The 113,766-nt window shown below is 70.3% G+C and carries 107 protein-coding genes, 2 tRNA genes and 3 pseudogenes (2 of these 112 cut by a window edge); 83 read left to right on the top strand and 29 right to left on the bottom strand.

What is annotated here, in order from left to right; genetic code table 11:
• Positions 1–295, bottom strand: the 5' portion of a protein-coding gene (locus AC2W7E_RS01960) for a DoxX family protein (protein WP_025103536.1). 83 nt of this gene lie to the left of the window's left edge; the window shows 295 of its 378 coding nt (coding positions 1–295); it begins with the start codon at positions 293–295; the stop codon falls past the left edge of the window.
• A gap of 50 nt (positions 296–345) precedes the next feature.
• On the opposite strand from AC2W7E_RS01960, the gene AC2W7E_RS01955 reads away from it, so the two are divergent.
• From AC2W7E_RS01955 to AC2W7E_RS01945, 3 genes are all read left to right on the top strand, one after another.
• The gene (locus AC2W7E_RS01955; protein WP_025103535.1) at positions 346–705 is read left to right on the top strand and encodes a YnfA family protein; all 360 of its coding nucleotides are present in this window, start codon (positions 346–348) and stop codon (positions 703–705) included.
• 121 nt (positions 706–826) lie between these two features.
• A complete protein-coding gene (gene thrS, locus AC2W7E_RS01950; protein ID WP_231729614.1) occupies positions 827–2,779 on the top strand; it encodes a threonine--tRNA ligase in 1,953 nt (650 codons plus the stop codon).
• A complete protein-coding gene (locus AC2W7E_RS01945) occupies positions 2,776–3,330 on the top strand; it encodes an HIT family protein (RefSeq protein WP_025103533.1) in 555 nt (184 codons plus the stop codon). The genes thrS and AC2W7E_RS01945 overlap by 4 nt, the downstream gene beginning before the upstream one ends.
• A gap of 119 nt (positions 3,331–3,449) precedes the next feature.
• Here AC2W7E_RS01945 and pdxY read toward each other — a convergent pair whose 3' ends face one another.
• Entirely contained in the window at positions 3,450–4,301 is an 852-nt protein-coding gene (gene pdxY, locus AC2W7E_RS01940) for a pyridoxal kinase PdxY (RefSeq protein WP_062634460.1), read from the bottom strand.
• Between the two features lie 46 nt (positions 4,302–4,347).
• On the bottom strand, positions 4,348–5,655 hold the full coding sequence (locus AC2W7E_RS01935; RefSeq protein ID WP_025103531.1) for an aminotransferase class I/II-fold pyridoxal phosphate-dependent enzyme: 1,308 nt from the start codon (positions 5,653–5,655) through the stop codon (positions 4,348–4,350).
• An 89-nt stretch (positions 5,656–5,744) separates the two neighbouring features.
• Here AC2W7E_RS01935 and pdxS point away from each other — a divergent pair, with 89 nt between their 5' ends.
• The 10 genes and pseudogenes from pdxS (at position 5,745) to AC2W7E_RS01885 (ending at position 15,994) form a co-directional block, all read left to right on the top strand.
• Positions 5,745–6,638 carry a pyridoxal 5'-phosphate synthase lyase subunit PdxS gene (gene pdxS, locus AC2W7E_RS01930; protein ID WP_025103530.1) on the top strand — a complete coding sequence of 298 codons (894 nt, stop codon included), beginning with the start codon at positions 5,745–5,747 and terminating at the stop codon, positions 6,636–6,638.
• Complete coding sequence (gene pdxT, locus AC2W7E_RS01925; protein WP_025103529.1) at positions 6,628–7,218, top strand: pyridoxal 5'-phosphate synthase glutaminase subunit PdxT; 591 nt, start codon at positions 6,628–6,630, stop codon at positions 7,216–7,218. Before pdxS ends, pdxT begins: the two co-directional genes overlap by 11 nt.
• Positions 7,219–7,388: 170 nt before the next feature.
• Entirely contained in the window at positions 7,389–8,150 is a 762-nt protein-coding gene (locus AC2W7E_RS01920) for a YebC/PmpR family DNA-binding transcriptional regulator (RefSeq protein ID WP_025103528.1), read from the top strand.
• Positions 8,151–8,195: 45 nt separating this feature from the next.
• Positions 8,196–8,780 carry a crossover junction endodeoxyribonuclease RuvC gene (gene ruvC / locus AC2W7E_RS01915; RefSeq protein WP_485988428.1) on the top strand — a complete coding sequence of 195 codons (585 nt, stop codon included), beginning with the start codon at positions 8,196–8,198 and terminating at the stop codon, positions 8,778–8,780.
• 9 nt (positions 8,781–8,789) lie between these two features.
• On the top strand, positions 8,790–9,410 hold the full coding sequence (gene ruvA, locus AC2W7E_RS01910; RefSeq protein WP_338566122.1) for a Holliday junction branch migration protein RuvA: 621 nt from the start codon (positions 8,790–8,792) through the stop codon (positions 9,408–9,410).
• A complete protein-coding gene (ruvB, locus tag AC2W7E_RS01905) occupies positions 9,403–10,428 on the top strand; it encodes a Holliday junction branch migration DNA helicase RuvB (RefSeq protein WP_025103525.1) in 1,026 nt (341 codons plus the stop codon). Before ruvA ends, ruvB begins: the two co-directional genes overlap by 8 nt.
• A 72-nt stretch (positions 10,429–10,500) precedes the next feature.
• Complete coding sequence (locus AC2W7E_RS01900) at positions 10,501–10,902, top strand: preprotein translocase subunit YajC (RefSeq protein WP_308195758.1); 402 nt, start codon at positions 10,501–10,503, stop codon at positions 10,900–10,902.
• 55 nt (positions 10,903–10,957) lie between these two features.
• Positions 10,958–12,688, top strand: coding sequence for a protein translocase subunit SecD (gene secD, locus AC2W7E_RS01895; RefSeq protein WP_062634464.1), 1,731 nt, complete (start codon positions 10,958–10,960; stop codon positions 12,686–12,688).
• The gene (gene secF, locus AC2W7E_RS01890) at positions 12,688–13,677 is read left to right on the top strand and encodes a protein translocase subunit SecF (RefSeq protein WP_025103522.1); all 990 of its coding nucleotides are present in this window, start codon (positions 12,688–12,690) and stop codon (positions 13,675–13,677) included. Before secD ends, secF begins: the two co-directional genes overlap by 1 nt.
• 65 nt (positions 13,678–13,742) lie before the next feature.
• Positions 13,743–15,994 (top strand): annotated as a pseudogene (locus AC2W7E_RS01885) (RelA/SpoT family protein).
• A gap of 593 nt (positions 15,995–16,587) precedes the next feature.
• On the opposite strand, the gene AC2W7E_RS01880 reads toward AC2W7E_RS01885, so the two are convergent.
• Positions 16,588–17,940 (bottom strand): DUF349 domain-containing protein, encoded by a 1,353-nt coding sequence (locus AC2W7E_RS01880; RefSeq protein ID WP_025103519.1) that lies wholly within the window; start codon positions 17,938–17,940, stop codon positions 16,588–16,590.
• 278 nt (positions 17,941–18,218) lie between these two features.
• Between AC2W7E_RS01880 and AC2W7E_RS01875 the strand changes: the two genes are divergently transcribed.
• Together AC2W7E_RS01875 and AC2W7E_RS01870 are read left to right on the top strand one after the other, a co-directional pair.
• Positions 18,219–20,009, top strand: coding sequence for an FAD-dependent oxidoreductase (locus AC2W7E_RS01875; protein WP_485988427.1), 1,791 nt, complete (start codon positions 18,219–18,221; stop codon positions 20,007–20,009).
• On the top strand, positions 20,006–20,758 hold the full coding sequence (locus AC2W7E_RS01870; RefSeq protein WP_485988426.1) for a winged helix-turn-helix domain-containing protein: 753 nt from the start codon (positions 20,006–20,008) through the stop codon (positions 20,756–20,758). Before AC2W7E_RS01875 ends, AC2W7E_RS01870 begins: the two co-directional genes overlap by 4 nt.
• Before the next feature lie 15 nt (positions 20,759–20,773).
• Here the strand turns inward: AC2W7E_RS01870 and AC2W7E_RS01865 are convergent, their stop codons facing one another.
• A complete protein-coding gene (locus AC2W7E_RS01865) occupies positions 20,774–21,076 on the bottom strand; it encodes a hypothetical protein (RefSeq protein ID WP_025103516.1) in 303 nt (100 codons plus the stop codon).
• A gap of 100 nt (positions 21,077–21,176) precedes the next feature.
• On the opposite strand from AC2W7E_RS01865, the gene AC2W7E_RS01860 reads away from it, so the two are divergent.
• The 12 genes from AC2W7E_RS01860 to aroQ all read left to right on the top strand — a co-directional run bounded on the left by AC2W7E_RS01860 (position 21,177) and on the right by aroQ (position 33,030).
• The gene (locus AC2W7E_RS01860) at positions 21,177–22,541 is read left to right on the top strand and encodes a replication-associated recombination protein A (RefSeq protein ID WP_485988425.1); all 1,365 of its coding nucleotides are present in this window, start codon (positions 21,177–21,179) and stop codon (positions 22,539–22,541) included.
• Between the two features lie 181 nt (positions 22,542–22,722).
• The gene (rpsD, locus tag AC2W7E_RS01855) at positions 22,723–23,352 is read left to right on the top strand and encodes a 30S ribosomal protein S4 (RefSeq protein WP_025103514.1); all 630 of its coding nucleotides are present in this window, start codon (positions 22,723–22,725) and stop codon (positions 23,350–23,352) included.
• A gap of 110 nt (positions 23,353–23,462) precedes the next feature.
• Positions 23,463–23,651 (top strand): hypothetical protein, encoded by a 189-nt coding sequence (locus tag AC2W7E_RS01850; protein ID WP_025103513.1) that lies wholly within the window; start codon positions 23,463–23,465, stop codon positions 23,649–23,651.
• 55 nt (positions 23,652–23,706) lie between these two features.
• Positions 23,707–26,367: an alanine--tRNA ligase gene (gene alaS / locus AC2W7E_RS01845; RefSeq protein WP_025103512.1), complete on the top strand. Its 2,661-nt coding sequence runs from the start codon at positions 23,707–23,709 to the stop codon at positions 26,365–26,367.
• Positions 26,364–26,837 carry a Holliday junction resolvase RuvX gene (ruvX, locus tag AC2W7E_RS01840; protein ID WP_060923676.1) on the top strand — a complete coding sequence of 158 codons (474 nt, stop codon included), beginning with the start codon at positions 26,364–26,366 and terminating at the stop codon, positions 26,835–26,837. Before alaS ends, ruvX begins: the two co-directional genes overlap by 4 nt.
• Before the next feature lie 2 nt (positions 26,838–26,839).
• The gene (mltG, locus tag AC2W7E_RS01835; protein ID WP_485988424.1) at positions 26,840–28,381 is read left to right on the top strand and encodes an endolytic transglycosylase MltG; all 1,542 of its coding nucleotides are present in this window, start codon (positions 26,840–26,842) and stop codon (positions 28,379–28,381) included.
• 4 nt (positions 28,382–28,385) lie between these two features.
• Positions 28,386–29,198: a shikimate dehydrogenase gene (locus tag AC2W7E_RS01830; RefSeq protein WP_485988423.1), complete on the top strand. Its 813-nt coding sequence runs from the start codon at positions 28,386–28,388 to the stop codon at positions 29,196–29,198.
• A gap of 57 nt (positions 29,199–29,255) precedes the next feature.
• A complete protein-coding gene (gene aroC / locus AC2W7E_RS01825) occupies positions 29,256–30,485 on the top strand; it encodes a chorismate synthase (RefSeq protein WP_025103508.1) in 1,230 nt (409 codons plus the stop codon).
• Positions 30,469–30,987: a shikimate kinase gene (locus tag AC2W7E_RS01820; protein ID WP_025103507.1), complete on the top strand. Its 519-nt coding sequence runs from the start codon at positions 30,469–30,471 to the stop codon at positions 30,985–30,987. Before aroC ends, AC2W7E_RS01820 begins: the two co-directional genes overlap by 17 nt.
• Positions 30,984–32,072: a 3-dehydroquinate synthase gene (gene aroB, locus AC2W7E_RS01815; protein WP_085607558.1), complete on the top strand. Its 1,089-nt coding sequence runs from the start codon at positions 30,984–30,986 to the stop codon at positions 32,070–32,072. The genes AC2W7E_RS01820 and aroB overlap by 4 nt, the downstream gene beginning before the upstream one ends.
• Positions 32,069–32,593 carry a GNAT family N-acetyltransferase gene (locus AC2W7E_RS01810; protein ID WP_126893168.1) on the top strand — a complete coding sequence of 175 codons (525 nt, stop codon included), beginning with the start codon at positions 32,069–32,071 and terminating at the stop codon, positions 32,591–32,593. Before aroB ends, AC2W7E_RS01810 begins: the two co-directional genes overlap by 4 nt.
• Complete coding sequence (gene aroQ, locus AC2W7E_RS01805; protein WP_085607554.1) at positions 32,590–33,030, top strand: type II 3-dehydroquinate dehydratase; 441 nt, start codon at positions 32,590–32,592, stop codon at positions 33,028–33,030. The genes AC2W7E_RS01810 and aroQ overlap by 4 nt, the downstream gene beginning before the upstream one ends.
• An 11-nt stretch (positions 33,031–33,041) precedes the next feature.
• Here aroQ and AC2W7E_RS01800 read toward each other — a convergent pair whose 3' ends face one another.
• The gene (locus AC2W7E_RS01800) at positions 33,042–33,380 is read right to left on the bottom strand and encodes a hypothetical protein (protein ID WP_338566104.1); all 339 of its coding nucleotides are present in this window, start codon (positions 33,378–33,380) and stop codon (positions 33,042–33,044) included.
• A gap of 174 nt (positions 33,381–33,554) precedes the next feature.
• Between AC2W7E_RS01800 and efp the strand changes: the two genes are divergently transcribed.
• Positions 33,555–34,115 (top strand): elongation factor P, encoded by a 561-nt coding sequence (efp, locus tag AC2W7E_RS01795; RefSeq protein WP_025103502.1) that lies wholly within the window; start codon positions 33,555–33,557, stop codon positions 34,113–34,115.
• A gap of 3 nt (positions 34,116–34,118) precedes the next feature.
• Complete coding sequence (nusB, locus tag AC2W7E_RS01790) at positions 34,119–34,529, top strand: transcription antitermination factor NusB (RefSeq protein ID WP_060922157.1); 411 nt, start codon at positions 34,119–34,121, stop codon at positions 34,527–34,529.
• Positions 34,530–34,722: 193 nt separating this feature from the next.
• Here nusB and AC2W7E_RS01785 read toward each other — a convergent pair whose 3' ends face one another.
• Complete coding sequence (locus AC2W7E_RS01785) at positions 34,723–35,634, bottom strand: hypothetical protein (RefSeq protein WP_485988422.1); 912 nt, start codon at positions 35,632–35,634, stop codon at positions 34,723–34,725.
• Between AC2W7E_RS01785 and AC2W7E_RS01780 the strand changes: the two genes are divergently transcribed.
• The 33 genes and pseudogenes from AC2W7E_RS01780 to AC2W7E_RS01620 all read left to right on the top strand — a co-directional run bounded on the left by AC2W7E_RS01780 (position 35,633) and on the right by AC2W7E_RS01620 (position 72,390).
• Positions 35,633–37,522 carry a DEAD/DEAH box helicase gene (locus AC2W7E_RS01780; RefSeq protein ID WP_485988421.1) on the top strand — a complete coding sequence of 630 codons (1,890 nt, stop codon included), beginning with the start codon at positions 35,633–35,635 and terminating at the stop codon, positions 37,520–37,522. The two genes, AC2W7E_RS01785 and AC2W7E_RS01780, sit on opposite strands and share 2 nt — an antisense overlap.
• Before the next feature lie 80 nt (positions 37,523–37,602).
• On the top strand, positions 37,603–39,180 hold the full coding sequence (locus AC2W7E_RS01775) for a Rieske 2Fe-2S domain-containing protein (RefSeq protein WP_126893171.1): 1,578 nt from the start codon (positions 37,603–37,605) through the stop codon (positions 39,178–39,180).
• Positions 39,181–39,223: 43 nt separating this feature from the next.
• Positions 39,224–39,481, top strand: coding sequence for a hypothetical protein (locus AC2W7E_RS01770; RefSeq protein ID WP_060922159.1), 258 nt, complete (start codon positions 39,224–39,226; stop codon positions 39,479–39,481).
• On the top strand, positions 39,478–39,858 hold the full coding sequence (locus AC2W7E_RS01765; protein ID WP_060922160.1) for a type II toxin-antitoxin system VapC family toxin: 381 nt from the start codon (positions 39,478–39,480) through the stop codon (positions 39,856–39,858). Before AC2W7E_RS01770 ends, AC2W7E_RS01765 begins: the two co-directional genes overlap by 4 nt.
• A 69-nt stretch (positions 39,859–39,927) precedes the next feature.
• Positions 39,928–40,458 carry a bifunctional pyr operon transcriptional regulator/uracil phosphoribosyltransferase PyrR gene (gene pyrR, locus AC2W7E_RS01760; RefSeq protein WP_025103498.1) on the top strand — a complete coding sequence of 177 codons (531 nt, stop codon included), beginning with the start codon at positions 39,928–39,930 and terminating at the stop codon, positions 40,456–40,458.
• The gene (locus AC2W7E_RS01755; RefSeq protein WP_025103497.1) at positions 40,455–41,420 is read left to right on the top strand and encodes an aspartate carbamoyltransferase catalytic subunit; all 966 of its coding nucleotides are present in this window, start codon (positions 40,455–40,457) and stop codon (positions 41,418–41,420) included. The genes pyrR and AC2W7E_RS01755 overlap by 4 nt, the downstream gene beginning before the upstream one ends.
• Entirely contained in the window at positions 41,417–42,721 is a 1,305-nt protein-coding gene (locus tag AC2W7E_RS01750; RefSeq protein ID WP_485988420.1) for a dihydroorotase, read from the top strand. The genes AC2W7E_RS01755 and AC2W7E_RS01750 overlap by 4 nt, the downstream gene beginning before the upstream one ends.
• On the top strand, positions 42,718–43,230 hold the full coding sequence (locus tag AC2W7E_RS01745) for a PH-like domain-containing protein (RefSeq protein ID WP_062634504.1): 513 nt from the start codon (positions 42,718–42,720) through the stop codon (positions 43,228–43,230). The genes AC2W7E_RS01750 and AC2W7E_RS01745 overlap by 4 nt, the downstream gene beginning before the upstream one ends.
• The gene (gene carA / locus AC2W7E_RS01740) at positions 43,227–44,405 is read left to right on the top strand and encodes a glutamine-hydrolyzing carbamoyl-phosphate synthase small subunit (RefSeq protein WP_085607542.1); all 1,179 of its coding nucleotides are present in this window, start codon (positions 43,227–43,229) and stop codon (positions 44,403–44,405) included. The genes AC2W7E_RS01745 and carA overlap by 4 nt, the downstream gene beginning before the upstream one ends.
• Entirely contained in the window at positions 44,405–47,692 is a 3,288-nt protein-coding gene (carB, locus tag AC2W7E_RS01735) for a carbamoyl-phosphate synthase large subunit (protein WP_085607540.1), read from the top strand. The genes carA and carB overlap by 1 nt, the downstream gene beginning before the upstream one ends.
• Complete coding sequence (gene pyrF / locus AC2W7E_RS01730; protein WP_485988419.1) at positions 47,689–48,534, top strand: orotidine-5'-phosphate decarboxylase; 846 nt, start codon at positions 47,689–47,691, stop codon at positions 48,532–48,534. Before carB ends, pyrF begins: the two co-directional genes overlap by 4 nt.
• Positions 48,527–49,438, top strand: a complete 912-nt coding sequence (gene gmk, locus AC2W7E_RS01725; protein ID WP_485988418.1) for a guanylate kinase — start codon at positions 48,527–48,529, stop codon at positions 49,436–49,438. The genes pyrF and gmk overlap by 8 nt, the downstream gene beginning before the upstream one ends.
• 109 nt (positions 49,439–49,547) lie before the next feature.
• Entirely contained in the window at positions 49,548–49,802 is a 255-nt protein-coding gene (gene rpoZ, locus AC2W7E_RS01720) for a DNA-directed RNA polymerase subunit omega (protein ID WP_025103490.1), read from the top strand.
• 88 nt (positions 49,803–49,890) lie between these two features.
• Complete coding sequence (gene metK / locus AC2W7E_RS01715) at positions 49,891–51,084, top strand: methionine adenosyltransferase (protein ID WP_485988417.1); 1,194 nt, start codon at positions 49,891–49,893, stop codon at positions 51,082–51,084.
• Positions 51,085–51,100: 16 nt separating this feature from the next.
• A complete protein-coding gene (locus AC2W7E_RS01710; protein ID WP_485988584.1) occupies positions 51,101–53,059 on the top strand; it encodes a primosomal protein N' family DNA-binding protein in 1,959 nt (652 codons plus the stop codon).
• A gap of 18 nt (positions 53,060–53,077) precedes the next feature.
• Positions 53,078–53,998 (top strand): methionyl-tRNA formyltransferase, encoded by a 921-nt coding sequence (gene fmt, locus AC2W7E_RS01705; protein ID WP_485988416.1) that lies wholly within the window; start codon positions 53,078–53,080, stop codon positions 53,996–53,998.
• Positions 53,999–54,096: 98 nt separating this feature from the next.
• Positions 54,097–55,464, top strand: a complete 1,368-nt coding sequence (locus AC2W7E_RS01700; protein ID WP_126893174.1) for an RsmB/NOP family class I SAM-dependent RNA methyltransferase — start codon at positions 54,097–54,099, stop codon at positions 55,462–55,464.
• Positions 55,465–55,468: 4 nt separating this feature from the next.
• A complete protein-coding gene (rpe, locus tag AC2W7E_RS01695) occupies positions 55,469–56,149 on the top strand; it encodes a ribulose-phosphate 3-epimerase (protein WP_025103485.1) in 681 nt (226 codons plus the stop codon).
• Entirely contained in the window at positions 56,146–56,409 is a 264-nt protein-coding gene (locus AC2W7E_RS01690; protein WP_025103484.1) for a phosphoribosyl-ATP diphosphatase, read from the top strand. Before rpe ends, AC2W7E_RS01690 begins: the two co-directional genes overlap by 4 nt.
• Before the next feature lie 38 nt (positions 56,410–56,447).
• Positions 56,448–57,286: pseudogene (hisG, locus tag AC2W7E_RS01685) on the top strand (ATP phosphoribosyltransferase).
• Positions 57,286–58,047 (top strand): imidazole glycerol phosphate synthase subunit HisF, encoded by a 762-nt coding sequence (gene hisF, locus AC2W7E_RS01680; protein ID WP_025103482.1) that lies wholly within the window; start codon positions 57,286–57,288, stop codon positions 58,045–58,047. Before hisG ends, hisF begins: the two are co-directional and overlap by 1 nt.
• Entirely contained in the window at positions 58,044–58,427 is a 384-nt protein-coding gene (hisI, locus tag AC2W7E_RS01675) for a phosphoribosyl-AMP cyclohydrolase (RefSeq protein WP_025103481.1), read from the top strand. Before hisF ends, hisI begins: the two co-directional genes overlap by 4 nt.
• Complete coding sequence (locus AC2W7E_RS01670; RefSeq protein ID WP_025103480.1) at positions 58,424–59,014, top strand: Trp biosynthesis-associated membrane protein; 591 nt, start codon at positions 58,424–58,426, stop codon at positions 59,012–59,014. The genes hisI and AC2W7E_RS01670 overlap by 4 nt, the downstream gene beginning before the upstream one ends.
• Before the next feature lie 47 nt (positions 59,015–59,061).
• Entirely contained in the window at positions 59,062–59,292 is a 231-nt protein-coding gene (locus AC2W7E_RS01665; RefSeq protein WP_025103479.1) for an HGxxPAAW family protein, read from the top strand.
• Positions 59,292–60,068 carry an indole-3-glycerol phosphate synthase TrpC gene (trpC, locus tag AC2W7E_RS01660; RefSeq protein ID WP_025103478.1) on the top strand — a complete coding sequence of 259 codons (777 nt, stop codon included), beginning with the start codon at positions 59,292–59,294 and terminating at the stop codon, positions 60,066–60,068. Before AC2W7E_RS01665 ends, trpC begins: the two co-directional genes overlap by 1 nt.
• The gene (gene trpB / locus AC2W7E_RS01655; protein WP_249521880.1) at positions 60,065–61,333 is read left to right on the top strand and encodes a tryptophan synthase subunit beta; all 1,269 of its coding nucleotides are present in this window, start codon (positions 60,065–60,067) and stop codon (positions 61,331–61,333) included. Before trpC ends, trpB begins: the two co-directional genes overlap by 4 nt.
• Positions 61,330–62,133, top strand: a complete 804-nt coding sequence (trpA, locus tag AC2W7E_RS01650) for a tryptophan synthase subunit alpha (RefSeq protein ID WP_085607528.1) — start codon at positions 61,330–61,332, stop codon at positions 62,131–62,133. The genes trpB and trpA overlap by 4 nt, the downstream gene beginning before the upstream one ends.
• 10 nt (positions 62,134–62,143) lie before the next feature.
• Positions 62,144–63,193 (top strand): prolipoprotein diacylglyceryl transferase, encoded by a 1,050-nt coding sequence (lgt, locus tag AC2W7E_RS01645; protein WP_485988415.1) that lies wholly within the window; start codon positions 62,144–62,146, stop codon positions 63,191–63,193.
• Between the two features lie 142 nt (positions 63,194–63,335).
• Entirely contained in the window at positions 63,336–67,859 is a 4,524-nt protein-coding gene (gene gltB, locus AC2W7E_RS01640; protein WP_485988583.1) for a glutamate synthase large subunit, read from the top strand.
• Entirely contained in the window at positions 67,852–69,318 is a 1,467-nt protein-coding gene (locus AC2W7E_RS01635) for a glutamate synthase subunit beta (RefSeq protein WP_025103473.1), read from the top strand. The genes gltB and AC2W7E_RS01635 overlap by 8 nt, the downstream gene beginning before the upstream one ends.
• Before the next feature lie 56 nt (positions 69,319–69,374).
• Positions 69,375–70,823 (top strand): pyruvate kinase, encoded by a 1,449-nt coding sequence (pyk, locus tag AC2W7E_RS01630; protein WP_025103472.1) that lies wholly within the window; start codon positions 69,375–69,377, stop codon positions 70,821–70,823.
• A 110-nt stretch (positions 70,824–70,933) separates the two neighbouring features.
• The gene (locus AC2W7E_RS01625; RefSeq protein ID WP_485988414.1) at positions 70,934–71,740 is read left to right on the top strand and encodes an alpha/beta fold hydrolase; all 807 of its coding nucleotides are present in this window, start codon (positions 70,934–70,936) and stop codon (positions 71,738–71,740) included.
• Positions 71,680–72,390, top strand: coding sequence for an esterase/lipase family protein (locus AC2W7E_RS01620; protein ID WP_126893179.1), 711 nt, complete (start codon positions 71,680–71,682; stop codon positions 72,388–72,390). Before AC2W7E_RS01625 ends, AC2W7E_RS01620 begins: the two co-directional genes overlap by 61 nt.
• A 22-nt stretch (positions 72,391–72,412) precedes the next feature.
• On the opposite strand, the gene AC2W7E_RS01615 is transcribed toward AC2W7E_RS01620, so the two are convergent.
• Positions 72,413–72,498 (bottom strand) — tRNA-Leu (locus AC2W7E_RS01615).
• 100 nt (positions 72,499–72,598) lie between these two features.
• Between AC2W7E_RS01615 and AC2W7E_RS01610 the strand changes: the two genes are divergently transcribed.
• Together AC2W7E_RS01610 and AC2W7E_RS01605 are read left to right on the top strand one after the other, a co-directional pair.
• Positions 72,599–73,216: an ANTAR domain-containing response regulator gene (locus AC2W7E_RS01610; protein WP_025103469.1), complete on the top strand. Its 618-nt coding sequence runs from the start codon at positions 72,599–72,601 to the stop codon at positions 73,214–73,216.
• Positions 73,217–73,225: 9 nt separating this feature from the next.
• Positions 73,226–73,789, top strand: a complete 564-nt coding sequence (locus tag AC2W7E_RS01605; protein WP_062634542.1) for a GNAT family N-acetyltransferase — start codon at positions 73,226–73,228, stop codon at positions 73,787–73,789.
• Here AC2W7E_RS01605 and AC2W7E_RS01600 read toward each other — a convergent pair.
• The gene (locus AC2W7E_RS01600; protein ID WP_062634544.1) at positions 73,764–74,192 is read right to left on the bottom strand and encodes a hotdog fold thioesterase; all 429 of its coding nucleotides are present in this window, start codon (positions 74,190–74,192) and stop codon (positions 73,764–73,766) included. The two genes, AC2W7E_RS01605 and AC2W7E_RS01600, sit on opposite strands and share 26 nt — an antisense overlap.
• 45 nt (positions 74,193–74,237) lie before the next feature.
• Between AC2W7E_RS01600 and polA the strand changes: the two genes are divergently transcribed.
• The 7 genes and pseudogenes from polA to AC2W7E_RS01565 all read left to right on the top strand — a co-directional run bounded on the left by polA (position 74,238) and on the right by AC2W7E_RS01565 (position 83,500).
• Positions 74,238–76,871 (top strand): DNA polymerase I, encoded by a 2,634-nt coding sequence (gene polA, locus AC2W7E_RS01595; protein WP_485988413.1) that lies wholly within the window; start codon positions 74,238–74,240, stop codon positions 76,869–76,871.
• 39 nt (positions 76,872–76,910) lie between these two features.
• The gene (locus tag AC2W7E_RS01590) at positions 76,911–78,587 is read left to right on the top strand and encodes a DUF885 domain-containing protein (protein ID WP_025103465.1); all 1,677 of its coding nucleotides are present in this window, start codon (positions 76,911–76,913) and stop codon (positions 78,585–78,587) included.
• A 55-nt stretch (positions 78,588–78,642) separates the two neighbouring features.
• Positions 78,643–79,677 (top strand): LLM class flavin-dependent oxidoreductase, encoded by a 1,035-nt coding sequence (locus AC2W7E_RS01585; RefSeq protein ID WP_485988412.1) that lies wholly within the window; start codon positions 78,643–78,645, stop codon positions 79,675–79,677.
• Between the two features lie 51 nt (positions 79,678–79,728).
• Positions 79,729–81,081, top strand: a complete 1,353-nt coding sequence (locus AC2W7E_RS01580; RefSeq protein WP_126893183.1) for an MFS transporter — start codon at positions 79,729–79,731, stop codon at positions 81,079–81,081.
• Positions 81,082–81,109: 28 nt separating this feature from the next.
• The gene (locus tag AC2W7E_RS01575) at positions 81,110–81,865 is read left to right on the top strand and encodes an SGNH/GDSL hydrolase family protein (protein ID WP_485988411.1); all 756 of its coding nucleotides are present in this window, start codon (positions 81,110–81,112) and stop codon (positions 81,863–81,865) included.
• Positions 81,866–81,884: 19 nt separating this feature from the next.
• Positions 81,885–82,630 (top strand): annotated as a pseudogene (locus tag AC2W7E_RS01570) (formylglycine-generating enzyme family protein).
• 57 nt (positions 82,631–82,687) lie between these two features.
• On the top strand, positions 82,688–83,500 hold the full coding sequence (locus AC2W7E_RS01565) for an arginase family protein (RefSeq protein ID WP_085607511.1): 813 nt from the start codon (positions 82,688–82,690) through the stop codon (positions 83,498–83,500).
• 15 nt (positions 83,501–83,515) lie between these two features.
• On the opposite strand, the gene AC2W7E_RS01560 is transcribed toward AC2W7E_RS01565, so the two are convergent.
• Positions 83,516–84,697, bottom strand: coding sequence for a DUF4232 domain-containing protein (locus AC2W7E_RS01560; protein ID WP_485988410.1), 1,182 nt, complete (start codon positions 84,695–84,697; stop codon positions 83,516–83,518).
• A gap of 18 nt (positions 84,698–84,715) precedes the next feature.
• Positions 84,716–86,041: an MFS transporter gene (locus tag AC2W7E_RS01555; protein WP_025103458.1), complete on the bottom strand. Its 1,326-nt coding sequence runs from the start codon at positions 86,039–86,041 to the stop codon at positions 84,716–84,718.
• Positions 86,042–86,095: 54 nt separating this feature from the next.
• On the opposite strand from AC2W7E_RS01555, the gene AC2W7E_RS01550 reads away from it, so the two are divergent.
• Together AC2W7E_RS01550 and AC2W7E_RS01545 are read left to right on the top strand one after the other, a co-directional pair.
• Positions 86,096–86,464 carry a VOC family protein gene (locus AC2W7E_RS01550; protein ID WP_025103457.1) on the top strand — a complete coding sequence of 123 codons (369 nt, stop codon included), beginning with the start codon at positions 86,096–86,098 and terminating at the stop codon, positions 86,462–86,464.
• A gap of 47 nt (positions 86,465–86,511) precedes the next feature.
• Positions 86,512–87,042 (top strand): GNAT family N-acetyltransferase, encoded by a 531-nt coding sequence (locus AC2W7E_RS01545; protein WP_485988409.1) that lies wholly within the window; start codon positions 86,512–86,514, stop codon positions 87,040–87,042.
• Positions 87,043–87,069: 27 nt separating this feature from the next.
• On the opposite strand, the gene AC2W7E_RS01540 is transcribed toward AC2W7E_RS01545, so the two are convergent.
• On the bottom strand, positions 87,070–88,176 hold the full coding sequence (locus AC2W7E_RS01540) for a hypothetical protein (RefSeq protein ID WP_378870924.1): 1,107 nt from the start codon (positions 88,174–88,176) through the stop codon (positions 87,070–87,072).
• Positions 88,177–88,440: 264 nt separating this feature from the next.
• On the opposite strand from AC2W7E_RS01540, the gene AC2W7E_RS01535 reads away from it, so the two are divergent.
• Genes AC2W7E_RS01535 through AC2W7E_RS01525 form a run of 3 tightly spaced genes read left to right on the top strand, consistent with a single transcriptional unit; the run spans position 88,441 to position 90,576 of the window.
• Positions 88,441–88,947 (top strand): hypothetical protein, encoded by a 507-nt coding sequence (locus AC2W7E_RS01535; RefSeq protein WP_485988408.1) that lies wholly within the window; start codon positions 88,441–88,443, stop codon positions 88,945–88,947.
• Complete coding sequence (locus tag AC2W7E_RS01530) at positions 88,944–89,729, top strand: peptidoglycan recognition protein family protein (protein WP_485988407.1); 786 nt, start codon at positions 88,944–88,946, stop codon at positions 89,727–89,729. Before AC2W7E_RS01535 ends, AC2W7E_RS01530 begins: the two co-directional genes overlap by 4 nt.
• Before the next feature lie 28 nt (positions 89,730–89,757).
• Positions 89,758–90,576 (top strand): ornithine carbamoyltransferase, encoded by an 819-nt coding sequence (locus tag AC2W7E_RS01525; protein ID WP_485988406.1) that lies wholly within the window; start codon positions 89,758–89,760, stop codon positions 90,574–90,576.
• A gap of 115 nt (positions 90,577–90,691) precedes the next feature.
• Here the strand turns inward: AC2W7E_RS01525 and AC2W7E_RS01520 are convergent, their stop codons facing one another.
• Genes AC2W7E_RS01520 through AC2W7E_RS01510 form a run of 3 tightly spaced genes read right to left on the bottom strand, consistent with a single transcriptional unit; the run spans position 90,692 to position 93,891 of the window.
• Complete coding sequence (locus AC2W7E_RS01520; protein ID WP_485988405.1) at positions 90,692–93,049, bottom strand: ATP-binding cassette domain-containing protein; 2,358 nt, start codon at positions 93,047–93,049, stop codon at positions 90,692–90,694.
• A 27-nt stretch (positions 93,050–93,076) separates the two neighbouring features.
• On the bottom strand, positions 93,077–93,487 hold the full coding sequence (locus tag AC2W7E_RS01515; protein WP_025103449.1) for a VOC family protein: 411 nt from the start codon (positions 93,485–93,487) through the stop codon (positions 93,077–93,079).
• Between the two features lie 5 nt (positions 93,488–93,492).
• On the bottom strand, positions 93,493–93,891 hold the full coding sequence (locus AC2W7E_RS01510; RefSeq protein ID WP_051582213.1) for a helix-turn-helix transcriptional regulator: 399 nt from the start codon (positions 93,889–93,891) through the stop codon (positions 93,493–93,495).
• A gap of 179 nt (positions 93,892–94,070) precedes the next feature.
• Here AC2W7E_RS01510 and AC2W7E_RS01505 point away from each other — a divergent pair, with 179 nt between their 5' ends.
• On the top strand, positions 94,071–94,658 hold the full coding sequence (locus tag AC2W7E_RS01505) for an HdeD family acid-resistance protein (protein ID WP_025103447.1): 588 nt from the start codon (positions 94,071–94,073) through the stop codon (positions 94,656–94,658).
• Between the two features lie 62 nt (positions 94,659–94,720).
• On the opposite strand, the gene AC2W7E_RS01500 is transcribed toward AC2W7E_RS01505, so the two are convergent.
• Positions 94,721–95,485 (bottom strand): SDR family oxidoreductase, encoded by a 765-nt coding sequence (locus tag AC2W7E_RS01500; protein ID WP_025103446.1) that lies wholly within the window; start codon positions 95,483–95,485, stop codon positions 94,721–94,723.
• A gap of 122 nt (positions 95,486–95,607) precedes the next feature.
• Between AC2W7E_RS01500 and AC2W7E_RS01495 the strand changes: the two genes are divergently transcribed.
• From AC2W7E_RS01495 to AC2W7E_RS01480, 4 genes are all read left to right on the top strand, one after another.
• Complete coding sequence (locus tag AC2W7E_RS01495; RefSeq protein ID WP_025103445.1) at positions 95,608–96,081, top strand: NfeD family protein; 474 nt, start codon at positions 95,608–95,610, stop codon at positions 96,079–96,081.
• Between the two features lie 8 nt (positions 96,082–96,089).
• The gene (locus AC2W7E_RS01490; protein ID WP_126893221.1) at positions 96,090–97,019 is read left to right on the top strand and encodes an SPFH domain-containing protein; all 930 of its coding nucleotides are present in this window, start codon (positions 96,090–96,092) and stop codon (positions 97,017–97,019) included.
• Complete coding sequence (locus tag AC2W7E_RS01485; protein ID WP_126893222.1) at positions 97,016–97,792, top strand: glycerophosphodiester phosphodiesterase family protein; 777 nt, start codon at positions 97,016–97,018, stop codon at positions 97,790–97,792. Before AC2W7E_RS01490 ends, AC2W7E_RS01485 begins: the two co-directional genes overlap by 4 nt.
• A gap of 116 nt (positions 97,793–97,908) precedes the next feature.
• On the top strand, positions 97,909–98,292 hold the full coding sequence (locus tag AC2W7E_RS01480; protein WP_025103442.1) for an RNA polymerase-binding protein RbpA: 384 nt from the start codon (positions 97,909–97,911) through the stop codon (positions 98,290–98,292).
• Here AC2W7E_RS01480 and lnt read toward each other — a convergent pair.
• From lnt to AC2W7E_RS01435, 9 genes are read right to left on the bottom strand one after another with little or no spacing between them, the layout of a single operon-like run.
• Positions 98,289–99,812, bottom strand: a complete 1,524-nt coding sequence (gene lnt, locus AC2W7E_RS01475; RefSeq protein WP_025103441.1) for an apolipoprotein N-acyltransferase — start codon at positions 99,810–99,812, stop codon at positions 98,289–98,291. The two genes, AC2W7E_RS01480 and lnt, sit on opposite strands and share 4 nt — an antisense overlap.
• A gap of 11 nt (positions 99,813–99,823) precedes the next feature.
• Positions 99,824–102,298 carry a DEAD/DEAH box helicase gene (locus AC2W7E_RS01470; protein ID WP_315106007.1) on the bottom strand — a complete coding sequence of 825 codons (2,475 nt, stop codon included), beginning with the start codon at positions 102,296–102,298 and terminating at the stop codon, positions 99,824–99,826.
• Positions 102,295–103,053, bottom strand: coding sequence for a twin-arginine translocase subunit TatC (gene tatC, locus AC2W7E_RS01465; protein WP_025103439.1), 759 nt, complete (start codon positions 103,051–103,053; stop codon positions 102,295–102,297). The genes AC2W7E_RS01470 and tatC overlap by 4 nt, the downstream gene beginning before the upstream one ends.
• A 57-nt stretch (positions 103,054–103,110) precedes the next feature.
• On the bottom strand, positions 103,111–103,347 hold the full coding sequence (tatA, locus tag AC2W7E_RS01460) for a twin-arginine translocase TatA/TatE family subunit (protein WP_025103438.1): 237 nt from the start codon (positions 103,345–103,347) through the stop codon (positions 103,111–103,113).
• Positions 103,348–103,392: 45 nt separating this feature from the next.
• A complete protein-coding gene (locus AC2W7E_RS01455) occupies positions 103,393–104,376 on the bottom strand; it encodes a helix-turn-helix transcriptional regulator (protein WP_485988404.1) in 984 nt (327 codons plus the stop codon).
• A complete protein-coding gene (locus AC2W7E_RS01450; protein ID WP_485988403.1) occupies positions 104,373–105,365 on the bottom strand; it encodes a helix-turn-helix transcriptional regulator in 993 nt (330 codons plus the stop codon). The genes AC2W7E_RS01455 and AC2W7E_RS01450 overlap by 4 nt, the downstream gene beginning before the upstream one ends.
• Positions 105,365–106,297 carry an FKBP-type peptidyl-prolyl cis-trans isomerase gene (locus AC2W7E_RS01445; RefSeq protein WP_485988402.1) on the bottom strand — a complete coding sequence of 311 codons (933 nt, stop codon included), beginning with the start codon at positions 106,295–106,297 and terminating at the stop codon, positions 105,365–105,367. Before AC2W7E_RS01445 ends, AC2W7E_RS01450 begins: the two co-directional genes overlap by 1 nt.
• Positions 106,298–106,307: 10 nt before the next feature.
• On the bottom strand, positions 106,308–107,327 hold the full coding sequence (locus tag AC2W7E_RS01440) for a tRNA (adenine-N1)-methyltransferase (protein WP_025103434.1): 1,020 nt from the start codon (positions 107,325–107,327) through the stop codon (positions 106,308–106,310).
• The gene (locus AC2W7E_RS01435; protein WP_025103433.1) at positions 107,324–108,007 is read right to left on the bottom strand and encodes an HAD family hydrolase; all 684 of its coding nucleotides are present in this window, start codon (positions 108,005–108,007) and stop codon (positions 107,324–107,326) included. The genes AC2W7E_RS01440 and AC2W7E_RS01435 overlap by 4 nt, the downstream gene beginning before the upstream one ends.
• A gap of 87 nt (positions 108,008–108,094) precedes the next feature.
• On the opposite strand from AC2W7E_RS01435, the gene AC2W7E_RS01430 reads away from it, so the two are divergent.
• Positions 108,095–108,943 carry a PAC2 family protein gene (locus tag AC2W7E_RS01430; protein WP_025103432.1) on the top strand — a complete coding sequence of 283 codons (849 nt, stop codon included), beginning with the start codon at positions 108,095–108,097 and terminating at the stop codon, positions 108,941–108,943.
• A gap of 13 nt (positions 108,944–108,956) precedes the next feature.
• On the opposite strand, the gene AC2W7E_RS01425 is transcribed toward AC2W7E_RS01430, so the two are convergent.
• Both AC2W7E_RS01425 and AC2W7E_RS01420 read right to left on the bottom strand, forming a co-directional pair.
• Positions 108,957–109,787 carry an undecaprenyl-diphosphate phosphatase gene (locus AC2W7E_RS01425; protein WP_378870890.1) on the bottom strand — a complete coding sequence of 277 codons (831 nt, stop codon included), beginning with the start codon at positions 109,785–109,787 and terminating at the stop codon, positions 108,957–108,959.
• Positions 109,788–109,834: 47 nt separating this feature from the next.
• The gene (locus tag AC2W7E_RS01420; RefSeq protein ID WP_378870887.1) at positions 109,835–111,130 is read right to left on the bottom strand and encodes a M20/M25/M40 family metallo-hydrolase; all 1,296 of its coding nucleotides are present in this window, start codon (positions 111,128–111,130) and stop codon (positions 109,835–109,837) included.
• 113 nt (positions 111,131–111,243) lie between these two features.
• Between AC2W7E_RS01420 and AC2W7E_RS01415 the strand changes: the two genes are divergently transcribed.
• Positions 111,244–111,326 (top strand) — tRNA-Leu (locus AC2W7E_RS01415).
• Between the two features lie 102 nt (positions 111,327–111,428).
• Here the strand turns inward: AC2W7E_RS01415 and AC2W7E_RS01410 are convergent.
• The gene (locus AC2W7E_RS01410) at positions 111,429–112,526 is read right to left on the bottom strand and encodes a VIT1/CCC1 transporter family protein (protein ID WP_025103429.1); all 1,098 of its coding nucleotides are present in this window, start codon (positions 112,524–112,526) and stop codon (positions 111,429–111,431) included.
• Positions 112,527–112,656: 130 nt separating this feature from the next.
• Positions 112,657–113,766: the 3' portion of a DEAD/DEAH box helicase gene (locus tag AC2W7E_RS01405; protein WP_029989244.1), read on the bottom strand. Its footprint extends 633 nt past the window's final position; only the last 1,110 of its 1,743 coding nucleotides appear in the window; the start codon falls outside the window, past its right edge; the stop codon is at positions 112,657–112,659.

Here is a 113,766-nt window from a genome sequence, read left to right as displayed (position 1 = left end):
CCGGCGTCGATCGCCCGGTGCGCCACTGATGCCAGTTGCCGGGGAAGACCGCGGCGAAGAAACCGGCCGTCGCCACTCCCATCCGACGGCGCTCGCGGGGCAGCGCCACCAGCCCCGCCGCGAGCGCGACCTCGGCCGCACCGGACGCCAGGACGATCGCGTCCTTGTCCATCCGGGTGAGGCGGGTCGCCCAGTCGGGCACGACGACCCGGAACCCGCGTGTCTGCGTGAAGTGCAGCACGCCCATCGCGCCGAGGGCGAGAGCGAGGAGCCAGCGGGCGATCGTCCGTGTCATGCGCCCACGCTACCGTCCCCGTCGGACGCCGTGCCTGCCACACTGAGGCGATGACCGTGCTGCGCATCACCGTCCTCTTCCTCCTCGCCGCCATCGCCGAGATCGGCGGCGCCTGGCTCATCTGGCAGGCGGTGAAGGAGGAGAGGGGCTGGTTGTTCGCGGTCCTCGGGGTCATGGCGCTCGGCGCCTACGGATTCATCGCGGCTCTCCAGCCGGATGCGAACTTCGGCCGCGTCCTGGCCGCGTACGGCGGGATCTTCATCGCCGGCTCCCTCGCCTGGGGCGTCATCGTCGACGGATTCCGCCCCACGTCGTGGGACGTGATCGGCTCCGTGGTGGCGCTGGCCGGGGCGGCGATCATCATCTTCGCGCCGACGGTCGCGGATCCGCTGTCCGAGACCGCCGCGTGACGGTCGGCGACCCGCGAGCGGACGAGTAGCCTAGATCCAGACCCAGATGGAGTGATCAGTGCCTGAAAACGCCCAGCCGACCGACGGCTTCGCCCTGTTCTCTGACCGAAACGTCGTCGCCATGCGCGTCGGCGGCGTCCTCAAGGACCTCGCCGCGACGGTCACCGAGACCGACGACGTCGAGCCCGTCACGATCGACAGCCCCGACGGCCTGAACATCCTGCGTCACTCGACCGCGCACGTGCTGGCCCAGGCGGTGCAGCGGATCAACCCGCAGGCGAACCTCGGCATCGGTCCGCCCATCACGGACGGCTTCTACTACGACTTCGGCGTCGACACCCCGTTCACGCCGGAGGACATCAAGGCGATCTCCAAGGAGATGCAGCGCATCGTCCGCGAGGGCCAGCGCTTCGTCCGTCGCGTCGTGACGGACGAAGAGGCTCGTGCGGAGCTCGCGGACGAGCCGTTCAAGCTCGAGCTCATCGGACTCAAGGGTCCTTCGACAGGCTCAGGGACCCAGGGTGCTGCCGAGATCGCCGAGGGGGCCTCCGTCGAGGTGGGCGAGGGCGAGCTCACGATCTACGACAACACCACCCGTGACGGCGAGGTCGTCTGGAAGGACCTCTGCCGCGGTCCGCACCTGCCCAACACGCGCATGATCGGCAACGGCTGGGACCTCACCCGCATCGCCGCCGCGTACTGGCGGGGGAGCGAGAAGAACCCGCAGCTCCAGCGGATCTACGGCACCGCATGGCCGACGAAGGACGAGCTGCGCGCCTACCAGGAGCGCATCGCCGAGGCCGAGCGTCGCGACCACCGCAAGCTCGGCGCCGAGATGGACCTGTTCTCCTTCCCGGACGAGATCGGCTCGGGGCTGGCGGTCTTCCATCCCAAGGGCGGCATCATCCGCTACGAGATCGAGGAGAACCTGCGCAAGCACCTGCTGCGCAACGGCTACGACCTCGTCAACAGCCCGCACATCACGAAGAAGGATCTCTTCATGACGTCGGGGCACCTGCAGACCTACGCGGACGGCATGTTCCCCCCGATGCACCTCGACGAGGTCGTCGACGACGAGGGCAACGTCACCCGCCAGGGCCAGGACTACTACCTCAAGCCGATGAACTGCCCGTTCCACAACCTCATCTTCCGTTCGCGCGGGCGCTCCTACCGGGAGCTGCCGCTGCGTCTGGCCGAGTTCGGCACGGTCTACCGCTATGAGAAGAGCGGAACGCTGTCAGGGCTGACCCGCGTGCGCGGTCTGACCCAGGACGACGCGCACATCTACGTCGCCCAGGGCCAGGTCAAGGAGGAGCTCACCACCAACCTGAACCTCGTCCTCGACCTGCTCCGCGACTACGGCCTCAACGATTTCTACCTCGAGCTCTCGACGAACGAGGAGGGCAACCCGAAGTTCCTCGGCGAGCCCGAGCAGTGGTCGACGGCGATCGACACGCTGCGCGAGGTCGCGATCGAGTCCGGTCTCGAGCTCGTGGCCGACCCGGGCGGCGCCGCCTTCTACGGCCCGAAGATCTCGGTGCAGGCCCGCGACGCCATCGGCCGCACGTGGCAGATGTCGACGATCCAGCTCGACTTCAACCAGCCCGACCGCTTCGAGCTGGAGTACACCGGTCCCGACGGGCAGAAGCACCGGCCTGTGATGATCCACCGGGCGCTCCTCGGCTCCGTCGAGCGCTTCTTCGCGATCCTCCTCGAGCACTACGCCGGCGACTTCCCGCTCTGGCTCGCGCCGAGCCAGGTGGTGGGTGTGCCGGTGGCCGAGCAGTACGGCGACTACCTGGACGACGTCATCGCGCAGCTGCGCGCGGCGGGCGTGCGGGCCGACGTCGACCACTCCGACGACCGCATGCAGAAGAAGATCCGGAATCACACCACGGCGAAGGTCCCGGTCATCCTCATCGTGGGGGAGCAGGACCGCGCCGCCGGCACGGTGTCGTTCCGCTTCCGCGACGGCACGCAGGAGAACGGCGTGCCGGTGGCCGACGCGGTGCGCCGTATCAGCGCCGCCATCGCCTCGCACGCGCTGGTGTTGAAGGCGGGTGACCTCGCATGACGGGCGGTGAGGCGGACCTTGAGGACGCCTCCCGTCTCGTCGGGGTGCCCGACGAGTTCCAGCGGCTGTGGACCCCGCATCGGATGGCGTACATCCAGGCCGGGCCGGAACCACTGCGCGAGGAATGCCCGTTCTGCGAGGCGCCGAAGTACCCGGATGCCGAGCGGCTCATCGTGGCGCGTGGGGAGACCGCCTACGTGCTGCTGAACCTGTTCCCGTACAACTCGGGGCACCTGCTCGTGTGCCCGTACCGGCACATCGCCACCTACGACCAGGCGACGCCCGAGGAGGTCGCGGAGATCGGTGCGCTCACGCAGACCGCGATGCGCGTGCTCCGCGAGGTCTCGGGCTGCGACGGCTTCAACCTCGGGATGAACCAGGGAGCGGTGGCCGGAGCGGGCGTGGACGCGCATCTGCATCAGCACGTGGTGCCGCGGTGGCGCTCGGACGCGAACTTCTTCCCGATCATCGCCAAGACGAAGGCGCTCCCGCAGCTCCTCGGTGAGGTGCGGGAGGCCGTCGCGGAGGCCTGGCCCGCCGCCGATCGTTGAGCCGTCGCGTCGCTGAGCCGCCTCTGGGTCGCTGAGCCTGTCGAAGCGTCGTGACCCGGCCCTTCGACAGGCTCAGGGACCCAGCGCGGGCCCGCTCAGGGACCTAAGTCGAGGAGGAGTCAGCGCACCTGGCGGGCGGTGAACTGCATCCGCGGGTTCGCGTAGAACTCCTGCGCCTCGACGAGCTGCAGCTCGCGCTCGCCCGAGTCGAGCGTGGCCTGAAGCAGGTCGTAGACGCTCGAGGCGGTGCGCTCCAGAGCGGTCTGCGCGCTGCCGGTCGCGACGTAGTGCGCGGTGAACAGCGCGGCGGTCACGTCTCCGGAGCCGTTGGCCTTCATCGGCAGGTGCGGCGTCTGCACGAGCCAGGCGCCCGCGTCGTCGACGGCGAGCATCTCGATGGTGCCCTCTTCGCGGTCGGGCCGCTCGACGCTCGTGACGAGCACCGTACGCGGCCCCATCGCCCGCGCGAGGTCGACCGAGGCGAGGGTCGACTCGAGCGTGTCCGGCTCGGTCTCGGTGAGGAAGCCGAGCTCGAACTGGTTCGGCGTGATGATGTCGGCCACGGGAACCACGCGTTCGCGGAGCAGGATCGGGATGGCCGGAGCCACGAAGCAGCCGGACTTGGCGTTGCCCATGACCGGGTCGCACGCGTACAGCGCATTCGGGTTGGCCGCCTTCACCCGGGAGACCGCGTCGATGATGACGTCGCCGATGCCCTCGCTGCCCTGGTAGCCGCTGAGCACGGCGTCGATGGAACCGAACACGCCGCGTTCCTCGATGCCGGTGATGACCTCGCCGACGTCGGTCGGGTCGATCAGCGGGCCGCGCCAGGCGCCGTAGCCGGTGTGGTTCGAGAACGTCACGGTGTAGACCGGCAGCACCTCGACGCCGATGCGCTGCAGCGGGAAGACGGCGGCGGAGTTGCCGACGTGACCGTACGCGACGGCGGACTGGATGGACAGGATCTTCATACCCGGTCCCTTTCATTCTTGGCGGGGCGGTGCCCGCGTCGGGTGGTCATCGTCCGGCGGCGACGAGGTCGGCGATGAGGGTCTCCGTGTCGTCCTCGGAGAGGTCGTGCACGGTGAGTCGGAGGTGATGCGAGGGCTCGGCGCGCTCGTCGAGCGCGAAGTCGTCACCGGTGCGCGCGAGCCAGCCGCGCCGCATGAGGTGGTCGGCGACGGTGCGCGCGGGCTTCTCGAATCCGACCCACAGGCTCAGGCCGTCGGGGTCGGGCGCGTCGATCCCCTCCGCGCGCAGGCGTCCCGCGAACGCGGCGTTCCGCGCGGCGTAGTGCCGGCCCGCCTCCGCGATCTCCTCGCGGACGTCGGGGTCGGTGAGCTGGGCGAGCGTGAGGCGCTGCAGCAGGTGACTGACCCACGTGGTACCGGGGCTGAGCCGCATCGCGAGGCGCTCCGCCGTCTCCGGGTCGGTCGCCGCGAGCGCGAGGCACATGTCAGGGCCGAGGAACTTCGACACCGAGCGGACCAGGGCGAATCGCCGGTGCTCGGGTCCGATCAGCGATTCGTAGGGACGCTGGGAGAGCAGAGAGAAGTGGTCGTCCTCGATGACGAGCACATAGGGGTGGTCGGCGAGCACGCCCCGCAGCGCCTCGGCGCGGGCGGGGGAGAGGCTCACCCCCGTCGGATTCTGCGCGCGCGGGGTGCAGATGACGGCGCGGACGCCCGCGTCCAGAGCGGCGCGGAGACCGTCGACGGTCATCCCCTCCTCGTCCACCGGCACCGTGATGGCCCGGTATCCGCCCAGCCGCACGGTGTGGATGCTCGCGAGGAAGCAGGGGTCCTCGAGCGCCACGGCGTCGTCACGCATGAGCGCCTGCGCGAGCAGACGTTCCACGGCATCCACCGCACCGCTGGTCACGGTGACCCGGAAGTCGTGACCGGGGAGGTCGGCGCCCATCCACTCCCGCGCCCACGCTTCGAGACCGCGGTCGATCACCGGCTCTCCGTAGAGCACGGGACGACGACCGATCGTGCCGAGCGCCTGCGACGGGTCGGGGATGCGCGCCGGGTCAGGGTTGCCGGTGCCGATGTCGCGGAGCACGGTGTCCGGCGCGTAGCCCTCCTGCGGCACGACGTCGACGCCCGCGACGACCGTGCCCGCGCGCCCGCGCGAGTGCACGAGTCCCGCTTGGGCGAGCTGGCGATACGCGGCGACGGCGGTGTTGCGGTTGACGCCGAGCGTCGCCGCGAGCTCGCGCACGGGAGGGAGGACCTCGCCGGGACGGAGCGTGCCACGATCCCGGAGGGCGCGCACGCTGTCCGCGATCTCCGCCGCGGTGGTTCCCCTGATCTGCTCGCTCATGATCCTCCTCCGAGATTCTAGGTGGATCGGACAGTGCTACCTTTGATCTAGATCAAAACCGATTTCGGATCATCCGACAGGAGACCCCCATGACCGAGCAGCCCACCACCGGATCCGCACGCGTGAAGCGCGGTCTCGCCGAGATGCTCAAGGGGGGCGTCATCATGGACGTCGTCACCGCCGAGCAGGCGAAGATCGCCGAAGACGCCGGTGCCGTCGCCGTGATGGCGCTGGAGCGTGTCCCCGCGGACATCCGTGCGCAGGGCGGGGTCTCGCGGATGAGCGACCCGGACATGATCGACAGCATCATCGACGCGGTGTCCATCCCCGTCATGGCGAAGGCGCGGATCGGGCACTTCGTCGAGGCGCAGGTGCTGCAGGAGCTCGGCGTCGACTACATCGACGAGTCCGAGGTACTCTCGCCCGCCGACTACGTGAACCACATCGACAAGTTCGGCTTCACCGTGCCGTTCGTCTGCGGAGCCACGAACCTGGGGGAGGCGCTGCGTCGTATCAACGAGGGCGCCGCGATGATCCGCTCCAAGGGTGAGGCCGGCACGGGTGACGTCTCCGAGGCGATGAAGCACATCCGGAAGATCCGGGGAGAGATCGCGGCGCTGACCGCGCTGCCGAAGGATGAGCTGTTCGTCGCCGCGAAGGAGCTGCAGGCACCGTACGAGCTCGTCGCGGAGATCGCCGAGACCGGGAAGCTCCCCGTGGTGCTCTTCGTCGCCGGTGGCGTCGCGACCCCGGCCGACGCGGCGATGATGATGCAGCTCGGCGCCGACGGCGTCTTCGTCGGCTCCGGCATCTTCAAGTCCGGCAACCCCGCGGAGCGGGCGAAGGCCATCGTCAAGGCCACCACGTTCTTCGACGACCCGAAGGTGATCGCCGAGGTCTCGCGCGGCCTGGGCGAGGCGATGGTCGGCATCAACGTCAGCGACCTGCCTGCGCCGCACCGCCTCGCCGAGCGTGGCTGGTAGCCCGCGCGTCGGCGTCCTCGCGCTTCAGGGGGACGTGCGGGAGCACGCCGCGCTCCTGGAAGTGCTCGGCGCCGACGTGGCGCTGGTCCGTCGGCCTGAGGAGCTCGCCCGGGTCGACGGACTCGTGATCCCGGGGGGCGAATCGACCGTGATCGACAAGCTCGCCCGGCTGTTCGGGTTGCAGCAGCCGATCCGCGACGCGATCGCGGACGGGATGCCGGTGCTCGGCACCTGCGCGGGGCTGATCCTGCTGGCCGATGAGGTCGTCGACGCGATCGACGGACAGCAGAGTTTCGGCGGACTCGATGCGGTCGTGCGGCGCAACGCGTTCGGGCGTCAGGCCGAATCGTTCGAGGCCGAGCTGACCGTGCCCGCGTTCGACGAGCCGGTGACGGCCGCCTTCATCCGCGGACCTGTCGTGGAGGCGGTCGGGCCGCAGGCCTCGGTGCTCGCGACCCTGCCCGACGGTCGCGTGGTCGGAGTGGAGCAGGACGGATTGCTCGGACTCAGCTTCCACCCGGAGATCACCAACGAGACGCGGTTCCACCGACGCTTCCTCGACCGGGTCTCCCGCCGCTGACGGTGTCGTGGGTTCAGGCCCGCGCGCGAGATCAGGCGCGTCCGCGCGCAGGTGCCTGAACTCGCGCGAACACCTGCGCGAGCGGGACAACAGCGGCGGCGCGGCACGGTTCGATAGACTGGACGACGCCCTGGGCGGCGTTCCGGGGCGCAGACGACGAGCGGAGACTTATGTCCGGGCATTCCAAGTGGGCCACGACCAAGCACAAGAAGGCCGTCATCGACGCGCGCCGTGCGAAGTCCTGGGCCAAGCTCATCAAGAACATCGAGGTCGCGGCCAAGCTGGGCGGCGCCGACCTGCAGGGCAACCCGACGCTCTTCGACGCGGTGCTCAAGGCGAAGAAGACCTCGGTCCCCAAGGACAACATCGACCGCGCCATCAAGCGCGGCGCCGGCATCGGCGGTGAGGCCGTCGAGTACACCTCGATCATGTACGAGGGCTACGGGCCCAACGGTGTCGCCCTCATGATCGAGTGTCTGACCGACAACAAGAACCGCGCCGCGGCCGAGGTGCGCACCGCCCTCAGCCGCAACGGCGGCACCCTCGCCGACCCGGGCAGCGTGGCGTACAACTTCAGCCGCAAGGGCGTCATCGTCGTCGGTTCCGAGGGCACGACCGAGGACGACGTCATGATGGCGGCGCTGGAGGCCGGGGCCGAGGAGATCGAGCCGCACGCCGAGGGCTTCGAGGTCATCACCGAGGCGAGCGACCTCGTGGCCGTCCGTTCCGCGCTGCAGGACGCGGGGATCGAGTACGAGTCGGCCGACGTCGAGTTCGTGCCGAACCTCAAGGTCGAGATCGACGCCGAGACCGCCCGCAAGGTGTTCCGCCTCATCGATGCGCTCGAGGACAGCGAGGACGTGCAGAACGTCTTCAGCAACTTCGATCTGTCGCCCGAGGTCCAGGCAGAGCTCGAGAACGACGACGCGTAGGCGCGGCGCGAGCCGGCGACGCGGCGCGCGGCCTAGCCTGGTCAGGTGACCACTTCGTTGCGCGTGCTCGGCATCGACCCCGGACTCACCCGGTGCGGTGTGGGCATCGTCGACGTCGATCGCGCTCGTCGGGGCACGCTCGTCCATGTCGGAGTCATCCGCTCCGCCCCGGATGCGGAGATCGGCGACCGGCTCGCGATCGTCGCTGCGGGGATCCGCGCGGCGATCGCCGAGCACCGGCCCGATGCCGTCGCGGTCGAGCGGGTGTTCGCCCAGCAGAACACGCACACGGTCATGGGCACCGCGCAGGCGAGCGGGGTCGCGCTGCTGATCGCCGCAGAGGCCGGCCTGCCGGCGGCGACCCACACTCCCAGCGAGGTGAAGGCCGCGGTGACCGGGTACGGGTCCGCCGACAAGCGTCAGGTCCAGGCGATGATCGCCCGGCTCCTGCGGCTGGACGCGCCTCCGCAGCCCGCGGACGCGGCAGACGCCCTGGCGATCGCCCTGTGTCACGCCTGGCGCCGCGGCGCTCCCTCGACGAGGCGGACGGAGGGTGGCCTCACTCCCGCGCAGCGTGCCTGGGCCGACGCGGAGCGTGTCGCTCGAACATATCTACGAGCCGGCTCCTAGACTGTCGGAATGATCTCCTCTCTACACGGCACCGTGCTGCACACGACGCCGGACCAGGTCATCATCGACGTCGGGGGCGTGGGCTTCGCGGTCGCCGTCCCCGCCGATGTCGCCCACACCGCGACGGTGGGGGAGAAGCTCCTCCTGCACACGAGCCTCATCGTGCGGGAGGACTCGCTCTCGCTGTTCGGCTTCGCCGACCGCGGCGAGCTGGAGATCTTCACCCTGCTGCTCAGCGTCACCGGCGTCGGCCCGAAGTCGGCGCTCGGGGTGCTGTCGCACCTCACCGCCGACCAGATCGCGGAGGCCGTGACCGCAGAGGACGATGCACCGTTCCGGCGGGTCTCCGGCATCGGACCGAAGACCGCGAAGCTCATCGTCGTGCAGCTCGCCGGCAAGGTCCAGGCCGTGGCCGCCCCGTCGGCGCCCGCCGCCTCGGGAGGGGACGATGTCGTCGCCCAGGTGACGGTGGCTCTGGTCGGCCTCGGGTGGTCCGAGAAGGTCGCGGCGGAGGCGGCGACCCAGACGGCGACGGACGCCACGGATGCCGAGCGAGCCTCCGTGGCCCTGCTGCTGCGGCGCACGCTCGCGCTGCTCGGCCCGGCGCAGGGAGGCCAGGGCCGTGGCTGACGCCCTCGATCCGACCGAGCCGACCGACGAGTCCGAACTCGCCATCGAGGGCGCTCTCCGCCCGTCGAGCCTCGGCGAGTTCGTCGGACAGCAGAAGGTGCGCGGGCAGCTGCAGCTCCTCCTGGAGGCGGCCCGCATCCAGTCCCGGCCCGCAGACCACATCCTGCTCGCCGGTCCCCCCGGCCTGGGCAAGACCACGCTGGCGATGATCGTCGCCCACGAGAGCGATCGTCCGCTGCGCATGTCCAGCGGCCCCGCGATCCAGCACGCCGGCGACCTCGCGGCGCTGCTGTCGAGCCTCGTGCCCGGCGAGGTGCTCTTCATCGACGAGATCCATCGCATGGCCCGGTCGGCGGAGGAGATGCTGTACCTCGCGATGGAGGACTACCGGATCGACATCATGGTCGGCAAGGGCGCGGGGGCGACCAGCATCCCGCTGGAGCTCTCCCCGTTCACGCTCGTCGGCGCCACCACGCGTTCCGGACTGCTGCCCAATCCGCTCCGCGACCGCTTCGGCTTCACCGGTCACCTCGAGTTCTACGACGAGGGCGAGCTGGAGCAGGTCATCGGACGCTCCGCCTCCGTGCTCGGCGTCGACCTCCCGACGGACTCGCTCTCCGAGATCGCGCGACGCTCCCGCGGGACCCCGCGCATCGCCAACCGCCTGCTGCGTCGCGTCCGCGACTACGCGCTCGTCCATGGCGGGGGTGCGGCGACCCTGCGCGGCGTCCAGGCCGCGCTGGACCTCTACGACGTCGACGCGATCGGCCTGGACCGACTGGACCGCGCGGTGCTGGACGCCCTGGTGCGGCGCTTCCGCGGCGGACCGGTCGGCCTCAGCACCCTCGCGGTGGCGGTGGGAGAGGAGCCGGAGACGGTGGAGAGCGTGGTCGAGCCCTATCTCGTGCGGATCGGCTTCCTCGGTCGCACCCCCCGCGGGCGGGTCGCGACGCCGGAGGCGTATGCCCACCTCGGCGTGGCGCACCCGGACGGGATGCTGAAGTTGGATGACCTATAATCGCTGAAGACTTCCCCGATACCGCTGTGCGCCCAAAGGCTGGTGCGTGCACCTGAGAAAGGCGCCATCCCCATGCCCATGGAATTTGTCCTCTTCGGACTCCTCGCCGTCCTGCTGATCTTCATGATCTTCAACACGCGCAAGCGCACCCGGCAGATGAAGGCCGAGCAGGAGGAGAAGGCGACCAAGACGGTTCCCGGCGCCAAGGTCCTGCTGCAGGGCGGCATCTACGGCACCATCGTCGCGTACGACGCCGAAGACCTCGACTCCCCGGCCCTGGTGGAGATCGCGCCCGGCACCGTGATCGAGGTGCACAGCCAGGCGATCCTCCGCATCGTGGAGCCCAAGGACGCCATCGTCGACGCGCCCGTCGACGGCGTGGACGATCACAGCGTCGACGAGACCGCCGCCCCCGCGGTCGAGACGCCCGAGGAGACCCGCGCCCGCCTCGAGCGGGACGCCGACGACAAGTAAGACGAAGGCCGTCGCGGCCTCCCGGATCACCGTCCTTCCAGAAAGCTGAACACACGTGGCTTCATCCTCTCCTGTCCGTCACGCCTGGCGGGTCCTCCTCGGCCTGCTCCTCGTGACGGGCGTGCTCTTCGGCATCAACGCGCTGGGTGTGTACGTCTTCAAGCAGAGCTCGTGGACACCCGAGCTCGCGCTCGACCTGCAGGGCGGCACCCAGATCATCCTGAGTGCCGAGACGGAGGACGGAGCAGCGCCGACGCAGGAGCAGCTCGACCAGGCCGCTGCGATCATCCGCCAGCGCGTCGACGCCTCCGGTGTGGCCGAGGCCGACATCACCACCGAGGGCGGACGCAACATCGTCGTCCAGATCCCCGGTGAGGCGGACGAGCAGACGCGGCAGCGGATCCAGTCCAGCGCCCAGCTCGAGTTCCGTCCGGTGCTCTACACCACGGCCGCGAGCACGGAGTTCGTCGGAGAGGACGGCAACTCCACCCCGTACCCGAGCCCTGACCCCTCGCTGAACGCCGAGCCCACGGCCGAGCCCACCGACGCCAGCGACCTGTCGTGGGTCACGGACAAGCTCGCGGCGGAGTTCCAGGCGTACGACTGCGCCAACCCGTCCAACGACCCGTCCAAGGCGCCGAAGGACGAGCCGGTGATCGCCTGCTCGCCCGACGACACCGCGAAGTTCATCCTCGGCCCGGCGGAGCTCGACGGCCGCGCGATCACCGACGCGACGGCGGGACGCGACCCGCGCTCGGGCGCCTGGATCGTGCAGCTCACCATGAACGGCGACGGCGCGGACGCCTTCGGCCAGGTGAGCACCCGGCTCAACCAGAACCGCATCGACGGGCTGTCGCCGCGCGACCAGTTCGCCTTCGTGCTCGACGGCGAGGTCATCAGCGCGCCACGCATGAACGGCGTCATCCTCGACGGCCGCCCCAGCATCTCCGGCAGCTTCACGCAGGAGAGCGCGACGACGCTGGCCGATCAGCTCAAGTTCGGAGCCCTCCCGCTCAGCTTCGAGGTGCAGAGCTCGGACACGATCTCCGCGACCCTCGGCACTCAGCAGCTCCAGATCGGTCTCATCGCGGGCCTCATCGGCCTCGCGCTCGTGGCGGTGTACTCGCTGCTGTCGTACCGGGCGCTCGGGACGGTGATCATCGCGTCCATCGCGGTGATGGCGGTGCTGACCTACATCGTCATCTGCATCCTGGCGTGGCGGATCGGCTTCCGCCTGTCGCTCGCCGGCGTCGCGGGCCTGATCGTGTCCATTGGCTTCACCGCCGACTCCTTCATCGTCTACTTCGAGCGCATCCGCGATGAGCTGCGCGACGGCAAGTCGATCACGGGTGCCGTCGAGGACGGCTGGGGTCGGGCGAAGCGGACGATCTACATCTCCAAGTCGATCAACGTCCTGGCCGCGGTGGTGCTGTACATCCTCGCCGACTCGACGGTGAAGGGCTTCGCGTTCACGCTCGGCCTCACCACCGTGATCGACGTGCTGATCTTCGTGATCTTCACCCACCCGGTGATGCAGCTGCTCGCTCGTACGCGGTTCTTCGGCGGCGGGCACAAGCTCTCCGGTCTGGATCCGGAGGCCCTGGGCGCCGTGTACCGGAGCCGCTCGCAATACCGCGAGGTCGCCACGGCGTCCGCGGGGCGCGGGGCGAAGAACGCGCGTTCGCGCGGAGAGGCGGATCGCCGGCAGACCATCGCCGAGCGCAAGCGGGCGGAGGCCCTCGCCGCCGAGAGACAGACCACGGCCGGAAGGGAGGGAGACAACTGATGCCTTCCATGAATGAGTTCGGCAACAACCTCTACACGGGCAAGACCTCCTTCCCGTTCGTGGGGCGCCGCCGCCTCTGGTTCATCATCGCGATCGCCCTGGTCGTCGGCTCCGCGCTCGTTCCGCTGTTCCGTCCGATCCAGTTCTCGATCGAGTTCACCGGCGGCTCGCAGTTCACGGTGACCGCACCGGACACCACGGATCAGGACACCGCGACCGAAGCGGTGCAGTCGGTCGTCCCCGGCGCGGCGACCAAGGTGGTCATCGTCAACGACCAGGACGTCCGCGTGCAGACCGACCAGATGACCGAGGGTGAGACGCAGCAGGTGGCGCGCGCCCTCGCCGACGCCTACGGTGTCGAGCCGGACGCCGTCGCCTCCTCGTTCATCGGCCCGGCCTGGGGCGAGAGCGTGACCCGGCAGTCGCTGTGGGGCCTGGCGATCTTCCTCGCGCTGACCTTCCTGATCCTCGCGATCTACTTCCGCACGTGGAAGATGTCGGCGGCCGCGATCATCGGTCTCCTCGACGTGCTCGTGATCACCGTCGGCGTGTACGCCCTCGCCGGATTCGAGATCTCGCCGGCGGCCGTCATCGGCTTCCTGACGATCCTCGCGTACTCCCTGTACGACACCACCGTGGTGTTCGACAAGATCAGGGAGAACACGACGGAGGACGGGGAGAAGACGTCGCGGCTGTTCGGGGAATCGGTCAACCTCGCGGTGAACCAGACCCTCATCCGCTCGATCAACACCTCCGTGGTGGCCGCGCTGCCGGTCGGTGCGATCCTCTTCATCGGCGCCTTCTGGCTCGGTGCGGAGACGCTGACCGACATCTCGCTGTCGATCTTCGTGGGCATCCTCGTGGCGACGTACTCGACGCTCTTCGTGGCCGCGCCGCTGTACTCGCTCTTCCGCGAGAACGAGCCGCAGATCAAGGAGCGCGACGCCCGTATCCGCGCGGCACGGAGCAAAGCGGCTGTCGACGCCTGACGCCCCCGCCGCGGGGCCGCCCCCCGCTCAGCGCGCGTAGGATTGTCTGATTCGGAGGTGAGTGGATGGCGGAGCCGCAGACGGCATCGCAGGGTTCGAGTCTGCGACGGCTGGTGCCCCGCATCTTCTCGCGTGCGTCCCGGATCAACGATCTCGACAACCTGATCCGCACCGTCAGGGCGAACCACCCCAAGGGCGACTTCGCCGTCATCTCCCGCGCCTATGCCGTGGCGAAGGAGAAGCACGAGGGACAGAAGCGGCAGAGCGGCGAGCCGTACATCACGCATCCGCTCGCCGTCGCCCAGATCCTCGCGGAGCTGGGGCTCGGCCCGCGGGCGATCGCGGCCGCCCTGCTGCACGACACCGTCGAGGACACGGGCTACGCGCTCACCGATCTCACCGCCGAGTTCGGCGACGAGGTCGCGATGCTCGTGGACGGCGTGACCAAGCTCGACAAGGTCAAGTACGGCGAGAGCGCACAGGCCGAGACCGTGCGCAAGATGATCGTCGCGATGTCGAAGGACATCCGCGTGCTGCTCATCAAGCTCGCCGACCGGCTGCACAACGCCCGCACCTGGGGCTTCGTCCCGCCGGAGAAGGCGGCGAAGAAGGCCAAGGAGACGCTCGAGATCTACGCGCCGCTGGCCAATCGCCTCGGTATCCAGGCGATCAAGTCGGAGCTCGAAGACCTCTCCTTCGCCGTCCTCCACCCGAAGATCTACAACGAGATCCACAGCCTCATCGCCCAGCGCACCCGCAGCGGGAGAAGTACCTGAGCCAGGTCATCGAGGAGATCGACGAGGACCTCCGCGACCTGCGCATCCGCGGCAAGGTCGTCGGCCGGCCCAAGCAGCTGTACTCGGTGTACCAGAAGATGGTCATCCGCGGCCGCGAGTTCGACGACATCTACGACCTGATCGGCATCCGGGTCCTCGTGTCCTCCGTGCGCGACTGCTACGCCGTGCTCGGCGCCATCCACGCCCGCTGGACGCCGCTGCCCGGCCGGTTCAAGGACTACATCGCCACCCCGAAGTTCAACCTCTACCAGTCGCTGCACACGACCGTGATCGGCCCGGCCGGACGGACGGTCGAGATCCAGATCCGCACGCACGAGATGCATCACCAGGCGGAGTACGGCGTCGCCGCGCACTGGATGTACAAGGAGCGGATGAACGGCGGCGGCAAGGCCGAGGTCCGCGCCTCCGACACCGACATGGCGTGGCTGGCGCACATCTCCGATTGGCAGGCCGAGACCGCGGACCCCGGGGAGTTCCTCGACTCCCTGCGGTTCGAGATCGGCGCCAAGGAGGTCTACGTCTTCACGCCGAAGGGGCGGGTGATCGGCCTCCCGGCCGGCGCCACCCCGGTCGACTTCGCCTATGCCGTGCACACCGAGATCGGGCACCGCACCATGGGCGCCAAGGTCAACGGACGCCTGGTGCCGCTGGAGTCGGAGCTGAAGAGCGGCGACGTCGTCGAGGTCTTCACCTCGAAGAACCCGGACGCGGGGCCCAGCCAGGATTGGCTCGGCTTCGTCAAGAGCACGCGAGCCAGGAACAAGATCCGCGGCTGGTTCACGAAGGAGCGCCGCGAGGAGGCCATCGAGCAGGGCAAGGAGGCGATCGCGCGCGCGATGCGCCGGCAGAACCTGCCGCTGCAGCGTCTGATGAGCCAGGACTCGTTCACCGAGGTCGCCCACCAGATGCACTACGAGGACGTCTCGGGTCTCTACGCCGCCGTCGGCGAGGGGCACGTCTCGACGCAGTCGGTGCTCGAGAAGGTCACCGCGCTCGTCGCCACCGACGAGCCCACCACCGGGGCGATCGACCTGCCGGGAAGCGTCCAGACCCGAGAGACCCGGGGTGGCGACTCGGGCGTGCTCGTGCGCGGCGCGAACGACATCCTGGTGAAGCTGGCGAAGTGCTGCACGCCCGTCCCCGGCGACCCCATCGTCGGGTTCGTCACCCGGGGGAGCGGCGTCTCCGTGCACCGGGCGGACTGCGTGAACGTGAAGGCCCTCAGCGGCGAGCAGGACCGCTTCGTCGAGGTCTCTTGGGCGCCGACGAAGAAGAGCGTCTTCCGGGTGCAGATCCAGGTCGAGGCCCTCGATCGTTCCGGCCTCCTCTCGGACGTCACGCGGGTTCTCAGCGAGCATCACGTGAACATCCTCTCGGCGACCGTGTCGACGACCGACGAGCGCCTGGCGCTGAGCCGCTTCGTGTTCGAGATGGGCGACGCCGTGCACCTGGACCGCGTCCTGAACGCGGTGCGCCGGATCGACGCGGTCTACGACGTGTACCGCGTCACCTCCTCCTGACCAGCCGCTCCAGTGCGGCGAGGCCGCTGACGCTGCCCGGAACGCGCGACCGGGTCCGCAGGCTGCCGATGGCGTCGTCGAGCGCTTCCGGGTGGGCCTGAGCGAGCGCCTGCATCCACGGGAGGACCGCGGGTCCCGGTGCAGACTCGTGGCCAGGTCGCACATCGTCCGGACGGGCGTGGAGACGGCGATCCCTCCGAGCAGCTGCACGTCCGTCCGAGGAAGCCTGGTGTCGTGGAAGACGACTCTGGCGTGCACGCGTGGGCGCACCCGCCGCTCGACGCAGCGTCGCGCGTGATGGACGGCCGGCGGCTCGTCGCGGGCGCCGTGGATCCAGGCGGCACTGGGCCCGCAGGCGGCGGCGCCGTCCTGGATGAGCGTGGCGATGCTGCTCGCCCGCACGTCGGCGGACTCCGGCAGGTCCGCGGGGATGTAGGCGTCGCCGATCTCGACGACATGACCGTCCAGGCGGGCGGCGCAGAGTTCCGGCCTGCTGAGGCGCGAACCGGGGAGATAGAGCAGAGCGGGGTGCATGACGCCAGTGTGGCGTCGCGCACCCCGCTCAGACGGAGATGGCCGGACCTGTGGAGAGCTCAGCCGCCGAGAGCGTTGAGCCAGGCGCGACGGGCCTCGAGGGCGTCCGCGGCCTCCTTGGCGGCCTTGCTGTCACCGGCCTTCTCGGCGGCGGCCAGTTCGGCCTCCAGCTTCTCGATGGCTTCGTGCAGCTGCGAGCTCATGTCGTTCGCTCGCGCCTTGGTCTCCGGGTTGTTCTTCTTCCAGTCGACGTCCTCGCGGGCCTTGAGCGCCTGCTCGATGACGCGGAGCTTGTCGTCGAGCGCACGCTCCTTGTCGCGCGGGAAGATGCGACCGACCTCGTCCCACTCCCGCTGGATGCGCGTGAGCAGGGCGCGGGCGCGCTTGATGTTCGGCTCGTCGGCGACCGCCTTCGCCTGCTCGAGCAGCGCCTGCCGGGCCTCGATCTTGGGAGCGGAGTCGGCCTCCTCGGCGGCGGCCTGCTCGGCGCGTGCGGCATAGAGCGCGTCGCCGGCGGCCTTGAACCGTGCCCAGAGGGCGTCGTCGGCCTTGCGTCCGGCGCGTCCGGCCGTCTTCCACTCGTCGAGGAGGGAGCGGTAGGCGGGGATGCCGTCGACGCCGCGCGGCGCCAGGGCCTCGGCCCGTTCGACCAGTCGGGACTTCGCGTCGCGCGCGGCCTTGTGCGCATCGTCGAGCTCGGAGTAGAACGCCCGGCGGTGCTTGTCGACGACGGCCCTGGCGTCGCGGAACCGCTTCCAGAGCTGCTGCGAGACGCCCTTGGACAGGCGCGGACCGTTCTGCTGCTGCGCCTGCCAGGCCTCGAACAGCTCGTTGAGCTCGGCGGTGACCTGCTTCCACTGCACCTTGCTCAGGTCGCGGGCGGCGATGGCCTCGGCACGCTCGACGAGGGCGGTGCGCTCGGCGACGGCCTGCTCGACGAGCTCCTTCGCCTGCTGTGCCTCCTGGGCCGTGGCCTCGGACAGCGACGCGGTCAGCGCGGTGAGACGATCACGGAGACCGGCGAGGTCGCCGACGGCCGCGGCGTCCGTGGCCTCGTCGATGAGGTGCGCGGCCTGCTTCGACAGGTCGCTCGCGGAGGCGCCGCCGGCCTGGTGGCGCTGCTCCAGGGCGACGACCTTGAAGGCGATGTCGTCGTACTTGCGGACGAAGTAGGCCAGGGCCTCGTCGGGGGTGCCGTCCGGGTACTGACCGACGACGCGCCAGGACTCACCCTCGCGCACCTCGACGGTGCCGTCTTCGGAGACACGGCCCCATTCGCCGGCGGACGAGACCGGAGTCGGCTTCGCGGCGGCCGGGGCGACGGCGGCCGGAGTCGGCGTCTTCCGCGGCATCGGCACGGCGGGCGGGGTGGGAACGGGCGGGGTCGGCTTCGCGGGCTCGTTGGCAGACACGGTGATTCTCCTTGCGCGGTCACGCCGCGGGAGGCGGAAAGGACGAGGCTCAGCCTAGTACGCCCTCTCTGATCCGCGAGACCCCGTCTTCCCGCCGAGACCCCGCGATTCGTGCGCGAACGAGGCGGGGTCTCGGCGACGAGGCGGGGTCTCGCGGGGAGGGACGTTACCGTTTCGTGAGCAGAACGTTCGATGCAGGACACACTGCGCGTCATCTGCGGGTAACACGGCGCTCCTATCGTCGCGACCACGACAGTCCCCAGGTCGACAGGAGTTCCATGGACGACAACGCAGCGCGCACAGCGGAGATCGTCGTCGTGGGGGCGGGGGCGGCGACGCACCGCTTCGTCGCACGGATGCTGGAGGACCCGGACCGTGCCGTGCGGATCACCGTGTTCGGAGACGAGGGACGCCTGCCGTACGACCGCTCCGTCGTGGCGCGCATCGTCGGCGGCACTCCGGCGTCGGCGGGCGAGCTCGATCGCGCGCCGTTCCGTGACGACCGCGTCCGCCTCATCGACGACGACCGGGTCCTGCGGATCGACAGGGGAGGGCACCGCGTGCGGACGCGGTCGCACCGGTGGTATGACTACGACGCGCTCGTCCTCGCGACCGGTACCCATGCCCAGCGGCTCGACGTGCCGGGGATCCGTGCCCGTGGCTCGTTCGTCCTGCGCGCGATGGAGGACGCGCACATGCTGCGTGCGTTCCTCGCCGTCCGTGCGACGGAGATGCCGCGGGCGCTGCGCGCGGTCGTCGTCGGCGGCGACGAGGGCGGAGTGGACGCCGCATGCGCGCTGCACGACGCCGGGGTGCAGACGACGATCGTGGACACCGCGGACCGCCTGCTGCCCGCACAGCTCACGGTTCCCGGGGCGAGCGCACTCCGCGGGATCGTCGAGGCGCGCGGTATCGCGGTCCGGACGCGGACGCGGGTGACCCGCGTCGACCCCGACGCGACGGGCGCGGTGACGGCCGTGGAGTTCCAGGACGGCACGTTCGCACGGACCGACCTCATCCTGACGACGGGTGCGCGGGCACGGGATGAGCTGGCACGGAACGCCGGGCTCCCCACGCGGCCGGGCGGCGGTGTCCTCGTGGACGCGGACGGGCGGACGTCCGACCCGCGCGTCCTCGCGATCGGCGACGTCGCCGCGGACCCGGCATCCGGCGGCACGGAGGCGGCCCTGGCGTCCGCGGATCGAGCGGCGGCCGCCCTGCTCGGCGCTCGGATCGCGAGCCCCGCGGGACACGGATGGCGCGGGAGTCCCGGCGGTATCGAGGTCGTGACCCTGCGTCTCCCGGACGGTGACGGGCCGACGGTCGACATCCCTCTTCCGAGCGGGGGAGACCGCGTGTTCGGGGAGGTCGTGCTCTCCGAGGATGCCCGCGTGGTGCATCGTGTGACGGTCATCGGCGCGTCGGCGGATGCCTCGCTCGCCGGTCTCGCGCCCGGGTCGCTCGACGGTCAGAGGGCGGCGCGGGCGCTCCTGGCCGCTGCCGTGGCCGCGGACGGTGCGGAGGCCTGCGCACATGGGCTGCGGTCCTCGCCGCTGGAGGTGCTGACAGCGGAGCTCGCGGACCGAGGGATCCGAACCGTCGCGGAGGCTCTGGACGGTGCGGTCGAGAGCCGCGGCTGCGGCCCCTGCCTCCGCCGTCTCGCGCTCGCGCTGCAGGGGCGCGCCGAGGTGAACGTCGGCGTACGGCCCGGCGACCGCGGAAGCCTTCGCTCCGAGGTGCGTCTCCGCGGGACGACGGCCGCTCCCGTCCTGGAAGTGCGCGTCGGCGACGAGTCCGACGGGACGCTGCTCCTCGTCGTGGGTCATCTCGCGGCACGACGCGAGGCGACGGTACGGATCGATCGAGGACTCCTCGCCGTCAGCGGGCTCCGGGCGGAGGACATACCGGACGCACTCGCGGACCTGCGGAGCGCCGGCGCCGTCGTTCCGGAGACCCTGATCGGCGGGGCGGACCTCGCGCGGCCCGGAGGCCCGATCGGCGTCGTCCGGCACCCGCCACGGACACGGCGACGCGCCGGTACTGCGAGGTCGGCGGAGGGCTCCGCATGAGTGCGCCCCCGCGTCCTGCTCCGGCGCTCGTCGGCTGCCGCGTCGTGGTGGTCGAGGTGCCGCGGCCGGTGCGCCCGGAGCCGGTCGACGTCGACACGCTTCTGCGGATCCTCGCTGCGACCGGCTCGGATGTCGTCCGGATCATCCCGCCCCGGGCGGACCACGCGATCCCGGCCGGCACCAAGCGGACGCTGTACCGGATCGCGTCCGGTCAGGTGGACGCGGTGCTGTTCCCCGTGGCGGAGGCCCTGCCCGGGTGGCTCGCCACCGTGGAACGACTGGGCATGCTCGACGCCATCCGCGAACGGTCGCGCACGTCCCGCCTGCTGCTCGCCACGACCGACGCCGCCGCGACCGCGCGATTGGCGGAGAGCGGCCTGCCGGCATCGACGTCGTGCGGGCCCACCGCGGACGACCTCGCCCGGAGCGCTCTCGCCCCGCTCACGTACGGGGTCCTCGAGCGACGGACGGCGGTGGGGCGCTTGGCGGTGCGCAGCGGAGGCGCGCTGATCGACGGAGGCTTCGTCCCGCTCTCCCGCGGCGCGGTCAGCATCCTCGAGGCCCTGTTCATCGCCGACGGGCGCGTGCTCACCAGGGCGGAGATTGGCCAGGTGCTGCCCGGCGGTCGATGCAGCGCCCGTGCGGTCGAGGTCGCGGTGGCGCGGCTGCGGGACGCCCTCGGCGACGGGGACCTCGTGCAGACCGTGGTCAAGCGCGGGTACCGGCTCGCCGTCCTCGACGAGGACTGACGACGCCGGAGAGCCTCACTCCGTCGGCGTCTCGGAAGCCGTCGGCACCGGGCTGGGCGCATCGCTCGGGGTCGGGGAGGGAGCGATCGACGAGGTCGGCGACGGCGTGGGCGTCGGTTCCGGAGCGGTCACCTGCGCATGCACGACCTGGCTGACGATCGCGCCCACGACGATGAGGGCGCCGACCGTGATCGCGATGGCGTTGTCGCGGGTGCGTCGGCGGATCTGATCCTGGTGCCAGCGGGTGCGGGCGGTGTGCAGCCGAGCGCGCTCCGCCTCGGTGCGTGTCTGCGCCTTCTTGGAACCGCGTGCGGCCATGCCCTGTCTCTCCCGTCCGACGCCGGTCCACGACGTCGCCTGAGAGCCTACCGGGGGCCCGGCCTCGCCTCGTGTCCCCGGCCGCCGTTAGCCTGGAGGAATGTCCTCTCCCTCCGCCCTGCTCTCCGGGCAGACACCGCTCGCCGTGCGCATGCGTCCGGTGTCGCTGGACGAGGTCGCGGGGCAGCGCCACCTGCTGCGGGCCGGGTCGCCCATCGTGGCTCTCGCCGACCCGGAGGCCAGCTCGCCCGGCGCGGTGTCGATCATCCTCTGGGGGCCGCCGGGCACGGGCAAGACCACGCTCGCGCAGGCCATCGCCCGCTCGTCCGGCCGCCGGTTCGTCGAGCTCTCGGCCATCACCGCCGGCGTCAAGGACGTCCGGGAGGTCATGCAGGAGGCGATCACCCAGCGCGACCTCTACGGGCAGACGACGATCCTCTTCCTCGATGAGATCCACCGCTTCACCAAGGCCCAGCAGGACGCGCTGCTGCCCGGCGTGGAGAACGGGTGGGTCATCCTCATCGCCGCGACCACGGAGAACCCCTCGTTCTCGGTGATCTCGCCGCTGCTGTCCCGGTCGCTGCTGCTCACGCTGCAGCCGCTCACCGATGACGACATCGGGGTGCTCGTGGACCGCGCGGTGTCGGATGCCCGCGGACTCTCTGGTACGGTCGCGCTCAGCGATGAGGCGCGGTCGGCGCTCATCCGCCTCGCGTCGGGGGACGCCCGTCGTGCCCTCACCGGACTGGAGGCCGCCGCTGCCGTGGCGCTGTCGCACGCCGCCGCCTCCGAGGTCGACGACGACGGCGAAGACCGGAAGACGGTGGTCCCGGAGGTCACCGCCGACGACGTGGCACAGGCCGTCGACAAGGCCCTGCTCCGTTACGACCGCCAGGGCGACGAGCACTACGACGTCATCAGCGCCTTCATCAAGTCGATCCGCGGTTCCGACCCGGACGCCGCGCTGCACTACCTCGCCCGCATGATCGAGGCAGGGGAGGACCCGCGGTTCATCGCCCGTCGGCTCGTCATCTCCGCCTCCGAAGACGTGGGGCTCGCCGACCCCCAGGCCCTCGGCATCGCGGTGGCCGCGGCCGACGCGGTGGCCTTCATCGGGATGCCGGAGGGGCGCATCCCGCTCGCCGAGGCCACCGTGTATCTGGCGACGACCGCGAAGTCGAACGCGGCCTACGTCGGCATCGACGCCGCCATCGCCGACATCCGCGCGGGGGGATTCGGGCGCGTGCCCCTTCACCTCCGCGACGCGCACTACCCCGGGGCGAAGCGCCTCGGGCACGGCCGCGGCTACCGCTACGCGCACGACAGCGAGTTCGGGATCGTGCCGCAGCAGTACCTGCCGGACGAGCTCGACGGGCGGCACTACTACGAGCCGAAGAACCTCGGCGCGGAGCGCGACATCAGCGCACGGCTGGAGCGCATCCGGCGCATCCTCGGCGACCGGTGAGCCGACGACCTCGGGCGTCTGCCGCCGTCTGTTAGACTTGAGCGGCTCGAAACCGAGTTTTCGGGCATCTCCTCGTTCACACCCCACCTCGACGGCACCCCGGCGTGCGCCCCGAAGCAGAACGCGGTGATACGTCCGTCGGACGTGAAATCCACGTCCACGTCATCGGAAGGATAACTTCGTGGTCACGAAGTCCCAGGACCGCCGCAAGGTGCGTCTCAGCCGCGCCCTCGGCGTGGCCCTCACCCCCAAGGCCGCCCGCTACCTCGAGAAGCGTCCCTACGCTCCGGGTGAGCACGGCCGCACCAAGCGCAAGGCCGACAGCGACTACGCCGTCCGTCTGCGTGAGAAGCAGCGTCTGCGCGAGCAGTACGGCATCCGCGAGAAGCAGCTGCGCATCGCGTTCAACGAGGCCCGTCGTCAGGACGGCCTGACCGGTGAGAACCTCGTCGAGCTCCTCGAGATGCGTCTCGACGCCCTCGTCCTGCGTTCGGGCTTCGCCCGCACCACGGCACAGGCGCGCCAGCTCGTCGTGCACCGTCACATCCTCGTCGACGGCCAGCTCGTCGACCGCCCGTCGTTCCGCGTGAAGCCGGGTCAGCTCATCCACGTCAAGCCCAAGAGCGAGGGCCTCGAGCCCTTCCAGGTGGCGGCCGCCGGCGGTCACGCCGAGGTCCTGCCGGCCGTTCCGGGTTACCTCGAGGTCGAGCTCGACAAGCTCCAGGCCCGTCTGGTCCGTCGTCCGAAGCGCGCCGAGGTCCCCGTGACCTGTGAAGTGCAGCTCGTCGTCGAGTACTACGCGGCCCGCTGATCCAGCGGAAGAGCATCAGGCAGGAGGCGTCGGGGTTCCCGACGCCTCCTGTCGTTTCCGCCTACGATGGAGAGACCGCGCCTTCGCGGCTCTAGGGCAAGGATGACGACATGAAGAATGTGCTGTGGTTCCTGATCGGCGTGATCGGCGGCTTCGTCGCGGCTCACTTCATGAACAAGGACCCGCGGGGCCACGACATCCTGGCCGACGTTGACGCCCGCCTCAACGGCCTCGCCGCGATCCTCAGCGACGCGTATCGCGCGCAGGAGGCTCGGTTGACCGAGCCGGGCGAGAACTGACCCCCCGCATCTGCGCCTCGGCGCGCCCCCTCACGCAAGGACATCCGGCACTCCTATGAAAACTGCGGAAATCGCGCAGCGCTACCTCTCCTACTTCGAGAAGAACGACCACCTCATCGTCCCCTCGGCATCCCTGGTCAGCGACGACCCCTCGCTGCTGTTCACGGTCGCCGGCATGGTCCCGATGATCCCGTACCTCACGGGCGTGGTCCCGGCGCCGCATCCGCGCATCGCCGACCTGCAGAAGTGCATCCGGACCAACGACATCGAGGAGGTCGGGCGCACCGCGCGTCACGGCACGTTCTTCCAGATGCTCGGCAACTGGTCGTTCGGCGACTACTTCAAGGAAGGCGCGATCCGCTACGCCTGGGAGCTGCTCACGAGCTCGGAGGCCGACGGAGGCCTCGGCTTCGACGAGAAGGATCTCTGGGTCACCGTCTACGAGACCGACGACGAGGCCGAGGCGATCTGGCGCGACATCATCGGACTCAAGCCGGAGCGCATCCAGCGTCTCGGCCGCGCGGACAACTACTGGAACACCGGCCAGCCCGGTCCCGGTGGCCCTGACTCCGAGATCTTCTTCGACCGTGGCCCGGCCTACGGCAAGGACGGCGGCCCCGCTGTCGACGACTCGCGGTTCCTGGAGATCTGGAACCTCGTGTTCATGCAGGACTTCATCGAGAACATCCGCGGCAAGACCGAGTTCGACATCGTCGGTGAGCTGCCGATGAAGAACATCGACACCGGCATGGGACTGGAGCGCGTCGCGTTCCTCAAGCAGGGCGTCGAGAACATGTACGAGACCGACCAGGTACGTCCGGTGCTCGACCGCGCCGTCGAGCTCTCCGGCCGCCGCTATGGGGCGGTCCACGAGGACGACGTCCGCTTCCGGGTGATCGCGGATCACGTGCGCTCCTCGCTCATGCTCCTCTCCGACGGCGTGCGTCCGTCGAACGAGGGCCGCGGCTACATCCTGCGGCGCCTCATGCGCCGGACCGTGCGCGCCATGCGGCTCCTCGGTGTCGACGACCCCGCGTTCCCCGAGCTGTTCGCCGCCTCCCGCGACGCGATGAAGTCGGCGTACCCGGAGCTGGAGCGGGACTGGTCCGTGCTCTCCTCGGCGGCCTTCGCCGAGGAGGAGACCTTCCGGCGCACCCTGGCGCAGGGATCGACCATCCTCGACCTCGCGCTCGACGAGACGAAGAAGGGCGGCGGGAAGACCCTCAGCGGTTCCGAGGCGTTCCTGCTGCACGACACCTACGGCTTCCCGATCGACCTCACCCTGGAGGTCGCCGAAGAGGCCGGGCTGGACGTGGACCGCGCCGCGTTCGACTCCCTCATGCAGGAGCAGCGTCAGCGCGCGAAGGACGACGCCCGCAACCGCAAGCGCCAGCTCGCGGATGTCTCGGTGTACCGCGACCTGCGCGCGCTCGGCGAGACGGGCTTCGACGGCTACACGGCCCTCGAGGTGGAGTCCCGTGTGCTCGGCCTGCTCGTCGACGGCGCGCCGGTGCGCAGCGCCGCCGAGGGCCAGATCGCCGAGGTGGTGCTCGCCGAGACGACGCTGTACGCCGAGTCCGGCGGCCAGGTCGCCGACAAGGGCACCATCGTGGGCCCGGGCTACGAGCTCGAGGTGCTCGACGTGCAGCGTCCGGTCCCCGGGCTGATCAGCCACACGGTCGAGGTCTCCCGCGGCACGGTCGCGGTCGACGACATCGCGACGACGATCGTCGACGCCGCCAACCGCCGCGCCGCCCGCCAGGCGCATTCCGCCACCCACCTCGTGCACGCCGCCCTCCGCGACACGCTCGGTCCGACGGCCACGCAGTCCGGGTCGCTCAACCGCGCCGGGTACATGCGATTCGACTTCGCCTGGTCGCAGGCGCTGTCGACGGACACCCGCACGGAGATCGAGGAGATCACGAACCGCGCCGTGCAGGACGCCCTCGAGGTGACCACCCGCATCGTGACGCTCGACGAGGCCAAGGAAGCCGGCGCCATGGCGCTCTTCGGCGAGAAGTACGGCGACGTCGTGCGGATGGTCGACATCGGCGGCCCGTGGTCGCGCGAGCTCTGCGCCGGCACGCACGTGTCGACCAGCGCGGAGATCGGCCTGGTCAGCGTGGTGGGGGAGTCGTCGGTCGGCGCTTCCAACCGCCGGATCGAGGCTCTCGTCGGCGCGGATGCGTTCCGTGAGCTCGCGGCGGAGCGGGCTCTCGTGTCGCAGCTCACCGCCTCCCTGAAGACCCCGCGCGAGCAGCTCCCTGAGCGGATCGCCGATCTCGCCGCAAGCCTCAAGGCCGCGGAGAAGCGCATCGCGCAGTTCGAGGCGAAGGAGCGGGCGGGGCGCATTCCCGCCATTGCCGAGGCCGCGACGCGCGTCGGAGACTTCCGCGTGGCGGCGCAGACGCTGGGCGATGTGGCCTCCGCGGACGATGTCCGCGAGCTCGTCAACGGCGTGCGCGACCGGCTGGGTTCCGATCCCGCGGTCGTCGCGCTCGGTGCGGTCGTCAACGGTCGCCCCGTCGTCGTCGTCGCCACGAACGAGGCTGCGCGCAGTGCCGGTGCGAAGGCGGGTGCGCTCGCGAAGCGCGCCGCCGGTGTGCTCGGCGGAGGCGGCGGTGGGCGTGACGACGTCGCCCAGGGCGGCGGCACCGACGCGGCGGCGCTGCCCGCCGCGCTCGAGGCCGTCTCCCAGGAGCTGCGCCGCGCGTGAGCGGTTATCGCCGCGGGGTCCGGCTCGGCATCGACGTCGGCCGAGCCCGCGTGGGCGTGGCGCGGTCCGATCCGGACGGCATGCTGGCCGTTCCCGTCGAGACCGTGCCGCGCGACGAGCGCTCGCTCACGCGCATCGCGGAGCTGGCTGCGGAGTACGAGCCGCTGGAAATCGTCGTCGGGCTGCCCGTGAACATGCAGGGTGCGGACACGCCGTCGACGGTGGATGCGCGCGAGTTCGCGGCGGCTCTCCAGGCGCGGAGCGGTGTGCCGGTACGCCTCGTCGACGAGCGTCTGAGCACCGTCTCCGCGCATGCGGCGTTGCGGAGTTCTGGGCGATCACAGAAGAACTCTCGTAGCATTGTGGATCAGGTCGCCGCCGTGGTGCTGCTGCAGCAGGCGATCGACACGGAGAAGAGCACCGGAAACCCGGCCGGTGCCCCGGTCCCCGTTGACGAGGAGCCCGCCTGAACATGTCCGAACGCGAGAGCCGTGCGCCCGAGCACGAGCAGAGCACCCGGTTGGGGGATCTGTTCGAGAACCTCCCCGCTCCGTCCCCGCAGGTCCCGACCGCCGGAGACGACACGCCGGCGCCCGGATCCCGCCGTGCGGCCAGGGAGGCCGCGGCGCGCGAGCAGGAGGCCCCGCCCGCTCCGGACGCCGGTGTCGCACCCGCTGCCGATGTGCCCGCCCGCCCGGTCTCGGCGTCGGCGGCGACCAATGCGGAGACACCGGGGAACGATCACCGGTCGGCGGTGCCCGGCGCGGATGCCGAACCGGTCGCGACACGCGCGATGCCCGTCGCCGCGACGAGCGCGGATGAGACCCCCGCTTCGGGGCCGCGCCGGTCGACCGGCACCGAAGACCCCGCACCCGCACTGGGCGGCGGGCTCGACGAGATCTTCGCCGCCCAGGACGACGGCCGCGATCACGGCGCGCCGACCAAGAAGAAGCGCCGCAAGGGCTGCCTCGTCGCCCTGATCATCGTCCTGGTGATCCTCGGCGGCATCGCCGCCGGCGGAGTCTGGGTCGCCAACACCTTCGGCGACCGCATCGCCGACGCCATGGGGTGGGGGGAGCCGAAGGACTGGGAGCCCGGTCAGGCGACCGGTGAGGTGTTCGTCACGATCAAGCAGGGCGACACAGGTGGCCCGGTGTCGACGGCGCTGTACGAAGCCGGCGTCACGAAGACCGAGGACGTCTTCTACGACTACCTCATCGACGAGAACATCGCGGTGACCTTCTATCCCGGCGTCTACCGCCTGCAGAAGAAGATGACGGCTGAGGATGCCCTCGCCGCGCTCCGCAACGAGGAGAACAAGCTCGAGAACACCGTTTCCATGCCGGAGGGCGGGACGATCGAATCGGCCCTGCCGTCCATGGCGGAGACTCTCGGGATGCCGCTGGCCGACCTCGAGGCAGCCGTCGCCGATCCGTCCGCGTACGGGGTGGAGGCGCAGAGCCTGGAGGGGTGGCTGTTCCCCGCGGTGTACACGTTCGACCCCGAGGTCACCGCGACGCAGGTCATCCAGCGCATGGTCGACCGGACGCGCGAATCGCTCGCCTCCGCCGGCGTCCCGGACGAGGACGCGCAGCGGATCCTCACGATCGCCTCGATCATCCAGCGCGAAGGCCGCACGGACGACTTCGCCAAGGTGTCCCGCGTGATCCAGAACCGCCTCGACGACGACATGCTGCTCCAGATGGACTCGACGGCGCAGTACGGGTACGGCTCCCTGCATGAGGGCGTGGTCTCGAGCTCGGCCGAGGCTCTGGAAGACCCCAACGAGTGGAACACCTACGTGAACAAGGGGCTTCCGGCCACGCCGATCGCGAGCCCGAACGATGCCGCGATCGATGCCGCGATGCACCCCGCGGACGGGCCGTGGATCTACTTCGTCACCGTCAACCTCGAGACCGGCGAGACGCAGTTCTCGGAGACCCTCGCGGAGCATGAGCAGGGCGTGGAGAAGTGGCGGGACTGGTGCCGCGCGAACCCCGACGCCGGTTGCTGACGCGGTGAACCGGAGACGGCTGGCGGTCTGGGGCGACCCGATCGGGCACTCACGGTCGCCGGAGCTGCACGCTGCGGCCTACGCGGTGCTCGGACTGGACTGGGAGTACGGGCGCCGTCAGGTCGGCGCGGAGGGCTTCAACGACGCGGTCGAGGCCCTCGACGACACCTGGCGCGGCCTGTCCCTGACGATGCCGCTCAAGGAGGAGGCGTACCGATACGCCGCCACCCGAGACGCCCACGCGGAGCTGACCGGCGCGGTCAACACGCTCCTGCTCTCGGAGACCCCGGCAGGATTCAACACCGACGTCGGCGGGATCGTCGATGCGCTCGGGGACGCCGGCATCCGCGAGATCGGGACGGCGCGGATCCTGGGCGCCGGAGCCACGGCGGCCTCGGCCCTCGTCGCTCTCGCCGACCTGGGGGCGACACGGGTCGAGGTCGCCGCCCGTCGGCCGGAGCGCGCCGCGGGGCTCGTCGGGATCGGGGAGCGACGCGGCGTCGTGGTCACCCCGCGACCGCTCGACGTGGTGGAGGGCGCCGTCGACCTCACGGTGGCGACCCTGCCCTCCGGCGCCGTGCTTCCGCCGGAGAGTGCCGCCCGACTGGCCCAGGGCGGCGGCACGCTGTTCGACGCCGCCTACGCGCCCTGGCCGTCCGCCCTGGCGGCGGCATGGGGTCCGGCGCCGGTGGTCTCCGGGCTCGGGATGCTGCTGCATCAGGCGGTCCGGCAGATCCGGATCTTCCTGCACGGCGACCCGGTCTCGCCGCTGCCGGACGAGGAGGCCGTCCTCGCCGCGATGCGTGCCACCCTCTGAGCGCCGCCCGACGAAACGCGGCACGGCGCGGGGGAAACGCATGGGAGACTAGAGCACATGCTCCGCGTGCTCACGGCCGGCGAATCGCACGGCCCAGAACTCATCGCCGTCATGGAGGGTCTGCCCTCCGGCGTCCCGGTGTCGTCCGAGGCCATCCAGGCCGACCTCGCCCGCCGCAAGCTCGGCTATGGACGCGGCTCCCGGATGAAGTTCGAACAGGACGAGCTCACGATCTCCGGTGGCGTCCGGCACGGGAAGACGCTGGGCAGTCCCATCGCCCTGCGCATCGGCAACACCGAGTGGCCGAAGTGGATCGAGGTCATGAACCCGGAGCCGGTGGAGCTCACCGACCGCTCTCGCGGACGTGGCGCCCCGCTGACCCGGCCCCGTCCGGGCCACGCCGACCTCGTGGGCATGCAGAAGTACGACTTCGACGAGGCCCGTCCGATCCTCGAGCGCGCGAGCGCCCGGGAGACCGCCGCCCGCGTGGCGCTCGGTGCCGTCGCCCGCTCCTTCCTCGGCGAGCTCGGCATCCGACTCGTCAGCCACACGCTCTCCATCGGGCCGGTGCGCGTGCCGGATGGCGCGGCGCTGCCGACACCGGACGACGTGGACGCCCTGGACGCCGACCCGCTGCGGTGCTTCGACCCCGCGACCTCGGCGCTCATGGTCGCGGAGGTGGACGACGCCAAGAAGGACGGCGACACCCTCGGCGGCATCGTCGAGGTCCTCGCGTACGGCCTGCCGCCGGGGCTCGGCTCCCACGTGCACTGGGATCGCCGCCTGGACGCCCGGCTGGCCCAGGCGCTCATGAGCATCCAGGCCATCAAGGGCGTGGAGGTCGGCGACGGCTTCGAGACCACGCGCCGCCGCGGCTCCGCCGCCCACGACGAGCTCTTCGCCACCGCCGACGGCATCGCCCGCGGCACCGATCGTGCCGGTGGCACCGAGGGCGGCATGTCGACCGGAACCGTGCTGCGCGTCCGCGCCGGCATGAAGCCAATCGCGACCGTGCCTCATGCGCTGCGCACGATCGACGTGGCGACCGGTGACGAGGCGACCGCGCACCACCAGCGTTCCGACGTCTGTGCCGTGCCCGCGGCGGGGGTCGTCGCCGAGGCCATGGTCGCGATCGAGCTGGCGCGCGCCGTGCTGGAGAAGTTCGGCGGCGACAGCATCCGCGAGACGCGCCGCAACCTGGAGGGGTACCTCGACGGCATCCCGGCGGAGCTGCGCACGGCCCCCGCGTCCGAGGCGGCGCTCATCGCGCATGACGAACGAGGCTGAGCCCCTGACGCTGGTCCTCGTCGGACCGATGGCGGCCGGCAAGACCAGCGTCGGGCGACGGGTCGCGCGGCGGCTGGGCGTCGCCTTCGTCGACACCGACAAGCGCATCGTCGCCGCGCACGGCCCGATCCCCGAGATCTTCGCCACGCATGGCGAGGCCCACTTCCGGGACCTGGAGCGCGCGGCGGTCCGGGAGGCCCTCGCCGAGGGCGGCGTGATCTCCCTCGGCGGCGGCGCCGTCACGGATCCGGAGACGCGCGCGCTGTTGCGCGCCCACCCCGTGGTCTTCCTCACCGTGAGCGAGGCCGCCGTCGCCGACCGCCTGCGCGGCGGGACGCGCCCGCTGCTGGCGGGCGAGGACCCGGTCGAGAAGTGGAAGCGCATCTTCGCCGAACGGCGAGGATGGTACGACGAGGTGGCGTCGACCACGTTCGACACCTCGCGGCGTCCGATGCAGCGCATCGCGGACGAGATCGTGGCATGGAGGAGAGAACAGCGATGAGCACGACGACCATCAGCGTCACCGGGAACGACGCCTACGACATCACGATCGGACGGGGGATCCTCGACCAGGTGTCCGCGGCTCTCGCGCCGGGCGTCCGCAAGATCCTCGTCGTGCACCCGCCGACCCTCGCGGCCCGCGCCGCCGAGCTCCGCGACCGGCTCCTCGCCGACACCGCGGACGGCCCGCGCGAGGTGCTGCTCGCCGAGATCCCGGATGCCGAGCAGGGCAAGCGCATCGAGGTCGCCGCCTTCTGCTGGCAGGTCATGGGCCAGGCGGACTTCACCCGGACGGACGCCGTCGTCGGCTACGGCGGGGGAGCGGTGACCGACCTCGCCGGCTTCGTCGCGGCGACGTGGCTGCGCGGCATCCAGATCGTCCAGGTGCCCACCACCGTCCTCGGCCTCGTGGACGCCGCCGTGGGCGGCAAGACGGGCGTCAACACCGCGGAGGGCAAGAACCTCGTCGGCGCCTTCTGGGCCCCGCGCGCCGTCGTCGGCGACCTCGACGAACTGGGCAGCCTGAGCCCCAACGAGGCCACCGCCGGCTTCGCGGAGGTCGTCAAGGCCGGTTTCATCTGGGCCCCGGAGATCCTCGACATCGTCGAGGCCGATCCCGCGCGCGCGGTCGACACCTCGACGGACGAGTTCCGCCGGGCCGTGGAGCTCGCGATCGACATGAAGGCGCAGGTCGTCTCGGACGACTTCCGCGAGGCCGGGCAGCGGGAGATCCTGAACTACGGCCACACGCTCGGCCACGCGATCGAGCACGCCGAGCGGTACCGCTGGCGGCACGGGGCGGCCATCTCGATCGGCATGCTGTACGCCGCGGAGCTGTCCCGGCTCGCGGGGCGGCTGTCGGACGCCGCCGCGGAGCGCCACCGCACGATCCTCGAGTCGCTCGGCCTGCCGACGTCGTACCGGGCCGGTGCCTGGCCGCAGCTGCTCGCCACGATGCAGCGCGACAAGAAGAGCCGCGGCGGCATGCTCCGCTTCATCCTGTTGGACGACATCGCCAAGCCCACCGTGCTCCAGGCGCCGGATGAGTCGCTGCTCTTCGCCGCCTACCAGGAGATCGGCGCATGAGCATCGCCGTCCGGCGCATCACACCGGAGGACTGGCGGGAGGTCAAGGCGCTGCGGCTGCGGGCCCTCGCCGACCCGGCCGCACCGATGGCCTTCCTCGACACCGTCGAGCACGCCGCCGCACAGCCCGACCGCTTCTGGCAGGAGCGCGCCGCGAATGCCGCGGGCGACGCCGCCGCGGCGCAGTTCGTCGCGATCGCCGACGACGGCGCCTGGACCGGGACCGTGACCGTGCTCCCGCATCGCGAGCAGCACGACGCGGGGCTGGTCGTCGGGGTCTACGTGGCGGACGCGCACCGCGGTGCGGGCGTCATCGATGCGCTCCTCGACGCCGCGGCGGCCTGGGCCCGCGATCGCGGCCTCCGCGCGCTCGTGCTCGAGGTGCACGTGGACAACTCCCGGGCGCAGGCCGTGTACCGCCGAGGCGGCTTCGTCCGGACCGGGGAGATCGAGACGGCCAACTTCGGGCGGGAATGGGTCATGCGCCGCGAGCTGGTCGACTCCGGGAGCGTGCCCGCATGAGCGCCCCGCGTCGGCTGCTGCTCGTCAACGGCCCCAACCTCAACCTCCTCGGCACCCGCGAACCCGAGGTGTACGGCACCGCGACCCTCGCCGACGTCGAGCGGATCACCGCCGAGGCCGCCGCCGCGCTCGGGTTCGAGGTGCGGGCGCTGCAGAGCAACCACGAGGGCGTGCTCATCGACGCGATCCACGACGCGCGGGCGGACTGCGCGGGCATCGTCATCAACCCGGGCGGCCTCACCCACACCTCCGTCGCCCTGCGTGACGCGCTCACCGGCGTCGCGTTGCCCTTCGCCGAGGTCCACATCTCCGACGTGTACGCCCGCGAGGAGTTCCGTCACCACTCGTACCTGCACGACGTCGCCGCGGTGCGTGTCATCGGACGCGGCGTGGAGGGCTACGCCGACGCGGTGCGGGAACTCGTCGCGCAGCTCTGAGCGCGCGGGGATCAGGGCAGGCCGACGAGCAGCACGCACACCGTGATGCCCACGAGCGTCAACAGGGCCATGGCGAGGAAACAGGCGGCCAGCGCACGGAGCCGCGGCCGCACGCTCGACACCGCGAGGCGGATGACGACCATCGCGGCTAGGCCCAGGACCAGGATGATCGCGGTCACCAGGCCGACGGTTCCCGCCGCGCCGCCGCTGCGGACGATCCCGATCAGGGGCACGAGGCTGACCGCCGTGAAGATCGTGGCGACGATGAGCCAGACCGCCCCGGACGACGTCCGCAGCGCCGGCTGATTCGCCATCCGGGTCGGGTCCCTGTCGCGATCGTCCTCGCTCATGTCGATTCCTCCTGTCCTCGTCCACGCTGCCCGGGGCCACGGGCATCGTCACGGGGCTTCCGCTCTCGCGGAGGAGCGTCTATCGTGCCCCGCGACGGCCCGCGCCGGGCATCCCGTAGAATCGACTGTCGGCCGACCCCGGCCCCACGGACTCAGGAACGGAACTCCTCGCACATGGCATCCACCGCAGACATCAAGAACGGCGTCGTCCTCAGCATCGACGGGCAGCTCTGGAGCGTCATCGAGTTCCAGCACGTCAAGCCCGGCAAGGGCGGCGCCTTCGTCCGCACGAAGCTGAAGAACGTCGTCTCGGGCAAGACCGTGGACCGCACGTACAACGCCGGGGCGAAGATCGACATCGAGAACGTCGACCGCCGGGACTACACCTACCTCTACACCGACGGTGACGGGTTCGTGTTCATGGACCAGACCGACTTCGACCAGATCACGCTGCCGGCGGCCACGGTCGGCGACGCGAAGAACTTCCTGCTCGAGAACCAGCAGGTCACCATCGCCCTCAACAACGGCAACCCCCTCTACATCGACCTCCCGGCCTCGGTCATCCTCGAGGTGACCTACACCGAGCCCGGTCTGCAGGGCGACCGCTCGTCCGCCGGCACCAAGCCCGCGACGCTCGAGACCGGCTACGAGATCCAGGTCCCGCTTTTCCTGGAGACCGGCACGAAGGTCAAGGTCGACACCCGCACGGGCGAGTACCTCGGCCGCGAGAAGTAAGGCGTGAGCGCCCGCACGAAGGCGCGCAAGCGCGCGCTCGACATCCTGTTCTCGGCCGACGTCCGCGGCGACGAGGTCGCGGTGGCCCTCGCCGCCGAGGCGAAGCGCGCGGCGAACGAGCCCGCACGTGAGGCGTCGTGGCTGTACGCCCGCGAGATCGTCGACGGCATCATCGACCAGCGCGACGAGATCGACGAGCAGATCACGACCCACAGCCGCGACTGGAAGCTCGAGCGGATGCCCGCCGTCGACCGCGCCCTGCTGCGCATCGGCGCGTGGGAGATCCTCTACAACGACGAGGTGCCGACCGCGGTCGCGATCGACGAGGCGGTGGAGCTCGCGAAGGAGTTCTCCACCGACGAGTCGGGCGCGTTCGTGCACGGCGTGCTCGCCCGCGTCGCCCGCTCGGCCTGAGCGCCGCGGCGGCGGTGTCGGCGGTGGCGGGCAGGATCGTCTCATGATCCGCCCGCCCGCCTCCGCCACTCCGGGAGACGGGGCGCGGGATTGGCGTGCCCTGTTCGAGGCCGGCGCTGCTCCGGCGGCGACCCCCCTCGCGCTCGGGTTCGAGGTGCGCGTCCGCGACGCCCGAGGAGCCAACCCGTGGGCCTCACGCCCGCAGCGCACCGCGACTCCCCGTGACGTCGCCAAGGGTGTGGGGGAGATCCTCCTCGGCATCCGTCCGCTGGAGCGGAGCGCGGCGACGGGGTCCTGGGTGCTCGGCTCCGCCACCTGGGACGCGGTCCGCCGCGCGCCGGACCAGTACGGTCGGGAGCAGTCGCGGTGGTTCGCCGATCTGCTGAGCATCGCGCGCGACGCGCTGCTCTCCGGCACGGCGGGGGACTGGCTCGTCGCCGACCTCATCGAGTCGCGGCTCCTCTGGGGGCATCTGCGGTCGGCGACCGACCTCGGCATCCCGCTCGTGGCGGCCCAGCGGTCGACGACGCTCGTCCTCGCCGACACCGCAGAACTGACGGCGACCGTGTCCCGTGACGACGACGGCGGCCTCGTCGTCCGTCCGGTCGTGACCCTGGACGGGCGCGAGACGCTGCCGGGCAGCATCCGCGCCCTCGGGCGCTCCGGCGTGTACGAGGTCGCGCAGAGCGGGTCGCGCCTGCAGGTGACGCTCGCGGAGCTTCCGCTCGCGGGGCCCGCGCCGTCGCTGCTCCGGGCCGGGATGCTCGTCGTCCCCGCAGCGGAGGAGGCGGCCTTCCTCCAGGACGCCTATCCACTCCTCGCGCGCCGTCTCCCCGTCCGCGCGGTCGGCCGCGTCGCGCTCCCCGACCTCCCACCGCCCCGTGCCGTGCTCCGGGTGGCGTTCCGTCGCGGAGACACCGTGGAGTACACCGTCGAGTGGGACTATCGCGGCTTCGGGCGGGTGCCGTTCACGCCGGGTCCGGAGGCCGTGCGCGATCCGGAGGCCGAAGCCTCTGTGACGCATCGGATCCGGAACGTCTGGCAGGAGCACGGCGTCGCGTTCGCCCCGCGGGGCGTTCCACGACGTGGCGGCCGCGGAGTTCATGACCCGCGTCGTCCCCGCCGTGGAGGCGGAGGGCGTCGAGGTGGAGGTGTCGGGCCGCCGCAAGACGTATCGCGAGCTCGCCGGGGAGCCGGAGATCACGGTCTCGACCGTGGAGAGCACCGACCCCGACTGGTTCGACCTCGGCGTGATCGTCCGCATCGACGGGCGGAACATCCCCTTCGAGCCGCTGTTCACGGCCCTGAGCGCGGGCCGGCGGAAGCTCCTGCTCGTCGACGGCAGCTACTTCTCCCTGAACCACCCGGCGCTCGACCGTCTGCGCGACCTCCTGGACGAGGCCGGGGATCTGGACGAGTGGGAGACGGGCCCGCGGATCAGTCGGCATCAGACGGATCTGTGGGAGGAGTTCGAGGATCTGGCGGACGAGGCCCTTCCCGCGGTGAGCTGGCGGGCCACCGCCGACGGACTGCGCAGCGCCACTGCGGTGCCGGCGGTGCCCCTCCCTCCGGGGCTCACCGCACAGTTGCGGCCGTACCAGAAGGAGGGGCTGGACTGGCTCGCGTTCCTCTGGTCGCATCGGCTCGGCGGCATCCTCGCCGACGACATGGGTCTCGGGAAGACTGTCCAGCTGCTCGCGCTCATCCTGCACGCCCGTGCGGCGGGGGAGGGACGCCCTTTCCTCGTGGTGGTGCCGACATCCGTGCTGGCGACCTGGCGCACCGAGGCGGCGCGGTTCGCTCCGGGTCTCCGCGTGATCACCCGGGACTCGACCGCCGGGCCTGCCGTGGCCGCCGTGGCTCGCGAGGCCGACGTGGTGCTCACCACCTACGCCGTCGCGCGGCTCGACGAAGAGGGGTTCGCGGGCGTCACCTGGGCCGGGCTGATCCTCGACGAGGCCCAGTTCGTGAAGAACCCGGCGACGAAGCTGCATCGTGCCGTCGCGCGTTTCCCGTCCGACGTCACCATCGCGGTCACGGGCACGCCGCTGGAGAACAGCCTCGAGGAGCTCTGGGCGCTGCTGAAGCTCACGGCACCCGGCCTGTTCGCTTCGGCGCGGAAGTTCCGCGAGCACTACATCCAGCCGATCGAGCAGGGGAAGGTCCCGGAGAACGCGGAGGGCGGACCGTACCGGCAGCGCCGCCTCGCGCAGCTCCGACGACGGATCCGCCCGCTCGTGCTCCGCCGCACCAAGGAGCTCGTCGCTCCGGACCTGCCGCCGAAGCAGGAGCAGGTGCTGGAGATCGAGCTGAGCGCGGGGCATCGCGAGCTCTACGAGACGGTGCTGCAGCGGGAGCGGCAGAAGGTGCTCGGCCTGCTGGAGGATCTCGACCGCAACCGCTTCATCGTGTTCCGTTCCCTGACGCTGCTGCGGATGCTGAGCCTCGCTCCGGCGCTGATCGACCCGGCCGACGCGCGCCTCGGCTCCCGCAAGCTCGACGAGCTCCTGGAGCGGATCGTCGAGCTGCAGGCGGAGGGGCACCGCGCGCTCGTGTTCAGCCAGTTCACGTCCTTCCTCGACATGGCGGCCGCGCGTCTGGACGCCGCCGGCATCCCGTACGCGCACCTCGACGGCTCGACGCGTCATCGCGAGCAGGTGGTCGCGGACTTCGCGGAGGGGGAGCAGCCCGTCTTCCTCATCAGCCTGAAGGCCGGCGGGTTCGGGCTCACGCTGACCGAGGCCGACTACGTCTTCCTCCTCGACCCGTGGTGGAACCCCGCCGCCGAGGCCCAGGCAGTCGACCGCACGCACCGCATCGGCCAGCGCAGCCAGGTGTTCGTCTACCGCATGATCGCCAGCGGCACGATCGAGGAGAAGGTCCTCGCGCTGCAACGCCGCAAGGCCCGCCTGTTCACCGCCGTGCTCGATGACGACGCGCTCTTCGCGCAGACGCTCACCGCCGACGACATCCGCGGTCTCTTCGACGACTAGACCGTTTTCCCCGGCCCGTCCCGCCGGGCGCTCAGGGAGCCGTCGGTACAATCGAACGGTTCATCTTCGAGAGGAATGCAATGCGGATCACGGGACTCGGCCACGCCGGCATGTTCATCGAGACGGTGGGCGGCAACATCATCTGCGACCCGGTGCTCGGCCCGTCCTTCTTCGGGTCCTGGTTCCCGTTCCCGGACAACCGCGCCCTCGACTGGGAGCGCTACGGTCGTGAAGCCGACTTCCTCTACATCTCGCACCGGCACCGCGACCACTTCGACCCGGCGCTCCTGGAGCGGTACATCCGCAAGGACATCGAGGTGCTCCTGCCGGAGTATCCGATCGACGACCTGGAGCAGGACATCCGGGCGCTCGGCTACACGAACATCACCTACGCGCCCGCCGGCGAGATCATCGAGCGCGGTGCGCTCAAGATGATGATCACCCCGCTGCGCGCGCCGAGCGACGGCCCGATCGGCGACTCGTCGCTCAGCGTGGACGACGGCACCGGCTCGATGCTGAACCAGAACGACTCGCACCCGCTCGATCTCGACAAGCTGCTGCACTTCGGGAAGCCCGACGCCTACTTCACGCAGGTCTCCGGGGCGATCTGGTGGCCCATGGTCTACGACCTGCCGCTGGACGCGAAGCAGAACTTCGCCCGCCTCAAGCGCGAGGCGCAGAACAAGCGCGCGATGTACTACATCGAGAAGGTCGACGCTCCGCACGTCTTCCCGATGGCGGGTCCGCCCATGTTCCTCCGCGACGACCTCTTCGACTTCAACGGGATGGGCCGCAACGGCGAGTCCATCTTCACGGACCAGAAGCAGTTCATCGCGCACATGAAGGAGCTGGCCCCGAAGTACGACGGGCAGCTCTTCGTCCCTGGCACTCTCGTCACGATCGACGGCGGTGCGGTGACCACCGAGCAGACGCTCTACACCGAGGCCGAGCTCGCCCACATCTTCGACGAGAAGTGGGAGTACCTGGAGGAGCAGCGCGCGACCCGCCAGCAGGAGATCCGCGACGAGGAGGCCTCGCGCGCCGAGATCATCCCGCCGGAGGAGATGCTGGCCGCGATCAAGGAATGGTGGGAGCCGCTGCTGAAGAAGTCGCGCACCATCCGCCTCGGCGTCGGCGGGCACGTCCGCTTCCGCATCGGGGAGCTGGACATGGTGGTCGACTTCCCGCGCGCCAAGGTCCGCGAGTACGCGGGGGAGGAGTGCGTGTACTGGTACACGATCCCGGCCGACCTCGTCTCGACGAACATCCGCGACCACGAGATCGACTGGTCGAACTCGATCTTCCTGTCGATGCAGTTCTCGGTCGGCCGCAGCGGCAAGTTCAACGAGTTCCTCACCACGTTCCTCAAGTGCCTCTCGGTCGACCGGATCGAGTACGTCGAGAACTGGTACCAGGAGCAGACCGACCAGACCGAGGATGCGGAGATCGGCGACTGGGTCGTCCAGCGCCGCTGCCCGCACCTGCGCGCCGACCTCACCAAGACGGGGAAGGTCGACGAGGACGGCATCCTCACATGCAGCATGCACGACTGGAAGTGGGACCTGAAGACCGGACGCTGCCTCTCCACGAGCGGCCACCCGATCCGTTCCTCGAAGATCGACGACGTGACGGATCCGGTGCTCCGCGAGGCGAGCTGAGCGCGCCTGTACCACCGAGCGCAGCCGGTGGTACAGTGTGGCGATGCCGACCGCTCTGACCCGTATCCAGGTGACGCAGACCGCCGCGCTGCGCGAGGCGCTGGAACTCGCGGAAAGCGAGTGGCCGGGACTACCGAAGTCGGAGCAGGTGGCGAGGCTCGCGGTGCTGGGGGCGGAGCGGCTCGCAGAGCGAGGATCCCACCGGCGCGCGACCCGGCGGGCGGCGCTCGAGGCGACACGGGGATCGATCGCCTATCCACCGGGGTATCTCGACGCTCTCCGGAAGGACTGGCCGGAGTGATCGTCGTGGACGCCGGTGTCCTCATCGCGCACCTTTCCACCGACGATGTCCACCAGGAGGCGGCGTTCGACATCCTCGATACCGAGGAAGACCTTCTGATCCACCCGATCACCCTCGCGGAGACGCTCGTGCATCCGGCGCGGATGGGCACAGAGCTCGCCGATCTCGCCAAGATCGACTCCCTCGGGCTGCTGCGTCGGGAGGAGACGGTCGACGAACCGGTCCATATCGCGCGGCTCCGCGCCGCGACCTCCCTGAAGCTCCCGGACTGCGCGGTACTCGTCACGGCGGAGGCGTTCGGCGCGACGCTGGCGACCTTCGACCGTCGTCTCGCGACGGTCGCCAGAGAGCGCGGTGTCGAGGTCGTCGGCGTCTGATCCCTCCGATAGACTGGGATCACAAGCAACCTTTAACACCGTCCTGTGAGGCGGAGAAGGGAGCGGCTGATGGGTGTGCGCACTGTGCTGCACCAAGCCGACATCTCACGAGCGCTGACCCGGATCGCGCACGAGATCCTCGAGTCCAATCGCGGGGCCGACGACCTCGTCCTGCTGGGCATCCCGACCCGCGGCGTGACGCTGGGCCACCGGCTCGCCGCGCTGATCAGCGAGATCGCGCAGGTCTCCGTCCCCGTCGGATCCCTCGACGTGACGCTCTTTCGCGATGACCTCGCCAAGCACCCGACGCGATCGCCGCAGCCGACGGAGATCCCCGCGGGCGGCATCGACGGGAAGACGGTCGTCCTCGTCGACGACGTCCTGTTCTCCGGCCGGAGCATCCGCGCCGCGCTCGACGCCCTGCAGTCGATCGGCCGTCCCGCCGTCGTGCGGCTCGCGATCCTCATCGACCGCGGACACCGGGAGCTTCCCATCCGCCCCGACTTCGTCGGCAAGAACATCCCGTCCGCGCGCACCGAGCGCGTCAACGTGCGTCTGTTCGAGAACGACGGCGCCGAGGAGGTGACGATCGGCGAATGAGGCATCTCCTCGACACCCGCACGCTCGACAGAGCGACCGCCCTGCGCATCCTCGATGTCGCGGAGGACATGGCCGACACCCAGTCCCGCGAGGTCAAGAAGCTCCCGACGCTCCGCGGGAAGACCGTCGTGAACCTCTTCTTCGAGGACTCCACGCGCACCCGCATCTCCTTCGAGGCCGCCGCGAAGCGCCTGTCCGCCGACGTCATCAACTTCGCCGCCAAGGGCTCCAGCGTCTCCAAGGGCGAGAGCCTGAAGGACACCGCGCAGACGCTCGAGGCGATCGGCGCCGACGCGGTCGTCGTGCGGCACCCCGGCTCCGGCGCCCCGCAGACGCTCGCCACGAGCGGCTGGATCTCCGCCGGCGTCGTGAACGCGGGCGACGGCACGCACGAGCACCCCACTCAGGCGCTCCTCGACGCCTTCACCATCCGCAAGCGTCGCTTCGGTGCGGAGAGCCGCGGACGCGACCTCTCCGGTCTCCGGGTGACGATCGTCGGCGACGTGCTGCACTCCCGCGTGGCGCGCTCCAACGTCTGGCTGCTCACCACGCTCGGCGCCGAGGTCACGCTCGTGTCGCCGCCGACCCTGGTTCCGCAGAACGTGTCCCTATGGCCGGTCCGCGTGGTCTACGACCTGGACGAAGCCCTCGCGGAGGGGCCGGACGCCGTGATGATGCTGCGCATCCAGCTCGAGCGGATGAACGCGGCGTATTTCCCGACTGAGCGGGAGTATTCGCGCCGGTGGGGCCTGGACGCACGGCGCGTGGCGGCTCTGCCGGGCGGTAGCATTGTCCTGCACCCCGGACCCATGAACCGGGGACTGGAGATATCCTCCGAAGCTGCCGATTCCCCCCGTTCGACGGTGCTGGAACAGGTGTCGAACGGGGTCTCCGTGCGCATGGCGGTGCTGTACCTGCTGCTGGCAGGAGAACGAGACGACGAACGAGGGGGAGACCTGTGAGCGAGACCCTCGTCATCACCGGTGCACAGCTGCTCGGCGCGGACGGCGCCGACATCATCATCGAGGACGGCGTCATCGCCGAGGTCGGGACGGGGCTCACCCGCACCGGCGCGCGGGTGATCGACGCCGCGGGCCTGGTCGCGCTGCCGGGCCTCGTCGACCTGCACACCCACCTGCGCGAGCCGGGGTTCGAGGCCTCCGAGACGATCCTCACCGGCACCAGAGCGGCCGCCGCGGGCGGGTTCACCGCCGTGTTCGCGATGCCGAACACCTCCCCGGTCGCCGACACGGCGGGCGTGGTCGAGCAGGAGCTCGCCCTCGGCGAGGCGGCGGGCTACGCGACCGTGCAGCCGATCGGCGCCGTCACGGTGGGGCAGAAGGGCGAGCGCCTCGCCGAGCTGGGCGCCATGGCCACCTCCCGTGCCCAGGTTCGGGTCTTCAGCGACGACGGCTTCTGCGTGTGGGATCCGCTGATCATGCGCCGGGCTCTGGAGTACGTGAAGTCCTTCGACGGCGTCATCGCCCAGCATGCGCAGGACCCGCGACTCACCGAGGGCGCCCAGATGAACGAGGGCACCGTCTCGGCCGAGCTCGGGCTGGCCGGGTGGCCGGCGGTCGCCGAGGAGTCGATCATCGCCCGCGACGTGCTCCTCGCCGAGCACGTCGGCTCCCGGCTGCACGTGTGCCACCTCTCGACGGCAGGCTCGGTGGACATCATCCGCTGGGCCAAGAAGCGCGGTGTCAACGTGACGGCCGAGGTCACGCCGCACCACCTGCTGCTCACGGACGAACTCGTCCGCGGCTACGACGCGCGGTTCAAGGTCAACCCGCCGCTGCGCCGCGAGGAGGACGTCTTCGCGGTCCGGGAGGGCCTGGCCGACGGCACGATCGATATCGTCGCGACCGATCACGCACCGCACCCCAGCGAGCACAAGGCGTGCGAGTGGCAGGCCGCCGCGAACGGCATGGTGGGTCTGGAGAGCGCCCTGCGGGTCGTGCACCAGTCGATGGTGCAGACCGGCCTGCTCGGCTGGGCCGACGTCGCCCGCGTCATGAGCACGACGCCCGCCCGCATCGGCCGGCTCTCCGGCCACGGCACGCCGCTCGAAGCCGGGCAGCCCGCGCACATCACGCTGTACGACCCCGCGGTCGACGGTGTGTTCACCGCCGCGGACCTGCACGGGCGCAGCGTGAACTCGCCCTACCTGGGCCGCGCCCTGCCCGGCAGGGTGGAGTACACCGTGCACGGCGGCGTCCTCACGGTCGACGGCGGCGCCGTCGTCGAGGAGCTCGGCGCATGAGCGCACGGGACCTCGCGGTCGCGATCATCATCGCCGTCGCGCTGCTGATCCTGCTCTCGATGCTGTTCGCCTGGCGACGACGAGTGCGGCGCGATGCCGCGTACACGGCCCCGCTCGGGGTGCCGGAGCACGCGGAGGTGACGCGCCGCGACGAGGTGCTCTACGTGTCCACCACCCGGCACGAGCAGCCCCTCGAACGGCTCGCGATCACCCCGCTGGCGTTCCGCGCACGCGGCGAGCTGGCTGTGACCGACCGCGGCATCGCGCTGGCCCTCGACGGTGCCCCCACCGTCTTCCTCGCCGCCGACCGCCTCGTCTCCGTCGACCGCGCGACCGTCACCATCGATCGCGTGGTGGAGCCCGGCGGGCTCGTGCGCATCTCGTGGCACGTCGACGACACGACCGTCGTCGACAGCTATGTGCGCCTCACCGGCGGCGACCTCCCGACCCTCATCTCCGACCTGCAGCGGCTCATCCCCGCCGCCCCTGACACAGGAGCCTCGTCATGACCCTCTCGACTTCCTCCCCGCAGGCCTCCGCGGCCCGCCTTCCCGACCCCGCCGTCCTCGTCCTGGAGGACGGCACCCGACACCGCGGACGCGCGTACGGCGCGCGCGGGCGCACCCTCGGCGAGGTCGTGTTCGCCACCGGCATGTCGGGATACCAGGAGACCATCACCGATCCGTCCTACGCCGGACAGATCGTCCTGCAGACGGCCCCGCACATCGGCAACACCGGCATGAACGACGAGGACACCGAGTCCCGCCGCATCTGGGTCGCCGGCTACATCGTGCGCGACCCCTCGCGCGTCGTCTCGAACTGGCGGGCGAACGCCTCTCTCGATGAGGTCCTCGTCGAGGACGGCATCGTCGGCATCAGCGGCATCGACACGCGCGCGGTCACCCGCCACATCCGTTCCGCCGGCTCCATGCGGGGTGGCATCTTCTCGGGTGCGGAGGCGGAGCTCGACCCGGAGGAGCAGCTGCGCATCGTCCGCGAGGCCCCGGAGATGACCGGCCTCAACCTCTCCGCGCAGGTGTCCGTCCAGAGCGCGACCGTCACCCCGGCGGTGGGGGAGCGCATCGGCAATCTCGCCGTGCTCGACCTCGGCGTGAAGCAGGCGACGATCGACAACCTCGCGGCCCGCGGCTTCGACGTGCACGTCCTCCCGCAGGACGTGGGCATCGACGAGATCCGGGCGATCGAGCCGGTCGCCGTCTTCTACTCGAACGGTCCCGGCGACCCCGCGGCGTCGGGCGACCACGTCGAACTGCTGCGCGCGGTCCTCGACGACGGGCTGCCCTTCTTCGGGATCTGCTTCGGCAACCAGCTCCTCGGCCGGGCCCTGGGTCTCGGCACGTACAAGCTGCCGTTCGGCCACCGCGGCATCAACCAGCCCGTGCTGGACAAGCAGACGGGCAAGGTCGAGATCACCGCGCACAACCACGGCTTCGCCGTCGAGGCGCCCCTGGAGGGCTCCTTCGACAGCCCGCACGGCTACGGCAAGGTCGAGGTCAGCCACGTCGGCCTCAACGACAACGTCGTGGAGGGCCTGCGCGCCCTCGACATCCCCGCCTTCTCGGTGCAGTACCACCCCGAGGCGGCGGCCGGACCGCACGACGCCAACTACCTCTTCGACCGCTTCCGCGACATGGTCATCGCGAACAAGAAGGACGCAAAGTAATGCCCAAGCGCGACGACATCCGCTCCGTCCTCGTCATCGGCTCCGGCCCGATCGTCATCGGCCAGGCCTGCGAGTTCGACTACTCCGGCACCCAGGCGTGCCGCGTCCTCCGTGAGGAGGGCGTCCGGGTCATCCTCGTCAACTCCAACCCCGCGACGATCATGACCGACCCCGACTTCGCCGACGCGACCTACATCGAGCCGATCACCCCCGCGGTGATCGAGACGATCATCGCCAAGGAGAAGCCCGACGCGATCCTGCCGACGCTCGGCGGTCAGACGGCGCTCAACGCCGCGATGGCGCTGCACGAGCAGGGGATCCTCGAGAAGTACGACGTCGAGCTCATCGGCGCGAAGGTGGACGCCATCAAGAAGGGCGAGGACCGTCAGGTCTTCAAGGAGCTCGTCCTCGAGGCGGGCGCGGACGTCGCCAAGAGCGTCATCGCCCACACCATGGACGACCTCCTCGCCGGTGCCGAGCAGCTCGGCTACCCGCTCGTGGTGCGCCCGTCCTTCACGATGGGCGGGCTGGGCTCCGGGTTCGCCTACGACGAGGAGGACCTGCGCCGCATCGGCGGCGCCGGCCTGCGCGACTCGCCGACGACCGAGGTGCTCCTGGAGGAGTCGATCCTCGGCTGGAAGGAGTACGAGCTCGAGCTCATGCGCGACACCGCCGACAACACGGTGGTCGTCTGCTCCATCGAGAACGTCGACCCGGTCGGCGTGCACACCGGCGACTCGATCACGGTGGCGCCGGCGCTGACCCTGACGGACCGCGAGTACCAGAAGCTCCGCGACATCGGCATCGACATCATCCGCGCCGTGGGCGTGGACACCGGTGGCTGCAACATCCAGTTCGCGGTCAACCCGGAGAACGGGCGCATCATCGTCATCGAGATGAACCCGCGCGTCTCCCGGTCGAGCGCCCTGGCGTCGAAGGCCACCGGCTTCCCGATCGCCAAGCTCGCGGCCAAGCTCGCCCTCGGCTACCGCCTCGACGAGATCCCGAACGACATCACCGGCGTGACCCCGGCCAGCTTCGAGCCGACGCTCGACTACGTGGTCGTGAAGGTCCCGCGCTTCGCGTTCGAGAAGTTCCCGGCCGCCGACGCCACCCTCACCACGACCATGAAGTCGGTCGGCGAGGCGATGGCGATCGGCCGCAACTACGCCACCGCGCTGCAGAAGGCGCTGCGGTCGCTCGAGAAGCGGGGCTCCAGCTTCCACTGGGGCGAGGAGCCGCGCACCGTCGAGGAACTGCTCGAGATCGCGAAGACCCCGACCGACGGCCGGATCGTCACCCTGCAGCAGGCGCTGCGCAAGGGCGCGACCATCGAGCAGGCGTTCGAGGCCACGGCCATCGACCCCTGGTTCCTCGACCAGATCGTCCTCATCAACGAGGTCGCCGAGGTCGTCCGCACCGCCGGCGAGCTGGACGACGCGACGCTGCGCTACGCCAAGGAGCACGGCTTCTCCGACGTGCAGATCGCCCAGCTCCGCGGCGAGAGCGAGGCCGAGATCCGCGGCGTGCGCCACGGCCTCGGCATCCGCCCGGTCTACAAGACGGTCGACACCTGCGCAGGGGAGTTCCCCGCGCTGACGCCGTACCACTACTCGAGCTACGACGCCGAGACCGAGGTCGCGCCGTCCGACCGTACCAAGGTCGTCATCATCGGCTCCGGCCCGAACCGCATCGGTCAGGGCGTCGAGTTCGACTACTCCTGCGTGCACGCCTCGTTCGCGCTGTCCGACGCGGGCTTCGAGACCGTGATGATCAACTGCAACCCTGAGACCGTGTCGACCGACTACGACACGTCCGACCGGCTGTACTTCGAGCCGCTGACGCTCGAGGATGTGCTGGAGGTCCTGGACGCGGAGGCCGCGAGCGGCACCATCCTCGGCGTCGTCTGCCAGCTCGGCGGGCAGACCCCGCTCGGGCTCGCGAAGGGCATCGAGGCGGCCGGCTACACGGTCCTGGGGACGAGCCCGGAGGCCATCGACCTGGCCGAGGAGCGCGAGCTGTTCTCGCGACTGCTCGACGAGGCCGGACTCCTCGCGCCCCGCAACGGCACGGCGATCGACGTGGAGGGCGCGGTGCGCATCGCCGAGGAGATCGGCTACCCGGTGCTCGTGCGCCCGAGCTTCGTGCTCGGCGGCCGTGGCATGGAGATCGTCTACGGCACCGACGCGCTGCGCGACTACTTCGTGCGGACCGCCGGTGAGGTCGTGATCGAGGAGGGCAAGCCGCTCCTGGTCGACCGCTTCCTCGACGACGCGATCGAGCTCGATGTGGACGCCCTGTACGACGGCACCGATCTCTTCATCGGCGGCGTCATGGAGCACTTGGAGGAAGCCGGCATCCACTCCGGCGACTCGAGCTGCACGCTGCCGCCGGTCTCGCTCGGCCGCAGCGACGTGGACCGCGTCCGCGAGGCCACCCTCGCCATCGCGCAGGGCGTCGGCGTGCGCGGTCTGCTGAACGTGCAGTTCGCGATCAGCGCCGGCGTGCTCTACGTCATCGAGGCGAACCCCCGCGCGAGCCGCACGGTGCCCTTCGTCTCCAAGGCGCTGGGCATCCCGATGGCGAAGGCCGCCAGCCGCATCATGGCCGGCTCCACCATCGCCGAGCTCCGCGCCGAGGGGATGCTGCCCGCGCAGGACGGCTCGCGCGTCCCGCTGGACGCCCCCGTCTCGGTCAAGGAGGCCGTGCTGCCCTTCAAGCGGTTCCGCACCGCCGACGGCAAGACGGTCGACTCGGTCCTCGGCCCGGAGATGCGCTCGACCGGCGAGGTCATGGGCATCGATCGCGACTTCCCGACCGCGTTCGCGAAGTCCCAGGCCGCGGCCTACGGCGGCATGCCGACCTCGGGAACCGTGTTCATCTCGGTCGCCGACTCCGACAAGCGCGCGGTGATCCTCCCGGCGCACCGCCTCCAGCAGCTCGGCTTCACGATCGTGGCGACCGAGGGCACGGCGGAGATCCTGTCCCGCAACGGCATCGCGGTCACGGTGGTCGAGAAGTACAGCGAGACCCAGGAGTCCGGAGCCCGGAACATCGTCGACCTCATCAACGACGGGGAGATCGACATCGTCGTGAACACCCCGTCCGGTGGGGCAGCCCGTGCGGACGGCTACGAGATCCGCGCCGCCGCGGTGGCCGCCGACAAGGCGCTCTTCACGACCATCGCCGTGCTCGGCGCGGCGGTGAGCGGGATGGACGCCGCGCACGAGGGCTTCCAGGTCAAAAGCCTGCAGGAGTACGCCCAGGACCGGATGGCCGCGGTATGACGGAACGCTTCGGCGAGCGAGCCCGCGCCGCTCTGGAGGCGCACGGTCCGCTCTGTGTCGGCATCGACCCCCACGCCGCTCTGCTGGCGGCGTGGGGGCTGACCGCCGACGCCGCCGGAATCCGGGAGTTCGGGCTCCGTACCGTCGAGGCGGCCGCCGGTCGCGTCGGTGTCGTGAAGCCGCAGGTGTCGTTCTTCGAGCGGTACGGCGCCGCCGGGTTCGCCGCGCTGGAGGACGTGCTCGCCGCCGCGCGGGCGGCCGGACTGCTCGTGATCGCCGATGCCAAGCGCGGGGACATCGGATCGACGATGGCGGATTACGCGCAGGCCTGGCTGTCCGCCGGTGCGCCTCTGGAGGCGGACGCCCTGACGGTGAACCCGTACCTCGGCGTCGGTGCGCTGGAGGGCGCGTTTGCCCTGGCTGAGGAGCACGGCAAGGGGCTCTTCGTCCTCGCGGCGACCAGCAACCCCGAGGCGACCGTGCTGCAGCGCGCGACGACCGCGGACGGCGAGACCGTGTCCGCGGCCGTGGTCGCCGAGGTGTCGCGCCGGAACGCCGCCGCGACGCCCGCGGGGGAGTGGGGGAGTTTCGGCTTCGTCATCGGCGCCACCGTGGACGCGGCGGAGGCCGGCCTCGCGCCGTTCGCGCCCGTCGCCCCGATCCTCGCCCCCGGCTTCGGCGCGCAGGGCGCCACTCCTGCGGATCTCGCCCGCCGCTTCGGCCCTCAGGCCGCCTCGGTGATCGCGAGCGAGAGCCGCAGCCTCCTCTCCGCGGGCCCGGCGGCCCTCGCCGAGACGATCGCCGACCGCGCCGCCCAGTATCGAGAGGTCAGCCGTGGCTGAGGAACGCCGCACCGTCCCCGAGGTCGACAGGGCCGCCGCCGCCCGCCGTGCGGTCGAGAGACGACGCGCCAGGGCCTCGCTCAAGCGGGATCTGACGATGCGCGTCGTCACCCCGCAGGCCGTGCTGCATCGCGCGACGGAGGACCCCGACTCGGTCGAGGGGTCCATGCGCATCACCGACTTCCTCCTGGCCCTCCCGGCGATCGGCGCGGGAAAGCGCGACCGCGTGCTGGAGCAGCTCCACATCTCTCCGGTCAAGCGGCTCGGCGGGCTCGGCGCCCGGCAGCGCCGGGTGCTGGAGGAGTGGCTGGACGACCGGTTCCCCGTACCTGCGCCCCGGGGGGCGCGCAGCCGACTGCTCGTCCTCGCCGGTCCCACGGCCGTAGGCAAGGGGACCGTCGCCGCGCACATCCGCGAGAACAACCCCGAGATCCATCTGTCCGTCTCGGCGACCACCCGACCTCCACGCCCGGACGAGATCGACGGCGTGCACTACTACTTCGTGGACGACGCCGAGTTCGACCGCCTGATCGCCGACGGCGAGCTGCTGGAATACGCGGTCGTGCACAATCGCTCGCGCTACGGCACTCCGCGCGCTCCCATCGACGCCGCCCTGGCCGAGGGGAAGACGGTGCTGCTGGAGATCGACCTGCAGGGCGCGCGCCAGGTGCGCGCGGCCGAGCCGTCGGCGACCCTCATCTTCCTTCTGCCGCCGAGCTGGGACGAGCTGGTGCACCGACTGGTCGGCCGGGGCACCGAGGACGCCGAGGAGCGAGCCCGCCGGCTGCGGACCGCGAAGGTCGAGCTGGCGGCGCAGAACGAGTTCGACCACCTCATCGTGAACGAGGACGTCGCCACCGCCGCTCGCGAGGTCGTAGACTTGTCTACAAGCTCTGCGCGCTGACCTGATTCCAGGGTCGAGCACCACGCCGGTCCCTGAGCTCGTCGAAGGGTCGCGCGCCCGCAGCACCGTCTTCGCGGCGAATCCCGTCGCCTGATCAGGAGGTCCACCCATGGCCGGACGCAACAACGGCATCATCGATCCCCCCATCGACAACCTGCTGGAGCGCGTCGACTCCAAGTACGAGCTCGTGATCTACGCGGCCAAGCGCGCCCGTCAGATCAACGACTACTACTCCGACCTGCACGAGGGGAACCTCTTCGACAACGTGGGCCCGCTCGTCGACTCCTCGGTCGAGGACAAGCCGCTCACCATCGCCCTGCACGAGATCAACGAGGACAAGCTCCGCCTGCGTCACGCGGAGTAACTCGACGACCGCGCCGCCCCGACGTCGGTGGCGCGGTCCAGAATGGGTGCCACACCCTCCCACCGTCCGTCCCCGTTCTGGAGCATCGATGAGCGCGCTGCGTCTGTTCACGTCCGAGTCCGTCACCGAAGGGCATCCGGACAAGATCTGCGACCAGATCTCGGACAGCATCCTTGACGGACTGCTCCTGAAGGACCCGGCCTCCCGGGTCGCGGTCGAGACGCTCGTCACGACCGGGCTCGTGCATGTGGCCGGCGAGATCCGCACCGACGCCTACGTCGACATCCCGACGATCGTCCGCCAGGTCGTGAACGGCATCGGCTACACGTCGTCCGACACCGGCTTCGACGGCGACTCGTGCGGCGTCAGCGTCTCGGTGGGGGAGCAGTCCACCGACATCGCCCACGGGGTCGACAACGCCCAGGAGCACCGCGACGGCTCGTCGGTCGATCCGCTCGACGGCCTCGGCGCCGGGGACCAGGGCATCATGTTCGGGTTCGCCACCAACGAGACCCCGCAGCTCATGCCGATGGCCGCATGGACCGCGCACCGCATCGCCGAGCGGCTGACCGAGGTGCGCCGCAGCGGGCTGCTGCCCTTCCTGCGCCCGGACGGGAAGACGCAGGTCACCCTCGGCTACGACGGCTTCACCCCGAAGACCGTCGACGCCGTCGTGCTGTCCACGCAGCACAACCCGGACATCGCCCAGGACGACCTCAAGGCGCAGATCCGCGAGCACGTCATCGATCCGGTCCTCGCCACGACCGGCCTCGACCTCGACGACGTCACCTACTACATCAACCCCGCGGGCCCCTTCGTCACGGGCGGCCCCAAGGGAGACGCCGGGCTCACCGGCCGCAAGATCATCATCGACACCTACGGCGGCGCCGCACGGCACGGCGGTGGTGCCTTCAGCGGCAAGGACCCGTCGAAGGTCGACCGCTCCGGCGCCTATGCGACGCGCTGGGTCGCCAAGAACGCGGTCGCCGCGGGCCTCGCCGACCGCCTCGAGGTGCAGGTCGCCTACGCGATCGGCGTCGCCCGCCCCGTCGGCCTGTACGTGGAGACCTTCGGCACCGGACGGGTGTCCGACGAGGTCATCACCCGCGCCATCGACGAGGTGTTCGACCTCCGGCCGCAGGCCATCATCGAGCAGCTCGACCTGCTGCGGCCGATCTATGCGCAGACGGCCGCGTACGGGCACTTCGGTCGGGAGCTGCCGGACTTCACGTGGGAGCGGACGGACCGGGCCGAGGAGCTGCGGCGCGCTGCCGGGCTCTGACGGGTCCGCGGTGCTGATCTCTCCGGAGAGCCGGCGCATCGCGCGGGTGCTCCTCGAGTCGCCGCTGCCGCAGCTCGACCGCCTGTTCGACTACGCGCTCCCGCCGGAGCTCGGTGACGTCGAGCCCGGGGTCCGCGTGCGCGTGCCCCTGCGGACCGCGGGGCGCGTGGTCGACGGATTCGTGGTGGAGCTGGACGTGGAGGACGACGCCGATCGGCCGCTCTCCGAGGTCGAGAGCATCGTGTCCGCCGTTCCCGTACTGCCGGATCGCCTGTACCGACTGGCGCGGCGCGTCGCCGATCGCGCGGCAGGGTCGGCAGCCGACGTGCTGCGGCTGGTGATCCCGAAGCGGCAGGTGCGGGTCGAGAAGGCCTGGACCGCCGACGCTCCGACGCCGCTCCTCGAACCCGAGCCCCGCGACGCGGCCGCGTCCGTCGTCGGACTGTACGACGGACTGCAGGCGGTGCTCGACGAGAACGGACGGGCGGCCGTCGAGGCCATCCCGCAGCTCAGCGACGACACACCGGGCTGGGCGCGGATGCTCGCTGCTGCCGCCGCGACGACGCTCGCGGCGGGGAAGTCGACCATCCTCGTCGTGCCCGACCACCGTGACCTCGATCGGCTGCTGGCCGCCCTCGACAGGTTCGTCCCGGCGGAGGCGATCGCGCGGTACGACTCCCGACAGCCGAACCCGGATCGCTATCGCTCCTTCCTGCGCACGCTCGAGGACGCGCCCTGCATCGTCGTCGGGAACAGGTCCGCCGTGTACGCCCCTGTCGTCGCCGGTCTCGTGGCGCTGTGGGACGACGGCGACAGCCTGCTGGGCGAGCCGCTCGCACCCTACGTCCACGCCCGGGACGCGGCGCTGCTGCGGCAGGAGGCGGAGGGCTCGGCCCTGCTCTTCGCCGGTCACACGCGGACGACCGAGGTCGAGCGGCTCGTCGTGCACGGCTGGCTGCGGGATGTCCGCGCGACCCGGCGGGTCCTCCCGCGTGTGGTGCTGAGCACGCCGCAGGAGATGGAGCAGCCGACGCCCCAGCGCATGCCGTCGTCGGCCTTCCTCGCCGCCCGGAGCGCGGCCGCGGAGGGTCCGGTACTCATCCAGGTCTCGCGGCCCGGCTTCGCGCCGTCCCTCGTCTGCGCCGACTGCCGGGCCCCCGCCCGATGCCCTCATTGCGGCGGTCCTCTCGGCGCCCGCCATCGTGGCGCGGTCCCGGTGTGCGGGTGGTGCGGGCGTGGTGCCAGGGCGTGGACCTGCCCGGCGTGCTCCTCGACCCGTCTCCGGCTCGCTTCATCCGGCAGCGAGCGGACCGCCGACGAGCTCGGACGCGCCTTCCCCGGCGTCCGCGTCATCGTCGCCGACGGCAGCCATCCGGTGGAGCGCGTCGACGCGCGCCCGGCCCTCGTGGTCGCCACGCGCGGCGCCGAGCCCCTCGCGGAGGGCGGCTACCGGGCGGTCGTCCTGCTCGACGGCCCGCGGATGCTGCAGGCGCCGGATCTGCGCATCGGCGAAGCGTGTCTGCGGTGGTGGTCGAACGCCGCCGCCCTCGCCGCGCCGGGCGCCCCCGTCCACCTCGTCGGCGTCGACGGCGCCGTCGCCAGAGCCCTCGCCACGTGGAACCACCCCGCCTACGCACGCACCGAGCTGGAGCAGCGCGCGCCGCTGCACATGCCGCCGACCGCGCGCGTCGCGCTCGTGGAAGGCTCGTCCGCCGCCGTGGCGCGCGCTCTGGAGGCCCTGTCCGAACTCTCGCTGCCCTCCGACGCGGTGCTCGGTCCCGTCCCCGTCGAATCGGATGACGTCCCGCCCCGCGTGCGGGCGCTCGTGCGCTTCGACTACGGCGCGGGGAGCCGCGTCGCGACCACCCTCCGTGCTGCCGTCGTGGCGGAGGCGGTGAGCGGCCGCCGAGGCCGGACCAAGGCCGCCCGCAGCACGCTGTCGGTCCGCCTCGATATCCTCGATCCAGAACTCTGACCCTTCCGGAGAACCTTCATGCGCCTCGTCTTCGCCGGCACTCCCGCCGCTGCGGTCCCCACTCTGCGACGCCTCGCCGCCGAGCACGACATCGTCGCGGTGGTGACGCGCCCCGACGCCCCCCTCGGGCGCAAGCGTGTGCTGACCCCGTCGCCGGTCGCTCAGGCTGCGGTGGAGCTCGGCCTGCCGGTCATCCACGCTGCCCGGCTGGACGAGCCGGTGACGACGGAGATCTCGGCCCTGCGCCCGGAGCTCGGCGTGATCGTCGCGTACGGCGGACTCGTGCGCGAGCCGCTCCTGTCGGTGCCGGATGCCGGGTGGATCAACCTGCACTTCTCGCTCCTGCCGGCCTGGCGCGGAGCCGCGCCGGTGCAGCGCGCTCTGATCGCGGGAGATGCCGTCCTCGGCGCGAGCGTCTTCCAGCTCGTCCCCGAGCTCGACGCCGGCGACGTGTTCGCGATGCGTACCGTCGAGCTCCCGGCGACCGCCACGGCGGGGGAGGCGCTGGAGGCTCTGGCCCTCGACGGCGCCGGTCTCACCGCCGACGTGGTCGCCGCGATCGCGGACGGCAGCGCCCGCGCCGTCCCGCAGGAAGGCGAGCCGACGTTCGCCGGCAAGCTGACGCTCGAGGACGGTCTCCTCGACTTCCGCGAGCCGTTCGACGCCGTGTACGCCCGGTTCCGCGGAGTCACGCCGGAGCCGGGAGCGCACACGACGATCGACGGTCAGCGGCTGAAGATCCTCGAGGCGCGACCCGCCGGTGCCGAGGCGGAGGACCTGCGACCAGGTGCCATGGCGGGCACGCGAGCGGAGGTCCTGATCGGGACGGCCACCTCGCCGCTGGCCGTCACCCGGCTGCAGCCCGCGGGCAAGGGCCCCATGAACGCCGCCGACTGGTGGCGGGGTCTGCAGGGTGCGACTCCGGTGGCCGGCTCGTGAACGCGAACGACGGACGGCGCCCCGGCTCGGGTCGGCAGCACGCAGGCCGGGCGCGGAACGGCCGCGGCCCGAACCGGTCGGTCCAGCCGGCGCGCCGCGTGGCCTACGACGTGATCAGGGCGGTCTCGGACTCCGACGCCTACGCCAACCTGCTCCTCCCGACGGCGATCGCCGAGGCGGGGCTGGACCCGCAGGACGCGGCTCTGGCGACGGAACTGACCTACGGCACACTCCGTCGCCGGGGCACCTACGACGCGATCATCGCCGCCGCCGCCGACCGCCCCGCCGACGCGATCGACCCCGCCGTGCTCGACGCCCTCCGGCTCGCGGTGCACCAGCTCCTCGCGACGCGGGTGGCCTCGCACGCCGCCGTGAACGAGTCCGTGAACCTCGTGGCCCTCACGGCGGGGCGTGGCGCGTCGAGCTTCGCCAACGCGGTGCTCCGGCGGATCGCCCGCGAGTCGCCGGGCGAGTGGCTCGCGCGCATCGAGGCGGCGGCGCGATCGGACGACGAACGCCTGGCCCTCCGAGCCGCGCACCCGGTGTGGATCATCCGGGCGCTGCGGCGCGCCCTCGCCGCCGAGGGGCGCGTCGAGGAGCTGGACGCCCTGCTGGAGGCCGACAACGTCTCGCCCGAGGTCACCCTGGTCGCCCTCCCCGGGCTCGCGGAGCCGCAGGAGCCCCGCCGGCCCTACGCCGCCACGGCGTTCGCGTCTCCGGGAGGCGATCCGCGTCTCGCGCTGGCCGCCTCCGACGGTGCGGTCCGGGTGCAGGACGAGGGATCTCAGCTCGTCGCGCTCGCGCTGACCGCGGCGACGCCGCTGCGCACGGGGGAGCGGTGGCTCGATCTGTGCGCAGGACCCGGCGGGAAGACGGCCCTGCTCGCCGCCGTCGCCCGGCAGAACGACGCGGTCCTGGAAGCCAACGAGGTGGTGCCGACCCGCGCCCGGCTCGTGCGCAATGCGCTGCGCGCTGTCCCGGGCGACGTCACCGTGCACGAGCGCGACGGCCGGGAGCTGGCGGCCGAGCGGCCGGAGGCGTTCGACCGGATCCTCGTGGACGCCCCCTGCACCGGCCTCGGCGCCCTCCGACGGCGCCCGGAGGCCCGGTGGCGGAAGTCCCCGGCGGACGTCGCCGAGCTCGTGCCGCTGCAGGTCGGCCTGCTCACGGCGGCTGTGGACGCTCTCGCACCGGGAGGCGTCGTCGCGTACGTCACCTGTTCGCCCCATCTCGCGGAGACCACGGCGGTGGTCGAGGAGGTGCGGCGCATCCGGCCGGAGCTCGTCGAGCTCGATGCCCGCGCGGTGCTGCACGGCGTGGCGCAGTCGCCGATCGATCTCGCCGACGACGGGCGGGCGCAGACGGGCAGCGCTCAGCTCTGGCCGCATCGGCACGGCACCGACGCGATGTTCCTCGCACTCCTGCAGCGCCCGCTGGAGGCGACAGACGCCCCGAAGGAAGGTTGAGACCATGGACCTGCCCCGCGCCCCGCGCATCAACCCCAGCATCCTCGCCGCTGACTTCGTCAACATGCAGGCGGAGCTCGCCCGCATCGCGACCGCCGACTTCGCGCACGTCGACGTCATGGACAACCACTTCGTCCCGAACCTCACGTTCGGCCCGCAGATGGTCCAGCGCATCCAGGAGACCAGCCCGGTCCCGCTGGACGTGCATCTCATGATCACGGATCCGGATCGCTGGGCCCCGGGCTACGCCGAGCTCGGCGCCGCGAGCGTGACCTTCCACCTGGAGGCGGCGGGGGAGCCGGTGGCTCTCGCGCGGCGGCTGCGCGACATCGGCGCCCGTGCCGGGGTCGCGGTCAAGCCCGCGACTCCTGTCGAGGGACTCTTCGACCTGCTGGACGAGTTCGACCAGATCCTCGTGATGACCGTCGAGCCGGGGTTCGGCGGACAGGGCTTTCTGCCCGAGACCATGCCGAAGCTGCAGGCGCTGTCCGCGGAGGCGCGGCGCCGCGGCTCGTCCGTCTGGCTCCAGGTCGACGGGGGCATCTCCGACGCGACGATCGCCCAGGCGGCCGAAGCGGGAGCCGACACCTTCGTCGCCGGATCCGCGGTCTACGGGGCCGACGACGTGGAGGCGGCCGTCACCCGGCTCAGGGACCTCGCGCGAGCCGGTAGCCTGGAGGGGTGAAGACTTTCGACGAGCTGTTCGCCGAGCTCAGCGTCAAGGCCGAGACCCGACCCGAGGGATCGGGCACCGTGGCGGAGCTCGACGGCGGCGTGCATGCGATCGGCAAGAAGATCGTCGAAGAGGCCGCCGAGGTCTGGATGGCGGCGGAGTACGAGTCGGATGCCGCTGCCGCCGAGGAGATCTCCCAGCTCCTCTACCACCTGCAGGTGATGATGCTCGCGAAGGGCCTCACCCTGCAGGACGTCTACCGACATCTGTGATGCGCTCCGGTCCCACTCCTTCGAACTGAAAGCCGTTCATGCTGCGCATCGCCGTTCCCAACAAGGGCTCGCTCTCCGAGACCGCCGCCGAGATGCTCGCGGAGGCGGGCTACGCCGGCCGCCGCGACCCCAAGACCCTGCATGTCATCGACGCCGAGAACGACGTCGAGTTCTTCTTCCTCCGCCCGCGCGACATCGCCACTTACGTGGCTCCGGCGCCCTCGACGTCGGCATCACCGGTCGTGATCTCCTCCTCGACGTGCAGCAGCCGGCGCGCGAGATCGAGCAGCTCGGCTTCGGGGCGTCCACGTTCCGCTTCGCGGGTCCTCCCGGACGCTTCACCTCCGTCCAGGATCTCGACGGCGTCCGCGTGGCCTCCGCCTATCCGGGTCTGGTCGGCTCCTTCCTCCGCGACCAGGGGGTGAACGCCGAGCTCGTGCAGCTCGACGGTGCCGTGGAGTCCGCCGTGCGCCTCGGTGTCGCCGACGCGGTCGCCGACGTGGTGTCCACCGGCACCACCCTGCGCCAGGCGGGGTTGGAGATCTTCGGCCCCGTGATCCTGGAGTCCGAGGCCGTGCTGATCAGCCGTCCCGGTGAGGCCGACGGCGTGGAGACGCTGCTGCGCCGACTCCGCGGCGTCATGGTCGCGCGGCGCTACGTGCTCCTCGACTACGACCTCCCCACCGAGCTCGTCGATCAGGCCGTGGCCATCGCCCCGGGTCGCGAGTCCGCGACCATCTCGCCGCTCCGCGACCCGGCCTGGGTGGCCGTGCGCGTCATGATCCCGCGTCGCCGGGTCAACCAGGTGATGGACGACCTGTACGCCCTGGGCGCCCGGGCCATCCTCGTCACGGCGATCCACGCGGCGAGGCTCTGATGGCCCTCGCGAGTCGCGTCATCCCGTGCCTCGACGTCGCCGACGGTCGCGTCGTCAAGGGCGTCAACTTCGAGAACCTCCGCGACATGGGCGATCCGGTGGAGCTCGCCCGCCACTACGCCGCCCAGGGTGCCGACGAGATCACGTTCCTGGACGTCACCGCGACGGTGGACGCGCGGGCCACGACCTACGACGTCGTGCAGCGCACCGCGGAGCAGGTCTTCGTGCCGCTGACGGTGGGCGGCGGGGTGCGCAGCGTCGACGACGTCGCGCGACTCCTCGCCGTCGGTGCGGACAAGGTCGGCGTGAACTCCGCGGCGATCGCCCGTCCCGAGCTCATCGGCGAGATCGCGGATCGCTTCGGTGCCCAGGTGCTCGTGCTCTCGCTCGACGTCAAGCGCGCCGACACGACGCGCTCCGGCTTCGTCGTCACCACGCACGGCGGTCGCACGCAGACCACGCTGGACGCGCTCGACTGGGCGCGCGAGGCCGCGGAGCGCGGGGCGGGGGAGCTGCTCGTGAACTCGATCGACGCCGACGGCACTCGCGACGGCTTCGATCTCGAGCTCGTCCGACTCATGCGCGAAGTCGCGCCGATCCCCGTGATCGCCTCCGGCGGTGCGGGACGGGCGACCGACTTCGCTCCGGCCATCAAGGCGGGCGCCGACGCCGTGCTCGCGGCCAGCGTGTTCCACACCGGAGCCCTGACCGTCGGCGACGTGAAGGATGCGCTGCGCGCGGAAGGAGTGCTCGTCCGATGACCGACACGCCGAAGCAGGACGAGGTCTCCGTCGACGACCGCATCGCGCAGGTCGCCTTCAACGCCGACGGGCTCGCCCCGGTCATCGTGCAGCAGTGGGATTCGCGTGAGGTGCTCATGCTCGCGTGGGTGGATGCCGAGGCGCTGCGCCGCACGCTCACCTCCGGTCGTGCGACCTACTGGTCCCGCTCGCGGCAGGAGTACTGGCGCAAGGGCGACACGTCCGGCCACATCCAGGTCGTGCGGGAGGCCAGGCTCGACTGCGACGGGGATGCGCTCCTGCTCCTCGTCGACCAGACCGGCCCCGCGTGCCACACCGGCACGCGGACGTGCTTCGACACGACGGACCTGGGCGCCCTCGACGGGGTGGCCGCCTCGTGAGCATCGCGCAGCGCGGACGCTCCCTCTCCGTGACGGGGTTCCTGCTGGCCGGCGCCATCGGGATCGTTTCCTCCACGCAGACCTGGTTCACGGTGCAGCGCGCGGACGCGGGGGAGGACATCCTCGTCCCCGGAGCCTCCGCCCTCGTGCTCCTCGCCCCGCTGAGCCTCGCGGTCCTGGCGCTCGGTGCCGCCCTCGCGATCGCCGGCCGGGTCGTGCGCGTTGTCTTCGGGGTGCTGGCCGCCGCGGCCGCGCTGTTCCTGGGCTGGTCCACGCTGCAACTCCTCCTCGGCGACGCGTACGGCGCAGTCGCTGCGACCGTCACCGAGACGACGGGACTCGCCGGGAGCGGAGCCGTCCACGAGGTCGCGGCGAGCATCGTGCCGTCGGCCTGGCCGTTCCTCGCCCTCGTCGGCTGGGCGATCCTGCTCGTCGCCGCCGTCGTCGTGCTGACCACCTGGCGGCGCTGGAAGGCCGGCGGCCGTCGCTATCGCACCGACGCGCCGAGCGACGCGCCGCACGACGGTCCCGTCGACGCGGTCGATTCCTGGGACGAGCTGTCCCGCGGGTCCGACCCGACGCGCTGACCCCGATAGACTGAACCCAGATCCCCACGTCGTCCCCGGAGGAGAACATGACCAACCCGATCGCTGACCCCGGCCACGGACACTCGCCTGCGGCCTGGACCGCCGTCGTGATCATGCTCGTCGGCTTCGCTGCCGCGACCGTCGCGTTCTGCTTCGAGCAGCCGACCCTGGTGTGGATCGCCGCCGCACTGATCCCGATCGGGGCGATCGTCGGCTGGGTGCTCGCGAAGGCGGGATACGGCGTGAAGGGTCCCAAGTACGCTCCGAAGGCGCACTAGTGGTCCTCGCCGACCTGACGGCCGGCGCTGTCGCAGACGCCGAGCGTCGCTCCCAGTCCCGTCCGCTCGCGGTCGTCGAGCGTGACGCCCTCGCGCGCCCCGCGGCGAAGGACGCGCTGTCGTACCTCGCTCCCGCTGACCGGGTGAAGATCATCGCCGAGGTGAAGCGGGCGAGTCCATCCCGCGGTGCCCTCGCGGAGATCCCGGATCCCGCGCACCAGGCCGCGCTCTACGAGACCGGTGGCGCCTCCGCGATCAGCGTCCTCACCGAGGAGCGCCGCTTCGGCGGCAGTCTCGCCGATCTGGAGGCGGTCACTGCCCGGGTCTCGCTGCCCGTGCTCCGGAAGGACTTCATCGCCACCCGGTACCAGGTGCTCGAGGCGCGTGCCGCCGGTGCCGACCTCGTCCTCCTGATCGTGGCGGGCCTGGAGCCGGACGTCCTCCGCGACCTGTACGGGTTCATCCTCGAGCTCGGCATGACGCCGCTCGTCGAGACCCACTCGGCGGAGGAGCTGGAGGCCGCGATCGACCTCGGCGCCGCCCTGATCGGCGTGAACGCCCGCAACCTCAAGACCCTCGAGCTCGACCGCGATCTGTTCGGCCGGCTCGTGGACCGCATCCCCGACTCGGCGATCAAGATCGCGGAGTCCGCGGTGCTCACCCCCGCCGATGTCGCGCACTACCGTTCGGCCGGTGCCGACGTCGTGCTGATCGGCGAGGCCCTGGTGACCGGAGACCCGGTCGCCACTCTCGAGAGCTTCCTGGAGGCGAAGTGAGTCTGCGCGACCAGCACGGTCCGTTCTTCGGCGAGTTCGGCGGACGGTACATGCCGGAGTCCCTGGTCGCCGCGATCGACGAGCTGACGGTCGCCTACGAGGAGGCCATCGCCGACCCGGAGTTCCGTGCCGAGCTCGCCCATCTGCTGTCCTCCTACGCCGGGCGTCCGTCCGCGCTCACCGAGGTGCCCCGGTTCGCTGAGCACGCGGGCGGCGCGCGGGTCTTCCTCAAGCGCGAGGACCTCAACCACACCGGTTCGCACAAGATCAACAACGTGCTGGGCCAGGCTCTGCTCACCAAGCGCCTCGGCAAGACCCGGGTCATCGCCGAGACCGGAGCGGGTCAGCACGGCGTCGCCACGGCGACCGCCGCCGCGCTGTTCGGCCTCGACTGCACCATCTACATGGGCGAGGTCGACACCGAGCGCCAGGCGCTGAACGTCGCCCGCATGCGTCTGCTGGGCGCCGAGGTCGTCGCGGTCACCTCGGGCTCGCGCACGCTGAAGGACGCGATCAACGACGCCTACCGCGACTGGGTGGCCTCGGTCGAGACCACCAACTACATCTTCGGCACCGCCGCCGGCCCGCACCCGTTCCCGGCGATGGTCCGCGACTTCCAGAAGATCATCGGCGAAGAGGCTCGCGCCCAGATCCTCGACGAGGTCGGCCGGCTTCCCGACGCGGTCGTCGCCTGCGTCGGCGGCGGATCCAACGCGATCGGCATGTTCGACGCGTTCCTGGACGACGACGGCGTGCGGCTGTACGGCGTGGAGGCGGCGGGCGACGGCGTCGACACCGACAAGCACGCCGCCTCGATCGAGCGCGGCCGCCCCGGCGTGCTGCACGGCGCGAAGACGTACGTGCTGCAGGACGAAGACGGCCAGACCGTCGAATCGCACTCGATCTCCGCCGGTCTCGACTACCCGGGCGTCGGTCCGGAGCACTCGTGGCTGGCCGACATCGGACGCGCTGAGTACATCCCGGCGACGGACGACGAGGCGATGCAGGCCCTGCGGCTGCTGAGCCGGACCGAGGGCATCATCCCCGCGATCGAGTCGGCTCATGCCCTCGCCGGCGCGCTGCGGATCGGCCGCGAGCTCGGCCCCGACGGCCTCATCGCGATCTGCCTCTCGGGTCGCGGCGACAAGGACATGGACACCGCCGCCCGCTACTTCGAGCTCTATGACGAGGACGCCCTCGCGCACGACGTGTCCGAGGAGAGCGCCGCCGAGGACGCGGCCTCGAAGGGAGAGCCGCAGCTGTGAGCCGCGTCGAACAGGCCATTCAGCGCGCGCACGACGCCGGCCGCAGCGCCTTCGTCGGCTACCTGCCCGTCGGCTTCCCCGACCTGGAGACGAGCATCCAGGCCGCGATCGCCCTCGCCGAGAACGGCGTGGACATCATCGAGCTCGGGCCGCCCTACAGCGATCCCGTCATGGACGGCGCCATCATCCAGGAGGCGACGACCAAGGCCCTCGCCGCGGGCTTCCGGATGAAGGACCTCTTCACCGCCATCCGCGCGATCACCGCCGCGACCGACGTCCCCGTCCTCGTGATGACCTACTGGAATCCCGTGCTGCAGTACGGGGTGGACCGGTATGCCGAGGACCTGCTCGCCGCGGGCGGCGCGGGTCTCATCACCCCGGACATCACCCCGGAGGCCGCTGGCGAGTGGATCGCGGCCAGCGAGCGGCTCGGTCTCGACCGGGTCTTCCTCGCAGCTCCGACCTCGTCGGACGAGCGCCTCGACCTCGTCGTGCGGTCCTCGACGGGCTTCGTCTACACCGTCTCGACCATGGGCATCACGGGGGAGCGGGCCGAGCTCGACCGTGCGGCACGCACCCTCGTGTCGCGGCTCCGCGACCACGGTGCCCGTCGCGCCTGCGTGGGCATCGGCATCTCGACCCCGGAGCAGATCGCCGGCGTCTCCGAGTACGCTGACGGCGCCATCGTGGGCACCGCTCTCGTCCGCGCCCTCCGCGACGGCGGTGTGCCCGCCCTCGCCGAAGTCACCCGAACCCTGGCCGCCGGCACCGCGTCGGCGCGCTTCGCCTCAGAGAAGTAGGATCGCACTCATGTCCTCCGCGCTCCACAGCACCGCCGCCGGCGTGCTCGCCAGCATCCCGAGCCCGTCCGTGTCGTACTTCGATCTCGGCCCGCTCCGGATCCACTTCTACGCGCTGTGCATCATCGCCGGCATCATCGTCGCCGTGCTGATGACGAACCACCGTCTCACCAAGCGCGGCGCGGAGCCGTGGGTGGTCATCGACATCTCCATTCTCGCCGTGCCGCTCGCGATCGTCGGCGCACGCATCTTCCACGTCGTCACCCACCCGAACTTCTACTTCGGCGAAGGGGCCAATCCCTGGGTCCTGGTCACGTTCGAGAACGGAGTCCAGTGGCACTCCGGAACGGTGTGGGCGATCTGGGAGGGCGGCATCGCGATCTTCGGTGCGCTCATCGGCGGTGCCGTCGGCGCCTACCTGGGCTGCCGGTGGACGGGCATCCGCTTCTGGACGTTCGCGGACGCGCTGGCTCCCGGACTGCTCCTCGCCCAGGCGATGGGCCGGTTCGGCAACTGGTTCAACAAGGAGCTCTACGGCCTGCCGACCGACCTGCCGTGGGGTCTGGAGATCCCGTCCGACAACTCGGCCTTCCCTCCCGGCCTTCCCGAGGGCACACTGTTCCACCCGACGTTCCTCTACGAGGTCATCTGGAACGGGCTCGGAGTCCTCGTGCTGCTGTGGCTCGGACGCAAGCTGTTCTTCCAGTGGGGGCGCCTCTTCGCGATCTACCTCATCTGGTACAGCGCCGGACGCATCCTGTGGGAGTCGATCCGCATCGACCCGAGCGAGATCATCCTCGGCCTGCGCAGCAACGTCTGGGCTGCCATCATCGGCGTCGTCGTCGGCCTCGTCATCCTCGTGGTGCAGACGCGCCGTCACCCCGGTCTCGAGCCCTCGCCGTACCAGCCGGGCCGCGGACGGAAGGACGTGGACGCTGATGTACAATCGCAGGACAATCCCTCTGATTTCGTGGACGTGAGCGAGCCTCCGGCCGAAGAAGTCGCCGCCGGAGCCACTGCCACAAGCGCTGCTCCCTCGAGCGGGGACGGCTCCCGATAACGCCGACTCGCGGCGGGAGAACCATTGCACTGAACGAGCGGGCCGACGACGTCCCCGGGTTTCACTGAAGATCTGAGGACGGTAACTGGTGTACTTCCAGCCCCCTTACGGCGCCTCCGGCGCATACCCCCCGAAGCAGGGCATGTACAACCCGGCGTTCGAGAAGGACGCCTGCGGCCTGGCCATGGTCGCAACGCTGCGCGGCGAAGCCGGGCACGACATCATCGCGCTGGCCCTCGAGGCCCTGCGCAACCTGGAGCACCGCGGGGCCATCGGGTCCGACGCGGGCACCGGGGACGGAGCCGGCATCCTCACCCAGATGCCGGACGAATTCCTCCGCGCGGTCACCGGCTTCGAACTGCCGCCCGTGGGGGAGTACGCGGCCGGGCTGGCCTTCCTGCCTCGCGATTCGAGCGAGCGCCGCCAGCAGAAGGCCGGGATCGAGAAGATCGCCCGCGCGGAGGGGCTCCGCGTCCTCGGCTGGCGCGAGGTCCCCACGGCCAACGAGAACCTCGGCAAGCTCGCCGACGAGGCCCGTCCCGCCTTCGAGCAGCTCTTCGTGAGCGCCGGCGGCGCCACCCTCGCCGATGCGCCGCTGACCGGCATCGCGCTCGACCGCGTCGCCTATCGCCTCCGCAAGCGCGCGGGCCACGAGCTCGGCGCCTACTTCGTCTCCCTGTCCAGCCGCACGCTCGGCTACAAGGGCATGGTCACCACGCTCCAGCTCGAGCCGTTCTACCCGGATCTGCAGGACGAGCGCTTCGCCTCCGAGCTCGCCGTCGTGCACTCGCGGTACTCGACGAACACGTTCCCCTCGTGGCCGCTCGCGCAGCCGCTGCGGATGCTGGCCCACAACGGCGAGATCAACACCGTCGGCGGCAACCGCAACTGGATGCGCGCCCGCCAGTCGCAGCTCGAGTCCGAGCTCCTCGGCGACATCTCGCCCCTGCTGCCCATCTGCACCGACGGCGCCAGCGACTCCGCCTCGTTCGACGAGGTGCTGGAGCTGCTCACCCTCACCGGCCGCAGCCTGCCGCACGCGATCATGATGATGGTGCCGGAGGCTTACGAGAAGCAGGCCGACATCTCGCCGGAGCTGCGCGCGTTCTACGAGTACCACTCCAACCAGATGGAGCCGTGGGACGGCCCGGCCGCCCTCATCTTCACCGACGGCACGCTCGTCGGCGCGACCCTGGACCGCAACGGCCTGCGCCCCGGACGTTGGACGGAGACCACCGACGGGCTCGTCGTCATCGGCTCCGAGACCGGCGTGCTGCACTTCGCGCCGGAGCGCATCAAGCGACGCGGCCGGCTGCAGCCCGGCAAGATGTTCCTCGTCGACACGGCCCAGCGCCGGATCGTCGAGGATGAGGAGATCAAGCACGATCTCGCGACGATGCACCCGTGGCAGGAGTGGCTCGACGCCGGTTCCGTCCGCCTGGCCGACCTCCCCGAGCGCGAGCACATCGTGCACCCGCCGGCCTCGATCACCCGGCGGCAGCGCACCTTCGGGTACACGGAGGAGGAGGTCCGCATCCTCCTCACCCCGATGGGCCAGACGGGTGTCGAGCCGCTGGGCGCCATGGGATCGGACACCCCGATCGCCGTGCTCAGCAAGCGCCCGCGGCTGCTCTTCGACTACTTCACGCAGCAGTTCGCGCAGGTGACCAACCCGCCGCTCGACTCGATCCGCGAAGAGGTTGTCACGAGTCTCAAGCTCGGTCTGGGCCCTGAGGTCAATCTGCTGACCTGGGGTCCGGAGCACACCCGCACGGTGTCGCTCGACTTCCCGGTCATCGACAACGACGAGCTCGCGAAGATCCGGCACATCGACAAGGCCCTGCCCGGGCGTTCGAGCGCCACGATCCGCGGCCTCTACCACTTCGACGCAGGACCCCACACCCTCGCCGAGCGCCTCACCGAGATGTGCGCCGAGGTCGATCAGGCGATCGAGGACGGCGCGGAGTTCATCATCCTGTCCGACCGCGACTCGAACAAGGATCTCGTCCCGATCCCGTCGCTGCTCATGGTGTCGGCGATCCACCACCACCTCATCCGGCGCGAGAACCGGATGAAGGTCGGTCTGATCGTCGAAGCCGGCGACGTGCGCGAGGTGCACCACGTCGCGACGCTCATCGGCTACGGCGCTTCGGCGATCAACCCCTACCTCGCCATGGAGACGGTCGAGCACCTCGTGCGGACCGGCTACATCACGGGCATCTCCCCGGAGAAGGCCGTGAAGAACCTCATCTACGCGCTCGGCAAGGGCGTGCTGAAGATCATGTCGAAGATGGGCATCTCCACGGTGTCGTCCTATGCGGGCGCGCAGGTGTTCGAGGCGGTCGGCCTCAGCCAGGAGTTCATCGACGCCTACTTCACGCGTACCGAGTCGAAGCTGGGCGGCATCGGGATCGAGGAGATCTTCGCCGAGAACCAGGCCCGCCACGACTACGCCTACCCGGAGGACGCCGCGGCCCGTGCCCATGAGCGGCTGTGGACCGGTGGCGAGTATCAGTGGCGCCGCGACGGCTCTCCGCATCTCTTCAACCCGGAGACGGTGTTCAAGCTCCAGCACTCCACGCGGACCCGCCGTTACGACATCTTCCGCGAATACACGAAGCTCGTCGACGACCAGGCGGCCGAGCTGAAGACGCTGCGCGGCCTGTTCTCGCTGCGGACCGGCACGCGCAAGCCCGTGCCGCTGGACGAGGTCGAGCCCGTCTCGGCGATCGTCAAGCGCTTCTCCACGGGGGCGATGAGCTACGGCTCCATCTCCAAGGAGGCGCACGAGACGCTCGCGATCGCGATGAACCGGATCGGCGGCAAGTCGAACACGGGGGAGGGCGGGGAAGACCCCGACCGTCTCGTCGACCCCGAGCGGCGCAGTGCGATCAAGCAGGTGGCCTCGGGTCGATTCGGCGTCACGAGCCTCTACCTCACCGAGGCGGACGACATCCAGATCAAGCTCGCCCAGGGCGCGAAGCCCGGTGAGGGCGGTCAGCTCCCGCCGACCAAGGTGTACCCCTGGGTCGCGCGCACCCGGCACGCCACCGCGGGGGTCGGCCTCATCTCGCCGCCGCCGCATCACGACATCTACTCGATCGAAGACCTCAAGCAGCTCATCTTCGACCTGAAGCGGGCGAACCCCGAGGCGCGCATCCACACGAAGCTCGTCAGCCAGTCCGGCATCGGCGCGGTCTCGGCCGGTGTCGCCAAGGCGCTCAGCGATGTCATTCTCGTGTCCGGTCACGACGGCGGTACGGGCGCGAGCCCGCTGAACTCGCTGAAGCACGCGGGAACGCCGTGGGAGCTCGGCCTCGCGGAGACGCAGCAGACGCTCATGCTCAACGGCATGCGCGACCGCGTCGTCGTGCAGGTCGACGGGCAGCTCAAGACCGGACGGGACGTCATCATCGGCGCCCTGCTCGGTGCCGAGGAGTTCGGCTTCGCCACCGCGCCCCTCGTGGTCAGCGGCTGCATCATGATGCGCGTCTGCCACCTCGACACCTGTCCGGTGGGCGTCGCGACGCAGAACCCCGTCCTGCGCGACCGGTTCACCGGCAAGCCCGAGTTCGTCGTGAACTTCATGGAGTTCATCGCCGAGGAGGTGCGCGAGCTGCTCGCCGAGCTCGGCTACCGCTCGATCGACGAGATCGTCGGTCGCACCGAGCTCCTGGAGACCAACGCGGCGATCGCGCACTGGAAGGCCGAGGGACTCGACCTCAGCCCGGTGCTGGAGGGACCGGCGTTCCCCGCGGGCGAGCCGCGTCGCAGCGGCCGCGCCCAGGACCACGAACTCGACAAGCACTTCGACGTGCAGCTCATCGACATCGCGAAGGGAGCGCTGCTGAACGGCGACCCCGTCGTGGTGGAGCTCCCGATCGCCAATACCGAGCGCGCGGTGGGCACGATGCTCGGACACCAGGTGACCTCGCGTCACGGCGCCACCGGTCTGCCGAAGGAGACCATCGACGTCACCCTCACCGGCACGGCGGGACAGTCGCTCGGGGCGTTCCTTCCGCCGGGCATCATCCTCCGGCTGGAGGGCGACGCGAACGACTACGTCGGCAAGGGACTCTCCGGTGGGGACATCACGATCCGGCCGCCCCGCGGCTCCGCGATCGCCCCGCACGAGAACGTCATCGCGGGCAACGTGATCGGGTACGGCGCCACGTCCGGCACCATGTTCATCTCCGGTGTGGTGGGCGAGCGCTTCCTCGTCCGCAACTCCGGTGCGACCGCGGTGGTCGAGGGCGTGGGCGACCACGCGCTCGAGTACATGACCGGCGGCCTCGCGGTGATCCTCGGATCGACCGGCCGCAACTTCGGCGCCGGCATGTCCGGGGGAGTGGCCTACGTGCACGCTCTGGACACCGCGAAGGTCAACGCGCAGTCGCTCGGCAGCGGCGAGCTGCGGCTCGAGCCGCTGGACCGCGCCGACCTCGAAGTGCTGCGCGGGCTGCTCGTGGAGCATGTGGAGCGCACGGCGTCCCCGCGCGCCGCCGCCCTGCTGGAGGACTTCGACGCCAGCGCGGCGGAGTTCGTGAAGGTGCTCCCGCGCGACTTCGCCGCCGTGCGCAGCATGCGCGAGGAGGCACTGGCCGAGGGGATCGACCCTGACGGCGACATCGTCTGGAACCGCATCCTGGAGGTGACCGGTGGCTGACCCCAAAGGCTTTCTGAAGGTGACCGAGCGGGAACTTCCCGCTCGCCGTCCGGTGCCCGTGCGCATCATGGACTGGAAAGAGGTGTACGAGCCCGGCGACAAGGCGGTGCTCCGTCGCCAGGCCAGTCGCTGCATGGATTGCGGCGTGCCCTTCTGCCACTCCGGCTGCCCCCTGGGCAACCTCATCCCGGAGTGGAACGACCTCACCTGGCGCGGGGAGGGCCGCGCGGCGATCGAGCGGCTGCACGCGACGAACAACTTCCCGGAGTTCACCGGACGGCTCTGCCCGGCCCCGTGCGAGAGCTCGTGCGTCCTCGGCATCAACCAGCCGGCCGTGACCATCAAGCAGATCGAGGTCTCCATCATCGACGAGGCCTTCGCCAAGGGCTGGGTCGAGCCGGAGCCGCCGGAGCGTCTGACGGGCAAGACCGTGGCCGTCGTGGGCTCGGGCCCCGCCGGTCTCGCCGCCGCCCAGCAGCTCACCCGCGCCGGCCACACCGTCGCCGTCTTCGAGCGGGACGACCGCATCGGCGGCCTGCTGCGCTACGGCATCCCGGACTTCAAGATGGAGAAGAGCCAGCTCGAGGCCCGCCTGCGCCAGATGCAGGAGGAGGGCACGCGGTTCCGCGCCGGCGTCGAGATCGGCAAGGACATCTCCTGGGCCGACCTGCGCGCGCGGTACGACGCGGTCGTGATCGCCACCGGCGCCACGGTCCCGCGCGACCTGCCGATCCCCGGTCGCGACCTCGACGGCGTCCACTTCGCGATGGAGTACCTCGTCGAGTCGAACCACGCGGTCGCCGGCGACACCGTCCCGGACCAGATCACCGCCGAGGGCAAGCACGTCATCGTCATCGGCGGCGGCGACACGGGCGCCGACTGCATCGGCACCGCGCACCGCCAGGGCGCGCTCAGCGTCACCAACCTCGCCATCGGCAAGCAGCCGAGCGAGACGCGGCCGGATCACCAGCCGTGGCCGATGATGCCGACGATCTTCGAGGTGGCCTCGGCTCACGAGGAGGGCGGGGAGCGGGTCTTCCTCGCCTCGACCGTGGAGTTCCTGTCGAACGACGTGGGCGAGGTCCGCGCGCTCCGCGTGGCCGAGACCGAGTACATCGACGGCCGCCGCGTGCCCAAGAGCGGCACGGAGCGGGAGATCCCGGCCGACCTCGTGCTCATCGCGATGGGCTTCACCGGGCCGGAGCAGGACGGCTACACCGAGGACACCCGGCCGGAGGTGACCGAGCGCGGCGCCTTCCGTCGCGCCGCGAGCTACGAGTCGTCGATCCCCGGCGTGTTCGTCGCCGGGGACGCGGGCCGCGGGCAGTCGCTCATCGTCTGGGCGATCGCGGAGGGCCGGGCGGCGGCGGCGAACGTCGACCGCTTCCTCATGGGCACCACCGTGCTGCCGGAGCCGGTGCGCCCGAGCGATGTCGCGATCGGCCTCCAGCCCGCGTAGGCTGAGGCCGGCAGTGTCGCCTGTTTGTAATCCCCCACTTCTACCCTGGAGACATGTTGAGACGCGCGAAAATCGTCGCCACCCTGGGCCCCGCCACTTCCACGTATGAGACGGTGCGCGCACTGATCGATGCGGGTGTGGACGTCGCCCGACTGAACCTCAGCCACGGTGACTACTCCGTGCACGAGAACAACTACGCGAACGTGCGCCGTGCGGCGGAGGACTCCGGTCGTGCCGTCGCCATCCTCGTGGACCTCCAGGGTCCGAAGATCCGTCTGGGCCGCTTCGAGGACGGACCCTACGAGCTCGCCAAGGGCGACATCTTCAAGATCACCACCGAGGACATCATCGGCAACAAGGAGATCTGCGGCACGACGTTCAAGGGCCTTCCTCAGGACGTCAAGCCCGGGGACTTCCTGCTGATCGACGACGGCAAGGTGCGCGTCGAGGTCGTCGAGACCGACGGCGTGACCGTCACCACGCGTGTCGTCGTCGCCGGCGCCGTCTCGAACAACAAGGGCATCAACCTGCCCGGCGTCGCCGTCAACGTCCCCGCGCTCAGCGAGAAGGACGAGGAGGACCTCCGCTGGGGCCTCCGGACCGGTGCCGACCTCATCGCGCTGTCGTTCGTGCGCAACGCCTCGGACGTGACCCGCGTGCACGAGATCATGGCGGAGGAGGGCGTCCGCGTCCCGGTCATCGCCAAGATCGAGAAGCCGCAGGCCGTCGACGCGCTCGAAGAGATCGTCGACGCGTTCGACGGCATCATGGTCGCCCGTGGCGACCTCGGCGTGGAGCTGCCCCTCGAAGCCGTCCCGATCGTGCAGAAGCGCGCCGTCGAGCTGGCCCGTCGCAACGCGAAGCCCGTGATCGTGGCGACGCAGATGCTCGAGTCGATGATCAACAGCCCGGTGCCGACCCGTGCCGAGACCTCCGATGTCGCCAACGCCGTCCTCGACGGTGCCGACGCGGTCATGCTCTCCGGCGAGACCAGCGTGGGCGACTACCCGGTCGTCGTCGTCGAGACGATGGCCCGGATCATCGAGTCGACGGAGGAGCACGGTCTGGAGCGCATCCTGCCGCTCACGACGAAGCCCCGCACGCAGGGTGGTGCCATCACGCTCGCGGCCCTCGAGGTCGCGGAGTTCGTGGACGCCAAGTTCCTGTGCGTGTTCACGCAGTCGGGCGACTCGGCGCGCCGCCTGTCCCGTCTGCGCTCCCGCATCCCGATGCTGGCCTTCACGCCGGAGCCCGGCATCCGTCGTCGTATGGCGCTGACCTGGGGTCTCCGCTCCACCCTCGTCGACATGGTGCAGCACACCGACCTCATGTACCACCAGGTCGACGAGTACCTCCTCGGGAACGGCCTCGCCGTCGAGGGGGACAAGGTCGTCGTCATCTCCGGGTCCCCTCCCGGGATCATCGGTTCCACGAACGACCTGCGCGTGCACAAGGTCGGCGATGCGCTCCGCGGCGCCGCGCCGATCTACAAGGCCGGCGTCTGACGCAGGGCGTTCCGGGAGGGGCGGGGCTTCGGCCTCGCCCCTCCCTGTCATCTCCGGGCCGGTGCGTCAAGCCTCTCGGCCGTGACGGCGGCCTCGGTTAGCGTGCTGCCATGGTCCTCCGTCGTCTCCTCGTCACCTCCGGGCTGACGTTCCGCATCCTGGAGAGTCCGCGGCCCGCCGGCAGCACCGCCCCGACCGTGGTCCTCGTGCACGGGATCGGGATGTCGCATCGGTACCTGTCGCGGCTGCACGCCGTGCTCGCCGACACCACGAGGGTGGTCTCCGTCGACCTCCCGGGCTTCGGCGGCCTGCCCAAGCCGCGGTTCGACGTCTCCATCCCGCAGATGGCGGCAGGCCTGGCTCAGGTGGTGGCGAGCCTCGACGACGATCGCGTCGTGCTCGTCGGGCACTCGATGGGCGTGCAGTGGGCCGTGGAGACGGCGCTGCGGCATCCCGAGTACGTCCGGACCGTCGTGACGATCGGACCCGTCACCGACGACGCCCACCGGACTCTCGGCGCGCAGGCCCGGGCCCTGGCCGTCGACACCGTCGGCGAGACCCCGGCGATCAACACGGTCGTCTTCACCGACTATCTGCGCTGCGGCGTGCGGTGGTATCTCCGCCAGGTCCGGCACATGCTCGCGTATCCCCTGGAGGAGAGGGTTGCGGCTCTCACCATGCCGGTGCTCGTCGTCCGGGGGAGCGACGATCCGATCGCAGGACGCGCGTGGTGCCGGCGGCTGCGCGACGAGGCGGCCGTCTCGCGATTGGTGGAGATCCCCGGTCACCATCATGTCGCGCAGCAGTCCGCGCCCCGGGCGGTGGCTTCCGCGATCCTGGCCCACACGACGGGAGCATGGCCGACGGCGGTGCCGGCCGCAGCCATCCGACGGGGGAGGGCACGATCAGCGTCCTGAGGATCCTGGGCTGGTGGGCCGCGGACTACGCCTACGCGGGGTTCTGGCAGGTCCGCTCGTTCTTCGGCCGTGACCAGGCGGACGACTTCACCACCGGAGACCGCGCCCCGCTCGTGGTGCTCGCCGGTGTCTACGAGACCTGGCGCTTCCTGGAGCCGCTCATCGTCGCGCTGCACGAGCGGGGGCACCCGGTCCATGTCGTGGATGCGCTGCGCCGCAACCAGTTCCCGGTGCAGGATGAGGCCGATCAGGTGGCCGATTACCTGCGAACCCACGACCTCTCCGGCGTGTTCCTCGTCGCCCACAGCAAGGGCGGTCTCGCCGGGAAGCTGGTGATGACCGGCCCGGAGGGGGCGCGGATCCGCGGCATGCTCGCCATCGCGACGCCGTTCGGAGGCTCCCGCTACGCGCGGCTCCTGCCCGGACGGGTGCTGCGGGCCTTCGCGCCCGACGACCCCTCGATCGTCGCGCTGGGGCGGGAGCTCGACGTGAACGCGCGCATCGTCTCGATCTACGCCGCGTTCGATCCGCACATCCCCGAGGGGAGCGAGCTCGCCGGGGCCAAGAACGTCGTCCTGGAGACGGGCGGACACTTCCGCATCCTCGCCCACCCCCGCGTGATGGCCGAACTCGCCGCCCTCGCCGAGTGACGGGGCGAGCGGTCCGCGATGCTGGTGCCGGCGGTGGGACTCGAACCCACACGCCCTCTCGGACAAAGCATTTTGAGTGCTCCGCGTCTGCCATTCCGCCACGCCGGCCCGTGTCTCGCGACTTCGACTGTAGCGCAGACGACGGACGGTTCCCCGCGCGCCCGCCGTCTTCAGCCGGCGGTGGGGACCTCTCCGTTAGGATGGAGGGGTGACCGAGCAAGAACAGGCTGAGCAGCCCACGGCATCCGCACCCCGACGCGTCGTCGTCGCCGAAGACGAGTCGCTGATCCGTCTCGACATCGTCGAGATCCTCCGCGACAACGGCTTCGATGTCGTCGGCGAGGCCGGCGACGGCGAGACGGCGGTGGCCCTCGCCACCGAGCTGCGTCCCGACCTCGTCATCATGGACGTGAAGATGCCCCAGCTCGACGGCATCAGCGCTGCCGAGAAGCTCCACAAGGGCAACATCGCCCCGGTCGTGCTGCTGACCGCGTTCAGTCAGAAGGAGCTCGTGGAGCGCGCGAGCGAGGCCGGAGCCCTGGCCTACGTCGTGAAGCCCTTCACCCCGAACGATCTCCTCCCCGCGATCGAGATCGCCCTGGCCCGCCACGAGCAGATCATCACCCTCGAGGCCGAGGTCGCCGACATGGTCGAGCGCTTCGAGACCCGCAAGCTCGTCGACCGTGCGAAGGGCCTCCTCAACGAGAAGATGGGCCTGAGCGAGCCCGAGGCGTTCCGCTGGATCCAGAAGGCGTCGATGGACCGCCGCCTGACGATGCAGGACGTCGCCAAGGCGATCATCGAGCAGCTCGCTCCCAAGAAGTAAGGCACTCCGGTGCTCCGGCTGGACGCAGAGCACGTTCTGCGGCCGGTCCGCGCCGGCGACGGTGCGGCGCTCGCGCGCGCGTATCTCGCGAACAGGGAGCACCTCGCCCCGTGGGAGCCGGCGCGTTCCGAGGCGTTCTTCACCGAGGACTGGCAGGAGCAGAACGCGCAGCAGTGCGTCGCGGAGGCCGCCCTCGGGCGGAGTTCCCGGTTCGTGATCCTCTCGGACGACGGCGAGATCCGCGGCCGGGTCAACCTGAACACCATCGTGCGCGGTGCGTTCTGGAGCGCCGATCTCGGGTACTGGATCGATTCCACCCGGCTGCGCCGCGGGCTCGCCGGGCGCGCGGTCGCCCTCGTGGCGGAGCACGCGCGGGACGAGCTGCGGCTGCACCGCCTCCAGGCGTCGACGCTGCTCCACAACGTCGCCTCGCAGCGGGTCCTCGCCGCCACCGGCTTCGAGCGCATCGGCATCGCCCCGAAGTACCTGCGGATCGCGGGGGAGTGGCAGGACCACATCCTGTTCCAGCTCCTGCTGGAGGAGCCGCTCAGCCCGCGGCGGGAGCGTCCTTGATCATGTTGGTGATGCGGATCGTCGAGCAGCGCCGGCCCTGATCGTCGGTCACGACGATCTCGTGCACCGTGATGCTGCGCCCCAGGTGCACAGGCGTGCAGACTCCGGTGACCACGCCCGAGGTGGCCGACCGGGTGTGCGTGGCGTTGATGTCGACGCCAACAGCGAGGCGGCCGGCGCCCGCGTGCAGGTTGGCCGCCATGGAGCCGAGCGATTCGCCGAGCACGACGTAGGCACCGCCGTGCATGAGACCGACCGGCTGGGTGTTGCCCTCCACCGGCATCGTGGCCACACAGCGGTCGATGCCGAACTCGACGAACTCCATGCCCATCTTCTCGGCCAGCGCTCCCATGCCGCGGGCGGCCGCCCACTCGAGTCCCTCGCTGGTGGCGACCTCGCTCATGCATCCTCCTCTGCGGGTGTCCGTGCTCCTCGTTAGGCTGACAGGGTGACGGACTCCGCAAAGCCTACCCTCATGGTCGTCGACGGCCACTCGCTCGCCTACCGGGCCTTCTTCGCCCTCCCGGTCGACAACTTCACCACCAAGGACAACCAGCACACGAACGCCATCTACGGCTTCCTGTCCATGCTGGTCAACCTGATCAAGGCCGAGCAGCCCACGCATCTCGCGATCGCGTTCGACACCTCCCGCCACTCGTTCCGCACCGACGAGTATCCGGAGTACAAGGCCACCCGGTCCGAGACGCCGCAGGAGTTCAAGGGCCAGATCCCGCTGCTGCAGGACTGCCTCGCGGCGATGTCGATCCCGGTGCTGACGCAGGAGGGCATCGAGGCCGACGACATCCTCGCCACCCTCTCCACGCAGGGGGCGGCCCAGGGCTACGACGTGCTCGTGGTCTCGGGAGACCGTGACACCATCCAGCTCGTCACCGACGACGTCACGCTGCTGTATCCGTCCGTCCAGGGGGTCTCGCAGCTCAAGCGCTACGACCCGGCGACCGTGCAGGAGCGCTACGGCGTCCGTCCCGAGCAGTACCCGGACATCGCCGCCCTCGTGGGTGAGACCAGCGACAACCTCCCCGGCGTGCCGAAGGTGGGGGAGAAGACGGCCGTCAAGTGGCTCACGCAGTTCGGCTCCCTCGACGAACTGCTCGAGCGTGCCGGTGAGATCAAGGGCGTGGTCGGCGGCAACCTCCGCGACCACATCGAAGACGTCCGCCGCAACCGCAAGCTCAACCGCCTGCTGACCGACGTGGAGCTGCCGGTCGCCCCGGCCGACCTCGCCGTCGCCCCGATCGACGCCGAGGCCGTCCGCGACATCTTCGCCCGGCTGGAGTTCCGCACGCTGCTGCCCCGGGTCTTCGAGGCCGTCGGAGCGGGCGAGGTCGCCGACGACCCGGCCTCCGTCGTCGAGATGCCCACGCCGGCACAGGTGTCCGCCCCGGATCTGGCCACCTGGGCCGCGGCGCAGGACGGAGACGTCGCTCTCCGGGTCGTGGTGCAGTCGGGCGCACCTGTGCGCGTCGGCGTCGCCACCGGGAGCGAGCTGCGCGAGCTCGACTGGTCGGAGGAGGCGGCCGCGGCGCTGCGCCCGTGGCTGGAGTCCAAGGCGCCGAAGGTGCTGCACGACGCCAAGCCGCAGGTGAAGGCGTTGCTCCGTCAGGGTATCCGTCTGGGCGGGCTCGCCTACGACACGAGCCTCGCGGGCTGGCTGCTGCGCCCCAGCTTCCCCGACAAGACGCTGTCCGACCTCGTGCAGCGCTACCTGGGGGAGAAGCTCCCCGAGGCCGATCCGTCGCAGCTCGTGCCGGAGACCGAGGGCGCCACCCCCTCGCAGGAGGCATGGTTCATCCTCCGGGTGGCCGAGGCGCTGCGGAACGATCTGCCGGAGCCGGTCGACGCCGTGCTCCGCGACATCGAGCTGCCGACGCTCCGCACACTCGCCGACATGGAGCTCGCCGGTGTCGCCGTGTCGCACGAGGTGCTGTCGACGTTCTCGGCCGAGCTCGCGACGCGAGCGGACGCCCTGGCCCAGGAAGCCTTCTCGGTCGTCGGTCGCGAGTTCAATCTCGGGTCGCCGAAGCAGCTCCAGGAGGTGCTGTTCGAAGACCTGCAGCTCCCGAAGACGCGCAAGACGAAGACCGGGTACTCGACTGATGCCGCGGTGCTCGCCGACCTGCAGGAGTCGCACCCGCACCCGTTCCTCAGCCTGCTGCTGCAGCACCGTGAGGCGACGAAGCTGCGGCAGATCATCGAGTCCCTCGACACCGCGATCCGGGAGGACCACCGGGTGCACACGACCTATGTGCAGACGGGCAGTCAGACCGGGCGCCTGTCCAGCACCGATCCGAACCTCCAGAACATCCCGGTCCGCACCGAGGAGTCGCGGCGCATCCGCAGCGCGTTCGAGGTCGGCGAGGGCTACGAGACCCTGCTCACCGCCGACTACTCGCAGATCGAGATGCGGATCATGGCGCACCTCTCGGGCGACGAGGGGCTGATCGAGGCGTTCAACAGCGGTGAAGACCTCCACCGCTTCGTCGGCGCCCGCGTGTTCGGCGTCGATCCGTCCGAGGTCACGCCGGCGATGCGCACCAAGGTGAAGGCGATGTCATACGGACTCGTCTACGGCCTCTCCGCATTCGGGCTCTCGAAGCAGCTGCGCATCGAGCAGTCCGAGGCCAAGCAGCTCATGGTCGAGTACTTCGCACGGTTCGGCGCGGTCCGCGACTACCTGCGGGCCTCGGTGATGAAGGCCAAGGAGGTCGGCTACACCGAGACGATCTTCGGGCGTCGGCGGCCGTTCCCCGATCTCGCGAGCCCCAACCGCGTGCTGCGGGAGAACGCCGAGCGGGCGGCGCTCAACGCCCCGATCCAGGGCAGCGCGGCCGACATCATGAAGATCGCGCTGTTCCACATCCACGACGACCTCCACGCCGCGAAGCTGGAGTCGCGGGTGCTGCTGCAGATCCACGACGAACTCGTCGTCGAGGTCGCAGCAGGGGAGTGGGATGCGGTGGAGCAGATCGTCCGCACGCGGATGGGGGATGCCGCTCAGCTCTCCGTGCCGCTCGACGTGCAGGTGGGCCGCGGTCGGGACTGGAACGAAGCCGCGCACTGATCCCGGTGGCCGACGGAGGCGGGGATTAGGCTGGAAGGTATGACTTCAGCACCCCGCACCCCCTCCGCCATCGACAGGGTCGCCGATGAATGGGTCGACACGATCGCCGTCCTGGCGCCGACTCTCGGCACCTACATCGGTCGGTCCGAGGTCAACGACCGGTTCGGCGATCTGAGCCCGGAAGGTCATGAGGAGATCGCCGCGGCGACGCGGGCCACGCTCGACACGCTGTCCGCGCTGGAGCCCGTCGATGCGATCGACGAGGTGACCAAGACCGACCTCAGTGCGGAGCTGCGCCTCGACCTCGAGCTGCACGAAGCGAAGTGGCACCTGCGCGATCTGAACGTCATCGCCTCCGCCGCGCAGGACGTCCGCTCCGCCTTCGACCTGATGCCCACGGCGACGGTCGAGGACTGGGAGGTCATCTCCACCCGGCTCTCCGCGGTTCCCGCGGCGCTGCGCGGATACGTCGAGACGCTGCGCCTGGGCATCGCCGAGGGCGTGACGCCTGCACGACGCCAGGTCGCGGAGGTCGCGACGCAGATCGACCGCTACATCGCCGACGACGGCTTCTTCGCGGCGTTCGTCGCGCACGCCGATCCCGAGGAAGGCCAGCTTCCCGCCTCGCTCGCCCGCACCCTGGCGGACAACTCCGCGGCTGCGCGGGTCGCGTACGGGGAGCTGCGGCGCTTCCTTGCCGAGGAGCTCGCGCCCGAGGCCGGTGAGACGGACGCCGTGGGGCGCGACCTCTACGCCCTCAACTCCCGTCGATTCCTCGGCGCCACCATCGACCTCGACGAGACCTACGAGTGGGGTCGCGAAGAGCTCGCCCGCATGGTGGCCGAGCAGACGGCGATCGCGAACGAAATCCTCCCCGGCGCCTCCGTGGAGGAGGCCGTCGCGCATCTGGAATCGGACCCCGCCCGCAAGCTCGTCGGCACCGAGGCGCTCCAGCGGTGGATGCAGGAGACCAGCGACCGCGCGGTCGCCGAGCTCGGCGCCTCGCACTTCGACATCCCGGAGGCCATCCGCACCCTGGAGTGCATGATCGCGCCGACGCAGGAGGGCGGGATCTACTACACCGGCCCCACCGACGACTTCTCGCGCCCCGGCCGCATGTGGTGGTCAGTCCCCGAGGGCGTCACCGAGTTCGACACGTGGCGCGAGCTCACCACCGTGTACCACGAGGGTGTGCCGGGGCATCACCTGCAGATCGCCCAGGCCGTGTACAACCGCGCTGAGCTCAACTCGTGGCGACGGCTGCTCGCCGGCACCTCCGGTCACGCGGAGGGCTGGGCGCTGTATGCGGAGCGACTGATGGAGCAGCTCGGTTACCTGGACGACCCGGCGGATCGCCTCGGCATGCTGGACGGGCAGCGGATGCGGGCGGCGCGCGTGGTCCTCGACATCGGCGTGCACCTCGGCAAGCCCCGTCTCGACGGTGACGGCGTCTGGGATGCCGACTACGCGCTCGACTTCCTCCGTCGCAACGTCAACATGTCGGACCAGTTCGTGCAGTTCGAGGTCAACCGGTACCTCGGCTGGCCGGGTCAGGCGCCGTCGTACAAGGTCGGTCAGCGCATCTGGGAGCAGGTCCGCGACGCCGTCCAGCAGGCGGAGGGCGACGCGTTCAGCTTCAAGGGCTTCCACAAGCGCGCCCTCGATCTCGGCGGCGTCGGACTGGACACGCTGCGGAGCGCTCTGCTGCCTCGGTGATGGGAATGCCCGCCTCCCGCCGCGCGTTCCATTCACCTGAATAGGAAGGTGTGACATGGACATCGAGTTCGGGCTGGACACGTTCGGCGACATCACCCGAGATCAGGACGGCGAGCTGCTCAGCGGCGCGCAGACCATCCGGAACGTCGTCGCCCAGGCGGAGCTGGCCGATACGGTCGGCGTGGACTTCTTCGGCGTGGGGGAGCACCATCGGCGCGAGTTCGCGGTCTCGTCCCCGGAGATGGTGCTCGCGGCGATCGCCGCCCGTACCGAGCGGATCCGGATGGGCACCGCCGTGACCGTGCTGTCCTCGGACGATCCGGTGCGCGTGTTCGAGCGCTTCTCGACTCTCGACGCCCTGTCCGGAGGGCGGGCGGAGGTCGTGCTCGGGCGCGGTTCGTTCATCGAGTCCTTCCCGCTGTTCGGCTACGACCTGCGCGATTACGACCGGCTCTTCGAGGAGAAGCTGGAGCTGTTCGTCGAGCTCCTCAAGGAGGAGCCCGTGACGTGGTCCGGGTCGCTACGGCCGTCGCTCGACAACGCGGACGTCTTCCCGAAGACCGAGAAGGGTCTGCGCACGTGGGTCGGCGTGGGCGGCAGCCCCGAGTCCGTCGTGCGTGTCGCGCGTCACGGTCTCGGCCTCATGCTGGCGATCATCGGCGGCCCGGCCGGGCGATTCAAGCCGTTCATCGACCTGTACCACCGCTCGGTCGCCTCCTTCGGGACGACCCCTCACCCGGTGGCCGTGCACTCGCCGGGACACATCGCGCCCACCGACGCGGAGGCATGGGACGAGGCCTACCCGGGCTTCGAGGCGATGAACAACACCATCGGTCGCGAGCGCGGCTGGCCGCCCTACAGCCGCGCGCGTTTCCAGAACGACATCGGTCCCGAGGGCTCCCTCTATGCCGGCTCGCCGGAGCGCGTGGCGGCGAAGATCGCCGACACGATCACGACCCTCGGGCTCGGCCGCTTCGACCTCAAGTACGCGACGGGAACCCTCTCGCACGAGTCGATGATGCGCAGTATCGAGCTGTACGGCACCGAGGTGATCCCTCGGGTGCGGAAGCTCCTCGGCGACCGCGACTGAGCGGGCGTCATCTCGCGGCTCGGCGGGACGGGCGGCCCTACGATGAGAATCATGGCCGATACCGCCCTGCCGAGCCGCACCTCGCTCGCCGAGCGCCTCGACGTCCTCCCGTTCACCCGCCGGCACCTGCGCCTGCTCACGGGCTCCGGCGTCGGCTGGGCGCTCGACGCGATGGACGTCGGACTCATCTCCTTCATCATCGCGGCGCTCTCACAGCAGTGGGATCTCACGAAGGGGGAGGCCGGATGGATCGCCTCGCTCGGCTTCGTCGGCATGGCGGTCGGCGCGACCCTCGGCGGTCTTCTTGCGGACCGCTTCGGCCGCCGCCAGGTGTTCGCCCTCACGCTGCTCATCTACGGCGTGGCCACCGGAGCGAGTGCTCTGGTCGGGGGAGTGGCGGCCCTGCTCGTGCTGCGTTTCTTCGTCGGCCTCGGGCTCGGCGCGGAGCTGCCGGTCGCCTCGACCTACGTGAGCGAGTTCGCTCCCGCGCGCATCCGCGGACGGCTGATCGTCATCCTGGAAGCGTTCTGGGCCGTCGGCTGGACGGCATCGGCCCTGATCGGATACTTCGTGATCCCCGCCTCCGAGGCGGGCTGGCGATGGGCCTTCGCGCTCGGCGCGATCCCCGCGGTCTACGCCCTCGTCGTGCGGTGGGGTCTGCCCGAGTCGCCGCGCTGGCTGGCGTCCCGCGGACGCATTGCGGAAGCGGATCGCATCGTGGCGGCCTTCGAGGCCGACGCGGGAGTCGAGTACACGCCGCCCCTCCGGAAGGAACCGGCGTCGCGGGCCATCGCGAAGACGGCACGGGCACGGCTCGCGACCCTCTGGAACGCGGAGTTCCGCGTGAGGACGGCGTGCCTCTGGCTCGTGTGGCTGGCCGTGAACTTCGCCTACTACGGGGCCTTCATCTGGATCCCCAGCATTCTCGTGGATGCCGGATTCGACCTCGTCCGTTCGTTCGGCTTCACCCTCATCATCACGCTCGCGCAGCTTCCGGGCTACGCCGTGGCGGCCTGGCTCATCGAGGTGTGGGGACGCCGCATCACACTCTCGGTCTTCCTGCTGGGGGCGACCGCGTCGGCCGTCGTCTTCGGCACCGCCACGACCGTGCCGATGATCATCGGCGCCGGCATGGCCCTGTCGTTCTTCACCCTCGGCGCGTGGGGCGCGCTGTACGCGGTGACGCCCGAGATCTACCCGACCTCGCTGCGCGGCACCGGGGCGGGCTGGGCCGCCGGGGTCGGACGCATCGCCTCCATCGTGGCGCCCCTCGCCGTTCCGGTCCTCCTCGTCGCCGGCGGCGCTCCGCTGCTGTTCGTCGTGTTCGCGGCCTGCTTCCTCGTCGCGGCGGCCGCCGCCTGGGGACTCGTCGACCGGAGCGGAGCGGCGCTGGACGACCGGTGACGTCCGGGACCGGGAATAGGCTGGGCGCGTGGCTGATGTACGTTTCGTCGCGATAGGCGACTCCTTCACCGAAGGCGTGGGCGATGTGCTCCCCGATGGGCGCGAGCGCGGCTGGGCCGACATCGCCGCGCAGGGATGGGCGGATGCCGCGGGGCACCCCATCCAGTACGCGAACCTGGCGATCCGAGGCAAGCTGGCCTGGCCGATCGTCGAGGAGCAGCTCGAACCCGCCCTGGCCCTGCGTCCCACGCACCTGTCGTTCAACGGCGGAGGCAACGACATGCTGCGGCCGCGGACCGACGTGGAGCACATCGCCGATGCGTTCAGCCGGGTGCTGCGACGGTGTGACGAGGAGGGCGTGACGATGATCCTGCTCTCCGGTGCCAACCCCAGCGGGCAGCTTCCGATGGGCTCCCTCGTGCAGCGCCGAGGCGACCTGCTCTCCGAGGCGGTCCTGCGGCGGATCGAGGATCGCCCCGACGTGATCCGCGCCCTCAACTGGCCGGACACGGAGCTCTCGAAGCCCGCGTACTGGTCGGAGGACCGGCTTCATATGAACGCGGCCGGACACCATCGTGTCGCGGCCCGCGTGCTGCATGGACTCGGCTTCGAGCCGCCGGCAGCCTGGTGGGCGCCGCTCGATCGCTGGACCGCCGGCCCCGCGGGTCTGCCCTACTACCGGGAGTTCGTCGGGCCCTGGGTGCGTCGACGCGTGACGAGGACCTCGTCCGGAGACGGCCGCGCAGCGAAGTACCCCACCTGGGTCGAACGGTCTCCGGCGTGAGCGTCGCCGTACCCCGCGCATGAGCGATATCGAGCTCGTCCGTCTCGCCGCCGGCACGGTGACGCTGCACGACGCCCGGCGACGCACGCGCCGCACCGTGGAACTCGAACCCTTCGCCCTCGGTGTCTTCTCGGTGACCGAAGAACAGGTCACCGAGGTCCTGGGCACCCCGTCACGTCATCCTCGTCGCCCGGTCGCCGACGTGAGCTGGCTGCGGGCCGTCCACTTCTGCAACGCCGCCTCGGAGTGGGAGGGCTCGATCCCGTCTACCACTTCGAGGGTGAGGATGTGGCCTGGGACACCACGGCGGACGGCTACCGCATTCCGACCGAGGCCGAGTGGGAGTACGCCTGCCGCGCCGGTTCCACCGGGCCGCACTACGCCCCGCTGGCCGAGGCCGCGTGGACCGCTGCCGACGGAGTCGGTACGCCGCAGGACGTGGGCGGGAAGCTCCCGAACCTGCACGGGCTGTTCGACACGCTCGGGAACGTGTGGGAATGGTGCTGGGACCTCCTCGACCCCGCGCGGTACGACGACTACCGGGTCTTCCGCGGCGGCGGGTTCGCCGACGACGCCTGGAGCGTCCGCGCCTCGGTCCGCCGTGGGGGAGCGCCGCGCATGCACCACGAGGACGTCGGCTTCCGCGTGGCCCGCGGCGCCTTCGACACCGAGGAGGAGGCGCAGGGCTGGTCGGCGGCGGCAGACCGGGACCGCGCCTTCGTCGACGGAGGGCTCCCGTCGGGATGGACGCCGCGCCGGCGTTAGTGCAGGCCGGGTGCGGCGGTTTTGGCCGTGGTCTGTGCCGGGTGGGAGACTGAGCGGATGACCAGGCCCTTCGCGCTCATCCTCAACCAGGGTCGCGTCGCCGACCGCACGGACGGAGCCCTCGTCGGGGCGCGCCGCGTCGCCGACGCCCTGTCCTCGCTTCTCCGGCGGGAGCCCGTCGTGGTCGGCACTCCGGAGCCCGGTCGGCTCGACGACTGGTCGGTTGCGCTGCCCGAGGCCTCGGACACGCTCGCGGGCCTCCGTGCCGCGGTGCAGGAGGCGATCACGGGGGAGACGACGCCGCTCCTCGTGACGAACACGTGTGCGGCGAGCCTGGGAACGCTACCGAGCGTCGCCGAGCACCACCCCGACGCGGTGGTGCTCTGGATCGATGCGCATGGCGACTTCAACACGCCGGACACCACCGACTCCGGCTACCTCGGCGGCATGGTCCTCGCCGCCGCCTGCGGGCTGTGGGACAGCGGCCACGGGGCGGGCATCGACCCGCGGCAGGTCATCGTCGTCGGCGGCCGGGACATCGACCCCGCCGAGGGAGAGCTCCTCGCCGGCGCGGGAGTGACCGTCCTCAGCCCCGCGGAGAGCACGCCGGAGCGGCTGAGCGCTCTCATCGCCGGGCGACCGGTGTGGATCCATGTCGACTGGGACGTCCTGGAGCCCGGCTACATCCCCGCGGCCTATCGGGTCGGCGACGGTCTGCTGCCGCACCAGGTGGCCGCGCTGTTCGCCGCCATTCCGGTCGCCGACGTCCGCGGCGTGGAGCTCGCCGAGTTCGAGGCGGGCGACGCGGAGGTGCCGGAGCGCGTCAGCGTCGAGTTGATCGTGGAGACGGTCCAGCACCTGCTGCGCTGACGGCGCGGAGTGCCGTCACGGCGCGGCGGGTGCGGCGCCGAGGTGCCATGCGGTGATCTCGACCTCGGAGCCCGAGACGATGTCGAGCTCGACCGGCCACGAGCCGCGGTCGAGTCCGGGGAGCACGGCGGCATGCAGGGCGCGGGCGACGAGAGCGCCGTCCGTGGCATTGGCATCCCAGCCGATCACCGCGGTCGCCTCGCCGCCGGGCGGCACCGTGACGGGCGCGATACCGGGGTCGGTCGCCAGGAATGAGGAACCGGGGCGCACCTCGACGACGAGCGCATGGCCGTTCTGGTCCGCGAACGCGATGTCGGGATACCCCTCGACCACGCAGGGCTCCTCACCGACGTTCATCAGCCGGATGCTCTGGGCGCGGTGCCCCGTGGCCCCGTCGGCTGTTCCGAGCAGCAGTGTGGCTCGGTCGAGTGTGCAGGCGCCCGCGGGAAGCTGGGGTGTCGAGACCCCCGGGGCGCGCTCCGGCACAGGGTCGCCCACAGCCGCCGGATCGACGAAGGCTCCCGTCTCGTCGGAGGCGCCCTGCAGCGCGGCGTTCTCCTCGACGATCTGGCGCTGCCACGCGGCATCGGCCAGGCTCCCGACCACGACGAGAGCGACCACGCTCGCGAGGGTGACACCGAGAAGGCCCGGGGACCACTGCCGCGCAGATTCCTCACCGGCCCTGCGCGAGAATGCCCAGGCGGGGATCCAGCCCCAGGCGAGTCCCCAGTAGGCAGTGTCCGGCGCGGACTCGACGACCGCAGCCGTGAGACCGTGCAGGCCCGAGAGAGGGAGGAAGGACAGGACCCGGGTGACGTCGTCGCACAGCCCGACGACCGTTCCGGCGAGGACGGCACCGAACCAGAGCACGAGGAACGCGGGAGCCCGGCCGACGCCCCGTGCTCCGCGTGCCACGATCCAGACGACGCTGCAGAGCATGGCGGCCGTCACCGTCAGCACGAGGACGCCCCACGCACCGGGGAGCAGCCAGGCATGACTCTGCAGCGGTCCGATACCGGCGAAGCTCAGCAACCGCGTCAGAACGATGTCGGAACCGGTCAGTCGAGCGATGGCGCCGGAGACGATCCAGAGTGCGCCGAGGAGCAGGCCGGCGAGCAGCCCCGCCGTCACCGGTGGCCTCGTGCGGCCGTCTCGGGCGCTCGAGACGGGGGCGGTCGACGGGGGAGCGGAGGCCATGCCTCATCCTATGGGTGCTCAGCGACGCCGCTCGGGATCCAGCCCCATGCGGATGCGCGTCCGTTTGCGTTCGATGAGGATGAAGACGACCCCGAGGATCCAGAGGGGGATCGGGGTGAGGAACGCGACACGGAAGGCGTCGAGCGTGTAGGTGTCCGGGGTGCCGGCGCCCTGGGCGTCGAGGAGGAGGCCGATCACGAAGACCGCGATCAGGGCTGCGATGAAGCCCCCCGCGTTCGTGACTCCGGTCGCCGTGCTGAGGCGGTGCGCCGGGTTGTGCGTGCGGGCGTGGTCGAAGGCGATCATCGACGCGGGGCCCCCGGTCGCGAGAGCGATCGCCAGGACCCAGAGGAGCCAGTCCGGGGCGGGGCCGGGGAGGGCGATGACCGCGATCCACGCGGCCATCTGCACGCCGACGGCGGGGAGGACGAGGGCGAGCGAGCGGTGATTCGGGAGGCGGCGGGAGAGATCGCCGATGATCGGACCGAGGATCATGCCCGCGACCACGTAGATCGAGATGATCCCCGCTGCGTGGGCGGTGGTCAGGCCCTCGCCTGCCGTGAGGAACGGCATGCCCCACAGAAGCACGAACACCGTGCCGGCGAACGGAGTGGTGAAGTGCGACCAGAACGCGAGCCGCGTGCCGGGATGTGCCCACGCCGCCCGGATGCCGACGCCCGTGTCGATCGCCGACGTCACAACACGCACGACTCCGGTGTCCGTGTTCACCGACACGTCGGGGCCGCTCTCCGCGGGGTTGTTGCGCACGATGAGCCACACGAGGATCGTGAAGAGCAGGCCGAGACCGGCGATGCTGCCGAACGTGATCGACCAGGTGGTGGCGTGCAGCAGGGCGGCGACCGGCACCAGCGCGATCAGCTGCCCGGCCTGCCCGATGATCCCGGTGAACTGGACCATGACGGGCCCTCGTTGCGCGGGGAACCACGTGGCCACCAGTCGCAGCACGGCCGGGAAGACGGCGGCATCGCCGGCTCCGAGGAGGACACGCGCGACGATCGCGATGCCGATGCTGGGGGAGAGGGCCATGGTGAGCTGTCCGGCCGCCATGAGCAGCATCCCCGCCGTGATGATCGGACGGGATCCGTAGCGGTCGAGGAGGACGCCCACCGGGATCTGCATCCCGCCGTAGACGGCGAGCTGCACGACCGCGAACAGCGCGAGCGTCGAGGCGTCCGCCTGGAAGCGGTCGGCGGCCTCGACACCGACGGCGCCGAGAGAGGTGCGGTTGGTGATGGCGAGAACGTAGGCCGCGACGCCGACGGACCAGATCGCCCAGGCCCGCCACCCCGGCGTGGAGACGGGGGAGTGGGAGACCTGAGGCACCCTTCCACGCTACTCCTGACCGACGATGTCCGACGCCGTGGCTAGAGTGCCCGCATGACAGCCTCCTCGCAGCACCACGCCCTCGACTATGTCGAGCTCGTCGTCACGGATCTCGACGTGGCGAAACGCTTCTTCACCACCGCCTTCGGGTGGAGCTTCCAGGACTACGGCCCTGGCTATGCAGGGATCCTCTCGCCCCGCGGAGCCGGGAGCGAGGTCGGCGGCCTCCTGCTCGCGGACGCACCGCGACCCGTCGGCGGTCCGCTCGTGCTGCTCTACTCCGATGACCTCGATGCGACGAAGGCGGCGATCCAGGACGCAGGCGGCCGGATCCTGCAGGAGCCGTATGCGTTCCCCGGTGGCCGGCGCCTTCACTTCGCCGACCCGAGCGGCAACGAGCTCGGCGTCTGGTCCTCCCATTAGGCGCTGCAGATCACAGCGCGGGGGCGGATGAGTGCCAGACTGCGAGGATGAGTCACCTGCCCCGCATCCCGGAGATGGAGACGTTGCGCCTCCGCCTGCGCCGGCAGACGATCGAGGACGCACCCGTCTTCCGGCACCTGTGGACCGAACGCGACGAACGAGTCCCCGCGCACCGAAGGCTCGACACGGACGGCCGCCCCGACACGGACGACATCCGAGCGCATATCCGCGATGCCGAGGAGGCGTCGCTGCTCACCGTGGAACGCATCGACACCGGCGATCCGATCGGGCACTGCGGTCTCGTCTACGGAGGCGAGGGGGTGGGCACCGAACCGGAGCTCGCGTTCGAGCTGCTGCACACCGAGCACAACCGGGGGTATGCCACCGAAGCTGCCCAGAGCGTCCTGGCATGGGCAGCCGGGGTGGGAATCGACCGCGTCTGGGCCGGCGTCTGGGAGTGGAACCTCCCGTCCCGGCGCGTGCTCGAGAAGCTCGGCTTCGTCGAATCCGGACGGGAACGCCCGTCCTCCGTCCACGGTCGAAACATCTTGACTGTCAGGACTCTCTTCGCGAAGTGAGAGCGGGATCCGAACCGGCGCTCTGGCTCACGTGACTGAGGACCCCACCGGCAGCGGCTCGCCGTCGCCCGGGGGCTCCTGCACGAGCTGAAGGGCATCCGATTTCGTCAGATGGTTGGGGTACAGCATCCGTGAGAACCTTCCGCGCGGATCGTCTTTGTCGCGGGGGAGATCGATGTGGGCTCGCTCGATCGCCGCGATGAGGAGTTCCGTCTGCTCATCGGTCAACACGAGGAGCCCTCGTTCTCGCAAGCCCACCACTGCTCGCGAGCGATCCGATGCCGTGAGGACGACCGCGATACTCCGGGCTGTGGCGTCCGGCTCCCAGGGGTGTGCGATGACCATGGCCGTCGTGAGGGTCGCGGTCGGGATCTCCTTCGTGCCGACGAGCAGACGGGTGGCGTCGCGTGAGATGCGCGGCGGTCGCGAACGTCGCCGCACGACGGCGCTGACGGTGATCGCCACGGCCGCCAGCAGCGCAGCCGCGAGCGGCCACGTCCATGCGCCGAGCGGTCCCGCCGCCACCGGGATGAGGAACGCGCCGATCATCATCGCAAGGAGAAGCGGCTGTCCGGAGAAGACGTGAAGAGCCCACCAGGGAAAGAGAGTCCGCGAACGAGAGGGCCCTAACGGCATCCACTCCTGTACGTCGACGTTCGGCTCGCTCTCCGGGCGATCGGACGAGTGCACCGGTTGAGGCTGCCGTCGCACCCCTCTGATGATCGACGTCAGGCCCACCACACCGAGCACGGCGGACAGCACCCATCCGCGCAGCGGGTCGTCGGCCTCGTTCTGATCGGTCCCCGCCAGTGTGACCACCCCACCTACGGAGATGAGGAGAAGGAAGACCCCGTAGAGCAAGAAGACCCGACGGGTGCGTCGGGCCGTCCAGGGCTTCGGCTCCGTGCCTGGAGGCCACGAGGGGTCGCCCCAGGTCCTTCGCCTCGTGAGCAGGAGGCCGGCCGCCACTCCGACGCACCCGAAAGACAGCGTCACTGCGGCCAGAACGCCGATTCGAGGATCGGCGATCACGAATGTCGAGGCCACCGCCACCGCTGCGCTGAAAATCGCCAGCGCCAAGCCCACCACGGTGGGCGTCAGCAGCCCTCCCGCCCTCTCGTCATCCGCGTCCATCCGCCCGCCCCACATCTCCCCAGTCAGCAGGCGGAAGTTCAGGCCCCTCGATCCTGCCGAGGCCGAAATGTGCCTGTTCCTGAGGATGAACCTACCGTTCCGCAGGACCTGTTGCGATCGCACTCCATGCCCTCCGGAGAGCGTGTACCCCGCCTCGGAGATCGTCAGCTGAGGGGAGCACAGGCCCGTCGGCCATGCCCACGTTCGAATGAGGGTAGCGCGAGTATGCTCCCAGCGAAGGGGTACGACTCGTAGGATCACGATATGACTTCGCCTCGCCGTGTCCCGGCAGACCTGCGGAAACGCGGGGGCTTTCGGGGAGCCGACGATTCGACCGCCTCGCTCATCCTCGGCCAGTTCTTCGTCGGTGGCTTTTTCCTGTTCATCGTGGCTTTCTTCCTCGCGCTCGGAGCTGCGGAAGAGTACGACGGGGTGACGTCCTTCATCGGGGCGAGCATCATCGCCGTCGTCCTGTCCGTCGTGTCGATGATCACCGCCCTGGTGATCGGCCTGCCCCTTCGCCTCGTCTCGGCGCTTCGCGCGCGGTGGCTCGCGCACGGCGAGGTCACCGTCCTCGGGGTCGTCGTCGGACTCGGCGCCTGCATCGTGTCGGTCATGCTGGCGGGCGGAAGCGGGGGAGCGGCGCTCCCGTGGTGGGCGTTCGTCGTCTCGTGGACGGTCCTCGCCTTCTCGGTCGCGCACTTCGTCTGGCCAGGACGGGGCCGGCCGCGTGAGCTCCCAGCGCCACGCGACGACGACCAGCCCGCGTGAGCACGCGCAGGGAGGGTCAGCAGTCGGAGGACCCGGGAGCACGGGACGCCGATGAGCACGTCACGACGCACACGCGGCGGGGATTCCTCATCGCTGCCGGAACCGGCGTCGCGGTGACCGGCATCGGCATCTGGCTCTCCACGAGCTCCGGGGGAGAGGCAGACGACACCGGACGCCGCCCGGACAACCCCCGCGGGCTGCCAGAGTACGAGCCGGTCTACGACCGCGCGGTCACGGGCCTCGAGGTACCGCTCGGTTTCGAGGACTGCGCCCACCCGACGGTGCGCGCTGACCGGAGCATCGCGGGGAGCGAACGTCGAACCGTGAGCCCGGTCATCGACCGCTTCGTCATCCACCACACCGGCACGACGACGGACCAGTTGGACTTCTTCTCCCGCTGCAACAGGCGATCATCGGCTCCCACCTTCTACCTCCGGCACGACGGCTCGGTCATCGAGACCATCCGCCCGGGAGCGAAGCCGTCGTCCACCGGCGCGGACTGGAACTGGCGCTCCGTGGCGGTGGAGACGCTGGATTTCACCGGATCCCCGGAGCACACGGTGACCACCGCGCAGGTGGAGGAGATCGCGCAGATGATCGCGTGGCTCGCAGGCTTCGACGGCCGGACCCTGGACGGCGTTCCGGTGCGCTTCCGGATCGACCGAGAGCACGTCGTCACCCACCAGGAGACGTGGTCGGGAACGGAGTGTCCCGGCCCGTTCCTCCAGTCGCGAGTGGATGACATCGTGGCGCGAGCACAGGTTATCTTCACGACGTCATGAGGCTGGAGCCGTCCGCGACAATAGGGGAGTGCGCCACCTCCTCTCATTGACCGAACTCACCGGGGACGATCTGAGGGAGATCTTCGCGCGCGCCGCGCGGATCGAAGCGGGAACCCTGGCGAGGAGGGACGGCGCGGCCGCGCTGTTCTTCCCTTCCTCGAGCCTGCGGACGCGTGTCTCGTTCGAACGCGGCGCTGCGGAGATGGGTTTGCAGCCGATCGTCTTCCCTCCGGAGGCGCTCGACACCGTCGAGGACGCGGTCGACATCGTCGGATACCTGTCGGCGTGGGTCGAACTCCTCGTCGTCCGGCATGCCGATCTCCACGTGCTTCGTGAGCTCGCTGCCCCTGGGATTCTCCCGGTGGTCAACGCGATGACCAACGCGAACCACCCATGCGAGGTGCTATCCGATCTCTTCGCGCTCTCGCGCGAGATGGATGTCCGCTCACTCCGAGTCCTCGTGGTGGGACCAGACGGCAACATCGCTCGAGCCTGGGAGGAAGCCCATCGGGCTTTCGGAATCGATGTCGTGCAGGCCTGCCCGGAGGAGGTCCGCACACCCGCGCTGCCGTGGAAGGAGGATCTCAGCGATGCCGTGCAGGAGGCCGACGTAATCATCACGGATGGGCCGGGGGAGCACACCGCGGCCATGGCGCCCTATCGGATCACTTCGGATCTCCTCGACAGCGCCCCTGACGGCGTCCGTTTCGCGCCGTGCCCGCCGTTCGTCCGCGGGCGTGAGGTCTCGGTCGCTGCCGCCAACCATCCCGCGTTCGTGGGCTACGAGTTCAAACGTCACCTGAAGAGCGTGCAGCAGGCGATCATGGGGTGGGCGATCGAGGGATGACGGGGAGATGACCGCGGTAGCGTTCTTTCTTTAACCTGACATAATGTGCATTATCGGATAATCCGTATGCGGGGTGGGGAGCGCGAGAGAGGGCCCGGATCGCTCGACTTTCCCCTCAACGACTGACGTACGCCGCGAGATGTTCGCCCGTCAGCGTCGACCCGTCAGCGACGAGCTCGGCAGGCGTTCCCTCGAACACGATGCGGCCGCCGTCGTGGCCGGCTCCCGGTCCGACGTCGATGATCCAGTCGGCGTGTGCCATGACGGCCTGGTGATGCTCGATGACGACCACCGTCTTGCCGGCGTCGACGAGTCGATCCAACAGGCCGAGGATCGTGTCGACGTCAGCGAGATGCAGACCCGTCGTCGGCTCGTCCAGCACGTACACGTCGCCCTTCTCGCCCATCTGGATCGCGAGCTTGATGCGCTGTCGTTCACCGCCCGACAGAGTCGACAACGGCTGGCCGAGCGACAGGTACCCGAGCCCCACGTCCTCCAGGCGTCCGAGGATGGCAGCCGCGGCCGGGAGCTTGGCCTCGCCCTCGCTGAAGAACACACGAGCCTCGGAGACCGGAAGGTCGAGCACCTCTGTGATGTCCTTGCCGCCGAGCTTGTACTCCAGCACCACCGCCTGGAAGCGCTTACCGCCGCAGTCCTCACAGGGGGTCTCGATCGTGTCCATGAACCCGAGCTCGGTGATGATGACACCGGCGCCCTTGCATGTAGGACAGGCGCCCTCGGAGTTCGCACTGAACAGGGCGGGCTTCACGCCGTTCGCCTTCGCGAAGGCTTTCCGGATGGGTTCGAGCAGCCCCGTGTACGTCGCGGGGTTGCTGCGACGCGAGCCCTTGATGGCGGATTGATCGATCGCCACCACGCCCTCGCGTCCGGTCACCGAACCGTGGATGAGCGAGCTCTTACCGGAGCCGGCGACACCGGTGACGACGGTCAGGACGCCGGTCGGGATGTCGACGTCGATGTTCTGGAGGTTGTTCGTGGATGCGCCGCGCACCTCGATCGCGCCGGTGCGGCCACGCACGGCGTCCTTCAGCTGTGCACGGTCGTCGAGGTGCTGCCCGGTCAGTGTTCCACTGGCTGTGAGGCCCTCGACGCTCCCCTGATAGCAGATCTCTCCCCCGGCGCTTCCCGCACCCGGCCCCAGGTCCACGACGTGATCGCCGATCGCGATGGTCTCCGGCTTGTGCTCGACGACGAGTACCGTGTTCCCCTTGTCGCGGAGTCGGAGCAGCAGGCCGTTCATCCGCTGGATGTCGTGCGGATGCAGCCCGATGGTCGGCTCGTCGAACACATAGGTGACGTCGGTCAACGAGGACCCCAGGTGCCGCAGCATCTTTATCCGCTGCGCCTCTCCCCCGGACAGCGTCCCCGAGGGCCGGTCCAGGCTCAGGTACCCCAGGCCGAGGGTCACGAAGGCGTCGAGGTTGGCACTCAGCGCCTGGAGCAGCGGCCCGGCTCCCGGGAGATCCAGGCCGCGGACCCACGCGGCGAGATCCGTCACCTGCATACGGCAGGCGTCGGCGATGCTCACGCCGTCGATCTTCGAGGATCGCGCGCCCTCGGTGAGACGAGTACCGTCGCACTCCGGGCACACCGCGAAGGTGGCCACGCGCTCGACGAAGGCACGGATGTGCGGCTGGAGCGCGTCGAGGTCTTTCGAGAGCATGGACTTCGTGATCTTCGGGATCAGACCCTCGTAGGTCATGTTGATGCCCGAGATCTTGACCTTCGTGACCTCTCCGTAGAGGAAGAGGTGGCGTTGCTTCTCGGTGAAGGACGAGATGGGCTTGTCCCCCGGGTAGAACCCGGACTGCGAGAACCCCTTCACCATCCAGCCGTCGGCGGTGTAGCCGGGCACCATGATCGCGCCCTCGTCGAGGGACTTCGACTCATCGACGATCTGGGACAGGTCGAGGTCCGACACCACTCCCCTGCCTTCGCATCGCGGGCACATGCCGCCGAGGTAGATCGCGTCCTTCACGATCTTCTTCTCGCCACCCGGCCCGGTCATGACTCCGCTGGCCTTCTGCGCCGGGATGTTGAAGGAGAACGCCGTCGGGCCGCCGATGTAGGGCTGGCCCAGCTTGCTGAACAGGATGCGGAGCATGGCATTGGCATCCGTCACGGTGCCGACGGTCGACCGCGGGTTCGCGCCGAGACGCTCCTGGTCCACGATGATCGCCGTGGTGAGCCCTTCCAGCACGTCGACGTCGGGCCGCGGCACCGACGGCATGAAGCCCTGCACGAACGCGCTGTACGTCTCGTCGATCATCCGACGCGATTCGGCGGCGATCGTGTCGAAGACGAGCGAGCTCTTTCCCGACCCCGAGACCCCGGTGAACACCGTCAGACGTCGCTTCGGGATGTCGACGCTCACGTCCTTGAGGTTGTTCTCGCGCGCGCCCTGCACGCGGATGAGGTCGTGGGTGTCCGCGGGGTGCTCGGCAGCGGTCATGCGGCGTCCTTCGTGGTGGTGGCGCCGTCAGGCGGCCTGGTTGATACGGAGCAGGTTGCCGGCGGGATCGCGGAAAGCGCAGTCGCGGACGCCGTAGGGCTGGTCCATCGGCTCCTGGACGACATCGGCGCCGACAGCGACCAGCCGCTCGAACAGGGCGTCCAGGTCATCGCTCGCGAGGGTGAGAGCGCCATAGCTGCCCTTCGCGATGAGTTCCAGGATGGTCTGCCGCTCCGCCTCGGTGATGCCGGGGTCGGTGGCCGGCGGGTGGAGGACGATCGAGGTCTCGGGCTGGCCGACCGGGCCGACCGTGAGCCAGCGCAGGCCGTCGTATCCGACGTCGTTGCGCACCTCGAAGCCGAGGGCGTCGCGATAGAAGCCGAGGGCGGCGTCGGCGTCGGTGTGCGGGAGGAAGGCGTAGTGGATGCTGATCTTCATGATGCTCACGTTAGGTGCGCCTCGGGGCGCGGCGCTTCTCGATTCCTGATCGGTCGGGTGACCTGCTTGGCGTGGAACGACGGGATGCCCTCGACGTTCGCGGCGCGTTCACGGTACACGCTGGGTGGGACACCGACCAGCTCCGAGAACCGGGTGCTGAACGTGCCCAGCGAGGAGCAGCCCACCGCGAAGCACACCTCGGTGACGCTGAGGTCGCCGCGACGCAGCAGCGCCATGGCACGCTCGATGCGGCGGGTCATCAGATAGGAGTACGGAGATTCGCCGTACGTCTCGCGAAACCGCCGGCTGAGATGGCCGGCCGACAGGTGCACGCCCCGCGCCAGAGCCTCGACGTCCAAGGGCTTCGCGTACTCGCGATCGATGCGGTCGCGGACCTTCCTCATCACGACAAGCTCCCGCAGGCGAGCATCATCCACCGGTGTCACGTCATGATCCTGCCATGACGCCGGAAGACGCGGAATGACCATCCGCGACGCGCGGAGGCCCTCCTCCCCCGCTGCCGGAGATCCGGCGCTACCCTGGGGGCATCCTCACAGGATTCTCTCAGAAGGGGTTCCCCGCCATGTCTGAAGCACTCGCTGAAACGAAGTCGTTCTTCAAATCCATCCGCGTCGCTCTCGCGGTCTCCGGCGTTCTCGCGCTGCTCGCGGGCATCGCGCTGCTGGTCTGGCCGGTGAAGTCGGCCGTCATCGTGACGGCGATCTTCGCGTCCTACCTGATCGTCGCGGGAGTCGTGTACATCGGCCTCGGCATCTTCTCCCGCGCGAAGGGCGGCTGGTCGCGCGTCGGACACATCGTGCTCGGCCTGCTCTACATCGTCGCCGGCGTCATCGCGTTCTTCAACCTGAACGTCGCCGCCGCCACCCTCGCGCTGGTCGTCGTGATCTTCATCGGCGTGAGCTGGATCGTCGACGGCGTCGTGGCGCTCTCGCTGCTCGGCAGCGACGGATCGCGGGTCTGGACGCTGATCTACGCGATCCTCAGCATCATCGCCGGAATCATCGTGCTCTTCTCGCCGGTCATCGCCGGCTTCGCGCTCTGGCTGCTCCTGGGCATCTCGCTCGTCGTGCTCGGCATCGTGCAGATCATCCGCGCGATCACCCTCGGCAAGGACGAGAAGGCCTTCACCACGGGCGCTGCCGCCGTCTGATCCGCAGACGCGAGACGCCGCGGACCTGCAGCAGCGGGTCCGGGGCGTTTGGCGTCTGACGACTACTCCGCGGCGAAGGCGCTCACGTCGCCGACGAGGCGGGTGTTGTCCGCGGGGACGGGATCGATCACGGCCCTGGCGACCTCCGCGGCGAACTCGGACACGTTGTAGAGGCGGCCGGCGGACTCGCGGCGCTCGGCGATGGCACCCGGGTTCGCGCGCTCGAGCAGCGTCGCGGTGATCGTGCCCTCGATCATGTCGCCGGAGACGACCGTGAAGCCGATCCCCTTCTCCGCGAGACCGGGGATGAGCTCCCGCAGCGCGTCCTCACCGGCGCGCTTGGAGAGCGCGACGGGCTCGTACTCGGGCATCGTCGGCGTCGTGCGGATGAAGTGCGCCTGGTGGCTGGTGACGAACACGACGCGTGCGCCGTCCGACAGCAGCGGCGTCGCGGCGTCGAGCACATTGAGCTGCGCGTCACGGTTGAGCTTCAGGGCGTAGTCCTCGGCCATGCCCGACTCCATGCCTCCCGACGCGTTCAGGACGAGCACATCGAGGCGCCCGTACTCGGCGCGGACGGCGTCGAACATCTCGGCGACCGATGCGGGGTCGGTGAGGTCCGCACCGACGACCAGCGCCCGACGGCCGAGCTCGCGCAGCTGCGCCGCGAGCTTCTCCGCGCGCGGCGCCTTGTTCCGGTAGTTGATCACGACGTCGGCGCCGGCCTCGGCGAGGTACCGCACGGTGTCGGCGCCGATCCCCCGCGATGAGCCGGTGACGAGGGCCACCTTGCCGTCGAGGGATCCTGCGGGAAGAACGTCGGTCACGGGTGACTCCTCATGGTGCGTGGAACGCCGTGAGCGCACGGCTCTCACAGATTACCAAGGGGGCGCGGTGGCGGCCGGTCGGCTGTCGCCGCGCGTGGTACGTTGACGGCAAAGGAGGCCGCATGGACAACTTCTCGACGTTCGTCACGTTCATCGACCACTGGGCATGGATCGGGTGGCTGGTCCTCATCGCCGTCTTCCTCGTCATCGAGATGCTCTCCCTCGACTTCACCTTCCTGATGCTGAGCTTCGGGAGCGTGATCGGTCTCGTCACCGACTTCGTCGGCCTCCCGGTCTGGATCCAGATCCTCATCGCCGCCTTGGCATCCGCCCTCTTCATCCTCTTCCTGCGACCACCCCTCCTGCGCCGCCTGCACCGCGGAGCCGATCCCACGCGCTCGAACGTCGAGGCGCTGGTCGACCTCCGCGGCATCGCGCTCAGTGAGATCACGCAGATCTCCGGCCAGGCGAAGCTCGCGAACGGCGACACCTGGACAGCCAGGACGACCACCCCGATGGCCATCCCCGCGGGGGCGCCTGTCGCCGTCAGTGCGATCAACGGCGCGACCGCCATCGTCCGACCCCTCAACGACTAGGAGCACGCGTGGACGACGCATCGATCATCCCGACCGTGATCATCTGGATCCTGGTGATCGCGGTCATCATCTTCGTGATCGTCACGATCGCGCGGGCGATCCGCATCATCCCGCAGGCGACCGCCGGCGTGGTGGAACGGCTCGGCCGGTACCACAAGACCCTCTCCCCCGGCCTCAACATCCTCGTGCCGTTCATCGACCGCCTGCGGCCGCTGATCGACATGCGCGAGCAGGTGGTGTCCTTCCCGCCGCAGCCCGTGATCACCGAGGACAACCTCGTCGTCTCCATCGACACCGTCGTCTACTTCCAGGTGACCGATGCCCGTGCCGCGACCTACGAGATCGCGAACTACCTCGGCGCCGTGGAACAGCTCACCACCACGACTCTCCGCAACGTCGTCGGTGGTCTGAACCTCGAAGAGGCCCTGACGAGCCGCGACAACATCAACGGACAGCTCCGCGTGGTCCTCGACGAGGCGACGGGCAAGTGGGGCATCCGCGTGGGCCGCGTCGAGCTCAAGGCGATCGACCCGCCCGTCTCCATCCAGGACTCCATGGAGAAGCAGATGCGCGCCGAGCGGGACCGCCGCGCCGCGATCCTCACCGCCGAGGGGACGAAGCAGTCCGCGATCCTCGAGGCGGAGGGCCTTCGTCAGGCGGAGATCCTCCGAGCCGAGGGTGACAAGCAGGCGGCGGTCCTGCGCGCCCAGGGTGAGGCGGAGGCGATCCAGAGCGTCTTCACCGCGATCCACCAGGGCGCGCCGGACGACAAGCTCCTCGCGTACCAGTATCTGCAGATGCTCCCGAAGATCAGCGAGAGCCCGTCCAGCAAGCTCTGGATCATCCCGAGCGAGCTGACCGAGGCACTCAAGGGCATCGGCACGGCCTTCACTCCCAAGACAGGCCAGGGTTCGACCACTCCCCCCGCCGGCGTGTGACGCACCCGTACTTCGTCAAGGCCGAGCAGCCCCGCATCCTGGCCCATCGGGGCCTGGTGACCGCCGAGGGGCGGGAATCCGGCGTCTGGGAGAACACCGCGGCCGCCTTCGCCGCGGCTCATGCCGCCGGGGCCGAGTACATCGAAACGGACTGCCAGATCACCGCCGACGGTGACGTCGTGCTCTTCCACGATCACGATCTGCGCCGTCTCGTGGACGATCCGCGCGCCGTCCACGAGGTCAGGACGCGGGAGCTGAGCGCGCTGTTCGCCGAGCACGGCGGTCTGCTCACGGTGGCCGAGGCGCTCTCCGCATTCCCGGAGACCCGGTTCAACATCGACGTGAAGACACCGGCCGCCGCGGCGCCGCTGGGCCCGATCCTCGCCGCGCACACGCATCGTGTCCTCGTCACCAGCTTCTCGGATGCCAACCGGCGGGCGACACTGGAAGCCGTGCGGCAGACCGGCACCGCGCTCCGGCCCGCCACCTCCGGCGGGAGTCGGACGATCGCGGCTCTGCGTTCGCTCTCCGCGGTGCGCCTCTCCCCCGGCAGACTGCTCCGGGAGATCGACGCCCTGCAGATCCCCGAGCGTCACGGCGCGATCAGGGTGCTGACGCCCGCACTCCTCCGCGCCGCCCACCGGGCCGACACCGAGGTCCACGTCTGGACCGTGAACGACGCGGACGAGATGCGGCGCCTCATCGACGCGGGTGTGGACGGCGTCGTGACCGACCGCGCCGACCTCGCCGTCGCCACGTTCCGGAAGCCCTGAGCGCCCCATATCCTCCGGCGCTGGGATTCCCCTGTGAATACCGCGCAGAACGCCCCGACGTGGATGAAGCGCACAGGCTCGAACGTTATACCTGACAGCGACGAGAGGACCACACAATGGCAGATCGCAGCCTGCGCGGCATCCGACTCGGCGCCCAGAGCCTACAGAGCGAAGAGGGCGTCGTTTTCATGGAGCGCCGTGAAACCACCTACACCTGTGACACCTGCGGACACGACACCACGCTCATGTTCGCCGCCGATGCCGAACCGCCTCAGACCTGGGAGTGCCGTTCCTGCGGAGCGGAAGCCCGCCTGAAGGTCGACGGCGAGGCCGTCACCCTCGAGGTCACCGACGAGAAGGCCGCCCGCACCCACTGGGACATGCTCATGGAGCGCCGTACCCGTGCGGAGCTGGAGGAGCTTCTCGAAGAGCGCCTCGCGTACATCCGAGCCCGGCGCGGTGCCGGCGAGGACCCCACCCGCGAGAAGATCGGCGCCTAGCGCCGACGGGCGCGCCACCACCCGAGACCGAGCGCGCCCAGACCGCCCCAGAGCAGCACCTGCTGCAGCCAGGGGCCCAGGACGATTCCCGCCGTGAGGCCGGAGCGGAGCTCGACATCCTCGAGCATCGCTCCGGCCTCATCCGCGTCCAGGCTCGTGACCGTCCTCCCGTCCGGGAGGATGACCTGGCTCGTGCCGACCGTGGAGATGTTGACGACGCTCCGGCCCGTCTCGATCGCGCGCATCCGTGCGAACGCGAGCTGCTGGAGATTCTCGTCCGTGCCGCGGAAATCGGCGTTGTTCGTCTGGAAGACCAGGACCTCGGCGCCGCCGTTCAACCCCTCCGTGATCACGTCGTCGTAGATCACGTCGAAGCAGATCGCCAGACCGACGCGGACATCGCCCACCTCGACGATCGGCGGGTTGGTGCCCGGGGTGTATTCGCGCTGGATCAGCCCGATGAGATCCGGGACCAGGGCGTTGAAGAAGGGCCGATCCGGCACGTACTCGCCGAACGGCACGGGATGACGCTTGTCGTGCTTCTGCGGCGCTGTGCCGTCCGGCAGCCAGAGCATCGAGGTGTTGTAGTAGAGGTTCCCGCGGCCGGTGGCGGCGTTGGCGAGCAGCGGCGCATCGATGCGGTTCGACACCAGGGTCATCCGTCGCGCGATGGCGGAGTTCGCGAAGGGATCCGTATCGAGCCCGCCCTCCGGCCACACGAGCAGGTCGACGTCCTCGCCGTACAGCGGATCGGTCGCCTCCGTCTGCGCCTGGATCACGGCGAAGGGCTCGCGCTCGTCGAAGTAGCCGGTCGGCCCGTTCCCCTGCACCGCAGCGATGCGCATCGAGCCGGACGGCGTGGTCGGGAACAGCGGCGTGAAGAAGAGGACCAGGACGAGCGCGGCCGGCGCGAGCAGGGTGATCGGTCGCCGCCAGAGCCCCATCCGGATGATCTCGATCACCATCGCGACGAGGAAGACCATGAGGAAGCTCAGCCCGCTCACGCCGATCCAGGAGGAGAGCGCGGCGAGGGGGCTCTCGGCCTGGCTCATCCCGAGACGAGCCCAGGGGAAGCCGCCGTACGGCCACCAGCCGAGGAACAGCTCCCGTCCCACCCACAGCGCCGCGACGACGGCCGGGAGGGTCAGCAGACGTCCCGCCACGCCCGGCCAGGCTCGGGGCAGCCACCGGTACGCGAGGGTCACGGGGATGAGTCCGACGGCCGTGAGGACACCCTCGACGACGCTCAGAGCCGCCCAGGGCAGCGGCCCGAGGTATCGAGACGTCCACGACACGAGCAGCGCGAAGAACACGACGCCGTACACGAGACCCACGAGCAGCGCTCCCCCGGCCCGACGGCCGATCAGCGCGAGCAGAAGCAGGGCGGTGGCAGGGAAGGCCAGGATCCAGATCGCCGCCTCGGGGAACGCGAGGTCCATGAGCAGCGCAGCCAGGCCGGCCAGGGGAACGGCGGCCCAGAGGGGCAGGAGGGCGCGTCGACGTACGGAGGCTTCGGTCATGCGGGCGGATCTCACATCGAGGAGTAGGCGACGATGCCACGGCGCACACCGTCGAGGGCAGCCCGGGCGGTGCGTGCGAGCGCGGCGTCTTCCGCGACGATGGACAGCTGATCCAGGAGGTCGATGGTCTGCTTCGCCCACCGCACGAAGTCGCCGGCCGCCATGTCGGCATCGATGAGGACGCGGTCGAGCATCCCGCCGCGCGCCCAGGCGTGCATCGCACCCGCGAGCCCGGCGGCCAGCGGCTCGCTTCCCGGGAGCTGATGGTCCTGCTCCAGGTCGTCGAGCTCGGCCCAGAGAGCGGTCGTCTTCTCGTATGCCGCTCGGAAGGCGCCCCTCGGGAGGCCCCGCTCCCCCGCATTCGCTTCGTCGCGGCGCGGTTCGTACACGAGGCAGCATGCCATCGCGGCCAGCGACGGCGCGTCCAGCCCCTTCCAGAGGCCTTGACGCAGCGATTCGGCCACGAGCAGGTCGCGCTCACCGTAGATCCGCCGCATCGTGCGCCCGGCGTCGGTCAGGTGCATCCCGTCCTCGTCGCGACGGACGTAGTCCAGTGTCTCCAGCACCTCGACGACACGGTCGAAGACGCGGGCCACCGTGCCGGTCCTGGTCTCGATCTGACGGCGCGTGCGATCGGTCTGGCGCTTGAGCTTCCAGTAGCGCTCGGCCCACCGGGCGTGCTTCTCGCGGTCAGGACAGCGGTGGCAGGGGTGGCGCTGCATCCGCGTGCGGAGCGTCTGGATCCGCTTCATCCGCTTGTCCCGAGCAGCGCGCGGGGCCTGGGTGTCCTGCCGGTTCTTCTTCTCGAGGTCGCTCAGCTCGCGGCGGATGGCGGCGTACTCCGGGAAGTCGCCGTGCTCGCACGCCATCGCCGACTGATAGCCGGCCAGCGACTCCTCGGCCTCCCGCACCTGTCTGGCCAGCCCGACCACGGCGCGGTCCGCCTGGAACTGGGCGAACGACGACTCCAGGATCTCCCGGGCTCTCGCCTGGCCGAACAGGTCGATGAGGTTGACGGCCATGTTGTACGTCGGCCGGAAGCTGGAGTTGAGCGGATAGGTCCGCCGCGACGCGAGGGCGGCGACGGCCTGCGGGTCCATGCCCTCGCTCCACTGCACGACCGCGTGCCCCTCGACGTCGATGCCGCGGCGCCCGGCGCGGCCCGTGAGCTGTGTGTACTCACCGGAGGTGATCGCGACGCGAGCCTCTCCGTTGAACTTCTCCATCTTCTCGAGCACCACCGTCCGCGCCGGCATGTTGATGCCGAGGGCCAGCGTCTCGGTCGCGAAGACGACCTTGAGCAGCTTGCGCTGGAACAGCTCCTCGACGACCTCTTTGAAGGCCGGCAGGAGGCCGGCGTGGTGGGCGGCCACGCCCCGTTCGAGGTTGTCCAGCCATTCCCAGTAGCCCAGCACCCCGAGATCCTCGTCCTGCAGAGTGCGCGTGCGCTCCTCGACGATGGCCCGGATCTCGGCGCGCTCCTCCGCCGAGGTCAGGCGGAGCCCGGAGCGCCGTACCTGCTGCACCGCGGCGTCGCAGCCCACGCGGCTGAAGATGAAGAAGATGGCGGGGAGCAGGTTCGAGCGTTCCAGCAGCTCGACCACGTCCGGGCGGTCCATGCGCTCGATCCGGCGCGCGTTCGCCGCGCGCACGGGGCGACGCCCGCCCCGCGGCGGTCGGGGGGCCTGCCGCCCGGCGTGCCGGTTGCTGCGATACGAGTGCGCCTGACGGTTGCTCTCGTAGGTGGAGCCGGTGAACGACCGGATGCGCATGAGCTCCTGGTTCACCTGGGCCGTGGCGATTCCGGCACGGTCGTCGAAGAGCGGCAGCAGGTCGTCGCGCACGAGCACGTGCTGCTCCAACGGCACCGGACGGATCTCGGAGACGATGACCTCGGTGTCACCGCGAACCGTGTCGAGCCAGTCGCCGAACTCCTCGGCGTTCGACACCGTCGCGCTCAGCGAGACCAGGCGCACGCGGGGCGGGAGGTGGATGATGACCTCTTCCCACACGGCACCCCGGAAGCGGTCGGCCAGATAGTGCACCTCGTCCATCACGACGTAGCGCAGGTCGCGCAGAGCCGCGGAGTCGGCATAGATCATGTTCCGCAGGACCTCGGTGGTCATGACCACGATGCGTGCGTTGCCGTTGATGTTGGTGTCGCCCGTCAGCAGACCGACGTCGTCCGCACCGTACACATCGACGAGTTCCCGGAACTTCTGGTTGGACAGCGCCTTCATCGGCGTGGTGTAGAACGCCTTGTCCGTCGCGGTCTGCATCGCCAAGTGGATGGCGAATTCCCCCACGATGGTCTTCCCGGCACCCGTGGGGGCGGCCACGAGAACGCTGCGTCCGTTCTCCAGGGCGTGGCAGCCGGCGAGCTGGAACGGATCGAGCTGGAAGCGCTGGCGCGCGGCGAACGCCGCCGTCTCCGGGTGCGCCGCACTCTCCTGAGCCTGCGCGTACCGCTCGGACGGCGAACTCATGTGGCGTCCGGGACGAGTCCGGCGGCGGTGTCCCGCTTGCGCTTGCGTCGGTCGAAGAGGAGGGAGAGTCCTGCCGCTGCGAAGAAGAGGACGATGAGGATGCCGGCCAGCATGAGCATGCTCACCACATCCGCTGCCGGGGTCGCCAGCGCGGCGAAGATCGTCGCGATGAGGATCGCCACCCGCCACCCCTTGAGGATGGCCCGTCCCGACATCACGCCGGCGAGGTTGAGCGCGACGAGGAAGACGGGGAGGACGAACGAGATGCCGATGACGATCATCAGCTTGAACACGAAGTCGTAGTACTCCTGCGCGGAGTAGAAGTTGGTTCCGCCCTCCGGCGTGAAGCTCCACATGAGTTCGATGACGTGCGGCATGATCTGCACACCGAGATAGCACCCCGCGAAGAACAGCGGCACCGCGGCGACGACGAAGCCGACGGTGTAGCGGATCTCCTTGCGGGTGAGGCCGGGCATGATGAAGGCCCAGATCTGCCACAGCCAGACGGGTGCGGAGAGGAACAGGCCGATCGTGAAGGCGATGCGCATACGCATGTCGAACGCGGACGTCACTGTCGCGAAGTTCAGGGCGCTGAAGTCATCACCTCGCTGTTCCGAGATGATGCGTATCGGACCGGTGATGAAGTGGATGACCGGGTCCGCGATGATGAACGCCACGACCATGCCGACGACCAGAGCGATCGCCGCGTACATGAGGCGCTTGCGCAGTTCGACGAGATGTGCGCCCAGCGACATCCGCCGATCCCGATCCGCCGTCGGCATCACGGTCGGTTCGATGGCTGCCACGGCCGGTCAGGCGCGAGGCGGAGTCTCAGGGTCGGTGCCCGAGTCCTTCACCGTCGTCGGCTCCGCGGGAGCCGACTCGGCACGAACCGCGTCTTCTTCCTTCATGGCCTTCATCTCACCCTTGAAGACGCGGGCCGACTGGCCCATGCTCTTCGCGAGAGCCGGCAGCTTGGCAGCGCCGAAGAGGAGGAGGATAACGGCCAGCACGATGAGCAGGTGCCAGCCTTGCATTCCAGCGAACATATCGACAATCCCGTCGTAGGGGGGCTTTCCGCCCCAGTCTACAGATCAAACCTCGGCATCAGGCCGGTGGTAGAGCGCGAGTCCCGCGGCGGCCCACTCCCGGGTGGCGGTCCGCGCGATCCCCGGATCCGTGACCTCCATCGCACCGCCGAAACGGGCCGCGAGCCGTTTGATGCCGCGGGGGTCCGCGAGGTGGAGCTGCGTCGTCACCATCCCGTCGCCGGCGCGGAGCGTCTCCGTGGGCACGAAACCGCTGAACAGCGGAGCGAGGCGCTCCGGGACGCGGACGGTGACCTCGCGCTCCTCCTCCAGCCCGGCGAACGCCTCCGGTACCCGGTCGCCGCCGTGAGTGCTGGGGATGTCGGTGAGGGTGGGCGCGCTGACGCGATCGAGGTGGAACGTGCGCATCGCCTCGCGCATATGGCACCAGCCCTGCAGGTACCACTGTCCGTTCGTGATGAGGATCTGCACGGGATCCACAGTGCGGGTGGTGGGCTCGGCATCGGGAGCCTGGTACGTGAACGACACGGCCACCCCGTTCTGCAGACCGCGCGCGACGACCTCACGCACCTCGTCCACCGCGGTCGGGGCGACGACGACGTCGGCCGGCGCATCGGCGGCACCGCGCGAGAGCTTCGAGATGAGGCCGGCGACGAGGCCGGAGTCGGATACGGCCGGGACGGCTGCGACCATCTGCAGACCGGCGAGCAGGGCTGCCGCCTCTCGTGCGGTGAAGCGCGGCACGCGGCGGAGGGCCACGTCGTTCGTGATCTCGATGACGTCCTCGAGGTCGAGGAGATCCCAGTTGATGTCGAACATCTCCTGCGGCTGCTGCCAGTAGCCCGCTTCGCCCGGCAGGCCGATGACCGTCAGCTTCTCGACCATGGCCCGCATCTCCCGCGGGGTCACGCCGAACTCCTCGGCGGCCTCGGCGAGCGAGACCTGTCCGTGCTCGAGCAGGTACGGGACGAGCGTCAGGTAGAGACGCACGCGCTCCGCGGCGAGGAGAGGCTTGGGAGCCGCGCTCATGCGGACACCTCCGCATCGGTGTGGGCTTCGACCACCGCGCGCAGGCGGCCGATCACGGCATCGCGGAGTCGTGCGGGCTCGACGACGCGGACCTCGGGACCGTAGGACGCGAGTTCGTCCGCGAAGATGTGCAGATCGACGAAGGGCACGTGGATACCCTGCGCCGCGGGCGTCGCCCGCCGCCCGAGCCGCAACGCGGCCTCAGTGCCGGGCGTCACCTCCAGGAGTGCCGAGTTCTCCGCGGCGACGCGCTCCAGACCTCGCAGAGCCCGCTCCCCCGCCCCTTCGCGCAATGCGGGGTCGAAGGTACTCGTGCTGACGACGACGTCGCCGACGATGCGGCTCAACAGGAACGTCCGGTCCTCGTCGATGTCGACGTCGACGCCGTACACGTGCCAGCGCGCTTCATAGTCCACGAGGGCGAGGGGCCGGATCCGACGCCGTCGAGGAGCGTCCTCGCCCGGCTTCACGTAGTCGAAGGTCACCACCCTGCTGCGTTCGATCGCGTCCTGCAGCGGGGCGAACGCGGGGTCGCGGGCGGTGATCCGCGGCGCGAAGCCGATGATCGGTTCGTCGCCGTCGATGCCGAGGGCCCGGATCTTGCGGACACCGGACTGTGCGTCTCCCGAGACCGACTCCGCACTCCAGACGCTGCCCGCGAGGCGGAGCACGGCCAACTCGGCAGGCGAGAATTCGATGTCCCCTGGCAGATCGTATTCCGCCTGCGGAATGCGATACCTCGCCTCACGGAGGTCGTTCGGGTCCGCCGCGTCGCCGATGGTCTCGATGGGGACACCCAGCGAGCGGAGCTCGTCCTTGTCCCGCTCGAACATCTTCTCGAGCGCATCCGACCGCGTCCCCGCGTCGGCGCGCTGGCGGTAGCCGGAGACGTTGTCGAGGATCTGCTGCTTGGTGAGCCCGATCTCCGTGGCCATCAGCGCCACGACGAGATTCGTCAGGCGCTCTTCGGCAGGGATCCGGGCGGCCATCAGGGTGCGGCGACCGGGGACACGCCGAGGATGTCGACCACGACGGCCATGGCCGGGGAGCTCTCGGTCTTGGGGAGCACGACGAGGACCTGCGAGCCGACCGGCTTCCCGACCAGCGCATCCGCGACCGGCGCGGCGATCTGTCGGATGCCGTCGGTGGCGGACTGGCCCCAGGTGCTCTGTACGACGGTCTTGTCGTCCCAGTTCACCGCGGTGAAGTGCACGAGCGGCGTCTGCTCCTCCGTCAGCTCCTCGCCGTCGCCGCGGATCAGCGTCTGGACGATCTGCTCGTCCGGGGCGGCGCTGTCGGGGATGATGATGCCGGGAGTGCCGTCGTCGGCGCGCACGACGGTCGGCATGCCCTGCGCGTCGTTGAACTGCAGCGTGCCCTCGGCCTTCGGGAGGAACGCGTCGACGACGTCGATGACGAACACCGCGATGTCGTCCTGGCCCATGCCGAAGCCGCCGAGATTCGCCTCCCCGAAGTCCTCCGGGGTCAGACCCGCCACGATGCGGCTGCCGCCGGTCGCGCACTCCAGGACATCGGCGAGTCCGGGAGACTGCGCGGCCCAGGACCCGATGGTCGAGGCGCGCGTGGTGTCCTCGTCGTACGTGGTCGCGAAAACCTGCTTGCCGGTCGCCCCGTCGTAGATGGAGATCTGGGCGACGAGCGGCTGGGCGTCGTCGACGAGTGCACGGCCGTCCCCCGTGACGACGTCCGCATAGGACGTCTCCGTGAGGCGCACCGGCGCGAAGATCTCGACGTCCGGCTCGGAGCCGACCTCACCGGAGACGGTGACGGCGCTGTCGATGCCGTTGGCGTGTCCGCCACGATCGCACGAGGCGTCGGCGGACGAAGAGGTCACGCTGCACCCCGTCAGAGCGAGGGCGGCGAGGCTGAGGGAGGCCAGAACGGCGGACGTTTTACGCACGCGCTCCAGTCTATTCCGTCGTGTGCTCGGATTCGCGCGATGCCGCCGCCAGCCGCGCGCCCTCAGCCGCCTTCCCGGCCTCTCGCGCGCGCTTGCGGAGGTTCTTGTCCGTGATCTCCCGATCGCCCACCGCGCCCGGCGTCCACAGTTCGACGTCCTCGTCGCTGTAGCTGCTCTTCGAGGCCCGACGCTTCACAGACGGGGCCACGGCACCCGGGGCGAGCCGGCGAGCCGTGAGGAGGAACCCCGTGTGCGCGACCATGCGGTGGTCCGGCCGGACAGCCAGCCCCTCCACGTGCCACCCGCGGACCATGGTCTCCGACGCCTCGGGGTCGGTGAAGAGCCCGGTGCCGCGGATGAACTCGGCGACGCGGGAGAGCTGCGTGGCGGTGGCGATGTAGCAGAGCACGACACCGCCGGGGGTCAGCGCCTCCGCGACCGCCTCGATGCACTCCCAGGGCGCGAGCATGTCGAGCACCACCCGGTCGACGGTGCCGGGCTCGACTTCCACGGGCAGCGCGGCGACGAGGTCTCCGACGACGACGCGCCAGGAGTCGGGGCGCTCCCCGAAGAAGGTCTCCACATTGGCCTGGGCGACCTCGGCGAAGTCCTCGCGGCGCTCGAAGGAGAGCAGGCGCCCCGTGGAGCCCACGGCCCGGAGGAGCGAGAGCGACAGAGCACCGGACCCGACACCGGCCTCGACGACGGTGGCGCCCGGGAAGATGTCGGCCTGCATGACGATCTGCGCCGCGTCCTTCGGGTACACGATCGCGGCACCGCGGGGCATCGACATCGCGAAGTCCCGCAGCAGCGGCCGCAGCGCCAGGTACTCGTGCCCGGAGCTGTTCGCCACGACCGAGCCATCAGGGAGCCCGATGAGGTCGCGGTGCCGGAGGACCCCGTGGTGCGTGTGCAGCTCGCCGTCCTCGCGGAGCGTCACGGTGTGCAGGCGACCCTTCGGGCCGGTGAGCTGTACGCGGTCGCCCTCCCGGAAGGGGCCGCTGGGGCGCGGGGCGGACGTGGTCGTCATCGGGTGGCCTCCGTGATCGCAGCGCGGGAGCCGAAGAGCTCCACGAGGTCGGCGGCACCGCGGCCGTCGAGGGTCGGCCACAGCTCGTGGGCGCCGAGGCCGTCGAGCGGGACGATGTGGGGCACGCCGAGCGTCAGAGCGCCGGAGGCGAGGCCCGCGCGGAGACCGGTCGGGGAATCCTCGATGACCACGACCTCGGCGATGTCGACGTCGAGGAGCGCGGCGGCCTGGAGGTACGGCTCCGGGTGCGGCTTGGGGTTGTCGACGTCATCTCCGGCCACGACGATGTCGAAGGCCTCGAACTCGATCAGCCCGACCACGTCGAGAGCCATCCGGCGCAGCGACATCGTCACCAGACCGGTCGGGATACCGGCGGCACGGAGATCGCGGAGAAGCTCCTGGGCGCCCGGCCGGAAGGGGACGCCCTGGGCCCGCAGCGACTCCTGCACGGCCGTCGTGAGGTGGGAGACGATCGCCTCGGGGGCCATGTCGACCCCCGCGCCCTGGAGGATGATCGCGCTGTCGATGAGGCCGCTGCCCACGAGCTGCAGGGCGTCCTCATGGGACCACGTACCGCCGAACGACTCCACCAGTGCGGTCTCGGCCGCCATCCAGTACGGCTCGGTGTCGACGAGTGTTCCATCCATGTCCCAGAGGACCGCGCGGGGCTTGTTGCTCACTGAACCCATGCTAGCCGGGCCCGCCCACATCCCCTCGACGCGGGCTAGCCTGGGGGGACGGAGCCACGACCTCGAAGGGAGCACGGCATGGACGTTCTCGGTTCGCGCATCATCATCGCCGCCTTCGACGGCTGGAACGACGCCGGTGAGGCCGCGACCGGAGCCGTCGGCGCGCTGCAGGCGGCGGGCGGCTACGACCTCGTGCACTCGGTCGACCCGGAACTCTACTTCGACTACCAGTACACGCGACCCGCCACCCGGCTCGACGCCGAGGGCCGCCGTCAGATGACGTGGCCGGAGGCGGGGCTGTGGCGTCCGCGCGAGCCAGGACCCGGCCCGGAGTTCTGGCTCCTCACCGGCGCCGAGCCCGCGCGCACCTGGCAGGCGTTCGCGTCCGAGTTCATCGACGTCGCCCTGCGCGACGACATCACCGGCTTCGTGACCCTCGGCGCTATGCTCTCCGACGTGCCGCACACTCGCCCGATCTCGATCTTCGCGTCGAGCCAGAACGAGCAGGTCCGGGAGGCGCATGCGCTGGAGCGGTCGGTGTACGAGGGCCCGGTCGGCATCCTCACCGTTCTCGAGCACTTCGCCGAGAACGCGGGCATCCCCTCCGTGAGCCTCTGGGCGAGCGTCCCGCACTACGTCGCCTCCGCCGCCCCTTCGCCGAAGGTCACCCTGGCCCTCCTCGACCGTCTCGAGGAGCTGACCGGGGTGGATGTCGACCGCCGGCACCTCCGCACGGAAGCCGCGGCCTGGGAGGCGTCGATCGATGCCGCCGCATCCGAGGACGAGGACATGGCGGAGTACATCCGGCAGCTGGAGCGCACGCGGGACACATGGGACTCCCCCGATGCGTCGGGAGACGCGATCGCCCAGGCCTTCGAGCGCTACCTGCGGCGCCGCGACGACGGCCGCGGCGACCGCAAGCGCTGATCAGGCGTCCGGCTCAGGCCGAGGCCGGGATCACGCCCATCGCGAGCAGCACGAGCAGCACGCCGCCGAGCAGGATCCGGTAGATCACGAACGGCAGGAAGCTGCGCTTCGAGATCCAGTTCATGAAGAACGCGATCACGCCGAGCGCGACGACGAAGGCGACCCCTGTCGCGGCCATCGTGTCGCCGAGCGAGAAGAAGGACGGCTCGCCCCAGCTCTTGAACAGCTGGTAGAAGCCGCTGCCGAACACGGCCGGGATCGCCAGCAGGAACGCGTAGCGGGCGGCGGCGGCGCGCTCGTAGCCGAGGAACAGCCCCATGGTGATCGTGCCGCCGGACCGCGAGACCCCGGGGATGAGGGCGAGTGCCTGGGCGAGTCCGAAGGCGATGCCGTGCGGGTAGGTCAGATCGTCGAGCGTGCGGCGCTTGGCTCCGACGTGGTCGGCGATGCCCAGGAGGATGCCGAACACGATGAGCATGATCGCCACGATCCAGAGCGAGCGGAAGACGGTCTCGATCTGGTCCTGGAACAGGAGTCCGAGCAGCACGATCGGGATGCTGCCGATGATGATGAGCCACCCCATGCGCGCGTCCGGGTCGTTCCGCGGCACCTTTCCGGCGAGGGACCGGAGCCACTGGGAGATGATGCGGACGATGTCGCGCCAGAAGAACACGACGACGGCGGCCTCCGTGCCGATCTGCGTGATGGCGGTGAACGCCGCGCCCGGGTCCTCCCCGGAGGGCAGGAACGTCCCCACGACCCGCAGATGGGCGCTGGAGGAGATCGGCAGGAACTCGGTGAGACCCTGGACGATTCCCAGGATCAGTGCTTCGAGCAGGTGCATGGAGAGGCCTTCGTCTTTCGGGGCGGCACGGAGCGCGTGGACGCCGCTCAGTACGTGCGCAGCAGATCGGCCAGCACCCGCTGACCGAAGACAAGTGAGTCTACGGGCACCCGCTCGTCGACTCCGTGGAACATCCCGGTGAAGTCGAGATCGGCCGGCAGGCGCAGCGGGGCGAAGCCGTAGCCGGTGATGCCGAGCGTGGCCAGCGCCTTGTTGTCGGTTCCCGCGCCCAGGAGGTACGGGATGACGGGGACACCGGGGTCGTGCCGCCCCAGCGCCGCCACCATCGCCTCGACGAGCTCCCCTGTGAACGGCGTCTCCATGCCGATGTCACGGACCACGGTCTCGATCCGGATGTCGTCACCCACGATGCGCTGGAGCTCCGCGAGCACGTCGTCCTCGGTCCCCGGGATCACGCGGACGTCGATCAGCGCCTCGGCGCGCTCCGGGATGACGTTGTGCTTGTAGCCGGCGGTGAGAGCCGTCGGGTTGGTCGTCGTGCGGAACGTGGACCGCAGGAAGGCCTCAGCCGGGCCGGCCGCGGTGGCGAGGGCGTCGGGGTCGTCGGCGCTCCGGCCGCTCAGCGCGCTCAGGCCCTCGAGCAGCGCCTCCGTCGTCGGCGTGAGCCGGACCGGCCACCGCGTGCGGCCGATGGCGGCGACGGCCTCGGCGAGCTTCGTGACGGCGTTGTCCTCGTGCAGGCGGCTGCCGTGCCCCGCCCGGCCGGTGGCGACGAGGCGGATCCAGATCAGCGCCTTCTCGCCCACCTGCAGCAGGTACGCCCGACGGTCGTCCACCGAGATGGAGTAGCCGCCGACCTCGCTGATCGCGGCCGTCGCCCCGGCGAACCACTGCGGCCGGTCCTTCACGACGAGCGCGGAGCCCTCGACCCCGCCGTTCTCCTCATCGGCGAAGAACGCCAGGACGAGGTCGCGCTCCGGCTGCTCCCCCGCGCGCAGGATGTCGGCCACGGCGGTGAGGATCATCGCGTCCATGTTCTTCATGTCGACCGCGCCGCGACCCCACAGCATGCCGTCCTGCACGGTGCCGGCGAACGGATCCACCGTCCAGTCCTCGGCGACCGCGGGCACGACGTCCAGGTGGCCGTGCACGACGAGAGCCGGCTTGGTGCGGTCGCGGCCCGGGACCCGCGCCATGACGTTCGTGCGCCGCGGGATGGGCTCGTAGTACTCGACCTCGAGTCCCAGCTCCTCCAGGTACGCCCCGACGTACTCGGCCGCCTCCCGCTCCCCTTTCGCGTTGCCGCCGCCGTAGTTGGAGGTGTCGATGCGGATGAGGTCGCTCGCGACGCGGGCGACCTCCGGCAGGGAGGAATCGGTCATGGACTCAGGCTATCGAAACCGCGTGCCACGCCCGGGCGTCACGCTCGGTTCGAGACGCCTCCGAGAACGTGCTAATCTCATTCTTCGGTCGGCAACGATCAAATCCAACACCTGCGCGGGTGGCGGAATGGTAGACGCGCTAGCTTGAGGTGCTAGTGCCCGATAGGGCGTGGGGGTTCAAGTCCCCCTCCGCGCACAGAGAGCGAAGGCCCCGGATCCACGGATCCGGGGCCTTCGTGGTTTCCGGTGCGGTCATGGCGGTGCGCTGCGGTCCCGCGCGAGCGGGACCGCAGGACCGTCACACCGCGCCGACGCCGAAGAGCAGACCCAGCGCGTAGGTCACCGCAGCCGCGCCGAACCCGATGGCGAGCTGCCGCAGGGCCCGCCGGAGCGGCGGTCCTCCGGAGAGGACGCCGACCATCGCACCGGTGCTGAGCAGCGCGATACCGACCAGCACGAGCGCGAGCACGATCGCCGCGGTGCCCTCCATGCCGAAGATCCAGGGCAGGACGGGCACGATCGCGCCGGAGGCGAAGAGGAGGAAGCTGGAGATGGCCGCCGTCCAGTCGTTGCCGACGACCTCGTGGGCGTCGCCGCCTTGGACGGCCACCGGCCCCGTAGCCGCACGCCGGACGCCTTCCTGGGCCGCCTGGACGATGCGACGGGCCCGGGCCAGCGACTCGCCCTGATCCATGCCGCGGGCGCGGTACACGAGCGCGAGCTCGTTCTCGTCGATGTCGAGGTCGGCCGCGGCCGCCGCGGCATCCTCGTTCGCCTCGGTGGCCGTGAGGAGCTCCCGCTGCGACCGCACGGACACGAACTCCCCCGCGCCCATCGACAGTGCGCCCGCGAGGAGACCCGCGATGCCGCTGAACAGGACGAAACCCGAGCTCACGCCGGTGGCGCCGATGCCGAGCACGAGGGCGAGGTTGCTGACGAGACCGTCGTTCGCCCCGAAGACGGCCGCGCGGAAGGAGCCGGAGAGGCGCCGGCGGCCGCGCGCGGCGAGACCGCGGACGACCTCATGGTGGACCTTCTCGTCGGCGCGCATGGCCGGGGTGGCCCAGCGCTCGGCGTCGTACGGAGAGCGGGCCTCGGCGCTCTGGGCGAGGGCGAGGACGAAGATCGAGCCGAAACGGCCGGCCATCCACCCCAGGAGGCGGGAACGGACCCCGGCCCGCGGCAGGCGCGTCGGTTCGCCGCCCAGCAGGTCGAGCCAGTGCTTCTCGTGGCGGCGCTCGGCCTCGGCGAGCCCGAGCAGGATCGCCCGCTCCTCCCCCGACCGGCGGGCCGCGAGGCGCTGATAGACGGCGCCCTCCGCCCGTTCCTCGACGAGATAGCGAGCCCAGCGCCGTCGATCGGCGGCCGTGGAATCGGCTGCGGCAGGGGCTGTCATGGAACCTCCAGGTGTCACGGTGCCCGGCATCCGGGCAACCGTTCCACGCTATCCGCGCGGTGCCGCCCCGGCCGCGTCCTGGCACGGATTGCCAGCATTTCGGGGATCCGAAGCAGCGACCGGAAAGTGCTCAGGAGCGGACGCGCTTGCGCAGCACCTCGATGCGGGACTGCAGCTGCGTCACGGTCGCCTGCGCCACCGCCGGACCGCCGCAGATACGACGGAGCTCGGCATGCACGGCGCCGTGCGGCTGGCCCGACTGCCGGGCGTAGAGGCCCACCAGGCTGTTCAGCAGCTGGCGCTGCTCGCGCAGGGTGCGATGCAGCGGCGCCGGCAGTGTCGTCGTCTGCGTCGGGTCGGCCTGGGCCTCCCGGACCTCGCGGTGCCGGGACTGGCGGGCCTGCCGCTGCATCAGGAGCTCGTGCACGTGCTCGGGCTCGAGCAGACCGGGGAAGCCGATGAACTCCTCCTCCTCGGGCGTGTTCGGCTCGGCGAGCTGGCCGAACTCCTTCCCGTCGAACACCATGCGGTCGAAGTGGGCGACGGAGGAGATGGCCTGGTAGCTGAACTCCTGGGTCAGCGCGTCGGAGGCCTCGTCCTCGCGGTTCGCGCTCTCCAGCAGCGAGTCCTCGAGGCCGTCGTCGTCCTTCGACTGACGGTCGAGCGCGTGATCGCGCTGCTTCTCCATCTCGTTCGCGAGCTTCATCAGCACGGGGACGTGCGGGAGGAAGACGCTCGCCGCCTCGCCTCGACGACGCGCCCGCACGAAGCGGCCGATGGCCTGAGCGAAGAACAGCGGGGTGGACGACGACGTCGCGTACACGCCCACCGCGAGCCGCGGCACGTCGACGCCCTCCGAGACCATGCGCACCGCGACCATCCACCGGGCGGTGCCCTCCGAGAACTTCTCGATACGCTCGGAGGCGGTGGCGTCATCGGACAGCACGATCGTCGGCTGCTCGCGGGTGATGCTGTGCAGGATCTTGGCGTAGGCCCGGGCGACGGTCTGATCCGTCGCCAGCACGAGTCCGCCAGCATCCGGGATGTGGTGCCGGATCTCGGTCAGACGGCGATCCGCCGCGGAGAGCACAGCAGGCATCCAGTCGCCCTCGGGGTCGAGGGCCGTTCGCCAGGCCTGCGAGGTGACGTCCTTCGTGTTGTCCTGTCCCAGATGGGTCTCGAGTTCGTCGCCGGCACTCGTCCGCCACCGCATCTTCCCGGCATACATGTGGAAGAGCAC

This window comes from Microbacterium sp. CFSPD4_SD4, from assembly GCF_057364585.1.
This window is presented reverse-complemented; position numbering and strand designations above follow the sequence as displayed.

Bases quoted from the DNA above. Each gene is read 5' to 3' on its own strand.
- AC2W7E_RS01955 (WP_025103535.1), top strand. From the start codon at position 346: ATGACCGTGCTGCGCATCACCGTCCTCTTCCTCCTCGCCGCCATCGCC.
- thrS (WP_231729614.1), top strand. From the start codon at position 827: ATGCGCGTCGGCGGCGTCCTCAAGGACCTCGCCGCGACGGTCACCGAG.
- AC2W7E_RS01945 (WP_025103533.1), top strand. From the start codon at position 2,776: ATGACGGGCGGTGAGGCGGACCTTGAGGACGCCTCCCGTCTCGTCGGG.
- pdxY (WP_062634460.1), bottom strand. From the start codon at position 4,301: ATGAAGATCCTGTCCATCCAGTCCGCCGTCGCGTACGGTCACGTCGGC.
- AC2W7E_RS01935 (WP_025103531.1), bottom strand. From the start codon at position 5,655: ATGAGCGAGCAGATCAGGGGAACCACCGCGGCGGAGATCGCGGACAGC.
- pdxS (WP_025103530.1), top strand. From the start codon at position 5,745: ATGACCGAGCAGCCCACCACCGGATCCGCACGCGTGAAGCGCGGTCTC.
- AC2W7E_RS01920 (WP_025103528.1), top strand. From the start codon at position 7,389: ATGTCCGGGCATTCCAAGTGGGCCACGACCAAGCACAAGAAGGCCGTC.
- ruvA (WP_338566122.1), top strand. From the start codon at position 8,790: ATGATCTCCTCTCTACACGGCACCGTGCTGCACACGACGCCGGACCAG.
- AC2W7E_RS01900 (WP_308195758.1), top strand. From the start codon at position 10,501: ATGCCCATGGAATTTGTCCTCTTCGGACTCCTCGCCGTCCTGCTGATC.
- secF (WP_025103522.1), top strand. From the start codon at position 12,688: ATGCCTTCCATGAATGAGTTCGGCAACAACCTCTACACGGGCAAGACC.
- AC2W7E_RS01875 (WP_485988427.1), top strand. From the start codon at position 18,219: ATGGACGACAACGCAGCGCGCACAGCGGAGATCGTCGTCGTGGGGGCG.
- AC2W7E_RS01870 (WP_485988426.1), top strand. From the start codon at position 20,006: ATGAGTGCGCCCCCGCGTCCTGCTCCGGCGCTCGTCGGCTGCCGCGTC.
- AC2W7E_RS01865 (WP_025103516.1), bottom strand. From the start codon at position 21,076: ATGGCCGCACGCGGTTCCAAGAAGGCGCAGACACGCACCGAGGCGGAG.
- AC2W7E_RS01860 (WP_485988425.1), top strand. From the start codon at position 21,177: ATGTCCTCTCCCTCCGCCCTGCTCTCCGGGCAGACACCGCTCGCCGTG.
- AC2W7E_RS01850 (WP_025103513.1), top strand. From the start codon at position 23,463: ATGAAGAATGTGCTGTGGTTCCTGATCGGCGTGATCGGCGGCTTCGTC.
- alaS (WP_025103512.1), top strand. From the start codon at position 23,707: ATGAAAACTGCGGAAATCGCGCAGCGCTACCTCTCCTACTTCGAGAAG.
- mltG (WP_485988424.1), top strand. From the start codon at position 26,840: ATGTCCGAACGCGAGAGCCGTGCGCCCGAGCACGAGCAGAGCACCCGG.
- aroC (WP_025103508.1), top strand. From the start codon at position 29,256: ATGCTCCGCGTGCTCACGGCCGGCGAATCGCACGGCCCAGAACTCATC.
- AC2W7E_RS01820 (WP_025103507.1), top strand. From the start codon at position 30,469: ATGACGAACGAGGCTGAGCCCCTGACGCTGGTCCTCGTCGGACCGATG.
- aroB (WP_085607558.1), top strand. From the start codon at position 30,984: ATGAGCACGACGACCATCAGCGTCACCGGGAACGACGCCTACGACATC.
- AC2W7E_RS01810 (WP_126893168.1), top strand. From the start codon at position 32,069: ATGAGCATCGCCGTCCGGCGCATCACACCGGAGGACTGGCGGGAGGTC.
- aroQ (WP_085607554.1), top strand. From the start codon at position 32,590: ATGAGCGCCCCGCGTCGGCTGCTGCTCGTCAACGGCCCCAACCTCAAC.
- AC2W7E_RS01800 (WP_338566104.1), bottom strand. From the start codon at position 33,380: ATGAGCGAGGACGATCGCGACAGGGACCCGACCCGGATGGCGAATCAG.
- efp (WP_025103502.1), top strand. From the start codon at position 33,555: ATGGCATCCACCGCAGACATCAAGAACGGCGTCGTCCTCAGCATCGAC.
- AC2W7E_RS01780 (WP_485988421.1), top strand. From the start codon at position 35,633: ATGACCCGCGTCGTCCCCGCCGTGGAGGCGGAGGGCGTCGAGGTGGAG.
- AC2W7E_RS01785 (WP_485988422.1), bottom strand. From the start codon at position 35,634: ATGAACTCCGCGGCCGCCACGTCGTGGAACGCCCCGCGGGGCGAACGC.
- AC2W7E_RS01775 (WP_126893171.1), top strand. From the start codon at position 37,603: ATGCGGATCACGGGACTCGGCCACGCCGGCATGTTCATCGAGACGGTG.
- AC2W7E_RS01770 (WP_060922159.1), top strand. From the start codon at position 39,224: ATGCCGACCGCTCTGACCCGTATCCAGGTGACGCAGACCGCCGCGCTG.
- pyrR (WP_025103498.1), top strand. From the start codon at position 39,928: ATGGGTGTGCGCACTGTGCTGCACCAAGCCGACATCTCACGAGCGCTG.
- AC2W7E_RS01755 (WP_025103497.1), top strand. From the start codon at position 40,455: ATGAGGCATCTCCTCGACACCCGCACGCTCGACAGAGCGACCGCCCTG.
- AC2W7E_RS01745 (WP_062634504.1), top strand. From the start codon at position 42,718: ATGAGCGCACGGGACCTCGCGGTCGCGATCATCATCGCCGTCGCGCTG.
- carA (WP_085607542.1), top strand. From the start codon at position 43,227: ATGACCCTCTCGACTTCCTCCCCGCAGGCCTCCGCGGCCCGCCTTCCC.
- carB (WP_085607540.1), top strand. From the start codon at position 44,405: ATGCCCAAGCGCGACGACATCCGCTCCGTCCTCGTCATCGGCTCCGGC.
- pyrF (WP_485988419.1), top strand. From the start codon at position 47,689: ATGACGGAACGCTTCGGCGAGCGAGCCCGCGCCGCTCTGGAGGCGCAC.
- rpoZ (WP_025103490.1), top strand. From the start codon at position 49,548: ATGGCCGGACGCAACAACGGCATCATCGATCCCCCCATCGACAACCTG.
- metK (WP_485988417.1), top strand. From the start codon at position 49,891: ATGAGCGCGCTGCGTCTGTTCACGTCCGAGTCCGTCACCGAAGGGCAT.
- fmt (WP_485988416.1), top strand. From the start codon at position 53,078: ATGCGCCTCGTCTTCGCCGGCACTCCCGCCGCTGCGGTCCCCACTCTG.
- rpe (WP_025103485.1), top strand. From the start codon at position 55,469: ATGGACCTGCCCCGCGCCCCGCGCATCAACCCCAGCATCCTCGCCGCT.
- hisF (WP_025103482.1), top strand. From the start codon at position 57,286: ATGGCCCTCGCGAGTCGCGTCATCCCGTGCCTCGACGTCGCCGACGGT.
- hisI (WP_025103481.1), top strand. From the start codon at position 58,044: ATGACCGACACGCCGAAGCAGGACGAGGTCTCCGTCGACGACCGCATC.
- AC2W7E_RS01665 (WP_025103479.1), top strand. From the start codon at position 59,062: ATGACCAACCCGATCGCTGACCCCGGCCACGGACACTCGCCTGCGGCC.
- lgt (WP_485988415.1), top strand. From the start codon at position 62,144: ATGTCCTCCGCGCTCCACAGCACCGCCGCCGGCGTGCTCGCCAGCATC.
- gltB (WP_485988583.1), top strand. From the start codon at position 63,336: ATGTACAACCCGGCGTTCGAGAAGGACGCCTGCGGCCTGGCCATGGTC.
- AC2W7E_RS01625 (WP_485988414.1), top strand. From the start codon at position 70,934: ATGGTCCTCCGTCGTCTCCTCGTCACCTCCGGGCTGACGTTCCGCATC.
- AC2W7E_RS01620 (WP_126893179.1), top strand. From the start codon at position 71,680: ATGGCCGACGGCGGTGCCGGCCGCAGCCATCCGACGGGGGAGGGCACG.
- AC2W7E_RS01600 (WP_062634544.1), bottom strand. From the start codon at position 74,192: ATGAGCGAGGTCGCCACCAGCGAGGGACTCGAGTGGGCGGCCGCCCGC.
- AC2W7E_RS01590 (WP_025103465.1), top strand. From the start codon at position 76,911: ATGACTTCAGCACCCCGCACCCCCTCCGCCATCGACAGGGTCGCCGAT.
- AC2W7E_RS01585 (WP_485988412.1), top strand. From the start codon at position 78,643: ATGGACATCGAGTTCGGGCTGGACACGTTCGGCGACATCACCCGAGAT.
- AC2W7E_RS01580 (WP_126893183.1), top strand. From the start codon at position 79,729: ATGGCCGATACCGCCCTGCCGAGCCGCACCTCGCTCGCCGAGCGCCTC.
- AC2W7E_RS01565 (WP_085607511.1), top strand. From the start codon at position 82,688: ATGACCAGGCCCTTCGCGCTCATCCTCAACCAGGGTCGCGTCGCCGAC.
- AC2W7E_RS01560 (WP_485988410.1), bottom strand. From the start codon at position 84,697: ATGGCCTCCGCTCCCCCGTCGACCGCCCCCGTCTCGAGCGCCCGAGAC.
- AC2W7E_RS01550 (WP_025103457.1), top strand. From the start codon at position 86,096: ATGACAGCCTCCTCGCAGCACCACGCCCTCGACTATGTCGAGCTCGTC.
- AC2W7E_RS01545 (WP_485988409.1), top strand. From the start codon at position 86,512: ATGAGTCACCTGCCCCGCATCCCGGAGATGGAGACGTTGCGCCTCCGC.
- AC2W7E_RS01540 (WP_378870924.1), bottom strand. From the start codon at position 88,176: ATGGACGCGGATGACGAGAGGGCGGGAGGGCTGCTGACGCCCACCGTG.
- AC2W7E_RS01535 (WP_485988408.1), top strand. From the start codon at position 88,441: ATGACTTCGCCTCGCCGTGTCCCGGCAGACCTGCGGAAACGCGGGGGC.
- AC2W7E_RS01520 (WP_485988405.1), bottom strand. From the start codon at position 93,049: ATGACCGCTGCCGAGCACCCCGCGGACACCCACGACCTCATCCGCGTG.
- AC2W7E_RS01515 (WP_025103449.1), bottom strand. From the start codon at position 93,487: ATGAAGATCAGCATCCACTACGCCTTCCTCCCGCACACCGACGCCGAC.
- AC2W7E_RS01510 (WP_051582213.1), bottom strand. From the start codon at position 93,891: ATGAGGAAGGTCCGCGACCGCATCGATCGCGAGTACGCGAAGCCCTTG.
- AC2W7E_RS01505 (WP_025103447.1), top strand. From the start codon at position 94,071: ATGTCTGAAGCACTCGCTGAAACGAAGTCGTTCTTCAAATCCATCCGC.
- AC2W7E_RS01495 (WP_025103445.1), top strand. From the start codon at position 95,608: ATGGACAACTTCTCGACGTTCGTCACGTTCATCGACCACTGGGCATGG.
- AC2W7E_RS01480 (WP_025103442.1), top strand. From the start codon at position 97,909: ATGGCAGATCGCAGCCTGCGCGGCATCCGACTCGGCGCCCAGAGCCTA.
- lnt (WP_025103441.1), bottom strand. From the start codon at position 99,812: ATGACCGAAGCCTCCGTACGTCGACGCGCCCTCCTGCCCCTCTGGGCC.
- AC2W7E_RS01470 (WP_315106007.1), bottom strand. From the start codon at position 102,298: ATGAGTTCGCCGTCCGAGCGGTACGCGCAGGCTCAGGAGAGTGCGGCG.
- tatC (WP_025103439.1), bottom strand. From the start codon at position 103,053: ATGTCGCTGGGCGCACATCTCGTCGAACTGCGCAAGCGCCTCATGTAC.
- tatA (WP_025103438.1), bottom strand. From the start codon at position 103,347: ATGTTCGCTGGAATGCAAGGCTGGCACCTGCTCATCGTGCTGGCCGTT.
- AC2W7E_RS01455 (WP_485988404.1), bottom strand. From the start codon at position 104,376: ATGAGCGCGGCTCCCAAGCCTCTCCTCGCCGCGGAGCGCGTGCGTCTC.
- AC2W7E_RS01450 (WP_485988403.1), bottom strand. From the start codon at position 105,365: ATGGCCGCCCGGATCCCTGCCGAAGAGCGCCTGACGAATCTCGTCGTG.
- AC2W7E_RS01440 (WP_025103434.1), bottom strand. From the start codon at position 107,327: ATGACGACCACGTCCGCCCCGCGCCCCAGCGGCCCCTTCCGGGAGGGC.
- AC2W7E_RS01430 (WP_025103432.1), top strand. From the start codon at position 108,095: ATGGACGTTCTCGGTTCGCGCATCATCATCGCCGCCTTCGACGGCTGG.
- AC2W7E_RS01425 (WP_378870890.1), bottom strand. From the start codon at position 109,787: ATGCACCTGCTCGAAGCACTGATCCTGGGAATCGTCCAGGGTCTCACC.
- AC2W7E_RS01420 (WP_378870887.1), bottom strand. From the start codon at position 111,130: ATGACCGATTCCTCCCTGCCGGAGGTCGCCCGCGTCGCGAGCGACCTC.
- AC2W7E_RS01410 (WP_025103429.1), bottom strand. From the start codon at position 112,526: ATGACAGCCCCTGCCGCAGCCGATTCCACGGCCGCCGATCGACGGCGC.